The sequence below is a fragment of the Streptomyces sp. NRRL S-455 genome (assembly GCF_000717875.1).
Lineage (GTDB): Bacteria > Actinomycetota > Actinomycetes > Streptomycetales > Streptomycetaceae > Streptomyces.
Window position 1 is genome coordinate 1 of the sequence record NZ_JOCT01000023.1, and the last position, 115343, is coordinate 115343.

At 69.6% G+C, this 115343-nt stretch carries 110 protein-coding genes, 1 tRNA gene and 1 pseudogene (1 of these 112 running past the window's edge); 64 read left to right on the forward strand and 48 right to left on the reverse strand.

Features of this window, described 5'->3' with window-relative positions:
- Positions 1–187 precede the first annotated feature (187 nt).
- From IE97_RS0127745 to IE97_RS0127755, 3 genes are all read left to right on the forward strand, one after another.
- Positions 188–1153 carry a zinc-binding dehydrogenase gene (locus IE97_RS0127745; protein ID WP_030246184.1) on the forward strand — a complete coding sequence of 322 codons (966 nt, stop codon included), beginning with the start codon at positions 188–190 and terminating at the stop codon, positions 1151–1153.
- 105 nt (positions 1154–1258) lie between these two features.
- Positions 1259–1468 carry an HTH domain-containing protein gene (locus IE97_RS0127750; RefSeq protein WP_003992902.1) on the forward strand — a complete coding sequence of 70 codons (210 nt, stop codon included), beginning with the start codon at positions 1259–1261 and terminating at the stop codon, positions 1466–1468.
- The gene (locus tag IE97_RS0127755; protein ID WP_030246187.1) at positions 1468–2040 is read left to right on the forward strand and encodes a Clp protease N-terminal domain-containing protein; all 573 of its coding nucleotides are present in this window, start codon (positions 1468–1470) and stop codon (positions 2038–2040) included. Before IE97_RS0127750 ends, IE97_RS0127755 begins: the two co-directional genes overlap by 1 nt.
- A gap of 11 nt (positions 2041–2051) precedes the next feature.
- Here IE97_RS0127755 and IE97_RS0127760 read toward each other — a convergent pair whose 3' ends face one another.
- The 8 genes from IE97_RS0127760 to IE97_RS0127795 all read right to left on the reverse strand — a co-directional run bounded on the left by IE97_RS0127760 (position 2052) and on the right by IE97_RS0127795 (position 12674).
- Positions 2052–3077, reverse strand: coding sequence for a PadR family transcriptional regulator (locus tag IE97_RS0127760; RefSeq protein ID WP_030246190.1), 1026 nt, complete (start codon positions 3075–3077; stop codon positions 2052–2054).
- A 1-nt stretch (position 3078) separates the two neighbouring features.
- Complete coding sequence (locus IE97_RS0127765; RefSeq protein WP_030246193.1) at positions 3079–4014, reverse strand: DUF4097 family beta strand repeat-containing protein; 936 nt, start codon at positions 4012–4014, stop codon at positions 3079–3081.
- A 258-nt stretch (positions 4015–4272) separates the two neighbouring features.
- Entirely contained in the window at positions 4273–4452 is a 180-nt protein-coding gene (locus tag IE97_RS0127770; protein WP_003992906.1) for a DUF6104 family protein, read from the reverse strand.
- Between the two features lie 196 nt (positions 4453–4648).
- A complete protein-coding gene (locus tag IE97_RS0127775; protein WP_030246196.1) occupies positions 4649–8464 on the reverse strand; it encodes a multifunctional oxoglutarate decarboxylase/oxoglutarate dehydrogenase thiamine pyrophosphate-binding subunit/dihydrolipoyllysine-residue succinyltransferase subunit in 3816 nt (1271 codons plus the stop codon).
- Positions 8465–8745: 281 nt separating this feature from the next.
- Entirely contained in the window at positions 8746–9858 is a 1113-nt protein-coding gene (locus tag IE97_RS0127780) for a HAMP domain-containing sensor histidine kinase (protein ID WP_030246198.1), read from the reverse strand.
- Complete coding sequence (locus IE97_RS0127785) at positions 9855–10595, reverse strand: response regulator transcription factor (RefSeq protein ID WP_030246200.1); 741 nt, start codon at positions 10593–10595, stop codon at positions 9855–9857. The genes IE97_RS0127780 and IE97_RS0127785 overlap by 4 nt, the downstream gene beginning before the upstream one ends.
- A 135-nt stretch (positions 10596–10730) precedes the next feature.
- Positions 10731–11408, reverse strand: a complete 678-nt coding sequence (locus tag IE97_RS0127790) for a spermidine synthase (RefSeq protein ID WP_030246202.1) — start codon at positions 11406–11408, stop codon at positions 10731–10733.
- Between the two features lie 606 nt (positions 11409–12014).
- A complete protein-coding gene (locus tag IE97_RS0127795) occupies positions 12015–12674 on the reverse strand; it encodes a GNAT family N-acetyltransferase (protein WP_030955430.1) in 660 nt (219 codons plus the stop codon).
- Between the two features lie 175 nt (positions 12675–12849).
- On the opposite strand from IE97_RS0127795, the gene lon reads away from it, so the two are divergent.
- Positions 12850–15264, forward strand: a complete 2415-nt coding sequence (gene lon, locus IE97_RS0127800) for an endopeptidase La (protein WP_030246207.1) — start codon at positions 12850–12852, stop codon at positions 15262–15264.
- A gap of 187 nt (positions 15265–15451) precedes the next feature.
- Positions 15452–15943, forward strand: coding sequence for a MarR family winged helix-turn-helix transcriptional regulator (locus tag IE97_RS0127805; protein WP_030246210.1), 492 nt, complete (start codon positions 15452–15454; stop codon positions 15941–15943).
- Between the two features lie 16 nt (positions 15944–15959).
- On the opposite strand, the gene IE97_RS0127810 is transcribed toward IE97_RS0127805, so the two are convergent.
- A complete protein-coding gene (locus IE97_RS0127810; RefSeq protein ID WP_030246214.1) occupies positions 15960–16745 on the reverse strand; it encodes a protein phosphatase 2C domain-containing protein in 786 nt (261 codons plus the stop codon).
- A gap of 370 nt (positions 16746–17115) precedes the next feature.
- Between IE97_RS0127810 and IE97_RS0127815 the strand changes: the two genes are divergently transcribed.
- Genes IE97_RS0127815 through IE97_RS0127835 form a run of 5 tightly spaced genes read left to right on the forward strand, consistent with a single transcriptional unit; the run spans position 17116 to position 23322 of the window.
- Positions 17116–20472 carry a nitrate- and nitrite sensing domain-containing protein gene (locus IE97_RS0127815; protein WP_030246218.1) on the forward strand — a complete coding sequence of 1119 codons (3357 nt, stop codon included), beginning with the start codon at positions 17116–17118 and terminating at the stop codon, positions 20470–20472.
- A complete protein-coding gene (locus tag IE97_RS0127820) occupies positions 20469–21002 on the forward strand; it encodes a roadblock/LC7 domain-containing protein (RefSeq protein ID WP_030246221.1) in 534 nt (177 codons plus the stop codon). The genes IE97_RS0127815 and IE97_RS0127820 overlap by 4 nt, the downstream gene beginning before the upstream one ends.
- Positions 20999–21418, forward strand: a complete 420-nt coding sequence (locus IE97_RS0127825; protein ID WP_030246224.1) for a DUF742 domain-containing protein — start codon at positions 20999–21001, stop codon at positions 21416–21418. The genes IE97_RS0127820 and IE97_RS0127825 overlap by 4 nt, the downstream gene beginning before the upstream one ends.
- Positions 21399–22046, forward strand: a complete 648-nt coding sequence (locus tag IE97_RS0127830; RefSeq protein WP_030246226.1) for a GTP-binding protein — start codon at positions 21399–21401, stop codon at positions 22044–22046. The genes IE97_RS0127825 and IE97_RS0127830 overlap by 20 nt, the downstream gene beginning before the upstream one ends.
- Positions 22047–22059: 13 nt before the next feature.
- Positions 22060–23322 carry a styrene monooxygenase/indole monooxygenase family protein gene (locus IE97_RS0127835; RefSeq protein ID WP_030246228.1) on the forward strand — a complete coding sequence of 421 codons (1263 nt, stop codon included), beginning with the start codon at positions 22060–22062 and terminating at the stop codon, positions 23320–23322.
- Here the strand turns inward: IE97_RS0127835 and IE97_RS0127840 are convergent.
- The 4 genes from IE97_RS0127840 to IE97_RS0127855 form a co-directional block, all read right to left on the reverse strand.
- Positions 23286–24464: a C40 family peptidase gene (locus IE97_RS0127840; RefSeq protein ID WP_030246230.1), complete on the reverse strand. Its 1179-nt coding sequence runs from the start codon at positions 24462–24464 to the stop codon at positions 23286–23288. The genes IE97_RS0127835 and IE97_RS0127840 overlap by 37 nt on opposite strands.
- Positions 24465–24569: 105 nt before the next feature.
- Entirely contained in the window at positions 24570–24893 is a 324-nt protein-coding gene (locus tag IE97_RS0127845; RefSeq protein ID WP_030246233.1) for a hypothetical protein, read from the reverse strand.
- Positions 24894–24903: 10 nt separating this feature from the next.
- Positions 24904–25557 (reverse strand): TetR/AcrR family transcriptional regulator, encoded by a 654-nt coding sequence (locus IE97_RS0127850; protein WP_030246235.1) that lies wholly within the window; start codon positions 25555–25557, stop codon positions 24904–24906.
- Between the two features lie 458 nt (positions 25558–26015).
- On the reverse strand, positions 26016–26954 hold the full coding sequence (locus IE97_RS0127855; RefSeq protein ID WP_030246237.1) for an AurF N-oxygenase family protein: 939 nt from the start codon (positions 26952–26954) through the stop codon (positions 26016–26018).
- Between the two features lie 121 nt (positions 26955–27075).
- Between IE97_RS0127855 and IE97_RS0127860 the strand changes: the two genes are divergently transcribed.
- Entirely contained in the window at positions 27076–28188 is a 1113-nt protein-coding gene (locus tag IE97_RS0127860) for a ferritin-like domain-containing protein (protein WP_030246238.1), read from the forward strand.
- Positions 28189–28221: 33 nt separating this feature from the next.
- Here IE97_RS0127860 and IE97_RS0127865 read toward each other — a convergent pair whose 3' ends face one another.
- From IE97_RS0127865 to IE97_RS0127890, 6 genes are all read right to left on the reverse strand, one after another.
- On the reverse strand, positions 28222–28731 hold the full coding sequence (locus IE97_RS0127865; RefSeq protein ID WP_030246239.1) for a DUF3291 domain-containing protein: 510 nt from the start codon (positions 28729–28731) through the stop codon (positions 28222–28224).
- Between the two features lie 44 nt (positions 28732–28775).
- On the reverse strand, positions 28776–30251 hold the full coding sequence (locus IE97_RS0127870) for a penicillin-binding transpeptidase domain-containing protein (protein ID WP_030246243.1): 1476 nt from the start codon (positions 30249–30251) through the stop codon (positions 28776–28778).
- The gene (locus IE97_RS0127875; protein WP_030246244.1) at positions 30248–31612 is read right to left on the reverse strand and encodes an FtsW/RodA/SpoVE family cell cycle protein; all 1365 of its coding nucleotides are present in this window, start codon (positions 31610–31612) and stop codon (positions 30248–30250) included. The genes IE97_RS0127870 and IE97_RS0127875 overlap by 4 nt, the downstream gene beginning before the upstream one ends.
- Before the next feature lie 91 nt (positions 31613–31703).
- Positions 31704–32957 (reverse strand): sensor histidine kinase, encoded by a 1254-nt coding sequence (locus tag IE97_RS0127880; protein WP_030246246.1) that lies wholly within the window; start codon positions 32955–32957, stop codon positions 31704–31706.
- Entirely contained in the window at positions 32954–33712 is a 759-nt protein-coding gene (locus tag IE97_RS0127885; protein ID WP_030246251.1) for a hypothetical protein, read from the reverse strand. Before IE97_RS0127885 ends, IE97_RS0127880 begins: the two co-directional genes overlap by 4 nt.
- Positions 33713–33908: 196 nt before the next feature.
- Positions 33909–34388 carry a protein-tyrosine phosphatase family protein gene (locus IE97_RS0127890; protein ID WP_051705155.1) on the reverse strand — a complete coding sequence of 160 codons (480 nt, stop codon included), beginning with the start codon at positions 34386–34388 and terminating at the stop codon, positions 33909–33911.
- Between the two features lie 123 nt (positions 34389–34511).
- Between IE97_RS0127890 and IE97_RS0127895 the strand changes: the two genes are divergently transcribed.
- Entirely contained in the window at positions 34512–35315 is an 804-nt protein-coding gene (locus IE97_RS0127895; RefSeq protein WP_030246254.1) for a nuclease-related domain-containing protein, read from the forward strand.
- Between the two features lie 87 nt (positions 35316–35402).
- Here IE97_RS0127895 and ligD read toward each other — a convergent pair whose 3' ends face one another.
- Entirely contained in the window at positions 35403–36284 is an 882-nt protein-coding gene (gene ligD, locus IE97_RS0127900; RefSeq protein WP_030246256.1) for a non-homologous end-joining DNA ligase, read from the reverse strand.
- Positions 36285–36338: 54 nt separating this feature from the next.
- Here ligD and IE97_RS0127905 point away from each other — a divergent pair, with 54 nt between their 5' ends.
- Positions 36339–37370 carry a Ku protein gene (locus IE97_RS0127905; protein ID WP_030246259.1) on the forward strand — a complete coding sequence of 344 codons (1032 nt, stop codon included), beginning with the start codon at positions 36339–36341 and terminating at the stop codon, positions 37368–37370.
- A 2-nt stretch (positions 37371–37372) separates the two neighbouring features.
- Here the strand turns inward: IE97_RS0127905 and IE97_RS0127910 are convergent, their stop codons facing one another.
- The gene (locus IE97_RS0127910; RefSeq protein WP_051705156.1) at positions 37373–37957 is read right to left on the reverse strand and encodes a helix-turn-helix domain-containing protein; all 585 of its coding nucleotides are present in this window, start codon (positions 37955–37957) and stop codon (positions 37373–37375) included.
- 198 nt (positions 37958–38155) lie between these two features.
- Between IE97_RS0127910 and IE97_RS0127915 the strand changes: the two genes are divergently transcribed.
- Positions 38156–38758 carry an AzlC family ABC transporter permease gene (locus tag IE97_RS0127915; RefSeq protein WP_234331866.1) on the forward strand — a complete coding sequence of 201 codons (603 nt, stop codon included), beginning with the start codon at positions 38156–38158 and terminating at the stop codon, positions 38756–38758.
- The gene (locus IE97_RS0127920; protein ID WP_420706142.1) at positions 38755–39078 is read left to right on the forward strand and encodes an AzlD domain-containing protein; all 324 of its coding nucleotides are present in this window, start codon (positions 38755–38757) and stop codon (positions 39076–39078) included. Before IE97_RS0127915 ends, IE97_RS0127920 begins: the two co-directional genes overlap by 4 nt.
- Before the next feature lie 124 nt (positions 39079–39202).
- On the opposite strand, the gene IE97_RS0127925 is transcribed toward IE97_RS0127920, so the two are convergent.
- From IE97_RS0127925 to IE97_RS0127975, 11 genes are all read right to left on the reverse strand, one after another.
- A complete protein-coding gene (locus tag IE97_RS0127925; RefSeq protein WP_030246269.1) occupies positions 39203–39691 on the reverse strand; it encodes an Asp23/Gls24 family envelope stress response protein in 489 nt (162 codons plus the stop codon).
- A gap of 151 nt (positions 39692–39842) precedes the next feature.
- On the reverse strand, positions 39843–41027 hold the full coding sequence (locus IE97_RS0127930; protein ID WP_051705157.1) for an RNA polymerase sigma factor: 1185 nt from the start codon (positions 41025–41027) through the stop codon (positions 39843–39845).
- 8 nt (positions 41028–41035) lie between these two features.
- Complete coding sequence (locus IE97_RS0127935) at positions 41036–41443, reverse strand: YciI family protein (RefSeq protein ID WP_030246275.1); 408 nt, start codon at positions 41441–41443, stop codon at positions 41036–41038.
- A gap of 151 nt (positions 41444–41594) precedes the next feature.
- Positions 41595–41873 carry a gas vesicle protein K gene (locus IE97_RS0127940; protein ID WP_030246277.1) on the reverse strand — a complete coding sequence of 93 codons (279 nt, stop codon included), beginning with the start codon at positions 41871–41873 and terminating at the stop codon, positions 41595–41597.
- Entirely contained in the window at positions 41870–42100 is a 231-nt protein-coding gene (locus IE97_RS0127945; protein ID WP_030246280.1) for a gas vesicle protein, read from the reverse strand. The genes IE97_RS0127940 and IE97_RS0127945 overlap by 4 nt, the downstream gene beginning before the upstream one ends.
- The gene (locus tag IE97_RS0127950) at positions 42087–42917 is read right to left on the reverse strand and encodes a GvpL/GvpF family gas vesicle protein (RefSeq protein WP_030246283.1); all 831 of its coding nucleotides are present in this window, start codon (positions 42915–42917) and stop codon (positions 42087–42089) included. The genes IE97_RS0127945 and IE97_RS0127950 overlap by 14 nt, the downstream gene beginning before the upstream one ends.
- Positions 42914–43333: a gas vesicle protein gene (locus tag IE97_RS0127955; RefSeq protein WP_030246287.1), complete on the reverse strand. Its 420-nt coding sequence runs from the start codon at positions 43331–43333 to the stop codon at positions 42914–42916. Before IE97_RS0127955 ends, IE97_RS0127950 begins: the two co-directional genes overlap by 4 nt.
- On the reverse strand, positions 43330–43575 hold the full coding sequence (locus tag IE97_RS0127960) for a gas vesicle protein GvpG (RefSeq protein ID WP_030246289.1): 246 nt from the start codon (positions 43573–43575) through the stop codon (positions 43330–43332). The genes IE97_RS0127955 and IE97_RS0127960 overlap by 4 nt, the downstream gene beginning before the upstream one ends.
- Position 43576: 1 nt before the next feature.
- Positions 43577–44332, reverse strand: coding sequence for a GvpL/GvpF family gas vesicle protein (locus tag IE97_RS0127965; protein WP_030246292.1), 756 nt, complete (start codon positions 44330–44332; stop codon positions 43577–43579).
- The gene (gvpJ, locus tag IE97_RS0127970; protein WP_051705158.1) at positions 44329–44811 is read right to left on the reverse strand and encodes a gas vesicle protein GvpJ; all 483 of its coding nucleotides are present in this window, start codon (positions 44809–44811) and stop codon (positions 44329–44331) included. The genes IE97_RS0127965 and gvpJ overlap by 4 nt, the downstream gene beginning before the upstream one ends.
- Positions 44812–44866: 55 nt before the next feature.
- Positions 44867–45214, reverse strand: coding sequence for a gas vesicle protein (locus tag IE97_RS0127975; protein ID WP_030246296.1), 348 nt, complete (start codon positions 45212–45214; stop codon positions 44867–44869).
- A gap of 125 nt (positions 45215–45339) precedes the next feature.
- On the opposite strand from IE97_RS0127975, the gene IE97_RS40840 reads away from it, so the two are divergent.
- The gene (locus IE97_RS40840) at positions 45340–45609 is read left to right on the forward strand and encodes a hypothetical protein (protein WP_420706143.1); all 270 of its coding nucleotides are present in this window, start codon (positions 45340–45342) and stop codon (positions 45607–45609) included.
- Positions 45610–45804: 195 nt separating this feature from the next.
- On the opposite strand, the gene polX is transcribed toward IE97_RS40840, so the two are convergent.
- The 8 genes and pseudogenes from polX to IE97_RS0128020 all read right to left on the reverse strand — a co-directional run bounded on the left by polX (position 45805) and on the right by IE97_RS0128020 (position 53593).
- Complete coding sequence (gene polX, locus IE97_RS0127985; protein WP_030246301.1) at positions 45805–47532, reverse strand: DNA polymerase/3'-5' exonuclease PolX; 1728 nt, start codon at positions 47530–47532, stop codon at positions 45805–45807.
- Between the two features lie 209 nt (positions 47533–47741).
- A complete protein-coding gene (locus tag IE97_RS0127990; RefSeq protein ID WP_030246305.1) occupies positions 47742–48623 on the reverse strand; it encodes a universal stress protein in 882 nt (293 codons plus the stop codon).
- Between the two features lie 90 nt (positions 48624–48713).
- Positions 48714–48923, reverse strand: coding sequence for a hypothetical protein (locus tag IE97_RS0127995; RefSeq protein WP_030246308.1), 210 nt, complete (start codon positions 48921–48923; stop codon positions 48714–48716).
- 586 nt (positions 48924–49509) lie between these two features.
- Positions 49510–49940: pseudogene (locus IE97_RS38750) on the reverse strand (DNA-binding protein).
- 46 nt (positions 49941–49986) lie between these two features.
- A complete protein-coding gene (locus IE97_RS0128005; RefSeq protein WP_030246310.1) occupies positions 49987–50211 on the reverse strand; it encodes a hypothetical protein in 225 nt (74 codons plus the stop codon).
- A gap of 24 nt (positions 50212–50235) precedes the next feature.
- Positions 50236–51372, reverse strand: coding sequence for a glycosyltransferase family 4 protein (locus tag IE97_RS0128010; RefSeq protein ID WP_030246313.1), 1137 nt, complete (start codon positions 51370–51372; stop codon positions 50236–50238).
- 5 nt (positions 51373–51377) lie between these two features.
- Complete coding sequence (locus IE97_RS0128015) at positions 51378–52133, reverse strand: FkbM family methyltransferase (RefSeq protein ID WP_234310757.1); 756 nt, start codon at positions 52131–52133, stop codon at positions 51378–51380.
- Between the two features lie 116 nt (positions 52134–52249).
- Positions 52250–53593, reverse strand: a complete 1344-nt coding sequence (locus IE97_RS0128020; protein ID WP_234331870.1) for a glycosyltransferase 87 family protein — start codon at positions 53591–53593, stop codon at positions 52250–52252.
- Between the two features lie 248 nt (positions 53594–53841).
- On the opposite strand from IE97_RS0128020, the gene IE97_RS0128025 reads away from it, so the two are divergent.
- Both IE97_RS0128025 and IE97_RS0128030 read left to right on the forward strand, forming a co-directional pair.
- A complete protein-coding gene (locus IE97_RS0128025; protein ID WP_158708349.1) occupies positions 53842–55101 on the forward strand; it encodes a sensor histidine kinase in 1260 nt (419 codons plus the stop codon).
- Positions 55098–55805 (forward strand): response regulator, encoded by a 708-nt coding sequence (locus IE97_RS0128030; protein ID WP_030246323.1) that lies wholly within the window; start codon positions 55098–55100, stop codon positions 55803–55805. Before IE97_RS0128025 ends, IE97_RS0128030 begins: the two co-directional genes overlap by 4 nt.
- Positions 55806–55878: 73 nt before the next feature.
- On the opposite strand, the gene IE97_RS0128035 is transcribed toward IE97_RS0128030, so the two are convergent.
- Positions 55879–56298: a YybH family protein gene (locus IE97_RS0128035; protein ID WP_030246325.1), complete on the reverse strand. Its 420-nt coding sequence runs from the start codon at positions 56296–56298 to the stop codon at positions 55879–55881.
- 63 nt (positions 56299–56361) lie between these two features.
- Between IE97_RS0128035 and IE97_RS0128040 the strand changes: the two genes are divergently transcribed.
- The 5 genes from IE97_RS0128040 (at position 56362) to drmB (ending at position 69218) form a co-directional block, all read left to right on the forward strand.
- Positions 56362–56730: a winged helix-turn-helix transcriptional regulator gene (locus IE97_RS0128040; protein ID WP_030899306.1), complete on the forward strand. Its 369-nt coding sequence runs from the start codon at positions 56362–56364 to the stop codon at positions 56728–56730.
- A gap of 1245 nt (positions 56731–57975) precedes the next feature.
- Positions 57976–62745, forward strand: a complete 4770-nt coding sequence (locus IE97_RS0128045; RefSeq protein WP_234331868.1) for a DEAD/DEAH box helicase — start codon at positions 57976–57978, stop codon at positions 62743–62745.
- Positions 62742–64259, forward strand: coding sequence for a nuclease-related domain-containing DEAD/DEAH box helicase (locus tag IE97_RS0128050; RefSeq protein WP_030246335.1), 1518 nt, complete (start codon positions 62742–62744; stop codon positions 64257–64259). The genes IE97_RS0128045 and IE97_RS0128050 overlap by 4 nt, the downstream gene beginning before the upstream one ends.
- Positions 64256–67435 (forward strand): helicase-related protein, encoded by a 3180-nt coding sequence (locus tag IE97_RS0128055; RefSeq protein WP_030246337.1) that lies wholly within the window; start codon positions 64256–64258, stop codon positions 67433–67435. Before IE97_RS0128050 ends, IE97_RS0128055 begins: the two co-directional genes overlap by 4 nt.
- Positions 67416–69218: a DUF1998 domain-containing protein gene (drmB, locus tag IE97_RS0128060; RefSeq protein WP_030246340.1), complete on the forward strand. Its 1803-nt coding sequence runs from the start codon at positions 67416–67418 to the stop codon at positions 69216–69218. The genes IE97_RS0128055 and drmB overlap by 20 nt, the downstream gene beginning before the upstream one ends.
- Before the next feature lie 325 nt (positions 69219–69543).
- On the opposite strand, the gene IE97_RS40850 is transcribed toward drmB, so the two are convergent.
- Positions 69544–69984 (reverse strand): very short patch repair endonuclease, encoded by a 441-nt coding sequence (locus tag IE97_RS40850; protein ID WP_199809841.1) that lies wholly within the window; start codon positions 69982–69984, stop codon positions 69544–69546.
- A gap of 277 nt (positions 69985–70261) precedes the next feature.
- On the opposite strand from IE97_RS40850, the gene IE97_RS40855 reads away from it, so the two are divergent.
- Positions 70262–71509, forward strand: a complete 1248-nt coding sequence (locus tag IE97_RS40855; protein WP_158708350.1) for a DNA cytosine methyltransferase — start codon at positions 70262–70264, stop codon at positions 71507–71509.
- The gene (locus IE97_RS0128065; RefSeq protein ID WP_158708351.1) at positions 71506–72897 is read left to right on the forward strand and encodes a hypothetical protein; all 1392 of its coding nucleotides are present in this window, start codon (positions 71506–71508) and stop codon (positions 72895–72897) included. The genes IE97_RS40855 and IE97_RS0128065 overlap by 4 nt, the downstream gene beginning before the upstream one ends.
- Before the next feature lie 389 nt (positions 72898–73286).
- On the opposite strand, the gene IE97_RS0128070 is transcribed toward IE97_RS0128065, so the two are convergent.
- The gene (locus IE97_RS0128070) at positions 73287–74384 is read right to left on the reverse strand and encodes a DUF1152 domain-containing protein (protein ID WP_078603420.1); all 1098 of its coding nucleotides are present in this window, start codon (positions 74382–74384) and stop codon (positions 73287–73289) included.
- A 144-nt stretch (positions 74385–74528) separates the two neighbouring features.
- Between IE97_RS0128070 and IE97_RS0128075 the strand changes: the two genes are divergently transcribed.
- From IE97_RS0128075 to IE97_RS0128140, 14 genes are all read left to right on the forward strand, one after another.
- Positions 74529–75269 (forward strand): GntR family transcriptional regulator, encoded by a 741-nt coding sequence (locus tag IE97_RS0128075; protein ID WP_030246350.1) that lies wholly within the window; start codon positions 74529–74531, stop codon positions 75267–75269.
- A 273-nt stretch (positions 75270–75542) separates the two neighbouring features.
- Complete coding sequence (locus IE97_RS0128080; RefSeq protein WP_030246352.1) at positions 75543–75983, forward strand: ATP-binding protein; 441 nt, start codon at positions 75543–75545, stop codon at positions 75981–75983.
- A gap of 86 nt (positions 75984–76069) precedes the next feature.
- Positions 76070–76798, forward strand: coding sequence for a GntR family transcriptional regulator (locus IE97_RS0128085; protein WP_030246355.1), 729 nt, complete (start codon positions 76070–76072; stop codon positions 76796–76798).
- A 132-nt stretch (positions 76799–76930) separates the two neighbouring features.
- Complete coding sequence (locus IE97_RS0128090) at positions 76931–77281, forward strand: hypothetical protein (protein ID WP_030246357.1); 351 nt, start codon at positions 76931–76933, stop codon at positions 77279–77281.
- Positions 77282–77286: 5 nt separating this feature from the next.
- Complete coding sequence (locus IE97_RS0128095; protein ID WP_030246358.1) at positions 77287–78660, forward strand: FtsK/SpoIIIE domain-containing protein; 1374 nt, start codon at positions 77287–77289, stop codon at positions 78658–78660.
- An 81-nt stretch (positions 78661–78741) separates the two neighbouring features.
- Positions 78742–79398 (forward strand): DUF2637 domain-containing protein, encoded by a 657-nt coding sequence (locus tag IE97_RS0128100; protein WP_030246361.1) that lies wholly within the window; start codon positions 78742–78744, stop codon positions 79396–79398.
- Positions 79399–79416: 18 nt separating this feature from the next.
- The gene (locus IE97_RS0128105) at positions 79417–79608 is read left to right on the forward strand and encodes a hypothetical protein (RefSeq protein WP_030246363.1); all 192 of its coding nucleotides are present in this window, start codon (positions 79417–79419) and stop codon (positions 79606–79608) included.
- Positions 79608–79799: a mobile element transfer protein gene (locus tag IE97_RS0128110; RefSeq protein WP_030246367.1), complete on the forward strand. Its 192-nt coding sequence runs from the start codon at positions 79608–79610 to the stop codon at positions 79797–79799. The genes IE97_RS0128105 and IE97_RS0128110 overlap by 1 nt, the downstream gene beginning before the upstream one ends.
- Positions 79800–79808: 9 nt before the next feature.
- Positions 79809–80003 (forward strand): hypothetical protein, encoded by a 195-nt coding sequence (locus tag IE97_RS0128115; RefSeq protein ID WP_030246370.1) that lies wholly within the window; start codon positions 79809–79811, stop codon positions 80001–80003.
- Between the two features lie 26 nt (positions 80004–80029).
- Positions 80030–80287, forward strand: coding sequence for a hypothetical protein (locus IE97_RS0128120; protein WP_030246374.1), 258 nt, complete (start codon positions 80030–80032; stop codon positions 80285–80287).
- Positions 80288–80418: 131 nt separating this feature from the next.
- Positions 80419–81738, forward strand: coding sequence for a replication initiator (locus IE97_RS0128125; protein ID WP_030246377.1), 1320 nt, complete (start codon positions 80419–80421; stop codon positions 81736–81738).
- A complete protein-coding gene (locus tag IE97_RS0128130; RefSeq protein WP_030246378.1) occupies positions 81714–81908 on the forward strand; it encodes a helix-turn-helix transcriptional regulator in 195 nt (64 codons plus the stop codon). The genes IE97_RS0128125 and IE97_RS0128130 overlap by 25 nt, the downstream gene beginning before the upstream one ends.
- Entirely contained in the window at positions 81905–83278 is a 1374-nt protein-coding gene (locus IE97_RS0128135; protein ID WP_030246380.1) for a tyrosine-type recombinase/integrase, read from the forward strand. The genes IE97_RS0128130 and IE97_RS0128135 overlap by 4 nt, the downstream gene beginning before the upstream one ends.
- 107 nt (positions 83279–83385) lie before the next feature.
- Positions 83386–84240, forward strand: a complete 855-nt coding sequence (locus IE97_RS0128140; RefSeq protein WP_106975449.1) for a nuclease-related domain-containing protein — start codon at positions 83386–83388, stop codon at positions 84238–84240.
- A gap of 43 nt (positions 84241–84283) precedes the next feature.
- On the opposite strand, the gene IE97_RS0128145 is transcribed toward IE97_RS0128140, so the two are convergent.
- Both IE97_RS0128145 and IE97_RS0128150 read right to left on the reverse strand, forming a co-directional pair.
- Positions 84284–85033 carry a hypothetical protein gene (locus tag IE97_RS0128145; RefSeq protein ID WP_030246385.1) on the reverse strand — a complete coding sequence of 250 codons (750 nt, stop codon included), beginning with the start codon at positions 85031–85033 and terminating at the stop codon, positions 84284–84286.
- Positions 85034–85285: 252 nt separating this feature from the next.
- A tRNA-Arg gene (locus IE97_RS0128150) sits at positions 85286–85357 on the reverse strand.
- Between the two features lie 193 nt (positions 85358–85550).
- Between IE97_RS0128150 and IE97_RS0128155 the strand changes: the two genes are divergently transcribed.
- The 25 genes from IE97_RS0128155 (at position 85551) to IE97_RS0128280 (ending at position 111791) form a co-directional block, all read left to right on the forward strand.
- Positions 85551–86027: a response regulator gene (locus IE97_RS0128155; RefSeq protein ID WP_037844917.1), complete on the forward strand. Its 477-nt coding sequence runs from the start codon at positions 85551–85553 to the stop codon at positions 86025–86027.
- Between the two features lie 152 nt (positions 86028–86179).
- The gene (gene nrtL, locus IE97_RS0128160) at positions 86180–87241 is read left to right on the forward strand and encodes an ArgS-related anticodon-binding protein NrtL (RefSeq protein WP_030246393.1); all 1062 of its coding nucleotides are present in this window, start codon (positions 86180–86182) and stop codon (positions 87239–87241) included.
- 14 nt (positions 87242–87255) lie between these two features.
- Entirely contained in the window at positions 87256–88647 is a 1392-nt protein-coding gene (gene lysA / locus IE97_RS0128165; protein ID WP_030246395.1) for a diaminopimelate decarboxylase, read from the forward strand.
- 159 nt (positions 88648–88806) lie between these two features.
- Complete coding sequence (locus IE97_RS0128170) at positions 88807–90099, forward strand: homoserine dehydrogenase (RefSeq protein WP_030246398.1); 1293 nt, start codon at positions 88807–88809, stop codon at positions 90097–90099.
- Positions 90100–90105: 6 nt separating this feature from the next.
- Complete coding sequence (gene thrC / locus IE97_RS0128175; protein WP_030246400.1) at positions 90106–91164, forward strand: threonine synthase; 1059 nt, start codon at positions 90106–90108, stop codon at positions 91162–91164.
- Positions 91165–91536: 372 nt separating this feature from the next.
- Positions 91537–92475, forward strand: a complete 939-nt coding sequence (gene thrB / locus IE97_RS0128180; protein WP_030246402.1) for a homoserine kinase — start codon at positions 91537–91539, stop codon at positions 92473–92475.
- 402 nt (positions 92476–92877) lie between these two features.
- A complete protein-coding gene (rho, locus tag IE97_RS0128185; protein ID WP_030246405.1) occupies positions 92878–94929 on the forward strand; it encodes a transcription termination factor Rho in 2052 nt (683 codons plus the stop codon).
- Positions 94930–95303: 374 nt separating this feature from the next.
- Positions 95304–96440 (forward strand): LCP family protein, encoded by a 1137-nt coding sequence (locus tag IE97_RS0128195; protein WP_030246407.1) that lies wholly within the window; start codon positions 95304–95306, stop codon positions 96438–96440.
- A gap of 196 nt (positions 96441–96636) precedes the next feature.
- Entirely contained in the window at positions 96637–96858 is a 222-nt protein-coding gene (gene rpmE / locus IE97_RS0128200; protein WP_003992975.1) for a 50S ribosomal protein L31, read from the forward strand.
- A 105-nt stretch (positions 96859–96963) separates the two neighbouring features.
- Complete coding sequence (gene prfA, locus IE97_RS0128205) at positions 96964–98040, forward strand: peptide chain release factor 1 (protein ID WP_030246410.1); 1077 nt, start codon at positions 96964–96966, stop codon at positions 98038–98040.
- A gap of 75 nt (positions 98041–98115) precedes the next feature.
- Entirely contained in the window at positions 98116–98955 is an 840-nt protein-coding gene (prmC, locus tag IE97_RS0128210) for a peptide chain release factor N(5)-glutamine methyltransferase (protein WP_030246414.1), read from the forward strand.
- 52 nt (positions 98956–99007) lie between these two features.
- Complete coding sequence (locus IE97_RS0128215) at positions 99008–99655, forward strand: L-threonylcarbamoyladenylate synthase (RefSeq protein ID WP_030246418.1); 648 nt, start codon at positions 99008–99010, stop codon at positions 99653–99655.
- Positions 99652–100332, forward strand: coding sequence for a low molecular weight phosphatase family protein (locus IE97_RS0128220; protein WP_030246421.1), 681 nt, complete (start codon positions 99652–99654; stop codon positions 100330–100332). Before IE97_RS0128215 ends, IE97_RS0128220 begins: the two co-directional genes overlap by 4 nt.
- A gap of 71 nt (positions 100333–100403) precedes the next feature.
- Positions 100404–101642, forward strand: coding sequence for a serine hydroxymethyltransferase (glyA, locus tag IE97_RS0128225; RefSeq protein ID WP_030246424.1), 1239 nt, complete (start codon positions 100404–100406; stop codon positions 101640–101642).
- 129 nt (positions 101643–101771) lie between these two features.
- Positions 101772–103118, forward strand: a complete 1347-nt coding sequence (locus IE97_RS0128230; protein WP_030246427.1) for an MraY family glycosyltransferase — start codon at positions 101772–101774, stop codon at positions 103116–103118.
- 298 nt (positions 103119–103416) lie between these two features.
- Positions 103417–103854: a hypothetical protein gene (locus IE97_RS0128235; RefSeq protein WP_030246429.1), complete on the forward strand. Its 438-nt coding sequence runs from the start codon at positions 103417–103419 to the stop codon at positions 103852–103854.
- Between the two features lie 273 nt (positions 103855–104127).
- Positions 104128–104895, forward strand: a complete 768-nt coding sequence (atpB, locus tag IE97_RS0128240) for a F0F1 ATP synthase subunit A (RefSeq protein WP_030246430.1) — start codon at positions 104128–104130, stop codon at positions 104893–104895.
- A gap of 66 nt (positions 104896–104961) precedes the next feature.
- A complete protein-coding gene (locus IE97_RS0128245) occupies positions 104962–105201 on the forward strand; it encodes an ATP synthase subunit C (protein WP_030246434.1) in 240 nt (79 codons plus the stop codon).
- 38 nt (positions 105202–105239) lie between these two features.
- Complete coding sequence (locus IE97_RS0128250) at positions 105240–105788, forward strand: F0F1 ATP synthase subunit B (protein WP_030246436.1); 549 nt, start codon at positions 105240–105242, stop codon at positions 105786–105788.
- A complete protein-coding gene (locus tag IE97_RS0128255) occupies positions 105785–106600 on the forward strand; it encodes a F0F1 ATP synthase subunit delta (RefSeq protein WP_030246439.1) in 816 nt (271 codons plus the stop codon). Before IE97_RS0128250 ends, IE97_RS0128255 begins: the two co-directional genes overlap by 4 nt.
- A gap of 124 nt (positions 106601–106724) precedes the next feature.
- On the forward strand, positions 106725–108314 hold the full coding sequence (atpA, locus tag IE97_RS0128260) for a F0F1 ATP synthase subunit alpha (protein ID WP_030246443.1): 1590 nt from the start codon (positions 106725–106727) through the stop codon (positions 108312–108314).
- Positions 108315–108334: 20 nt separating this feature from the next.
- On the forward strand, positions 108335–109255 hold the full coding sequence (locus tag IE97_RS0128265; RefSeq protein ID WP_030246446.1) for a F0F1 ATP synthase subunit gamma: 921 nt from the start codon (positions 108335–108337) through the stop codon (positions 109253–109255).
- A complete protein-coding gene (gene atpD / locus IE97_RS0128270) occupies positions 109256–110692 on the forward strand; it encodes a F0F1 ATP synthase subunit beta (protein WP_030246448.1) in 1437 nt (478 codons plus the stop codon).
- Positions 110693–110803: 111 nt separating this feature from the next.
- Positions 110804–111181 carry a F0F1 ATP synthase subunit epsilon gene (locus IE97_RS0128275; protein WP_030246452.1) on the forward strand — a complete coding sequence of 126 codons (378 nt, stop codon included), beginning with the start codon at positions 110804–110806 and terminating at the stop codon, positions 111179–111181.
- Positions 111182–111344: 163 nt separating this feature from the next.
- The gene (locus IE97_RS0128280; protein ID WP_030246454.1) at positions 111345–111791 is read left to right on the forward strand and encodes a DUF2550 domain-containing protein; all 447 of its coding nucleotides are present in this window, start codon (positions 111345–111347) and stop codon (positions 111789–111791) included.
- A gap of 71 nt (positions 111792–111862) precedes the next feature.
- Here the strand turns inward: IE97_RS0128280 and IE97_RS0128285 are convergent, their stop codons facing one another.
- From IE97_RS0128285 to IE97_RS0128295, 3 genes are all read right to left on the reverse strand, one after another.
- Positions 111863–113689: a glycoside hydrolase family 18 chitinase gene (locus IE97_RS0128285; RefSeq protein WP_030246457.1), complete on the reverse strand. Its 1827-nt coding sequence runs from the start codon at positions 113687–113689 to the stop codon at positions 111863–111865.
- Between the two features lie 120 nt (positions 113690–113809).
- Positions 113810–114451, reverse strand: a complete 642-nt coding sequence (locus IE97_RS0128290) for a response regulator (protein WP_030246460.1) — start codon at positions 114449–114451, stop codon at positions 113810–113812.
- A protein-coding gene (locus IE97_RS0128295; protein WP_030246463.1) for a sensor histidine kinase crosses the window boundary here: on the reverse strand, positions 114448–115343 show its 3' portion. 298 nt of this gene lie beyond the right edge of the window; 896 of the gene's 1194 nt are visible here — the last part of the coding sequence; the start codon falls outside the window, past its right edge — the gene reads right to left on this strand; the stop codon is at positions 114448–114450. The genes IE97_RS0128290 and IE97_RS0128295 overlap by 4 nt, the downstream gene beginning before the upstream one ends.

The following is a 115343-nucleotide window of genomic DNA, read 5'->3' on the forward strand; positions in this document are numbered from 1 at the left end:
GGGCGGCACGGGTGGGCGTGGGGGTCCCCCCTGTTCGAGCGAAGCCGAGAACTTGGGGGAGGCACCCCGCACCGCCGGGCTGCGGACCCACCCGGCCCCAGCAGCAACGCCGAGAGCCTGACAAGAGGGTGTGTCTCACACCGGCCGGTGGTTCCACAGGTGGGGATCGGAACCTATCGTCAAGGTCATGTTCGCTGTCTACGCCGCCCGAATCGACCGCGACCAGCCGCTGACCGGCCTCGAGTTGGGAGAGCGACCGGCTCCCGAGGCCCGGCCGGGCTGGAGCACCGTCACGGTCAAGGCCGCCTCCCTCAATCACCACGACCTCTGGTCCCTGCGCGGTGTCGGCCTCGCAGAGGACAAGCTGCCGATGATCCTCGGCTGTGACGCGGCCGGCGTCGACGAGGACGGCAACGAGGTCGTCCTGCACTCCGTGATCGGACAGAGTGGGCACGGAGTGGGCCCCAAGGAGCCCCGTTCCATCCTCACCGAGCGGTATCAGGGCACCTTCGCGGAGCAGGTCGCCGTCCCGACGTGGAACATCCTGCCCAAGCCCAAGGAGCTGTCCTTCGAAGAGGCTGCTTGCCTGCCCACCGCGTGGCTGACGGCGTACCGGATGCTGTTCACCAACGCGGGTGTCCGGCCGGGTGACTCCGTGCTGGTGCAGGGCGCCGGCGGCGGTGTCGCCACCGCCGCCATCGTGCTGGGGAAGGCGGCCGGACTGCGGGTCTTCGCCACCAGCCGGGACGAGGCCAAGCGAAAGCGGGCCGTGGAGCTGGGGGCCGTTGAGGCGCTGGAATCCGGGGCGCGGCTGCCGCAGCGGGTCGACGCGGTGATCGAAACCGTCGGGGCTGCCACCTGGTCGCATTCGGTGAAGTCGCTGAAGCCCGGCGGCACGCTGGTGATTTCCGGTGCCACCAGCGGGGACCGGCCCTCGCACGCCGAACTGACCCGGATCTTCTTCCTCGAGCTCAAGGTCGTCGGTTCCACGATGGGCACCAAGGACGAACTGGAGGACCTGCTCTCGTTCTGTGCCGCCACCGGTGTGCGGCCGGTCATCGACGAGGTGCTGCCGATGGACCGTGCGCGTGAGGGCTTCGAGCGGCTGGCGTCGGGTGAGCAGTTCGGGAAGGTCGTGCTCGTCAATTCCTAGTGCGTTTGCGTCTGCTGTGTTCGGCGGCCGGTCCGGGTTCGGGCCGGCCGTTTTGTGTGTCAACTCGGGTTGACGCGAGTGGGAATGTCAACGTAGGTTGACGGTATGACCGAAGCAACCGATCTGGCCGAGCGTGCCGGTGACCGTGACCCGCGGGTCGGCCTGCGGGCCGTCGCGGCGCTGCGCAGGCTGCTGGAGCAGCTGGAGGCCGTGCAGGTGCGCAACGCGCGCAACCAGGGCTGGTCGTGGCAGGAGATCGCCACCGAACTCGGTGTGAGCAGGCAGGCCGTGCACAAGAAGTACGGGAGGCATTGATGTTCGAGCGGTTCACGAAGGACGCCCGGGATGTGGTGAAGAGCGCGTTCGAGTACGTGGAGGGGGACGGTGGGGGCGGGCAGTGTGTGGAGCCGGAGCATCTGCTGCTTGCCCTGCTGGACCGGGAGGGCAGTCGTGGCTCCCTCGCACTCAGCGCTCTCGGGCTGGGGGAGCGGAGGGAGTCCGTGCGGCAGGCGCTGCGGGAGGCGCGGCGGCGTGCCGGACTGTCGCAGGCCGACACGGACGCGCTCGCCGGGCTCGGGATCGATGTGGCGGAGATCGTCGCCCGGGTGGAGCAGGTGCACGGGGTGGGGGCCATGGCGGGCGACCGGCAGGACAAGCGGTGGTGGTCGGGGCGTCCCTCCTTCGGGCGAGGCGCCAAGGATGTGCTGGAGCGGTCCTTGCGGGTCGCTCTCGCTCAGCGGGACCGGCACATCGGTGACGAGCACATCCTGCTGGCCCTGGCCGTGCGCCCCGGTGTGCCGGCGGAGGTCCTCGCCGACCACGGGGTGACGTACGGGTCTCTGATGGGGGTGCTGTACGGGAGTGGTGGCGAGGCCGAGGCAGGGTGAGGGGGCGGCTCCTACTTCCGGGGGGTACGCAGGAGTGCTCCTATGTGGGCTGCCGCCGTCGACAGGTGGCGGCGGGCGTCGCGCAGCTGGTCGGCGGTGACGCCGTGGTCGCGGGCCGCGTCGCGGATGTCGTCCCGGAAGCGGTCGAGCAGGCGGTCCAGGTCGCGGGCGGGGTCGCCGGTGGAGTCCGTGGCGTCCTCGTGGGCCCAGGCCGGTTCGTAGGCGGCGGGGAAGTCCTCGGCCATGGGCTGGGAGCGGGGCGGCTGTGAGGTCGGCCTGCCGGTCCAGTCGAAGGCGAAGTCCTTGCCGTAGTTCTTTCCGAACTCGCCCACCTCCTTGGCCAGTTCGCTCAGGCCTTCGCGCAGTCCCGTCGGCCAGTCACCGCGTGTGAAGTGGTCCTGGACCTGCTCCTGGACCCGGCGGGCGATGCGCTGCATCTGCTCCTGGGCCTCCTTCGCCTGGCGGCGGGCGCGCTGCGCGTCCTCCCGGGCGCGGCGGCTCTCGTCCTTGGCGCGCCTGGCCTGCTCCTTCCATTCCTGCCGGGCACGCCGCATCTCCTCCTTCGCGATGCGCCAGGCCTCGTTGTCGCCGTGGCTCGCGGAATCCCCGAGGGGCGTGCCCTCGGCTCGTGACCCGTTGGCGGTGTCCCGGCGGGCCTCGGTGGCCGCCGCGCGCATCTCACGGCGCAGGTCGCCCGCGGCCCCGCGCACGTCGGCGCGGATCTCCGCGGCCAGTTCGGCGACCGACTCGCGGATCTCCAGCTCCAGGTCGGCCAGCTCGCCGCTGCGGTCCGCCAGTTCGGCGCGGCCCGCGTCAGTGATCGAGTAGACCTTGCGGCCGCCCTCGGTGGTGTGGGTGACCAGCCCCTCGGCCTCCAGCTTGGCCAGGCGCGGGTAGACCGTGCCCGCCGACGGTGCGTACAGGCCCTGGAAGCGCTCCTCGAGGAGGCGGATCACCTCGTAGCCGTGGCGCGGGGCCTCGTCCAGCAGCTTCAGCAGGTAGAGGCGGAGGCGGCCGTGAGCGAAGACGGGAGGCATGTCAGAGCACCTTCTTGTCGGTCGTGCCGTCGGCCGGGCTGCCGGCGTGGTCGGCGCCCCGGTCGGAGACGGAATTGTCTCCCGAGCCGGCCTGCGGGTCGTCCTTCAGGTCCCGCGCCTCGCCGTCCGCGTCTCTGGCGGGGCGGCGGAGCAGGGCGATGGAGCCGGAGACGGTGGTGGCCCGCAGTGTGCCGTTGCCCGCGCCGAGACGGCCCGTGATCTTGTGGGCCCCCCACTGGCCGTGCACCCGCAGATCGTCGAAGGCGTTGGAGATGGCGCCGCTCGCCGTGTTGGCCTCGACCTCCGCGTCCGCCGGGTACGGCAGCCGGATGGCGATCTCGCCCGAGACGCTGGTGAGCCGCACGTCCGTGGGGCCCTCCGGGGCGAGGTCGACGATCATGGAGCCGCTGACCGACTCGGCCCGCACGGAGGGTCCGGAGCCCTCGACGACCGTCAGGTCACCGGAGACCGAGTTGAACCGCAGATCGCCGGTCACGTTCTGGGCCTCCACGTTCCCGGCGACCGTGTCGGCGCGGACCGGGCCGGCGAGTCCCACGAGGGTGGCGTCGCCGGTGACCCCCTTCACGACCGAGGGTCCCTCGATTCCGGAGAGCACGGCTGTCGCGCCGACCACCCCGACCTCGACCCGCGTGCCGGCCGGGACGGCCAGGGAGACCAGCGCGCTGCGTCGCAGGCCCTTGCCTTCCAGCCACTTGAGGAAGCCCTTCCAGGGCAGGTCCTCGTAGGTCACCGTCAGCGTGCCGCCCTGACGGGTCACCATCAGGGGTGGGCCCTCGATCTCGGAGACTTCCAGGCGGGCGGGACCTTCGTCCGTGCCCACCACGTTCACCCCGCCGTTGACGAGTCGGACGTGGAGGTCGCTCACCGGCTCGTCGAAGGTGAGTTTCGTCGGCTCCGTGACGGACCACTCGGACATGAAGCGACCTCCCCGATTCCACGCGCCATATCGCGTCTCTTCTCATTCACGATATATCGCGGTGGGGTAAAGTCAAGACATCCGTTCTGGGGACGCTGGGTGGGCTGGGGGGCTGGGTCGGCAACGGCTCGCCGGGGAGGGCGGGGGAGACCGTGTTGACTCGAGTAAGTGGTGCCGGGCGCGGCCGCCGCCCCTGGGCGGCGCGGCATAGAGGCCGCCGTCATCCACGCTCGCGAACGCGGCGGCCTGATCGGCTTCCTACTCGTCGTCCTCGTCGTCCAGCCGCGCCAGCCACGTGGCCAGGCGCTCCACCGGCACCTCGAAGTCGGGGTTGAGATCGACGAACGTCCGCAGCTGCTCGGCGAGCCACTCGAAGGTGACCTCCTCCTCGCCGCGTCGCTTCTCGAGTTCCTCGATGCCTCGGTCGGTGAAGTACAACTCTTGCTCCTGATCCGGAAGGGCAAGCCCTCTTGCCTACCCGTCCAGGGTAGGACGTGCGCTGTGCGCGGCATGACCGCACTGCGGCGTCCTGGACTTCGGACCCCGGCCGATCCGGGACCGGGAACGGCGAAGGGTCCGGCCCCGGGTGCGCACACCCGGGGCCGGACCCTCGTACGAGCCGGTGCTCAGAGGCTCAGGCCTCGAACACCTCACGCACCAGCTGCTCCTGCTCGGCCTGGTGCCGCTTGGCGGAACCGACCGCCGGGGACGAGCTGTGCGGGCGCGAGATGCGACGCAGACGCTCGCCGTGCGGGACCTCGGCACCAACTGCCAGGTCCAGGTGGTCGATCAGGTTGAGCGCGATGAACGGCCAGGCACCCTGGTTCGCCGGCTCCTCCTGGGCCCACAGGTACTTCTCGGCGTTCGGGTACTTCTTGATCTCCGCCTGGAGCTCGGCACCCGGCAGCGGGTACAGGCGCTCGATGCGGATGATCGCCGTGTCCGTGATACCGCGCTTCTGACGCTCGGCCTCGATGTCGTAGTAGACCTTGCCCGCGCAGAAGACGACCTTCTTGACCGCGGCCGGGTCGACCGACGCGTCGCCGATGACCGGCTGGAACTGCCCGGTCGTGAACTCCTCCGCCTTCGCCGCCGCCGCCTTCAGGCGCAGCATCGACTTCGGCGTGAAGACCACCAGCGGCTTGTGGTGCGGGTTGTGCACCTGCCACCGCAGGAGGTGGAAGTAGTTCGACGGCGACGTCGGCATGGCGACCGTCATGTTGTTCTGCGCGCACATCTGCAGGAAGCGCTCCGGGCGGGCCGAGGAGTGGTCCGGGCCCTGGCCCTCGTAGCCGTGCGGCAGCAGCAGGACGACGCCGGAGGTCTGGGCCCACTTCTGCTCGGCCGACGAGATGAACTCGTCCACGACCGTCTGGGCGCCGTTGACGAAGTCGCCGAACTGCGCCTCCCACATCACGAGCGCCTCGGGGCGGGCCAGCGAGTAGCCGTACTCGAAGCCCATCGCCGCGTACTCGGAGAGGAGGGAGTTGTAGACGTTGAGCCGGGCCTGGTCCTCGGAGAGGTACTGCAGCGGCGTGTACTCGTCGCCGGTGCTGCGGTCGATGATGACCGCGTGGCGCTGGCCGAACGTACCGCGCTGCGAGTCCTGGCCGGCCAGGCGGACCGGGACGCCCTCCAGCAGGAGGGAGCCGATCGCGAGGGTCTCGCCCATGCCCCAGTCGATGGTGCCGTCCTCGACCATCGCCGCCCGGCGCTGCAGCTGCGGCAGCAGACGCGGGTGGACGGTGATGTGGTCGGGGATGTTGACCTGGGACTCGGCGATCCGCTTGACGACCTCCGTGGTCACCGCGGTGTTCACGGCGACCGGGAACTCGGCCTGCGGGTCCGACGGCTCGACCGTGGCCGGCTGGGAGGTGGCCTCGCGGACCTCCGTGAAGACCTTCTCCAGCTGGCCCTGGTAGTCCTGCAGCGCCTGCTCGGCCTCTTCCAGGGTGATGTCGCCGCGACCGATGAGGGACTCGGTGTACAGCTTGCGCACCGAGCGCTTCTTGTCGATCAGGTCGTACATCAGGGGCTGGGTGAACGCCGGGTTGTCCGACTCGTTGTGACCGCGGCGGCGGTAGCAGATGAGGTCGATCACCACGTCCTTGTTGAACGCCTGGCGGAACTCGAAGGCGAGTCGCGCCACGCGGACGACGGCCTCGGGGTCGTCGCCGTTCACGTGGAAGATCGGGGCCTCGATCATGCGGGCCACGTCCGTCGCGTACATCGAGGAGCGCGAGGACTCGGGGGCCGCGGTGAAGCCGACCTGGTTGTTGATGACGATGTGGACCGTGCCGCCGGTGCGGTAGCCGCGCAGCTGCGACATGTTCAGGGTCTCGGCCACCACGCCCTGGCCCGCGAAGGCCGCGTCGCCGTGGATCGCCACCGGCAGGACCGTGAAGTCCGTGCCGCCCTTGCCGATGATGTCCTGCTTGGCGCGGGAGACGCCCTCCAGGACCGGGTCGACGGCTTCGAGGTGCGACGGGTTCGCGACCAGGGAGACCTTGATCTGCTCGCCGTCGAGGCCCGTGAAGGTGCCCTCGGCGCCCAGGTGGTACTTCACGTCACCGGAGCCGTGCATCGACTTCGGGTCGAGGTTGCCCTCGAACTCGCGGAAGATCTGGGCGTACGACTTGCCGACGATGTTGGCGAGGACGTTCAGCCGGCCGCGGTGGGCCATGCCGATGACGACCTCGTCCAGCCGGGACTCGGCGGCCGAGTCCAGCACCGCGTCCAGCAGCGGGATGACGGACTCGCCGCCCTCCAGGGAGAAGCGCTTCTGGCCGACGTACTTGGTCTGCAGGAAGGTCTCGAAGGCCTCCGCCGCGTTCAGCCGGCGCAGGATCCGCAGCTGCTCCTCGCGCTCCGGCTTGGAGTGCGGGCGCTCCACGCGGTCCTGGATCCACTTGCGCTGCTTCGGGTCCTGGATGTGCATGAACTCGATGCCGGTGGTGCGGCAGTACGAGTCGCGCAGGACTCCGAGGATGTCGCGCAGCTTCATCATCGACTTGCCGGCGAAGCCGCCGACGGCGAACTCGCGCTCCAGGTCCCACAGGGTGAGCCCGTGCTCGGTGATGTCCAGGTCGGGGTGCTTGCGCTGCTGGTACTCCAGCGGGTCGGTGTCGGCCATGACGTGGCCGCGGACCCGGTAGGAGTGGATCAGCTCGAAGACGCGGGCGGCCTTCGTGACGTCGTCGTCGTGGCTGGCGTCGATGTCCTTGAGCCAGCGGACCGGCTCGTAGGGGATGCGCAGCGCCTCGAAGATCTCGTCGTAGAAGTTGTTCTCGCCGAGCAGGAGGTTCGCGACCTGGCGCAGGAACTCGCCGGAGGCGGCGCCCTGGATCACCCGGTGGTCGTAGGTCGACGTGAGCGTCATGACCTTGGAGACGCCGAGCTTGTTCAGGGTGTCCTGGGAGGTGCCCTGGAACTCCGCCGGGTAGTCCATGGAGCCCACGCCCATGATCACGGACTGGCCGGGCATCAGACGCGGCACCGAGTGGACCGTGCCGAGGCCGCCCGGGTTGGTCAGGGAGACCGTGACGCCGGAGAAGTCGTCCATCGTCAGCTTGCCGTCGCGGGCGCGGCGGACGATGTCCTCGTAGGCCTGCCAGAACTCGAAGAAGTTCAGCGTCTCGGCCTTCTTGATCGCCGCGACGACCAGCTGGCGGTCGCCGTTCGGCTTGACCAGGTCGATGGCGAGACCGAGGTTGACGTGGTCCGGCTTGACCAGGGTCGGCTTGCCGTCCACCTTCGCGAACGAGTAGTTCATCGCCGGCATGGCCTTGATCGCCTGGACCATGGCGTAGCCGATGAGGTGCGTGAAGGAGATCTTCCCGCCGCGCGCCCGCTTGAGGTGGTTGTTGATGACGATGCGGTTGTCGAACAGCAGCTTCACCGGGACCGCGCGCACGGACGTGGCCGTGGGCAGTTCCAGGGAGGCGTCCATGTTCTTCGCGACCGCGGCGGCGGGACCGCGCAGCACGACCTGCTCAGGGCCGGAGGGGGCCTCAGCGGCGGGCTCGGCCTTCTTCGCGGCGGCGGCCGGCTTGGCAGCGGCCGGCTTGGCGGCCGGAGCGGCCTTCGCCGAGGCGGGCGCCTGGGCCTGCCCGTCGGGCTTCGCCTGGGCGGGAGCCGGCGCGGCGGCCGACTTCTCGGCCGCGGGGGCGGGGGCCTGGGCGGGAGCGGCCGGCGCGGCCGGCTGAGGGGTGGTGGTCCCCGCGGCCCCCGCGGCCGCGGTACCCGCCGGAGCCGAGGCGGCGGCCGCCCCAGGCTTGTAGTCGGCGAAGAAGTCCCACCAGGCTCGGTCTACCGAATTCGGGTCCTGGAGGTACTGCTGATAGATCTCGTCGACGAGCCACTCGTTGGCACCGAACGACGCTGCGGGGTTCTTCCCCGCTTGGTCGGTGTCGGTCGAGATGCTCGAGTTACTGGGGGACTGTGGCGACACGGCGGCAACCGCCCTCTTCCGCTTCACAAGATGATGGACAGCGGGAATCAAGGCTACGCCTCCCCGACCGTGAAGGTCAGGTGGGGCCCGTTCATCGTCGCGTAAGTCACATCGCGAAGTGCGTTTCAGGGGTTGAAATGGCGGGAAACAAGCGTGGTTCCGCTTGAGAAGGGAAGGGCGGGACACGGCCCCGTACGCCGATGGCGCGGGCCTGTGCCTGATCACACGTGTCCTTCTGCGCGGACGCCCGTGGATCTTGTGGCTCCGCTTCGAACTTTACGTCAATTTGGCACAGAGGGAAGTCCCGGAAGGGTGACAAGAATCCGGCAACCCCGCTCGGATTCGGCCACTCCGATCCTGCCGCCGTGCAGATCCACCGCCCAGCGGGCGATCGCCAGGCCGAGACCCGTGCCGCCGTCGCTGCCCGGTCCCTGCGGCCGCTTGGCACTGCCGCGGTTGAACCGCTCGAAGACCCGGTGCCACTCCGACTTCGGAATGCCGGGGCCCTCGTCCAGGACCTCCAGCTCCAGCGACTCGGGCAGCGCGCCGCGCCGCGCCTTCACCGTCACCCGGCCGTGCGGCGGGCTGTGCTTGACCGCGTTGTCGATGAGGTTGGCGACGACCTGGTGGATGCGCTCGGGGTCGGCGTGCGCGGTCAGCTCCGGCGGGTGGACGTCGAGGTGCAGATGGACGTCCGTCCGCGTGTGACTGCCCGAGCCGGTGGCGATGCCCGCGCGCACCGAGGCGACCATGTTGGCCTCCTTCAGCACGCCGGACAGATACGGCCACACCTCGAACCGCCGCTTCTTCAGCGGTACGACGCCGTTGTCCAGGCGGGACAGGTCCAGCAGCGTCTCCACCAGCCGGCCGAGGCGCTCGGTCTGCTTCAGCGCCGTGCGCATCGTCTCCGGGTCGGCCTGGGTGACACCGTCGACGATGTTCTCCAGCACCGCGCGCAGCCCCGCGATCGGCGTGCGCAGCTCGTGCGAGACGTTCGCCACCAGCTCCTTGCGCTGCCGGTCCTGCGCCTCCAGCTCGTCGGCCATGGCGTTGATCGTCACGGCCAGGTCACCCAGCTCATCGCGGCGGTTCTCCCGCGTCCGGCGGGTGTAGTCGCCCTGCGAGATGGAACGGGCCACGGCCGTCATCTCGTCCAGCGGGGCGGTGAGCGAATGGGCGACGAATTGCGTAATGAGGAGCGTGGCGATCATCGAGAAGACCGTGATGAAGCGCAGCTCCGTCTTGGTGTGCACCGCGATCACCGACAGGCCCGTGGTGATCAGCACCGAGATGACGACCAGCGCGCCCAGCTTGGTCTTGATCGAGAAGGGACTCACCCCGCCCCAGGGCTCCGGCTCCCCGGGACCTCTCCGCGCGCCCGGCCCGCCGCTCATGGCGTCGGGGTCTCCAGGGCGTAGCCCACGCCGTGCACCGTACGGATCCGCTCGGCGCCGATCTTCCGGCGCAGCGCCTTGATGTGGCTGTCGACCGTCCGGGTGCCCGAGGCGTCCGCCCAGTCCCAGACCTCGGCGAGCAGCTGCTCGCGCGAGAGCACCGCGCGCGGCGTGTTCGCCAGGCACACCAGTAGATCGAACTCGGTCGGCGTGAGGTGGACGTCCTCGCTCCGCACCCGCACGCGCCGCTGCGCGTGGTCGATCTCCAGTTCGCCGAGGCGCAGGATGCCGGAGCGAGGGGTGGCCGCCGCGATGGCGGCCCGCTCCACCCGGCGCAGCAGCACGTGCACGCGCGCCGCCAGCTCCCGCATCGAGAACGGCTTCGTCATGTAGTCGTCGGCGCCGACCCCGAGGCCGACCAGCATGTCGGTCTCGTCGTCGCGCGCGGTGAGCATCAGCACCGGCACCGGGCGGGCGGCCTGCACACGACGGCAGACCTCCAGACCGTCGAAACCGGGCAGCATGATGTCGAGGATCAGCAGGTCGGGCTGCCAGGCCTCGGCGGTGTCGACCGCGGCCGGACCATCACCCGCCGTTTGCACGAGGAATCCCTCGGCGCGCAGGCGGGTCGCGATGGCGTCCACGATCGTGGCGTCGTCCTCGACGACGAGAACCCGGCGCTGTGCGCCCGGGGTAGCCGTCGCCGAACCGTTGTGGGAGGTGTGTGTCTGCTCCATCGCCCGCCCCTGGGGTGTGCTTTCCGGAACCAGTGGGGTGATTCCTTCTGACTGGCTGTGCCTGCGCATGGTTGCGATTGACGCTTGAATGATCGGCGTCAGGGGAGCAGCGTACGGGGAGTCAGCACGCCTTTGCTATCCAGGGCTGATGGCGAGGTGCACGACGTCGGGAACGCCCCGGGCAACCGGGATCTCTTCGGTACGGACCTGTTGGAACCCGGCATTCCGCAAGGTACCTTCGAATTCCGACGACGGCTGGGCGGACCAGACGGCGAGAACCCCGCCGGGTCTCAACACCCTTGCGCAGCTTGCCAGTCCGGCCTCTCGGTAGAGATTTCCGTTGCCCTCCGTGACCGTCCAGTCGGGACCGTTGTCGATGTCGAGGCACAGGGCGTCGAACGTGTCGGATGTCTCATTGACGTAGGCCACGAGATCGGCTTCGACGATATTCGCGCGCGGGTCGGTCAGGGCCCGGGCGGAGATCGCGGAGAGCGGGCCGTCCCGGTGCCATTCGACAATCGCCCGCTCGCGTTCCACCACCGTGATCCGTCCCCACCGCGGGTCCGCCGCCGCGTGCGCCAGGGAGAAGCCGACGCCGAGTCCGCCGATCAGTACGTCGGGGTGGGCCCGGCCGTCCAGAGTCTCCAGCGCGGCGTCGACCAGTCGCCGCTCGGAACGGCCGTCGGAGGTGTCCATCAGGAAACAGCCGTTCGCGATGATCTCCAGCCGGCCGCCGTGCCGTCGCAGCACGACCTCGCCGTGCGGGCCCTCGCGACGGTCCAGTACCTGGGGGATGTCGTTCGAGGTGGGCATGGGGGCATCCTGGCAGGTGCGGAGAGCGCGGCGCGAAGGAATTCCGCGCGGCCAAGAGGCCGCGGCGAATCGACCCGCTCGCGGCGTCCGTCACGGAGGGCGGGGCGGAAAGCGGCGAAGCCGTTGGCTGAACGGCACACCGGCGGCCTGTGCGCGACCGGTGTCCTCGTGGCAGGCATGGCGGCGACCGAGGTGCCGTGGGCCTTGCGGTGTCGGCCGGGTATCCACCCGAATCCTCGCCGCGTCATGCGACACGCGCCACCGCGTCACGCGCAGCGCTCCGCGTCACCGTGTCACGCGCCACCGCGCCATGCGCCACCGCGTCACGCGCAGCGCTCCGCGTCGCCGCGCCATGCGCCACCGCGCCACGCGCCATCGCGCTCCGCGCCACGCGCCGCCGCGACGGTGTCAGCGCAGGCGTCGTGGCCGGTGCCGGCGCACCGGCCGGATGTGACGGTGCGCCAGTGCGGCGTCGCCCGCCGCTGCCGTGGCCGGGCGTGCCGCCGACCGTCTTCGGTGGTGTGCTGCTCCGGGGCTGGGGCCTCCGCCCTCGCCGGCCGGAGGGCGCACCGGAAGCAGGTGACCGCCTGGGCGCCGGGGGGCTCCTCAGCCCTGCGCGGAGCCCGGCGGGCCGTGCCTGGCGCTGGTCAGCAGGGCGACCACATCCCAGCCCAAGGTCTCGTAGAGCCCTCGTCCCGCTGGTGTCCCGGCCAGGACACCGGTCCGCGCCCCCTGCCGGGCGGCGGCGTGCTGCAGGGTCCGCATGACGAGGCTGCCGAGGCCCTTGCGGCGATGCCCGGGGGCCGTCTCGATCTGGTCGACGACGGCGGTCTCGCCCGTCGGGGCGATCTGGCCGCGTGCGGCGAGGGAACCGTCCGGCGCGGCCACCATCAGGCGGGTCACTCCGCCGCGCGACCACATGTGCGGCCGGTAGCCGTCGGGGACGTCAGGAACGTCGCCCATGGTCAGCGGGACGGTCATCAGGTAGCCGGGCTCGGGGTCGATCCACCAGCTGTCGTCGAGCCAGCCGGCGACCACGGACGGGTCCCGGAACGCCTTGAGCCACACGCCGTGCCCGGTCACCGCGCCGGCCACCTTGCGGACGGTCGTCTCGTCCAGGTCGTCGCCGGTCGTGCCGAGCACATGCCGCGTGACGTGCCCGAACATCCCCATGTCGATCGTCCAGCCCCATGGCTCGGTGACGGGTGGCGCGGCCCCGCGCGACACGATCCATCCGTTCACCCATGCCTGCACGGTTCCGTCCATGCCATCCCCCCGTAATGGGTGCTTCGTGTATTCGTCTATTACTGAAAGAACATTACGCGCCTGTCGGCTGCCCGTCTCGCGGGTGATCGCTGAGGGCGAACATCCGCCGGGGAACATCCGGGCGCCCCCGAGCATTGAGTCGGCATAGCTCAACTTGACTGCCGAAGGGGAGATCATGGCTTCGACGTCCACACCGCTCACCCTGCCCGTGCTGCCGCTCGACGACGAGGTCGTGCTGCCCGGGATGGTGGTCCCGCTGGACCTGAGCGACAACGAGGTCCGGGCCGCGGTGGAGGCCGCTCAGGCTGCTGCTCGGACAACGCCCGGAAAGCCCCGGGTACTCCTGGTGCCGCGCATCGACGGGACGTACGCGAACACCGGCGTGCTCGGCACCGTCGAGCAGGTGGGCCGGCTGGCCGACGGCGACCCGGGCGCGCTGATCCGCGGCCGGGGCCGGGTGAGGATCGGTGCGGGGACCACGGGCCCCGGCGCGGCCCTCTGGGTCGAGGGCACCAGCGTCGACGAGACCGTCCCGGAGCCGCTGCCCGGGCAAGTGACCGAACTGGTCAAGGAGTACAAGGCGCTCGCCACCGCCTGGCTGCGCAAGCGCGGCGCCTGGCAGGTCGTCGACCGGGTCCAGGCCATCGACGACGTCTCGGCGCTCGCCGACAACTCCGGCTACTCGCCGTTCCTCACCACCGAGCAGAAGGTGGAACTGCTGGAGACCGCCGACCCGGTGGCCCGGCTCAAGCTCGCCACCCAGCAGCTGCGCGACCACCTCGCCGAACAGGACGTGGCCGAGTCCATCGCCAAGGACGTCCAGGAGGGCGTCGACAAGCAGCAGCGCGAGTTCCTGCTGCGGCGTCAGCTGGAAGCGGTCCGCAAGGAGTTGCGCGAGCTGAACGGCGAGCAGGACGGCGAGGAGTCCGACGACTACCGCGCCCGCGTGGAGGCCGCCGACCTGCCCGAGAAGGTCCGCGAGGCCGCGCTCAAGGAGGTCGACAAGCTGGAGCGGTCCTCCGACCAGTCGCCCGAGGGCTCCTGGATCCGGACCTGGCTCGACACGGTCCTGGAGATGCCGTGGAACGAGCGCACCGAGGATGCCTACGACATCCGGGGCGCCCAGGCCGTCCTCGACGCCGAGCACGCCGGCCTGGAGGACGTGAAGGAGCGGATCACCGAGTACCTGGCGGTGCGCAAGCGACGCGGCGACCGGGGACTCGGCGTGGTCGGCGGGCGACGCGGCGGTGCCGTGCTCGCGCTCGTCGGACCGCCCGGCGTCGGCAAGACCAGCCTGGGCGAGTCCGTGGCCCACGCGATGGGCCGGAAGTTCGTGCGCGTGGCCCTCGGCGGCGTCCGGGACGAGGCCGAGATCCGCGGCCACCGGCGGACCTACGTCGGTGCCCTGCCGGGCCGGATCGTCCGCGCCATCAAGGAGGCCGGGTCCATGAACCCGGTCGTGCTGCTCGACGAGATCGACAAGGTGGGCTCGGACTTCCGGGGTGACCCGGCCGCGGCCCTGCTCGAGGTGCTCGACCCGGCGCAGAACCACACCTTCCGGGACCACTACCTGGAGGTCGAGCTGGACCTGTCGGACGTGGTCTTCCTCGCCACCGCCAACGTCCTGGAGGCCATCCCCGAAGCCCTGGCCGACCGCATGGAGATCGTCCGCCTGGACGGTTACACCGAGGACGAGAAGATCGTCATCGCCCGGGACCACCTGCTGCCGCGGCAGCTGGAGCGGGCCGGACTCGGCGAGGACGAGGTGGCCATCGACGAGGGCGCCCTGCGCAAGCTCGCCGGTGAGTACACGCGCGAGGCGGGCGTGCGCAACCTGGAGCGGTCCGTCGCACGGCTGCTGCGCAAGGTCGCGGCCCAGCACGAGCTGGGCGAGCGGGAGCTGCCGTTCACCGTCCGCGACGAGGACCTGCGCTCCCTGATCGGCCGGCCGCACCACGTGCCCGAGTCCGCCCAGGACCCGGCCGAGCGCCGGACCTCCGTGCCGGGCGTGGCGACGGGCCTCGCGGTGACGGGCGCCGGTGGTGACGTGCTCTACGTGGAGGCGTCGCTGGCCGACCCCGAGACGGGCGCCGCGGGACTGACCCTGACCGGCCAGCTGGGCGACGTGATGAAGGAGTCCGCGCAGATCGCGCTGAGCTTCCTGCGCTCCCACGGTGCCGAGCTCGAACTGCCGGTGGCCGACCTGAAGGACCGGGGCGTGCACATCCACTTCCCGGCGGGCGCGGTCCCCAAGGACGGCCCCAGTGCCGGCATCACGATGACCACCGCGCTGGCCTCGCTGCTCTCCGGCCGCCTGGTGCGCACGGACGTGGCGATGACCGGTGAGGTCTCGCTGACCGGCCGGGTCCTGCCGATCGGCGGCGTGAAGCAGAAGCTGCTCGCCGCGCACCGGGCGGGTGTCACCACGGTGATCATCCCCAAGCGCAACGAACCCGACCTGGACGACGTCCCGGCGGAGGTGCTGGACAAGCTCGACGTCCACACCGTCACCGATGTCCGCCAGGTCCTGGAGCTGGCGCTCGCCCCCGCCACCGCGGGTGCGACGCCGGAGGTTCCGGTGGCCGCGTGACGGAGGTCATCGGATGAGGAAGGCCCGGGCCCCGTGAGGGAGGCCCGGGCCTTCACTGTGTGGTGGCCCTGTGTACAGGGGTGGCCTGCCCTGCGGAATACTTGCCGAGCTGCGGCGATGGCGCCGGGTGCGGAGAATTTCAGGTACCGGGATCGGGTACCGGGCGAGAACCGAGGCAGGGGCTGACGTGCGCGAGGAAGGCAACGACGCCGGACACCGGGAGGCCGGTCCGGCCGGGAGCGGGGTGGACCAGCCCGCGTTCCTGGCGCTGGAGCGGGAGCTGACCGTGCTGCTGCGGCGTGCCCGGGCCAGCCAGGGCGAGATGGCCCGGGAGGTCCATCCCGACCTGGAGTCGTCCGCGTACGGCCTCCTCGTCCGGCTGGACGAGTGCGGCAGGCAGCGGGCCACCGAGCTCGCCGCCTACATCGGCGTCGGCAAGGCCACGATGTCCCGCCAGCTGCGCGCCCTGGAGGACCTCGGCCTGGTCGCCCGTGAGCCCGACCCCGCCGACGGACGCGCCTGGCTCGTGGCCCTCACCCAGGAGGGGCACGACCGTGTCCGCCGGGTGCGGGAGGCCCGCCGCGCCCGCTACGCCGGCCGTCTCGCCGACTGGGACACCAGCGCGGTGACGGAACTGGCCCGGCTGCTGCACCAGCTCAACCGCAGCATGGAGAAGTAGTCCTCGACGCCGGTCGTCAGAACTCGACGAACACCACCGTCGCGTCGTCGTGCGACTTGCTCCGGCCCAGGAAGGTCCTGGCCGTGTCCGCCCGTTCCAGCGCGCGGACCCGGTCCACCAGTGCCTGCGGTCCCTCCTTGCGGACGAGGCGGAAGCAGTCCGTCCAGTCGCCCTCCCGGAAGCGCTCCACCCAGCGCGAGGCACCGTCCGTCAGCACGGTCAAGGCGCGCACCTCCCGGCGGGGCAGCGTCCCGGTCACCGCCCGTCCGGACACCGCGGGGTCGGCCGCGGCCGTGAAGAAGCCGCCTTCCCTGTTGCGGACCGTGGAGTCCACCAGCGCGTCCGTGGCCAGGGCGGAGCGGGGCAGGAGGGACAGGCGGTCGTCCAGGAAGGGCGTCACCACGCCGTCCGGTGACTCCACGAGGAGGGCGGAGTCGGACAGGACCAGGTACTCGACCGTCTCGGTGGACCAGCGGGCCACGACCACCGTGGCCTGAGGGGTGCGTGGGTGAGAAAGGTCACAGGATGAGGCGTGTGCCTCAGCGGTACGCGCGATGGCACGGGACAAGGCGTCGACCAGGGGAGCGTCCGGGAGTGAAACGGTCAGTTCGGTCAGTGCTCCCCCGAGGCGCGCCGTGAACCAGGGGACGGAATGCAGACAGCCCGTCCCGCCCTTCGGGGGCGTGACCCCGTCCAGGACGACGACCGAACCGCCCTGTCCGGAGGCCGGTAGTCCGACAGCGGCGAAGTCCTCGTTGGGGCGATCCGCGTCTCCGGGCTCCGAAACGAGTTCAGTACGCATCCAGCCAGTCTGCACGAGCCCTTCACAAGGTCCGCAAGAGGCTGGCAATGGTTGCCGGATCTGCGCAGTCGTGCAGGTCAGGCGCCCCGTTTTGGGTGGAATGCATTGTTCCGAGAAGGCGCGTTGGCGAATACTGCCACCGCCTGCCCCCGGCGTCCAACCGGCGGGCCGCGCAAGGCCGCTGCAAGGGCCAGCGGAACTTGCCCCTCAACTCCCGTCCGGGGTTCACTCCTTCGAGTGGCGGGTCAGGTGATGCGCGCGTGCGCTGCCCACCGGCGCTGGGAGGGTCGGGAAGTGTACCTGGAGTACGCGTCAGTTGACGGAGCGTCATCCGGGCCCATGAGTTCACGAGTCAGGAATGCGAGCACCGGTGCAGAAGTCGCGGCCTCGTCGCACAGGCAAGAAGACGGCCCCCGTTCAGGGCGCTGAGTCGACGCCCCCCACCGGCAAGGGCCGCCCCACCCATGTACGCAACCGGCTCATCGTCGCCGTGGCCGTGGTCGCCGCGGCCATCGCCGGTGCCGGTACCCCGTCGGTCCTCGCCGCCTCCGGGCAACTCCACGACTCGCAGGAGCTCGTGACGCTCGCCGGGCAGACGCAGGACGCCCTCGCCCTCGCGCACTCCCTCGCCGACGAGCGCGACGACCTCACCTCCTACATCGCGGCCGGCCGACCCAAGTCCAAGGCACCCTCCGAGCAGCACAGCGCCCGCGTGGACCGGCAGGTGGAGGAACTGCGGGCGGACACCGACACGCCCGCCGCGCTCCGCTCGGACCTCGACGACATATCCGCCGTACGCCGAGCGGCGCTCACCGGCAAGAGCAGCGCCCTCGAAGCGCACCAGGCGTACTCCACCACCATCACCGAACTCCACCGGCTCGCCGAACAGCTGGCCCAGCAGACGCCGCCCCGCGCCGGCTCCGGCAGCCACGCCCTCGCCGAACTGGACTCCGCCGTCCAGCAGGCCGCCGCCGCCCGGGGCCTGCTGCTCGCCGCCCTCAGCGTGCCGCGCGGCACCGACACGGCCATCGACCCCGTCACCGGCCTGCCGACCGAGACGTCCACCTCCTCGGACGCCGACGCCCGGCAGCGCGACGCCCTGAGCGCCGCCGCCCAGCAGGCCCGGCTGCGCTCCGACGCGGCCCTGGCCGACTTCCGCGCCACCGCCCCCGAGGCGGCCCGCACCTCGTTCGACAACACGGTCACCGGCACCGAGGTCAACTCCGCCGAGAAGTACCTCGCCACCCTGACCGACCAGCCGAGCCTCTCCGGCGGCGAACTCTCCACCAGCACCAAGAAGCTGGACGCGGCCCTGTCCGCCCGCGTCGACGTGATGCGCGGCGTGGAGTCCGCCCTCTACGACCGCCGGACCAAGGACCTGGAGGCGCTGCGCGACGACGACGTCACCGCGCTGGAGATCCGCATCGCCGTCCTCGGCGCCCTCATGTTGCTCGCCGTCGGCGTCGCCACGGGCATGGCACGCAGCCTCACCCGCCCCCTGGCCGTGCTGCGCCTGGGCTCCAAGCGCCTGGCCGAGGCCGAGGACCCGGCGGCCGAGGAGCCGGTGAAGTTCACCGGCCGCAACGACGAGTTCGCCCAGGTCGTCCGCTCCGTCAACGCCCTGCACGCGCACGCCGCCGCCCTCACCGAGCGGATCAGCACGCTGGAGGCCGACCGCAAGCACCTCGTCGGCCAGCGCCAGAAGATGGCCGACGCCCGCGAGGAACTGCGCGGCGAACTCGCCGAGTCCGCCGCCCAGCTGGAGCGGCTGCGCACCGCCATCGGCGGCACCTTCGTCAACCTCGCCCTGCGCACCCTCGGCCTGGTCGAGCGGCAACTGGCCGTCATCGAGAACCTGGAGGAGCGCGAGCAGGACCCGGAGCGCCTCTCCACGCTCTTCAAGCTCGACCACTTCGCGACGGTCATGCGCCGGCACAGCGAGAACCTCCTGGTCCTCGCCGGCACCGAACACGTCCAGCACGCGGCCGGGCCCGTGCCGCTCGTGGACGTCGTCCGCGCCGCGGTCAGCGAGATCGAGCGGTACGAGCGGGTCCGGATCGCCGCGCTGCCGCCGCACGCGCACATCGCCGGGTTCGCCGCGGACGACCTCTCTCACCTGCTGGCCGAACTCATGGAGAACGCCACCTCGTTCTCCCCGCCCGACCTGCCCGTCGAGATCTCCGGCTGGCTGCTGGAGAACGGCGAGGTCATGCTCTCCGTCCAGGACGAGGGCATCGGTATGACCGCGGACCGGCTGGAGCGGCTGAACACCCGCCTCACCGGCTTCGACCCGGAGGCGCCGTACGACCAGGAGGGCGAGGACGGTCTCGGCCTCGGCCTCTACGTCGTGGCCCGCCTCGCCCACCGCCACGGCGTGCGGGTACAGCTGCGCGAGCAGAAGCAGGGCGGTGTCGCGGCGGTCGTCGTCCTGCCCCGCCCGCTGCTCGCGACGGCCCCGGCCGCGGCGGTCCCGGCGTCCGGCCCGCACTCGAGCACGACACACGGCTTCTCCCTCCCCGGCGCCGACGCCGAGGCCAACTCCAACGTCCTGTACGGCCGCGCCGGCAGTGGGGATCCGCTGGTCGCGCTCGCGGAGAAGGCGGTGCGGAGCGAGGAGACCGCGGGGGTGGCGGATCCGGCCGAGGCCGCGGGGAGTGCGGTGTCTACCGGGTCTGGTGTCTCCGCGGGGACTGTTGATTCCGCTGAGCTTGAAGAGTCTGCGGGGTCGAACAGGACGGCGGGGACTGCGGGCACCGGGTCTGCGGGGTCGACCGGGACTGCGGGGACTGCGGGGACCGAGTCTGCGGGGCCGAGCAGGGCCGCGCGGACTGCCTGGACCGAGTCTGCGGGGCCTGATGAGTCCGCCGGGCTTGTTGAGGCTGGGGAAGACGGCAGGTCTGCTGGGCTCGTTGGGACCGGGGAGTCCTCGGGACCGGGCGAGACCACGGGGACGACGCGGTCTGCTGGGTTCCCGGACCCCGGGGAGTACGCGGAGCCCCGGCAGGTCGCGGACGACGTGGAGGGCACGCAAGCCGTCGGGCATCCGGAACCGGCGGAAGACGCAGGACCGGTGGCCCCGGCGGAAGGGGAAACGCCGGCGGTCCAGGCAGGAACCGGACCGACCGCCCCGTCAGCGGAATCTCCGGCAGCCCCGCCGGAGACCCCCGCTGAGACCACGATGGAGCTGCTGCTCCCGCTGCAGCAGGCGGAATCGCCCGAGGTACCGCAGGGAACGGCGGACTTCGCGGCGCAGCGGGAACCCGGCGCGGGCCGACGGGACGAGACGGAGCCGGCGTGGCAGCCGAAGCCGCACCCGGCCCACGACGATCCCGCGGCCGCCGGCGGCGAGTCCGCCCCGCAGGGACCACCCGCATCCGACCACGAAAGCCGCACGCGCGGTGCGGAGGGGAACGGCACCGCCGAAGGCGAAGCCGAGGCGGAGGCTGACGTCGAACACGAGCGCGTCACCGACAAGGGCCTCCCCAAGCGCACCCCGAAGATCACCGCTCCGACCACCGAGCCCCGCCGACGCAGCGGATCCGTCGACGCCGAAGCCCTCCGCCGCCGCCTCGGCGGCTTCCGCCAGGGCGCCCAGGCCGGCTACCGCGAGGTGGAGGCGGAAATCGCCGAGAAGACGGCCTCGCACAAGCGGCCGGCCACCGGCACATCAGGACCAGCTGAATCCGAAGAAGCCACGGGGGGCACAGTCGAGGAGGCAAGCAGTTGACCGCGCCCAGTACCTTCGGACTGATCGGACTGAGTAGTGAGGCCCGCAACCTGCACTGGCTGCTGACCAACCTCGTCGAGGAGGTACCCGGCATCCTCTCGGTCGCGGTCGTCTCCTCCGACGGACTGCTCCTACTTTCTTCCGACGCCCACCGCAACCAGCAGGCCCGGGAGGCCCTCCAGGCCCGCGGGCCCGGGCGGAGCGGACCGCGCGGCTCGGCCGCGGACCTGGCCACCATCGTCTCCGGCATCGGCAGCCTCACCATCGGCGCCGCCAAGCTGATGGACTTCGGCGGCGTCAGGCACACCATGGTCGCGATGGACGAGGGCAGCCTGTTCGTGATGTCCATCAGCGACGGCTCGCTGCTCGGCGTCCACGGCTCCGCGGACTGCGACATGAGCGTCGTGGCGTACCACATGGCCCTGTTCGTCGGCCGCGCCGGACACGTCCTGACGCCCGAACTCCGCAGCGAACTCCGTAAATCCCTGGAGGATTCCCAGAATCCCCAGACGACGGGGAGGGCCCGATGAGCAGTACGCCCAAACAGCATCTCCCGGTCCGCGGCGGTGACCGCAAACCCGCCCGGGTCCGCCCGTACTCGCTCACCGGCGGCCGTACCCGCTTCGGCCACGTCCTCCTGGTGGAGACGTTCGTGGCGAGCACGGCCGCGCTGGAGGCCCCGGAGGAGCGCCGGGAACTGACCAACGGTTCCCTCTCCCGCGTGATGCCGGAGCTCCAGGCCATCGTCGAGCTGTGCCGCCGGATGCGTACGGTGGCCGAGATCGCCGCGCTGCTGAAGATGCCGCTCGGCGTGGTCCGCGTGCTCCTCAGCGACCTCGCGGACCAGGGAAAGATCCGTGTGTACGGAACGGGCACCGGCCACGGCACGGGCCGCCCGGACCGGGCTCTGCTGGAAAGGGTGCTGAGTGGACTCCGTCGTCTCTGAAGCCGCTCACGGCGTCTCTGGTACATCCCCGTTCGTGCAGCCCGACGAGGGCATGCACGCCTGGGAAACGGACCGCACCCGCGCCCCCATCGCCACGAAGATCGTGGTGGCGGGCGGCTTCGGCGTGGGCAAGACCACGCTGGTCACCGCCGTCTCGGAGATCACGCCCCTGCAGACCGAGGCGCTGATGACCGAGGCGAGCGAGGCCACCGACGACCTCACCGCCACCCCGGGCAAGTCCACCACCACCGTGGCCATGGACTTCGGGCGCATCACGCTCGACGACGACCTGGTGCTCTACCTGTTCGGCACGCCGGGCCAGCAGCGGTTCTGGTTCATGTGGGACGACATCGTGCGCGGTGCGATCGGCGCCGTCGTCCTGGCCGACACGCGCCGTCTGAAGGACTGCTTCCCGGTCCTGGACTACTTCGAGAGTTCGGGACTGCCGTACGTCGTCGCCGTGAACCACTTCGACGGCAGTGAGCGGTTCGAGCCGGAGGACGTGCGGGAGGCCCTGACCATCCCGCGACACATACCTGTCATGATCATGGACGCGCGTCGCCGGATCTCCGTGATCGAGACCCTCCTGGCCCTCGTGGGCCACGCGCTCGACGAAACCCCCGAGTAGAGGACAACCCCGCATGCGGAAGATACTCGTCGTCGGAGCCGGCCAGTCCGGACTCCAGATCGCTCTCGGCCTCCAGTCCCAGGGGTACGAGGTCACCCTGATGTCCAACCGGACGGCGGACGAGATCCGCACCGGCCGGGTCATGTCCACGCAGTGCATGTTCCACACCGCCCTGCAGCACGAGCGCGATCTCCAGCTGAACTTCTGGGAGTCCCAGGCCCCGAAGATCGAAGGGCTCGGCGTCTCGGTCGCCGCGCCCGGCTCCTGGGCCGAGGGCCCCGCGGCACGTGCGATCGACTGGCTGGGCCGGCTCGACGGGTACGCGCAGTCGGTCGACCAGCGGGTGAAGATGGCCGGCTGGATGGAGACGTTCGCCCAGCGCGGCGGACAGCTCGTCATCCACGGCGCGGCCGTCGGCGACCTCGACTACTTCTCCCGTACGTACGACCTGGTGCTCGTCGCCGCCGGCAAGGGCGAGCTGGTCCAGATGTTCGCCCGGGACCCGGAGCGCTCCCCGTACAGCGAGCCGCAGCGCGCGCTGGCCGTGTCGTACGTCCACGGCCTCGGCCCGCGCCCCGAGCACCCGGACACCGAAGGGGTCCGCTGCAACCTCGTGCCGGGTGTCGGCGAACTGTTCGTGATGCCCACCCTCACCACCTCCGGCCGCGCCGACATCCTGTTCTGGGAGGGCATACCCGGCGGCCCGCTCGACGTCTTCAACGGCGTCAAGGACCCGGCGGAGCACCTCTCCCTGACCCTGGAACTCATGGAGCGGTACGTCCCCTGGGAGTACGCGCGGGCCACCAAGGTCGAGCTGACCGACGCGGGCGGCACGCTGGCCGGCCGCTACGCCCCCACCGTCCGCACCCCCGTCGGCCGACTCCCCGGCGGCGGGCTCGTGCTGGGTGTGGCGGACGTCGTCGTGGCGAACGACCCGATCACCGGCCAGGGCTCCAACTCCGCGTCGAAGTGCGCGGCCGCCTACCTCTCCTCGATCGTCGAGCGCGGCGACAAGCCGTTCGACGAGGAGTGGATGCGGGCCACCTTCGACCGCTACTGGAACACCGCGCAGCACGTCACCAAGTGGACCAACGCGATGCTCGCGCCGCCGCCGGAGCACATCCTGAACCTCATCGGCGCCGCCGGTGAACTCCAGCCGGTCGCCGACCGCTTCGCCAACGGCTTCAACGACCCGGCCGACTTCGAGAACTTCTTCTACGAGCCGGAGAAGGCGCAGGCCTACCTGGTCGAGGTGTCCGGCGCGGGCGCCGCGTAGCCTCCTTCCGCGTCGTACCCCTCGTCCGACCCGTCCGTGGCGCCCTCGGGGAGCTCCGGTGGCTGGTACCGCCGCAGGGGCTTCCCGTCCGGGTCGGGGCGTACGGCGCCCAGGAGCGGGTTGGCCGCGATCGGTGACACCTTGACCCTCGCGCCCGGGCGGGGCGCCTGTACGACCATGCCGTCGCCGAGGTACAGCGCCACGTGCGTGGCTTCCGGGAAGTACACGACCAGGTCTCCCGGGCGCAGCTCGGAGAGCGGGACGGGCTTCAGCCGCTTCCACTGCTCCTGGCTGGTCCGGGGGATGGGCGTCCCGGCCTCGGCCCACGCCTGCGAGGTCAGGCCTGAACAGTCGTACGACTTCGGGCCCTCGGCGCCCCACTCGTACGGCTTGCCGAGCTGCCGTACGGCGTAGCGCACGGCCCGGTCGCCCCCGGCCGAGGGTCTGCGCAGGCCGCTGAGCGCGCCTGACGCCATGAACCTCTCCTGCGCTTTGCGGACACCGTTCCTCTCGAACTCGGCGAGGGTGGCGAGCTGGTCGCGGTTGAGGGAGGCGAGCAGCTCCTCGACTTCGCGAAGCCGCTCGTGGACCTCGTCCCGTTCCTTCTTCCGCCGCTCGGTGAGGGCGAGCTGCTCGTCGAGCGCCTTGCGGGCCTTGCGGGCCAGGTCGTGGGCCTTGCGCTCGCTGCCGGTCAGCCGGCCGACCGTTTCGGCCCGCTCCCGGGCCAGCCGGCCGATCACATGGCCCTGGTCGAGGGCGTGCTGCGGGTCGCGGGCCAGGAGCAGGCGCAGATACGGGGAGAGATCGGTGCTGCCCTGGTACTGCTGCCGGGCGAGCCGGCCGGCCGCTCCCCGGCTGTCGTGCAGGGAGAGCCGGGCGCGGGCGAGGGCGCGGTTCAGGCGGTCGGTCTCGGCCCGCTGCTTCTTCAGCGTCTCCTCGGTGGCGTTGTAGGCCTCGGTGGCCTTTTCCGCGCCCCGGTAGAGGTTCTGAAGGTCTGTCAGGAGAGCGGCCATGGAGGCGGTGCCCTGTCCGGGGCCGGGTCGTGGAACGGGAACGGCCGTGGCGGGTACGGGCGCGAGGGCGGCTCCGGTCGCCGTCGCCGTGAGGCAGACCAGAACGAGGCGTGCGAGCTTTCCTGACATGCCGTCACCTCCGATGCAGGGTGGCCCTTTGCCACCGGACATCGTGAGGATCGGGGGTGTGCGGGTGGTGTGCGCGCCAACTGTGCTCGATTCGGCGCAACGGGGTCACTCGTCGGCGTCGTCCGGCTTGCGTGGCGGCGTGGCGTCTGGATCGCCGGGCGGCGTGGTGTCCGGTTTCGACCAAGGCCAGTTGAGCCGCCGGGTCGGGGCTCCCTCGGGGTCGTACTCGTACTTCCACCGGTGGGTCAGCCCGACTGTGCCGTGTCCGCGGGGTACGCGGCGGTAGACGAGCACGGTGGGCGGGCCGCCTTCGGGGTCCGGGACGGGGATGCGGTACGTCTTGGGCGGGTGGCCGGTGATGCCGAGCAGGACGGGCAGGACCCTGCCGTCCATGGGGCCGCCCTCGAAGGGGATGTCTTCGCTCTTCACCGGAACAGTGTCAGACATCCCCGGCGAGCGCCTGGACCAGGGCGTCGGTCCGTGGGTCGCGGCGGGCGGTCACGGTCAGCATGGCCACGAACTGCTCGACGAGCCAGTCGCGCAGTTCCTCGGCCGGAGGCTGTTTGTCCTCGTCGAGCCAGATGAGTGACGAGGCCTCGACGGCGGTGATCCACATCCGGACGGTCATGCGCAGACGGGGGCCCGGATCGGTGACCTCGAGGTGCCGGAAGATGTGCTCGGCGGCGGCGCGGCGCACGCCGTCGACGATGGCGGTGGTGCGGGATGTCTCGACGACGCTGCCGCCCTGGAGGAGGGCGCTGAAGCCGGCGTCGTGCTGGTCGACGAAGGTGAGGTAGCGGTCGAGGGCCCGGGACAGGCGGGGGAGCATGGGACCCTCGAGGGGTTCGTCGAAGCAGTGCCGCAACTCGTCGGCGGCGGACCTGAGGGCGGCCTCGTACAGCTGCTGCTTGCCGCCGGGGAAGTACCGGTACACCAGTGGGCGCGACACCCCGGCCGCCTCCGCCACGTCGTCCAGGGACACGTCCTCCGGAGCGCGGTGGGCGAAGAGGTTCAGCGCGGAGGTGAGGAGCTGACTGCGGCGTTCCTCGACGCTGAGTCGCCGGTAGGCGGGGGTGGGGGCGGCTGGGGTCATGACCCGCAGCGTAACCGGTGCCTGCGGGTGTGGGGCGGGTGCCGGGTGTGCCTGCGGCTTCGGTGAGGGTGCGCGTGGCGCCAGCGGTTTCGTGGTGGGTCGGGGCCGCGCCGGGGGGTGTCCGTCCTCGGAACGGCGCGATGGGGTCGGAGACCGATTGACTGTCCGTTGACGCGCCAACCAGCTGCGGCCAGCTGCGGGCGGACACCCCCCGACACGTCCCCTTGCGTGGTACGGCGGCCGCCGCTGCGGGCAGTCGTGCCGCTGGGGCGGCACGGGTGGGCGTGGGGGTCCCCCCTGTTCGAGCGAAGCCGAGAACTTGGGGGAGGCGTTCGAGCGAAGCCGAGAACTTGGGGGAGGCACCCCGCCGCGCCGGGCTGCGCAACCCCCCGACCTCAGCACCGACGAAGCGCACCTGGAAGCCAACAGCACAGAGCACCGGCCAAAGCGACGCAGTCCTACGCCAGCAGTCCCGACGACTTCCACAGCCGCCGCCCGACGCCCCTCAGTACTCCGATGTCGTCGAGGAAGTCCGTCAGTCGCCTGGCGCCGTTCTGCATGACCTCGCGGCGATGGCCGCTGGCCCGTACCTGTGCGAGCGCCTCGCGCTGGTCCAGTCCGACGTTCGTGTAGACCTCGGGATTCACGAACGCCACCGAGAAGACCCGGGCGAACTCGCCCGAGGTGATGCGGGTGAACTCCTGGGACCACCTGGGGGCCGTCACCATCTGGCGGCGCAGTTCCTCGCGGGCGTAGCGCACATGGCGGGCCTCCTCCACGACGTGGATGCGGGTGACGCCACGGATGAGGGGCTGGACCCGCTCGTCGGGGAAGGTCAGGCGCTGCATCCAGTCGAGGACCTCCTCACCGAGCAGGGTCGCCGTGAAGGAGCCGGGGGTCGTGGAGATCGTCTTGAAGAGGCGGCCGAGGTGCTGGTGGACGCGGCTGACCGGGTACCAGGGCGTGCCACCGTGGGCTATCAGCCGGGCGAACATCTTGGAGTGGCGGCACTCGTCCTCGATCTCGGTGAGGGCGTAGCGCACGTGCGCGCTCGTCGCCGCTTTGTCGTAGATGTGCCGGACCAGCAGCTGCATGAGGATGATCTCGAACCAGATCCCGAGGGAGGCCAGGGCCGCCGCCTCGTGCTGGGAGAGGATGATGCGCTGCTCCTCGCTCATCCGCTTCCAGAGCGGGGTGTCGTAGAGCGACACCAGCTCCGGGGGCCAGAACCACTTGCCCTCCTCGAAGGGCGCGTCCCAGTCCAGTTCCTTGTCCGGGTCGAAGGAGTGCTTGGCGGAGGAGTCGAGCAGCCGCTGGGCCACCTGCTCCCGGTCCTTGAGCAGGCCCAGGGCATCGCGCAGGCCGTCGAGCGCGTCGGCTTCCGTCAGGGTCGTCATGGCTGCCCACCTCGTTGTGCACACGTCATCGTCCCCTTATGAGACTGCCTGTCAGCAAGCTCGTCAATCCCCTGTGCGCGACTTGTTGACGCGACGTCTACCACGTGTGAGCCTGCGGGGCATGCCGACCTTCGACCTGTACGCCAAGGAACCGGACGAGTCCGTGTGGCAGGTGCCCGCGAGCGGCGCGGCCCGCTTCAACTGGGAGTACGACAACGGCCGTGACCGTCTCCTGGCCCTCTATCAGAAGGGCAAGGACAAGCAGTGGGACGGCCAGAAGCGGATCGAATGGGAGCTGGAGGTGGATCCGTACGATCCGCTGGGCACCCCGGACGAGGCGTTGTCCCTGTACGGCACCCGGCACTGGGCGAAGCTGACGGAGAAGGACAAGGGGGAGCTGAGGCGGCACTACGCCTCCTGGCAGTTCAGCCAGTTCCTCCACGGTGAGCAGGGCGCGATGATCTGTGCCGCGCGGATCGTGGAGTCGGTCCCCGACCTGGACGCCAAGTTCTACTCGGCCACCCAGACCATGGACGAGGCCCGGCACGCCGAGATCTACGGCCGCTTCCTGCACGAGAAGATCGGGCTGCTGTACCCGATCAACGACAACCTCCAGTCGTTGCTGGGCGACACCCTGCGCGACTCGCGCTGGGACATGCCGTACCTCGGGATGCAGGTGCTGATCGAGGGGCTCGCCCTGGCCGCCTTCGGCATGATCAGGGACACGACCGACAAGCCGCTGCCGAAGCAGATCCTCGCGTACGTCATGCAGGACGAGGCGCGGCACGTGGCCTTCGGGCGGATGGCGCTGCGGGACTACTACCGGCAGCTCACCGATGTCGAGCTGAGGGAGCGCGAGGAGTTCGTCATCGAGGGGTGCTACCTCATGCGCGACCGTCTGCGGGGCGTGGAGGTGCTGGAGAACTTCGGCATCCCGAAGGCCGAGGCGGAGGCGTACAGCGAGGAGTCCGAGTTCCTCGCCCTGTTCCGCAAGCTGCTCTTCAGCCGCATCGTCCCCTGCGTCAAGGACATCGGCCTGTGGGGAAAACGGCTCCAGCAGGCCTACGTCGACATGGGCGTCCTGGAGATGGGCGACTCCGATCTCGATCTGCTGATGTCCCAGGACGAGGAGATCGCCGAGAAGCTCGACGCCGAGCGGTTCGCGGCGGAGGAGCGGGAGCGGGTGGCGGAGGTGCGGGACGCCGTCGAGGCCGGCAGGTGTCCCGACGGTTGATCGTCCGTGCGTCATCCGTCACATGGCAGGGCCTCAGAGCGAACAGCCCAGCCCCTCCGGCACCTCGCCGAGCAGCGGCGTCGCCCCCTGGGGCGGGAACGACGTGCGCAGGGTGAAGGCGTACGGGGTCGGGCCGTGGGTGCGCAGGTGGAGGAGGCGGGATTCCGCCTCGGCGACCGTGGGGCGGTGGCCCGCCGGGACCCACCAGAGGGCGGCGATGGCCTCTTGGACGCGCTCGAACCACTCGCGGCGGCGGGCGAGCATCTCCCGGTGCCTGCCCTGGTACATGAACGCGGTCAGGGCGTTGGTGTCGCGCCACACCGACATGTTGATGATGAGCCAGGAGTCACCGAAGACCGGGATGTCGGTGGCGTCGCCGTTGTCGCCCTGCAGGCGCCAGACGAAGCCGTCGGCCGCGTCGGCGTCCGCGTTCACCGGGTCGAGGTTGTCGACGAAGTCCTTCAGCAGCGGGGTGTCCAGCGGTGCCTTCAGGCGAGCGATGTTGACCTGGGCGAGCTCGTACGCGGGGGCAGGCTGAGTCATGACCGAACGGTAGGTCGGGAGCTGCCGGTCACGGTAGTACCGTCTCACGAACTGGACTTCTGGTTCCGGGAGTTGAGTGCCGCCTTCATCACCGCTCGCGCGATCGGCGCCGCGTCGCCGCCGCTGATGTGTCCGCGGTCCGACCTCGCGTCCTCCAGGACCACGGCGACCGCCACCCGTGGCGCCGGGTCGTGGTCGCCCTGCGCCCAGGAGACGAACCAGGCGTACGGCGTCCCGGAGTTGCCGAGGCCGTGCTGGGCGGTGCCGGTCTTGCCGCCGACCTTGGCGCCCCGGATCGCCGCTTTGCGCCCCGTGCCGTTCCTGACCGCGTCCCGCATCAGCGCGCGCAGCCGTACGGCGGTGGAGGGGGACATCGCCTGGCGGGCCGGGCGTGAACCGGCTGTCGCGAGGGTGCTGCCGCCCGGCCGGGTCGTCCGCTCCACCAGATAGGGCTCCCGCACCTGACCGCCGTCGGCGACGGCCGCCGCGACCATCGCCATCTGCAGGGGTGTGGCACGCGTGTTGTACTGGCCGATCGACGACAGGGCGAGCTGGGCCCGGTCGAGCGAGGTGTCGAAGGTGGACCGGGCCACCGGGAAAGGGATGTCCATCTCGCCGTTGTCGAAACCGAAGGCGCGTGCCGTCCTCGTCATGTCCCGCGCGCCCACCTCCACGCCGAGTTTCGCGAACACCGTGTTGCAGGAGAACGTGAAGGCCTCCCGCACCGAGGCGTCCGCGCAGCCCTTCGACTCGTTCACCAGGCGCGTCCTCGTCCCGGGCAGGGTGTAGGGATCCGGGGAGCCGGTCGGCGCGTCCAGGTTCCTGACCACGCCGGCGTCCAGCGCCGCGGCGGCGGTGACGATCTTGAAGGTGGAGCCCGGTGGATACGTCTGCCGTACCGCCCGGTTGAGCATCGGGCGGTCCCGGTCGGCGTTCAGCCGCGCCCACGCTCTGGACGCCGCGGCTCCGTTGCCGGACAGCGGCTGGGGATCGTAGGACGGGGCGGAAGCCAGGGCCAGGATCCGGCCGGTCGACGGCTCCAGCGCCGCGACCGCGCCCTTGCGCCCGGCGAGCCCCCGGTACGCCGCCCGTTGCGCGGCCGGGTCGAGGGTCGTCACGACGTCGCCGCCCCGGTACCGCGCCCGGGTGAAGTCGTTCCACAGCGGGAACGGCGCCAGCATCGGGTGCGTGCCGGACAGCACGGCGTCCTCGGCGTCCTCCAGCAGCGTCGTCCCGTACAGCTGGGAGGCGAAGCCGGTGACCGGCGCGTACAACGGGCCGTCCGCGTAGGTCCGTTCGTAGCGGAGGTGCTCGCGGGTGTCCTTCGAGCCGGTGACGGGCCGGCCGCCGACCAGGATGTCGCCGCGCGGCTGCGCGTACCGGGCGATGTCCGGGCGCCGGTTGGCGGGGTTGCCCTCGTACGCCGGGGCCCGCACGACCTGGACGCGGGCGGCGTTGAGCAACAGGGCCACCAGCAGCAGGGCGCAGAAGAACCCGGCGTGCCGGATGTGCCGCGTCACCGCGCGTCCTGCCCGTCGTGCTGACGGCGTGCCGAGTCGCTCACCCGGACGAGCAGCGCCACGATCGCCCAGTTGGTGACCACCGAGGAGCCGCCCTGCGCCAGGAACGGCATCGCCATGCCGGTCAGCGGGATCAGGCCCGTCACACCGCCCGCGATCACGAACACCTGGAGCGCCACGAGTGAGGCGAGGCCGACCGCGAGCAGTCGGCCGAAGGGCTCACGCAGTGCCAGGCCCGCCCGGAAGCCGCGCTCCACCAGCAGGCCGTAGAGCAGGAAGATCGCGGACAGGCCCGCGAAGCCGAGTTCCTCGCCCGCCGTGGCCAGGATGAAGTCCGACTTCACGGCGAAGCCGATGAGGACCGAGTGGCCGAGGCCCAGGCCCGTGCCGAGCACGCCGCCCTCCGCGAAGGCGAACAGCGACTGTGCGAGCTGGTTCGCGCCCTCGCCCGCCTCGATGGACGTGAACGGGTGCAGCCACGTCTCGATCCTGCTGTGCACGTGCGGCTCCAGCCGGCCCACGGCGACCGCCCCCAGTGCGGCCAGCAGCAGGCCGACGGCGATCCAGCCGGTGCGGCCGGTCGCGACGTAGAGGAGGACCACGAACAGGCCGAAGAAGAGCAGCGACGTGCCGAGGTCGCGTTCCAGGACGAGGACACCGACGCTCACCAGCCAGACGGCGACGATCGGGCCCAGGACCCGCCCGGTGGGCAGCTGGAGCTTCCAGACGCGGCGGCCGGTGTAGGCGAGGGCATTGCGGTTCGCGGCCAGGTACGCGGCGAAGAAGACCGCCAGCAACACCTTGGCGAACTCGCCCGGCTGGATGGAGAACCCGGCGATCCGAATCCAGATGCGGGCGCCGTTCACCGCCGGGAACAGGATCGGCAGGGTGAGCAGCGCGAGCGCGGTGACGACGCAGACGTACGTGTAGCGCTGGAGCAGCCGGTGGTCGCGCAGCAGCAGGACGACCAGGATGAACAGCGCCACGCCCAGCGTCGACCAGATCAGTTGGGCCGGTGCCGCCCGGTCGCCCGGGGTCTCCAGGTCGAGCCGGTAGATGAGCACCAGGCCGAGCCCGTTGAGCAGCACGCCGATGGGGAGCGGCAGGGGGTCGGCGTACGGGGCCCGCAGGCGCACGGCCAGATGGGCCAGCAGTGCGAGCACGCCGAGCCCGGCGCCGTAGCCGGCGGCACCGGGCGGGAGGGCGCCGTGCTGGGCGAGGCCGACGGCGCAGTAGCCGTACACGGACAGCAGTACGGCCAGGACGATGAGGGCGAGTTCGACGCCGCGGCGCCGGGGGAGGTGGCGGGCGGTCGGCGCGGGCGGGTCCGCCGTCGCCACGGTGATTCCGGCCTTGCTCATGTCCGGAATCTACCTAAATGAGGTGCCTGGTGTTGCGGTCTGTTCGAGTGTCAGCACCGGCGTGGTGTGCGTTCCGATGGGCCCGGGGCTCTCACTCCGCCGTCAGTCTCAGCGTCGCCACGGCCCCGCCGTCCACCGCGTTCGCGAACTCCAGCCGCGCCCCCAGCACCTCCGCCTGCCCCGACGCGATGGTCAGCCCCAGCCCGTGCCCCTTCGTGACCCCCTCCGTACGGAACCGCTGCGGCCCGTGCGCCACCAGGTACTCCGGAAAACCGTCCCCGTGATCGCGAACGGTGACCACCGGCCCGTCCACGGTCAGCACGACCGGTCCCCGCCCGTGCCGGTGCGCGTTCACCACGAGGTTCCCCAGCACCCGCTCCAACCGTCGCCGGTCCGTCTCCACGCACACATCCCGTACGACCCTGACCTCCGTGCCGCTCCCGGCGCCCCGCACCACCCGCTCGGCCAGCGCCCCCAGCTGCTCGGTGTCCAGTTCCAGCCGCTCCCGGCCGGTGTCCAGCCGCGAGATCTCCAGCAGGTCCTCCGTGAGGGTGCGCAGCGCCGCGACCCGGTCCCGCACCAGCTCCGTGGGGCGGCCCGGCGGCAGCAGCTCGGCCGCCGCGTGCAGCCCGGTCAGCGGGGTGCGCAGCTCGTGTGCCACGTCCGCCGTGAACCGCTGCTCGGCGAGCAGCTTGCCCTGCAGCGACGACGCCATGGAGTCCAGCGCCGCCGCGACCGCGGCCACCTCGTCCTGCGGACGTGCCGGATCCCTCGTACGCCGATGCGCACCCGGGTCGTTCACGCGTGCGTCCAGGTCGCCCGCGCTGATCCGCCGGGCCACCCGCGCGGTGATGTGCAGCCGTCGCGTCACCCGTGTCACCGCGAACGCGCCGACCAGCAGGGTCGCCCCGATCGCCAGCCCCGAGGACCAGAAAATCGCCCGGTCCAGGCCCTCGATGGTGCGTGCCTGCTGGGAGTAGTCGACCGCCACCGCCAGGGCCCGGTCGCCGTCGGCGGGCCCCGCCGCCCACATGGTGGGGCGTCCCGCGAAGTCGGCGACCATCGTGCCGCGGTTCCCGGCGACCGCGAGGTCCCGCAGCTGCCGGGGCAGGCCCGGGGGATCCAGACCGGCGCGCCGCCTGAGCGGATCCCCGGCCTCGTACCGCTCGGTCGCCGCCGCCAGCCGCTGCAGCGCCTGGTGGCGGGCCTGGCCGACGGTCTGGTTCGTCACTTGCACGTGCACCAGGACGCCGAGCAGGGCGGCCAGGGTGCAGCACATCACCGTGATGAAGGCGGCGGCCTTCGCGGCGAGCGTCCCGGACCACCGGGGGAGGGCCGCTCTCATCCGGTGCTCGCCGAGGGGGAGGCGGACGGGGAGGGCGAGCCGGCGGGGTGGCGGGAGTGCTTCCGCGGGCCGGTGGGCAGCATCTCGTCGTGGGTGAGGAGCATGGCCCGCTGGTCCGGGTCCCAGGTCCACTGGAGGCGGTACTCGTAGCCCGCGACCTCGGACGGTGAGCGGATGACGAGGGAGCGCCCGGCCAGTTCGACGCCGCTCAGGGCGTCCTCCCAGGCCATGACCCGCGTGAGCCGGTGCTTCTCCACGGTGTAGACGCGCACCGCGGTGGTCTTGCCGGGCAGCAGCGGAAAGCCGAGCGTCAGGTCGTCGCGCCCGTCGCCGGTCAGGTCCCGGTAGTACGGCCTGAGGACCGGGCACCGCCCGTGCCCGGGGCCCTTGCCGCAGTCGGCCATCCGGCGGGCCGTGTCACGGTACGGGGCCTTGCCGCCGTCGTAGTCACCCGGCTGCGTGGCGATCTCGGCCCGGACGACGCTGACCGGGTCCACACCGCGGATGTCGTCGTCGCGGGGGACGGTGACGCCCTTGACCACCTCGGTGTTCACCTCGCCGATCTCGAAGGCGGGACTGGACGCCGGTGTCAGCTCCGGCCACAGCCGGGCCGGACCGATCGCCGTCGGCGTCGCACCGGCACCCTCCAGCCCACCGGCGTCGCCGCAGCCGGCGGCAGCGGCCAGCAGCAGGGCGAGGGCGGCGGTGCGGCGGGCGGCTTTGTCGAGGCGGCTTCCGGGGCGGCGGGCGGGCACTGGACTCCTGCTGTTCGAGGATGATCGTTCGGGATGATCACGCGGCTCGGACCGACCGTCGGCCCCGTACACCCTATTCGTGGGCAAATCCCATGCGCGCGTGAGGGAGTCCGTCGCTTCGCACGTGAGGGAGCCCGTCGGCTTCGGGGCGTGACGGCACCGGTCGCCTTCGCAGGCGGGTGAGCCCCCCGCCGCGCTACTCGGTGAGCTCCTCCAGCAGTCGGGCGGTGGCCAGCCCGGCCCGCAGGTACTCGACGAACAGCTCGTTGTGCAGCGCCCAGGGCGAACGGCGGGCCCGGATCAGCCGGATCGCCTCGTCGGCGGAGCTGCCCAGGCGTATCAACGCGTGCGCGACGACGAGGCCGGAGCGGTTGTACCCGTGGTAACAGCGCACGAGGACCTTGCGGCCCTCGTCCAGCGCCTCGCACGCGGCCTCGGCCAGCCGGATCACCCCGGCGAGCTGCGTCCCGTCGAGCGGTCCGTCAGGGATGGGCCACACGTGGTGGGCGACGCCCGGGTCGGGTCCGTGTCCGGGCAGCCGCAGCAGCGTCTGCACGAGATCGAACTCGTCCCGCACGACGGCGAACTCCAGATGGCCCAGGGTGGCCGTGTACTCGTGGCCGCCCATCCACAGACCGGGGACGACCTCGTTCCACGGGCTCTCAGGAGCCGGCACATCGGGTTTCCTGCGGGTACGCAACGGCGCCTCCCCACCATCACCGCCCAACTCCTTCCAAAGGTAACCGGGTTCTTGCCCCCGCAGCACCCCGCCTGTTCCCATGGACTGGGGTGATGGTGCATGGACGGACTGCGCGTCATACCGACCTGGCGGCACGGCCAGGAGAGGCTGTACGTCTGCCTCCCGGACGGCCGGAACATCGCCTGGTACGACCCCGAGGCCGCCCGGGTCAATCTGCTCGGCGAGGACCACGAGGACGATGTGCTCCGGGCTCTCGGGCCCTTCGTCACCGGCCCGGTGAGGGTGGGACCGCCCCCGGTGCCGACCCCCGCCGAACTCGTCCGTCTGACCCTGCACCCCGACGACGACCTGGCCCCCAACCGTCCCGGTGAGGCCCTCCTCGTCGCCCTCGACCGCGATCCCGGCAGGGCCCGCCGGCTGCGCCCCGACCCCCGCCGCCGGGCCCTGGCGGCCGAGCAGACCGTCGGGGACGCCCTGGACCGGCTGGACGGCGTCGGCTGGCACGCCCTGCACTCCGTCCCGCTCCCCGGCGGCAGCCGCGTCCACCACCTGCTGATCGGTCCCGGCGGGCTGTTCGCCCTGCACACGCTGTACGCGCGCAAGCAGCGGGTGACGGTCGCCGACCCGGCGGTCACCTTGGGGCGCCGCGACACGCAGCCCCTGCTCCGCCTTCTCCGCGCCGACGCCGACCGCGCCTCGCACGCCCTGACGGCGGAGGTCCGCCCCGTACTCGTCCTGGTGGAGCCCGCGGCCTTGTCGGTCCCCGCCGCCCCGCGTGAGGTCCGCGTCCTGACCGACACGGACGTGCCGGACCTGGCCCGGCAGGGCGGCGTCCTGAAACCGGCGGACGTGGAGGCTCTGCACGCCATGGCACGGGACCGGAACACCTGGACGCGCGTGTGAGGCGTCCTCCGCGGGGTGCCCGCCCAGGTCGGGCGGTCTCGGCGCCCGGCCTCTGAGGGCGGGCGCGTGCCGACCCACCGGGCGGAGCTACGGCAGCCGCCCCGCCCGTTCCGGATCGAGCAGCGGGGCGAGCAGATCACCGTAGTCCTGCACCCGGGGTGCGATGTCCGTCGCCCGGAAGTCCAGGCGGCCGGGCGAGCCGCACTCCTCGACCTCCTCCCAGGTCACGGGGGCCGAGACGGTCGGCTCGGGGCGGGCCCGGAGCGTGTAGGGGGTCGCCGTCGTCTTGCGGGCGGCGTTCTGGCTCCAGTCGACGAAGACCTTTCCCGGCCGCAGACTCCGGGTCATCCGGTGCAGCGCGAGCCGGGGCATGGCCTTCTCCGCCTCGACGGCCAGCTCCTTGGCGTACTCGGACACCCGCTCGGAGGACGCCCCGCGCACGGCGGCGAGCAGGTGCAGCCCTTTCGAGCCGGAGGTCTTGGCGTAGGCCTCGATGTCGTCCCGGGCGAGCCGTTCCCGCAGCCACAGCGCGACCTCGCAGCACTGCACGATGCTCGCGGGCGCCCCCGGATCGAGGTCGAAGACGATCCGGTCGGCCTCCTCCGGCGTGCCGACGAGCCACTGGTGGGTGTGGAACTCGGTCACCAGGTTCGCCGACCACATCAGGCTCGGCAGGTCCTGCACCAGCACCATCCGTGAGGGGCCCTCGACCCGCGGCACCTCGGCCGTGGTGACCCACTCGGGCGTACCCGGCGGCACGTTCTTCGTGAAGAACACCTGGCCGTCCGGCCCGTCCGGATACCGCAGGAAGGACACCGCCCGGTCGCGCAGATGGGGCAGCAGGACCTCGGCGACGGTCGCGTAGTAGTGCAGCACCTCGCCCTTGGTGAAGCCGGTGGCGGGATACAGCACCTTCTCCAGATTGCTGAGCGCGAGCCGTCGCCCCTCCACCACTGTGATAGGCGCCATACGATAAGAATTCCACGCAAACCATGAGGAACACTCCCGACAGTGACCGGAAGGGTGCTGCACGTGAGATCCATCTGGAACGGCGCCATCTCCTTCGGCCTGGTCAGCATCCCGATCAAGCTGGTGAACGCCACCGAGAGTCACTCGATCTCCTTCCGCCAGATCCACACCGAGGACGGCGGCCGCATCCGCTACCGCAAGTTCTGCGAGCTGGAGGACCGCGAGGTCACCCAGGGGGAGATCGGCAAGGGCTACGAGGACGCGGACGGCACGATCATCCCGATCACCGAGGAGGACCTCTCCAGCCTGCCGATCCCGACGGCCAAGACCATCGAGATCGTCGCCTTCGTCCCGGCCGACCGGATCGATCCGCTCCAGATGGACGCCGCGTACTACCTCCAGGCGAGCGGCGCCCCGGCGGCGAAGCCGTACACCCTGCTCCGGGAGGCGCTGAAGCGCAGCAACAAGGTGGCGATCGCCAAGTTCGCCCTCCGCGGCCGGGAGCGCCTCGGCATGCTCCGGGTGGTCGGCGACGCGATCGCGATGCACGGCCTGCTGTGGCCGGACGAGGTCCGCGCCCCCGAGGGCCTGGCCCCGGACGCGAACGTCACGGTCCGTGACAAGGAGCTGGACCTGGCCGACGCCCTGATGGACACGCTGGGTGAGGTCGACCTGGAGGACCTGCACGACGAGTACCGCGAGGCCGTGGAGGAGGTCATCGCCGCGAAGGCCGCCGGCGAGGCCCTGCCGCAGGCCCCCGAGCCCGCGGCGGGCGGCAAGGTCCTGGACCTGATGGCGGCCCTGGAGAGCAGTGTCCGCGCGGCACGCGAGTCCCGCGGCGAGGAGGCCGGCGAGCACGCCGAGGTCAAGTCGCTCCCGCAGGACAAGACCGCCCGCGCGGCCCCGAAGCAGACCGGCGGCAAGAAGTCGACGTCCGCCGCGAAGAAGACGGCGGCCAAGAAGACCACGGCGTCGGCGAAGAAGTCGACCGCCAAGTCCGGGCAGGGCACGAAGAAGACCGCGTCGAAGAGCACCGCGAAGAAGACGACCGCGAAGAAGTCGGCATCCCGCAAGCGCTCGGCCTGACCTCAGTGGTGCTCGGAGACGAGGACCGCGCGGGTGCCGGGCTCCAGCGCCTGGAAGACGTGCGGGACGTCGGCCGGATAGCAGATGTAGTCGCCCGGGTGGAGTTCCACCGGCTCCTCGGCGGTGCCCACCAGGGCCCGCCCCGTGCTGATCACGACGTGCTCCACCACTCCGGGCATGTGCGGGGCCGAGGAACGCTGTGGTCCCGGCTCCGCGGCGACGCTGTAGACGTCCCGCCGGGCGCCCGGCGGGGAGGCGGCGAGGAGGGTGGCCCGGTAGTCGCTCTGCCCGGACCCGACGGCCGGCCCTTCCCCCGCCCGGATCACCTGCACCTGCGGCCGGGGGGTGGCCAGCAGCCGGGCGAAGGGGATCTCCATGGCCACGCACAGCGCCCACAGCGTCTCCAGGCTCGGGTTGCCGGTGCCCGACTCCAGCTGGGAGAGCGTGGACTTGGCGAGCCCGGCCCGGCGCGCGACCTCGGTGAGGGACAGCCCGGCGCGGACGCGCTCCGCCCGCAGGGACGCGGCGATCAACTGGATGGGGGGCTTCAGGGCGGGACCGGTGGCGGGGGCGGTGGCGTCGGACACGGCGTGTTCACTCCAGTGGTCAGTCGTTCGGCTTGACGAACGCTCGCAGGCGTGTTCAGCATAAAGGCCATGCGTTCGTTTTGCAGAACCCATCGGAGAGCCCACCGTAGAGCCCACCGGAGAGCCCGCCGGAGAACTCTGGACGGTGCACTGCTCCGTGACATCGCGCTGGTCTGCCTGGCCGTCGGGGTGACCGGGGTGTCGTACGGTGCCATCGCCGTGACGTCCGGGTTCGCGTGGTGGTTCCCGGTCCTGATGGGGGCGCTCGTGCTGGCCGCGTCGTCGGAGTTCCTGTTCGTCGGGATCATCGCCGCCGGGGGCAGCCCGTTCGCCGCGCTGCTGGCCGGGCTCCTGGTCAACGCGCGCCACCTGCCGTTCGGGCTGGCGGTGTCCGACGTCCTCGGGCAGGGACGGCGCGGGCTGCTCGCGACGCATCTGATGAACGACGAGACGGTCGTCTTCGCCCTCGCCCAGGACGGGCCGGCGCGCAAGCGGGCGGCCTACATGACCTGCGGTGTGGGCATTCTGGTCTGCTGGCCCGTCGGCGCCGCGCTGGGCGCGTTGCTCGGCGGTGTCGTACGGGACACCGGCGCGTTCGGCCTGGATGCGATGTTCCCCGCTGTGATCCTCGCGCTGATCCTGCCCGCGATGAAGGAGCGGCCCCTGCGGCGGACCGCACTGGCCGGAGCGGTCCTGGCCCTGGCCGTCACCCCGTTCCTCCCGGCCGGCCTGCCGGTCCTGCTGGCCCTGGCCGCCCTGCCGCTGTTCACCGTCACGGTGCGGAAGGAGGCCGTGCGTTGAGCGACGCGACACCGACCCTGGTGGCGATGTCCGCCCTGGCGGCCGGGACCTTTCTGCTCCGCCTGTCGGGTCCGGCTCTGCGCGCCAGGGTCACGTTCCCCGAGCGCGCCGGGAAACTTCTGGAGGTCTCGGCGGTCCTCCTGCTCGCGGCCCTGGCCGCCACGTCCGCCCTCGCCGAGGGAGAGACCTTCGCAGGCCCCGCCCGGCCGCTCGGGGTCCTGGCGGGCGGGGTCCTGGCATGGCGCGGGGCGCCGTTCCTCGTGGTCGTGCTGACGGCGGCGGGCACGGCGGCGCTGCTGCGGCTGGCGGGTGTTCCGTGAGGCGGAGGTTTCCCCTGCGTCGACGGGCAGCCCGCGGGCGGCCCGCTGTCCCGACCGGCGCAGCTGACGGGCAGCCCGCCGCCCCGACCGGCGCAGAGTGCTGCGTGTGCCCCGCCACTGATCCTCAGGCCACGCGCCGCTCCGGCGGCTCGGACTCGTCCTCCTCGTCCGGGAGATGGACGTCGTCGACGGCGATGTTGACCTCCACGACCTGCAGCCCGGTCATCCGCTCCACCGAGTTGACGACGTTGGTCCGGACGTCCGCGGCGGTGTCACCGATGGCGGCCCCGTACTCGATGACCAGGTCCAGGTCGACAGCGGCCTGACGCTCACCGACCTCCACCTTCACACCCTGCGTGACGCCACCGCCCGTGCCGGGTACGTGCTGGCGCATGGCACCGACGGCCCTTGCCATCCCGGCGCCGAGGTTGTGCACCTCGGGAACCTCCCGGGCGGCCATGCCCGCTATCTTCGCCACGACCGTGTCCGCGATCGCGGTGTTGCCGCGGGTCTCCGGGGGAGCGCTCGCGTCTCCCCGGCCCTGCGTGGCCCCTTCCTGCTTTCCCGCCCTGGTGGCGGTTGCGGTGCTTCTGCGCTGTGTGGTCTCCGTCATGACCGTCACCTCGATGATCGGCGCGGGGTATGAGCAGCATTGCTCCTTTCCACCGTAGAACAATGGGGCATAAGGGGCGAAAGTGATGAAGCTCGCGTATGGCGGCTTCTCCTTCACGGAGGCCGACGGCGCGCAGCACCGGAACGTGCGATCAGGGCGCAGGCGGCCTCGGCGCACCGCGGTCGCCGTCTCTCGTCGTGGGGCGTGAGTTGAGCCGTGCGGCCCGGCGCGTCAGGTGATCGCGCTCGGCGAGGTCGGGCGCCTTCAGGGCCGCCTCGGCGTACAGCCTCGCCGCCGTGGTCAGGTCACCGTCGCGCTCGTGCAGGTACGCCGCCACCGCGGTGTAACGCGGCAGCCCGGCGTCGAGATCCGCGAGCGCCGCCAACCCAGCGCGCGGCCCGTCGGCCTCCCCGACGGCGACCGCGCGGTTGAGCCGGACGACCGGACTGCCGGTCAACCGCGCGAGCTCGTCGTACCACTCCACGATCTGCACCCAGTCGGTCTCCTCGGCGGTCGGCGCGTCGGCATGGAGTGCCGCGATGGCCGCCTGCGCCTGGAACTCGCCCAGGCGGTCCCGGGCGAGGGCCGCCTGCAGGATCTCGACGCCCTCGGCGATCAACTCGGTGTCCCACCGGCCGCGGTCCTGCTCGGCGAGCGGCACCAGACTGCCGTCGGGCGCCGTCCGGGCGGCGCGCCGGGCATGGTGGAGCAGCATGAGGGCGAGCAGCCCGGACACTTCCGGGTGATCGACCTGAGCCGCCAGCTGCCGGGTGAGCCGGATGGCCTCGGCGGCGAGATCGATGTCGCCGGAGTAACCCTCGTTGAAGACGAGATAGAGCACGCGCAGCACGGTCGCGACATCGCCGGGCTGGTCGAACCGTACGCCGGACACGGTGCGCTTGGCCCGGCTGATCCGCTGCGCCATGGTCGCCTCCGGCACCAGGTACGCCTGGGCGATCTGACGAGTGGTCAGCCCGCCGACCGCGCGCAGGGTGAGCGCGACCGCGGACGCCTGCGTCAGCGACGGATGGGCGCACAGGAAGTAAAGCCGGAGCGTGTCGTCGGCGCAGGGCGCGGCCCCCGGCACAGGCGCCTGCTCGACGATGTTCTCCCGCCGGTGCCGGGCGGCGTCCGCCCGGGTCGCGTCGAGGAACTTGCGCCAGGCCACGGTGACCAGCCAGCCCTTCGCGTCGCGCGGCTGGTCGGACGGCCACACCCGGACGGCCTCGACCAGCGCGTCCTGCACCGCGTCCTCGGCCGCCGCGAAGTCGGCTCCGCGGCGGACGAGGACGGCGAGCACGCTCGGCGTGAGGCGGCGGATCATCGCCTCGTCCATCGTCGCGGTCACTCCGTGATGGTCGGCGGGGCGGTCAGGAACGGACGCACCTCGAGCCACTCGTGAATCGGCTTCCCGCCCGCCCCGGGGGCGGCCGACAGCTCCCCGGCCAGCTCGACCGCGCGCTCGTAGCTGTCGACATCGATCACCATCCACCCCGCGATGAGGTCCTTGGTCTCGGCGAACGGCCCGTCGGTGACCGGCGGCCGCCCCTCACCGTCGTACCGCACCCAGGCCCCCTCGGGCGCGAGCGCCTGCTCGCCGACGAACTCGCCGGTCTTCTCGAGCCGGTCCGCGAAGTCCCGCATGTACCGCACGTGCGCCGAGATCTCCTCCGGCGTCCACTGGTCCATCGGGACGTCGTTCACCGCGGCCGGCGCGCCGCGGTAGTGCTTCAGCAGCAGGTACTTGGCCATGATGCCTCTCCTCGTGCTGGTGCGACCCATTCTGGTCGCTCTCACCACGGGGACGGAGCGGACCGCGGGTTCTCGACATCGTCGCCAACGTCGCCATCGTCGCCGAAAAATCTTGCGCGGACTGCCGCCGGAGGGCAGGTCACCGTGGCGATCAGTCGCGAGGCAGCAGGGTCCCCAGCGGCCCGAGATCCAGATTCAGGTCCTCCCGCCGCAGCCCGTGCTGGTCGCACAGCTCCGTCATCCGCCGTTCCAGCATCATCAGCGTCACCCCGATGCGCTCGACCTGCTCATCGCTGAGGTCGCCCTGCTCCACCCTGCGGACCGCCTGCCGCTCCATCAGCTGCCGCAGCAGTTCGACCACGGTCAGCACCAGGGCCACCAGATCCCGTCCGACCGCGTCGGGGTCGACATCGAGCCGGTGGCCCGTCACAGTGGCCCCGAGTCGGCCCAGGGAGCGGGCACCCGCTCGGAAACCGATGACAGCAGGGCGTGCAGCGACAGCCGGACCAGCGGCACGTCCGCGATGGCGATCACCAGGTCCCCGCTGATCACCACGCCCGTGGCCATCAGCCTGTCCAGCAGATCCACCAGCGGTACGCCGATCGGCCCGTCGAGCGGCTCACGCTCCTGCCACGGCACGGGGTCAACGATCTCCATGGAGCCCGTCCTCCCCTGCGAACGAGTAGGGCACCCACGGCCCGGAGAGCTCGATCAGCGCTCCGGTGCGCTCCCGCAGCGCGGCCACGGCTTCCTTGAATCGAGCCGTCTCGGCCTCCTCCACCAGGTAGGCGCCGTTGAGGACCTGGGCGCGGTGGCCGTCGCCCGGCTGCTGTTCCTGGAGCCGGAGCCGGCGTGCGGCCACCGCCAGGTCTCGGAGCACCGCGTCCGTCTCCTCGGCGGTGAGCAGCGCGGCGCGCCGGCTCTCTTCCCGTGCCCGGTGGACACCTCGTACCCGCTCGAGGTACGCCCGTCCGGCACCGGACGCCGGTGGCCCTCCGGGCCCGGCCGTCGGGACGGCGGTGCGGCCCGCCTCGTTCGCGGCGGACGCCGAGGACACGTACACCTTGACGCCCCACTCGACCCGGCCGTCGACGCGGGCCAGCGCGGTGTGGAAGCGACCCGCGCCGGCGCCCAGCGCCTGCCGGGCGCGCTCCTCGCTGCTGTAGAGAGTGGCCAGCGCCATCGGCACAGCGGGCCCGTGAGCCGCGACGGCCGTCACGACCCGGTGGTGGGCGCGCACGCATCGCTCCAGCTCAACAGGGTCGGAGAGCCGTTCGGTCCAGGCCCGGCGGCCGGCGTCGGCCGCCGGCACCTCCTGTACGACGGCGTGCAGCCGCTCGAAAGGCAGCGCCCGCACCGGGGCGGTGGTGATGCCTGGCAACTCGGCGAGGACGCCCTCGTCCACACCGCGGCAGACCGCGAAGACGTAGGTCGCCGGCGCGGCGGGCGGCCCTGCGGGGACGGGCTGTGTCATGACACCGGTCGCTCCTCGGCTCGTCGGGTCCGTTCGCCCGGCCGACCCTCCGTGGTTTCCGCACTCGTCCCGGATGCGGCCGTGCCGTCACCGGGAAGCCCCGCACCCTGCGAGGACGCGGGTGCCGCGAGCTGCTCGCGCAGTCGCCGGTTCTCCTCCACCAGCTCTCGGTGCGCGGCGCGGGAGGAGAGCGCCGGATCGGTCTCCCACCAGTCGATGCCTGCCTTCTTCGCGGTGTCGACGGAGGCGACGAACAAGCGAAGCCGGATGGTGAGCAGCTCGATGTCCAGAAGGTCGATCTTGATGTCGCCGGCGATGACGATGCCCTTGTCCAGCACGCGTTCGAGAATGTCGGCGAGGTTGCTGGTGGAGGGGCCCGGAAGCCGGTCCGCTCGCCCGTAGTCGACCTGGGTCACCGGGTCACCTCCGGGCCCGGTCTCGCTTCCAGCCGGTCGAGCAGCCGGTCCTCTTCCCGCTCGAACGCGGCCAGGTCGATCTCCCCGTCCTCCAGCGCCTGGTTCAGCGCGGCAAGCCGCGCGCGGACCGCCGCCGGGTCGTTCACCTCACGATCGGCGGCTTCGGCCAGCTGGTCGGCGACCCACGCCACGCCTCGCACGGGGGCCAGCGGCGCGGTGAGCAGTGCGGAGAACAACCCCATGTCAGCCCTCCGTCCGCATCGCGGCAGCCGTCGCGACCTCGGGCTCGGCGAAGCTGTAACAGGGCAACGGCCCGGCCACGCGCAGCTCGACCCGGTCCCGGTACCCGGCGGACAGACGGTCGACAGCCGCCCGGAAAGCCACAACGTCCTCCCGGTCCACCAGGAACGACATGTTCAGCACGGTTCCGTCGACGTGCGGCCCGGTCGAACGGGCGACGGCCAGCGCCTCCAGTTCCGGCTGGACCTCCTGTGCGGCGTCGGCCGCGCGGCGCTCCAGGGTGTGGACCACCGCCTCACCCAGGCGCACGTTCGCCTCATATCCCGGGTGGCGGTGCGCGGCCTCACGAAGCTGCCGGATGCGGGGCTCCTCGGCCACCAGCGCCGCGAGCGCGCCGGTGGCGGGCAGCGCCTTGACGTTCATCTCCACGCGTCCGGCCAGCCGGTCGAGCGCGCGCAGATTCCGCTCCTGACCGGTTTCGAGCTGCTCGAGGACCGCGTCGGCGTCCGGAGCCACCATGCCGAAGCGCATCGGCAGCACCGGTCCGTCGAGGGCCAGCGTGAGCAGCACTTCCTGATGGGCCAGCAGATCCCGCCGCCGCGCACGCAACGGGACTGGGGCGGCACTGACCACGGCCGCGGTCTCGCCCACGGGCAGCACCTCCAGGGCCGCCTGCGGTGTGCCCACCCCACGCAGCTCCGCCGGCATGCGGTGGCCGCGGGCCACGATGCCGTAGACGTAGGTCCCGGCCGCGTTCATCGCTCACTCTCCCGCCTGCGGCGCCCTTCCCCGGACTGAGCCTTCGCACTGCGACGCCGCGACCGCTCCTCCGGCTCCTTGTCCTCCGGCTCCCTGTCCTCCGGCTCCTCGTCGCCCTCCTCGGAACCGCCGACGACGTCGCGCAGCTTGTCGCCCACCGACTCGATGGTCTTCCTGACCTTGCGTTTCCCCACGCTCTTGGCCGCCGTCCCGCCGAACAACTCGGGGACCGTGGTGCTGCGCGAGGTGGCCTCCAGATCGACCCGGTTGCACGCCTCGGCGAACTTCAGATACGTGTCCACGCTGGCGACCACGATGCGCGCGTCTATCTTCAGGATCTCGATGCCGACCAGGGAGACCCGGACGAAGACGTCGATGACCATGCCGCGGTCCAGGATGAGTTCCAGGGTGTCGTACAGCGTCCCGGCGCGCGGTACGTACACGACCTCGCTGCTGGAGTAGGTGGTGGTCGTGGCCATGGTCAGTGGGTCCTCTCGGAAGGCTTGACCGGGTGGGCGCCGACAGGGCAGGCCGTCAGTCGTTGACGGCGCCTCGGTGGTAGCGGCAGACCCTGCGGTACTCGGCAGGCCGGCCCGAATCATCGAGCACCACCTCGTATGTGGCGAGCAGGCTGGTCGTATCGGGGATGCGAGGCACCTCCAGCACATCGAGGGCGACGCACCAGCCGTCCTCGGTGCGCCGCACGGCACACACGCCCTCGATGCGGTGGACGATGAAACCCTGCAACCAGTCGCAGGCGGTGCGGGCGGCCTTCTCGGGCCCGACCTGCGCGACCGTTCCCCGGCCGGCGTCCGCTGAGGTACTGCGGGCACGCGCGCCCTTGGAGGATGGACTGCTACCGGTTCGGCGTTGCTCTGGCATGACGCCAGCGTCACCGGGCGGCCCACCTGGCGCATCTTCGCGACGGCCGATCCGGCGAACGCGCCTATGGCCGGGATGGGCCGACCAGTGCCGCACTCGGCTGCGGCCGGCCGACGGGGGCGCCCATGGGCGTCACCCGGATTGCGGCAGGTCATGACCAGGGTGACGCTGTGACGGTGACTCAACGTGCACCAGTGGTTGTGCATCCGCCGGGACCCGATGGCGGACGGCACGTGACGATTCGCGGTGAGCAGGTGGGTACGGCCTATCACCTGCTCGATGTTCTGCAGTTTCTGCGTCGTGCCGGCCTGCCGGAAGCACACGAGGAAATCGATGACCCCGATCTGGTCGAATGGCGCGGTGGCGACTCCAGAATGTGGCGCGAACAGCCGTAGGAGGAGCTTCTCCTGCAGGCCTGTCATCCCACCGGGTCAGCGAGGGGGACGGGAGCCGAGCCGAAGGCGGTCACGCTGCACGAACTCGTCTTCCCCCGAGGGCCGGAGGGCCGGAGGGCCGGAGGGCGGAGGGCTGGAGGTGCTCGGCGCCGCTCGACGTGTGATCCCACATCAGCCTCGGGGGCGCCTCATGCCTCAGCCCGCCCGGTCCTTGCGCAGGAACCGGCGCAGTCGCCGCAGCGGCCACGCGTTGATCACATCATCCGGGGTGAGCCATCCACGTTGTGCCGTGCCGATTCCGTAGCGCAGGCAGGCGAGCTGGGGGATCGAGTGGGCGTCGGTGTCGATGGCGAACTTCGCCCCATGACTCCTGGCGCGGAGGACGTCCTCGTCGCCCAGATCGAGGCGGTCGGGCTGGGCGTTGACCTCCAGGGCCGTGCCGGTGCGGGCGCAGGCGGCGAACACCTCGTCGAGGTCGACGTCGATGCCCGGCCGTTTGCCGAGCAGCCGGGTGGTGGGGTGGCCGATGATGTTGACCAGGGGGTTCTCGCAGGCGCGTACGAGCCGCCGGGTCATCGCCCTGCGGCCGACGTTGAAGTGGGAGTGCACCGCGGCCACGCGGATGTCGAATCCCCGGAGGAACTCGTCGGGCCAGTCCACCTCGCCTTCGGGGCCGATGTTGAGCTCGGTTCCGTGCAGCAGCCGCATTCCGTGGTACTTGCCGTCCAGTGACCGTACCTGCTCGCGCTGGGTGAGGATCTTCTCGTCGGTCATGCGCTGCATGTACAGGTTCGGCGCGTGATCTGTGACCGCGTAGTACGCGTAGCCCCGCTCGGCGGCCGCCGCCACCATCTCCTCCAGCGGGGTGAGGCCGTCGGTGAGGTCCGTGTGGGTGTGCAGGTCACCGAGGATGTCCCGCTCGGTCACCACCTCGGGCAGCTCGCCGCGCAGTCCGGCCTCGACCTCGCCCCGGTCCTCGCGCAGGGTGGGCGGTATCCACGGGAGGCCCAACCGGGCGTAGACCTCGTCCTCGGAGCGTGAGGCGACCCGTTTTCCGCCGTCGGTTTCGAACAGGCCGTACTCGGAGAGCTTCAGCCCCAGGTGGACGGCGATCGTGCGGGTGCGGATGTTGTGCGCCTTGGAGCCGGTGAAGTACTGCATCCCGGCACCCCACGCGTCCGGTCGAACCACCCGCAGGTCGACCTGGACGCCCTTGACGGTACGGATCGAGGTCTTCTTCTCGCCGTGCGCGATGACCCCGGCGGTGGAGGGCAGTTCGGTGAGCGCGCCCATGAAGGGGGTCGAGCGGCGGGCGGCGACCAGGATGTCGATGTCGCCGATGGTTTCCTTCATCCGGCGCAGCGAGCCGGCGTAGGCGCACTGTTCACACCCGGTGATCCGGGAGAGTTCGGCGACGATGTCCTCGGCCGCCTCCATGGCGGTGCTCAGCAGGATCCGCCCACCTGCCTGCTGCATGAGGGCGATGCCGCGCAGGATGTTCTCCTCGGTCTTCTCCCCGAAGCCCTTCAGGTCGCGCAGCTTCTCCGCCTTGATGGCGTCGGCCAGCTCGCCCACCGAGGAGATGTGCAGATCCTCGTAGAGCGCCATCGCCTTCTTGGGTCCGAGGGTGGGAATGGTGATGAGCTGCCGCACCCCCGCGGGAATCCGGGCCCGCCGCTCCTCGACCACCGTGACATGGCCGGTGCGGAAGTACTCGACGACCTTCTCGGCGATCGACTTGCCCACACCCGGAATCTCTTTCAGACCGGCGGCATCCAGGTGAGAGACGTCGGCGGGGTATCCGCCGATCGCCCGGGCGGCCTTCTCGTAGGCGCGCGCCTTGAACGCCTCGCCTCCGGTGATGGCGATGAGGTCCGAGTACTCCTGAAGGAGCGCCTCGACCTCCTCGTTGGGCCGGACCACGTCTCACAGTCTAGGAACCGACGTGTGCGGCATGCCATCTCTCCACCTCGCTGCTCCATGTCCCCAGGCCCCTCCAGCGCCCGGAGCCGTCGGGCCCGGGGTGTACCTGGATCAGGAGGATCAGCTGATCTGACGAGCACGCGTTCCGGTCACGGACCGTGCCCGCCGTGCTGCGGCTGACCGGCGAGGGCTACCCCGCTGCCCGCGTGCTACTGGTTGGTGTGCGGGACGGTGATGACCGGGCAGCGGGCATGGTGCAGCACGCCCTGGCTGACGGAGCCCAGCAGCATGCCGGTGAAGCCGCCGTGACCACGTGTGCCCACGACCAGGCCGAGGGCGTGTTCGGACGCCGTGGCCAGGACCTGTACCGGGTGACCCGTGACCACCTCGTGGTGCAGTGCCACTTCCGGATGGGCGGCGGTACGCCCGGCGACGGTCTCCGACAGCAGCCGGCGGCACTCCTGGACGGCCGCGTCCTCGTCCAGGACTCCGAGCCGCGGTGGGTGCCACACGTACACGGCCCGCAGGACCGCGCCGCGCAGGGCGGCCTCCTCGAAGGCGAAGTCGACGGCGGCGGCGGACTGGGGGCTGCCGTCGACTCCGACCACGAAGTACGGGGGTTCCTGGGTGATGTGTTCCGACTCGGGGAGGGTCACCACCGGGCAGGGCGCGTGAGCGGTCAGCGGCAGAGTGACGGCGGCGGAGCTGAAGTGCTCTTGGAGGGGACTGAGATGCCAGGAACCGAGCACCACCATGGTGGCGTTCTGTGCCTGCTCGCGCAGCACCCACGCCGGGTGCCCCTCGGCCAGCAGCCCGGACACCGGCATCTGCGGATGCCGGGACTCGGCGAAGGCCACCGCCTCCTCCAGCGCGCTGTCGCCCGTGGCGTGCAGTGCGTCGTTCCACTCCTCCCAGGTCGGCCGGCCGCCGGTCGGCCGGTATCCGGGGGTCGGCACGTTCTGCGCGAGGACCAGAAGCAAAGGCAGGCGGCGCCGGTCCGCCTCGTCGGCGGCCCAGGCGAGCGCCGCGCGTCGGCCGGGATCGGGGTCGACACCGACCACGATCGGTTCACGTCCTTGTGCATGGGGCATCGCCGACTCCCTGTGGCTTCTTCGACCGGCACGTCGGGCCGATGACGGTCACCGCGGCCGAATCGGTTCTTGTTCCGGCCTCGGGGGCGCCTACAGGCCCTGGGCGAGCAGGAGTTCGTGGGCGAGTCGTGCGCCGCGTGCCGCTTCCTCGGGGGAAACGTCCTGCGACGGGATGTTCTCCAGGCCACGGGCGAGGACCCGGACGGCCTCGGCCAGGGTCGCGACCTGTGCCTCCAGTCGGCTCAACCGGGCCTCCGGTCCGGGCGGGGCACTGGCTTCGTCGGGATGGGGCTGCGTCATGATCGTGCCTCCTTTCGAGGTGATGGGGCCGCGGGGGCGACGCGGTCTTCCGAAGCCGAAGGCATCGAGATCCGGCACCAGCACCTTCATCGCCCCGGTTCCCGGGCCGCTCCTCATCACGCTGATCAGCCCGTGCTGCGCAGGGTGTACCTCCTGCCATCACACGGTTCCGCTGCCCTGGCCGCGGCGGTGCGCGGACAGAGAACCCGGGCAGCGACCTCGGGCGCCTGATCAGCCATGGGGACCACCACCGTGTGGCCGCCCGGCAGCCGTGCCCTGCCGGTCACCGCTTATAGCCAGTAAACAACGGCCGCCCAGCGCCCGCAGCGAACAGGACCGTGGGCGACACGTACGGTCCGTGGCCCCGCCGTGTGGCTGCCGCAGATGGTCAGGTTGCCGAAGACGTACTGGTCAGGGCCACCGAGGGCGGCCACGATCGGTCGGGCGAGGCGCCTGGGCGGATAGACGCCGCCGGCCAGGGCGGAGGTGTCGGCGACGTGGCCGTGCAGTCCGTTGCCGCCCCTAGGCAGCGCGCTGGACGAGGAAGGCGGCCGGGTGGCCCGTCGCCATTGAGGTGGGCGCCGTGTCAGACCTTGATGACGGTGGCGCGCCTGCCGCACAGCGCCATGAGGTCCCCGGGGTCGGAGGTGAGGATCGTGGTGGGTCCGGGGGCGGCGAGGGCGGTGGCGCTGAGCATGGCGTCGATGGCGCACTTGTGGCCGTGCAGGCCGGCGTCGGCGAGGAGGGCGGCTGCGTGGCGGGCGAGGGGTTCGGTGACCGGTTCGACGATGAGGCGGGAGAGGGTCCACTCCAGGGCGGGGCGGTTGATCCGCGGGTGGACGACTTCCGTCAGGGTGCCGCGGAGGTGATCACCCGTAGATCGTTGGCGAGGGCGAGGGCGAGGGCGAGGGCGAGGGCGAGCCGGGCGGTGACGGTACGGTCGCGGAGGACGGCTTTGGCCAGTGCCTCGCTGTCCAGTACGAGGGTGCCGCCGGGGACGGCGGGGGAGCGGTTCACGCGGCGTTCGCTCCGCCCGTCGCCTGGTTGTTGCGGGCAGTTCGGGTCAGGGCGTGAGCGTCACGAGGCCTTCGCGCGGGGCGGTGGCGTCATCGAGTGCCTGGCGGCAGATTTCACCGGTGACGATGAGGCGCTGCCCGACGCGGGCGGTCGAAGCGGGGGCCCCGGCCAGATGCCGTGCGTCCACCACGAAACGGGGCAGGTGGTGGGTGAGCCATGCGAGGTTCTGACACAGCCGCCGGGGCCTCGCGCCGCCTGGTTCACCCGTCATCCGGAAGATGCGACAGATGACCGTTCACCCGTCCTGCGACAGCAAGCCTGCCAGCGTCTCGTAGGAACGGTCCCAACCCCATTCCCGGCACACCCAGGCACGCCCCTTCACGCCCAGCGCGCCTGCCGCCTCCCCGTCAAGGAGCAGTTCGGTCAGGCGAGCGGCCACGGCCTCGGCGCTTCTTCCGTCGACCACATGCCCCGTCTCACCGTCCCGGACCGTGTCCGGAGCACCTCCGGAGTCCCCGACGACCACGGGGAGCCCGGCGGCTGCCGCCTCGAGGAAGACGATGCCCAACCCTTCGACCTCAAGACCGAGCCGCCGGGTACGGCAAGGCATGGCGAAGACATCAGCCGCCGCGTACAACGGCGCGACCCGGTCGTGGGGCAGCCCACCCGTGAAGACGACGGCGTCCTCGACGTCTTCCCGACGGGCCAGGGCCCGCAGCCGGCCTGCGTAGGATCCGGAACCGACGACGAGCAGGCGCGTTCCGGGCACCGTTCGGCGCACCGTGGGCAGGGCACGGATCAACGTGTCCTGCCCCTTCCTCGGCTTCAGCCGTGCCACGCACACCACGACCGGGTCGTCGTCGCCCAGACCCAACTCCCGGCGCACCGCCCCAACGTCGGAGCGGGGCCGGAACGTCTCGTGATCCACTCCCGGAGTCAGCCGGGCCAGCCTGGCCGCGCCCCGGGGCCCGACGGCGCGGGCGATCCGCGTCCGGGTGTACTCGCCCAAGCACGTCACCGTGTCGGCCCCGTGACAGATGCGGCGCAGCAGCCCGCGGGCGATCGGCACCTTTGCCCACCACAGTTCGTGGCCGTGCGTGGTGGCGACGATGCGCTCCGCCCCGGCGCGGCGCAGTCGCGGTGCCATCAGGCCCAGCGGAGCCGCGGCCCCGAACCAGACACGGGTGCAGTCATGGGCGCGGAGCAGTTCCGCCACCCGCGCCGAGACACGTGGGGTGGGGAGCAGGGTGCGGGCGGAATCCCGGATCACGGGGAAAGGCTGGGCGGCGTCGAACTCCGCGCTCCCCGGGGTAGCAGAGGTGTACACGACGACGTCGTCCGCAGGAAAGCGACGGGTGACTTGGTACACGAAGGTTTCGATGCCGCCTTGCCGGGGCGGGAAGTCGTTGGTGACGACCAGGGTGCGGGGCACCGCGCTCACGCCCCATCCCGGTCGGTGACGAACAGGTAGTTGCGTCCCTCGTCCGTGACACGGGGGACGGGACGCCAGCGCGCGTTCCGCCACGCGTACATGCGATAGCCCTGCCGTTCCATCAGGTCGACGACCCCTTGAGCGTTCCACCCGTACTTGGCCAGATGGCGTTCCTCGATCTCCAGGAGCACAGCGGGCCGGTCGCTGCGCAGAGTCCGGTCCGCGCCCAGCAGTACGGCGGGCTCGGCACCCTCCACATCCGCCTTGACGAAGTCCACCCGGCCCAGCACACCGCCGGCCCGTAAGGCGTCGACGGTGGTGACCCGGACGGGGAGGCGGCGTTCCCCGGCGAACTCCTCGTTGGGGCCGAGCCCGTCGGCACCGGAGGTGACGAACGCCCGGCCGTGCACGGGGAGGCCGCGGCGCACGGGCAGGCTCATCTCGGCGAGTTCAGTACGCGCACCGAGAGCGACCCGGTGCCGGTGGACCGTGCCCCGACAGCCAAGCACGGTGCTTCCGGCGGACAGCACCCTGAACGCTCCCGGCAGCGGTTCGAAGCTGTGCACCGCTCCGCTCGGCCCGACCAGGCCGGCGAGCGTGTACGTGTACAGGCCGTACTCGGCGCCCACGTCGAGACAGGTGCCGCCCGCACGCACCACCCCGGCCAGCCCGGCCAGTTCCCCCTCCACGAAGGACACCCGGCCCCCGAGCCGGCGTAATATCCCGGCGGTGCGGGACAGCCGGAACGGGCGCCGCGCCAAGGGACGGCGGGACCCGGCCGCATCAGGGGCCCCAGCCCGGTCCCGAACCGCGCCCGCCTCCATTCCGATGCTGCGTAGGTTTCGTGAGGTATCCGCGGACACGTGGTCTCCTGTGGTCAGACGCGAACGGTGGCAGGCAGGTCAGAGCCGTGCCGGTGGGTCGGCCGTGCGGCCGGGGACCCCCGGAGCACGGGGACGGCGGTGCGCTCGGCGTCCCGGCCGCCGGGACGGCAGCACATGAGCAGCACCAAGGGGTAGACGAAGTAGCCGAAGCGGGTCGCGGGAGCGAGACAGAAGGCTGCGGAGAGCCCGAGCGCGAGCCGTGCGGCCGCGACCGGGGTGGTGAGCGGCGGACGGACGACGAGGGAAGCGGCCATCAGGACCGCGGCCACCCCGAGGGCCACCACGGCGACGGTTCCGCCCAGGGACGAGGCAAGCAGATGGCCCGGCAGCGGGCTGTCCGCGGGCGACGGAACATCCGTCATGCCGAGCGGGAAGAGGACCGCGTGCCGGACAAGCCCCGCCGCGTCGGTGACCGCGACGGGCAGTACCCCCGCGGCCGCGATGGCCGTCGTCGCCGCCAAGCAGCGCAGGGCGGTCCTCATTCCGTCGCGTGTTCCGGAGCCGCCCAGCGGGGCATCCGTACCGGGTCGCGAGGCGTGTCGCCGACGTATCGCAACCGTGGCGAGCAGGGCAACGGCGACGGGAACCGCGGGCCAGGCGGTCCACTTCAGCACGGTGGCGAGCCCCAGAAACACCCCGGCACGCCCGGCCTGCGCCCGGCCCGCGTAGGCCAGTCCCAGGCACAGCAGCCCGACCACCGGGAGATCGATGCCTCCGACGGCCAGCGGCAGCCCGATCACCGGACAGGCGAGCAGCCCGAGGAGGACCGGTGCCGAGCCGACCGGGCGGCCGGAAGGCTCCCGCTTCACCGCCGGGTCGTCCCGCCCCGGTGTCCGCATCACACGGAGCGCGGCGACCGCCGCGGCGACGAAGCCGGCGGCGGACCACCATCGCGCGTCCGTCCACTCCGCCTCACCGAAGAGCGCGCGGGGCAGTCCGAAGACCGTCGTCCCGGGCAGGTACGGGTTGTACTCGGACAGCTGGTCGGGCGCTGGAACATAGGGGGTGCCGGTGCGCAGCAGCAGCGCGGCCGCGTCCTCCACGACACGCACCTCGGACTGGGCGCGGGCGGTACCGAGCAGCAGGAGCGGGACAACTGTCGCCCCGAGGGCGGCCACAGCACCGGGCAGCCACCCCGGGTGATGTAAGCGGCACGCGGCCAGCAGCGCGGCGATCCCGTAGCCGACGGCCGCGGCCGCGCCCCAGACCCGGTGCGTGGACAACGTCGTCAGCATGGCGAGCAGCACCGCGTAGACCGCGTACAGACCCCAGCCGACGGCCCGAAGCCGGCCGACGGGCCGGCGTTGCGCACGGCAGGCCGTCCATTGCCGGAGCATCGTCACCTCCCCTCCGTCGGGCTGGATTACGACGGTAGGGAGACGCTGATCGCTTTACGTCAAACGGTGATCCGAATCCTGGCGTCAACCCGTGGGTTGATTGCTGCGGGCCGGATCAACCCGTGCACCGATGCAGCAGGCGCATGCACTGCCCGACAATCGGCGGTATGGACAACGATCGTTGCCGCTTACCGGCGGCGAAGGAACGGGCGGTCCACTCCCCCCGTGACGGCGGACGTGCCCGGTCAGTGATCCGACAGGTTCTCGATGCGCCCGCCCGTCCGTGGACCACGGCGGCGGTGCTGTCCTGCGCGGCCGTGGCCGAGGCGCTTCGGATGCGTCCGGACTCCTTCCTGGTGCCGCTGACGGCCCTGCTCGCCACCGTGTGCTCGGCGTGGCGCCACTCCCGGCCAGTGCTTGCCCGGGTGTCGATAGGGAGTGCACTGCTCAACTCCCTCGTCTGGCCACAGATGTTCATGTCGGTGGCCCTGGCGGGGCTGCTCGGGTTCTACGCGCTCTCCCGCAACCGGGTGCACCATCCGGTCACGCTGGCCGTCTGTGGAACGGTCGGCGCGATACTGGTGAACATCGGTCAGATCAAGGCCGGGGCCTACGACCTGACCGGACTGCCGCTGGAGCACACACGTGGCGTGGTGCCGTACCTCACCGACTCCTTTGTGGTGGCCGTGGCGATCGTGACGGCTGTCAGCATCGGGGACGCGGTGCGCAGCAGGGAGGAGATGCGCCACGAGCGCCTGGCCGCGCAGGCCCGGCGGATCGCCACAGAGCGACAGCGGGCTGCGGAGGCCGAACGTGCCCGCATCACACGGGAGTTGCACGACGTCGTGGCCCATTCGGTATCGCTGATCGCGGTACAGGCGGAGACCGCGACCTACACGGTGGCGGACCTCGGGCCGGAGGGGCGGGAGAATCTCCAGCAGATCGCGGAATCGGCGCGTACCGCGCTGTCGGAACTACGGCAGATCCTCGACGTGCTGCGCGACCGGACCGGCGAACGCGCTTCGACCTCGCCGCAGCCCACCCTGGAACGGCTGGACGAGCTGATCGAGCAGCACCGGGCAGCCGGGGGCGAGGTGGTACTGCGCCGGACCGGTGGGCCGGAACCGGTGCCCGCCACCGTGGGCCTCGCCGCGTTCCGCATCGTGCAGGAGGCGCTGACCAACACGCGCAAGCATGCCCCCGGCGCGCGGGCCGTCGTCGAGATCGGCCGCCACCCGGACCGGGTCACCGTACGGATCGAGGACGACGGAGCACACGGCGTGGGAAAGCCCGGCTCCGGCGGACGGGCGCCGCGGAGACTGTCCACCGGCTCCGGCACCGGCCATGGACTCGCGGGCATGCTCGAACGGGCGACACTGCTCAACGGCCGGCTCTCGGCCGGTCCTCGGCCGTCGGGCGGATTCGTTGTCGACGCCGTCCTGCCCGTGGAGCAGACTCGGACACCTGAAGATCGTTCAGAGATCTGGGAGGGGGTAGCCACCGGATGATCCGGGTGCTGGTCGCAGACGACCAGGCAGTGGTCCGTACCGGCTTCGCGAACCTGTTGGCCACGCAGGACGGCATTGAGGTGGTGGGAGAGGCCGAGAACGGTCTGGAAGCGGTGCGCATGGCCCGCGAAACCCATCCCGACGTGGTGCTCATGGACGTGCGCATGCCGGTCATGGACGGTATAGAAGCCGCCCGCCGCATGCTCGACCCGGAGGGCCGGGACCCGGGCGAGGAAACGGGAGCCCCGGTCCACAGGCCGCCGAAGGTGCTCATGCTGACGACCTTCGCCCTCGACGAGTACATCTACGAGGCGCTGGCCGTCGGCGCCAGTGGCTTTCTGCTGAAGGACACGACGTTTCCCGAGCTGCTGAACGCCGTCCACGTAGTGGCACGCGGAGAGGCGCTGCTGGCCCCCTCCGTTACCAAGCGCCTCATCGCGGAGTTCGCCCACCTGCGTTCCCCCACCAGGCCGACACCGTCACTGCAGAACCTCACCGCCCGGGAGACCGAGGTCCTCACACTCATCGCGCGCGGGCTGACCAACGCGGAGATCTCGGCCCGGCTGCGGATCAGCGACCACACCGTGAAGACCCATATCAACCGCCTGTTCGCCAAGCTCGACCTGCGCGACCGGGCCCAGGCGGTGATCCTCGCTTATGAACTGGGTCTGGTCTCCCCGAGGAACGGCGGGCCCGCACGCTGAGGAGAGTGCCCCTCACCGCCACGCCGGCAACGCGACCCGCTCCAGGGCTTCGGCCTCTTTCAGGTGTGCTCGCTCAGAACGCTGGTTCCACGGTGTCCTCGGTGGGCAGTCGCTGTGCGCGGGTGCCGAAGGGGTTGTCGATGACATACCGCCAACGGCCGTCCGGACCCCGCCGGGCGATGTCGGTGGCGGTGCCCTCGACGTGCACGGCCTGGCCCTCCCGGCCGGTCCCGTCGATGACCCAGTCGACTATCAGCAGCGCCAGGTCTCCCTTGCGGTACACGTGCCGCGGACGGACCGAGATGGGGACTCCCAACTGTTGCAGGCGGCCGTTGGCGGCGTGCAGGTCCGGGCCGGTAACCGGCATTCCCGGCTGCGGGACCAACACCGCCGCGTCCTCGTAGACCTGCGCCAACGCGGTGGCGTCGCCGCTGTTGAATCGCTCGGCGAACACCGCGGGCACCTCTTCGGGCCGATCGGCCAAGGCTCGCATGATCGACAGACGTCCTTCCGGGCCTGGAGAATCGAAGTGCCCCACACGCTAGGAGGCGATCTCGTGACTCACCGAACGGTTGGTCACCCGGCAGGGCTTCCCGACGACCCGCGCGCGAGCGTCACCGCACCAACCCCCGAGTGCCCGGTGGAGATCACGCTGGCGGCCCTGCACGGCCGCTGGACGACGCTGGTGGTTCGCGAACTGTTACGCGGTGACCGCTCCTACAGCGAGCTGCGCGCGGCCCTGCCCATGTTGTCGGACAAGGTGCTGTCCGACCGGTTGGCGCAGCTCGGCAAGGCCGGAGTCGTCGCGCGCGACCGTCGACCGGGCTGGCCGCCGCGAGTGCGCTATGCGCTCACCTCGAGTGGACACCGCCTCGGCCCTGTCCTGCAGGCTCTGTGGGACTGGGGGGCGGAGGTCTCAACATGAAGCAGGGGGGCTGAGAGAGGTTGTGTGACAAGCCCTGTTGCTTGACGTCGAACTGAGTCGCCTCGCCTGCGGCGATGCTCCAAGATCCCGCCCACAGCTCGTCCACAGAACCTGACATACGCCCGCTCCGAGCGGCGTCCACTGCACATACGCGAAGACCCCGTCCAAAGCGTTCTCGCTGATGGCGGGGTCTTTGGGCACCTCATGCAAGGTGCCCCCGGCAGGATTCGAACCTGCGCACACGGCTCCGGAGGACCCTTCCTAATACGGAAAATCAGCAGGTCACGGGTGTACGCACCGACGATGGACGGTTCCGTGTCCACGTATGGTCCACAGCCCCGCGTGGGTGCTCGTTGCGCTCATCGGACGGCAGGGGTTGTCACCTCGGCCGTCCTGGCTCAGGGCACCCAACCTGCGTGAAGTCGTGACGGTGAAGTCGAAGCAAAGACCCAAGGTAGGGCGGGGTCGGGCCGGGGGCGCGGTGTGGTGGTACAGGGGCGCACGGAAGGCGCACTCCACTGCTGTTGTGCCCCGGTCGGTGTAGCCCGATTCGGCGGAAGTGCTTCCACTTGCCCAGGAGTTGCTGAAGTCTTGACGAAGCGTGGGCAAGGAGAGTCGTGAAGGCCGGTTCATGAGTAGTGGCTCATGGATGTCTGGTTCCTTCCGGGGTGTCCGGTCGCGCAGTCGACCCTTGGGTGGGTGCGTATTGCCTGGTAGGCAAACCCGTTGAAGGTGCGTCGGCTTTGGTCGGATGTCGTAGGTGATCTCCGGATTGCGAATCGGTAACAGGGGGTTCCCTGTGGTGGGGATTTATTGAACGCTGGAGCTTCACGATGCGGGGGAACTGTGAAGATCATCATGATGAGGGTTCAGGGGGATTGTCTGAGCCCGTCGTTGGCCCTGCGCTGACGCAAGAGGAGTCATGCGCATCTGCTTGCCGGGGTGGGGCGGCAGCGATCTGCCTGTGATGACGAGCACCGCCGAAGCCGGTCGCACGGAGTCGGGCTGTGAGATGCACCGGTGGTGCCGGTACCGGCCTGCGGTCGGAGCGTCCTGCAGCAAGGGCCAAGGATGTCGGATCCACCCTCCTGTAGCAGGTCGGACGTTTTGGTGCTCATGCACCACCCGTCACCCATGGAACCTGAGGGGACGAGCTGTCGTGGCTGGGTTTACCTTCCGTGGCGGGTCGACGGTGTGCGATGTCGCACCGCGTCGGGACCTCGGTAATCGACGTCCAGGAACCGCATGGGTGCAGATCTGACATTGGTGAATTATGGTACTGAGAGCGGGGGCAGTGCAGCCGTGATGGGGAAGAATGCCGATTGGGTGCCCGACGCGGGATTGGTCCGCGAGGTTGACGAACTCTTCGAGCGGGCGATCAACGCGTATCGCGCGAATGCGAACCTGATTACGGAGCATGCCAACCAAGAGGAGTCCATCCGGGTCGGCGGCTACTCGAACCGGACGCTCCTGGAGCTGGTGCAGAACGCGGCTGACGCGATGTCGGGGGCTGCCGAGCACGAGGAGGGAGCAGGGCGGGTCGAGATCGTCCTCGACCTCGACCGCCAGTCGCTGTACTGCGCGAATGCCGGTCGTCCGTTCTCCCGAAGCGGCCTCACCACGCTCGCTCATGCGCACCTCAGTGGTAAGCGGGGCGACGAGATCGGTCGGTTCGGGCTCGGTTTCAAGTCGGTGCTCGCGGTCACCGACACCCCGCAGGTGTTCAGCCGATCGGTTGCCTTCGAGTTCAACTCTCCGAAGGCGAATTCGGCGATCGCAGCGATCGCACCTGTGCCCAAGAGGCTCCCGGTCCTGAGGACCCTCACTCGGATCGATGCGGAGGCCGAGTTCGCCAAAGACCCGATTCTTGCCGAGCTGGCGGACTGGGCGGTGACGATCGTCAGACTGCCGCATGCTGCGAGGCTGGAGAGCCTCAGGAAGGAAATCGAGGAATTCCGCTCCGAGTTTCTCCTCTTCGTCAACTCGGTGCGTGAGATTCGACTTAGGGTGGTCGGAGCCGACGCGAACTTCGTGACGAGCCATGTGTCGCGCGACCTGGGCGATGGCAGGTTCCGGATCGAGCGTCCCGACGGTGACCACGACGAGTGGTACGTCGACAACCGAATGCACGCACCCAGTCCCGAGGCTCGGATCGAGGTCGGGGAAGCGGTGTCGCGCGACCGGATGAAGGTCACGGTTGCGATGCCTGCGCGCTTCGCTCAACTGAGAACGGGCGAGTTCTGGTCGTACTTCCCGCTCCAGGACAGGACATCGGCGTCCGCCCTCTTCAACGCGCCCTGGAGTGTCAACGACGACCGCACCACCTTGCTCACGAACACGTACAACCGGGAGATCCTCGTGACTCTCTCGGGGATGTTCCTCGATATGCTGCCGAAGGTCTCGTCCGTCGACGATCCGGCAGCACACCTGGACTACATGCCAGCGCGTGGCCGTGAGACCCACTCGTTCGGCGACGAGATCCTCTGCGTCCATGTCCCGCAGCTCGGTTGCGAGAAGGCCCTGATCCCTGACGCGACCGGTGCGCTCCGCACGCCGCCGGAGCTGCGTCCACTCGACTTCGGTGTCGGCGACGCATCCGAGCGTGACCACGAGGAGTGGATCAGGTCGCCCCACACCGACGACGCCGTGCCGCACTGGCGCTGCTATGCCAGCGGTCAGCGTGTGACCCGTCTGAGGGCGCTGTATGTATGCAGCGTCTCCTCCGCCTTCGCCGACTCACGTCCCAGGGACGAGCTGAAAGCGTTGGAGAGAATCCCCAAGAGAGGTGTCCTTTCCTGGCTTCGGGAGTGGGCGGAGGGGCCCGACGTGGCCTCTGCGGCGAAGGCGCTCGAATTCGTGCTGAGGAATCCCAACGGCTTCGGCCCTGCGAAGGTCATACCGACGACCGATGGCATGCTGTCCATCAAAGACCGCGACCGGGTCTTCCTCCATCGTGCGGAGGACGTCGACATCGAAGGATCGTGCTTCGTCGATCCGGACTTCCTGGCCGTTCCCGGCGTCGAGAAGAAGCTCGTGGACAGAGGGTTCCGGGACCTCGACCCTCTCGCGAAGTTCGAAGCCAGGATGGCCAGGCTGTCACCGGAGTCCCAGGACGACGAGCTCCCGAAGTTCTGGGACGCCGCCACTGATGTGCCCATGGCACAGGCACAGAAGGTTGTGGCGGGCAACAAGGCGGGTGCTCTCAGGGTTCCGACGCTCGACGGTGGTTGGGCCTTGCCCGCGTATGTGCTGGACATCGATGGCCTCGGTGACAGCACTCCCGATCGAGTCCTGGACCGGACGAGGTGCGTGCCACAGCTCGCACACGCGGCCGGAGTCGTCACTGAGCCGGTGGCCTCGTACTCGCTCGAGGACGAGGTCCACTTCGGGGACTACCGCCAGTACGTGGTGGATGAGGTGAACCGGAGGCTCGGGCCCGGAGAGCGCCCCGTCGAGCAGGTCGAGTTCGACAGGGGGGACGGCCCCGGTCCGTTCTCGGCACTCCTGATGTTGCAGGAAGCGGGCGTGCCCGAAGCCATACGCGAGCGGTGGACGGAAGGGCTGCTCAGACTCGACCAGGCAGGGCACTGGCTCTGCACGGACATCGACACGGGGCTCAGCCACCGGGTCCTGTCCCCAGTTCGCTGGGCGGCGGGTCGGGCCGGCCTGCTGAAGTCGACTCGCGGTCACCGGGCTCCCGGTCGCGTCGTCTCCGCTTCGCTCGTCCAGTACGAGGCCCTGCTGCCTCTCTTCCGAGGACCGCGCCACGTCGAGGACGCTCTGATGCTGCCCAAGGACTTGGGCGAGGTCCCCGCGGAGGTCCTGCGCGAAGCGCTTGAGGCGGAGGTCACCTCGCCCATCAGCAACGTGGCGCTGACGGGGTTCATCCTCACCGCGAGTCGGTTCGCATTCCCGGAGGGACATCCGACGTTCGTTCCCGCCCGGGTGGGGCGCGCCATCGAGAGGAGGCGGCCCGACGCGGTGTACTTGGCGACGACTGAGGAGGAACGCGAGTTCCTCAGTCTTAGGCAGAAGCCGTACCTCAAGGTGGATGAGGACGAAGTGGAGCAGTTCGTCGAAATGGTCGGATGCCGACGGTTTGAGGACAGCTTCTCCTTCTCGCTGCTGATCGACGGCCGGCAGGTCGAGGAGCGCGTCATCGACCTTTACACCGGACTGCGCTCGACGTTCGTCGAGGACAAGGTCACGAACGCTACGGTGGCGAAAGCCGTCCAGATCACGAAGCGTGTGACCACAGAGGACGGTGTCGAGGACCAGTCGCTCGAATGGCACCGCCAGGGACTGACCCTGGTGGTCCAGGCAGAACTCGACGAACGTCGTGTCCTGCAGATCGTCAACGAGGCATTCGACCTGCGTCTGTCGAACGCCGAGCTGAGCGACATCCTCCAGGCACGCGTCGACCAACATCTCGAGACGCAACGGCAGGACGCCAGGGCTGCGCCCGATGACGCTGAGCGGCTGGCGATCTACATCGGTGACGACACGCTTAAGGAGAACCTGCCGAAGGGACTCTGGCAGGCGCTCGAGGGCCAGGGCCTGGTGGACGCCTCCACGTCCATCGCTGAGCTCTTTCTGACCGTGTACGGCAGCGACTCGATCAAGCTTCTTGCGGAGGAGTTCAGCACCGAGGGGTACACGGACGTTCCCACGACATGGGCGGGGGGAGCATCGACCGTCGCCTGGCTTCGGAAGATGGGGTTCGGCGCCAAGTACGCCGGGCGTCGCACCCGACACCAGGACGATGAGTTCGTCGTGCCCGGTGCCGTGAAGCTCAAGCCCCTGCACGACTTCCAGGAGAAGATCAGGGAGGAACTGAAGGAGGTCCTGACGTCCCGAGGGCGGGACGGTCGCGCGCTCAAGGGCATGGTGGAGCTTCCGACGGGAGCCGGGAAGACCCGGGTGGCCACCGAAACCGTGCTGCGGCTGTTCGTCGAGGGCGAGATGAGCGGAACCGTGCTCTGGATCGCGCAGTCGGAGGAGCTCTGCGAGCAGGCGGTGCAGACGTTCGGGACGGTCTGGCGTTGGCTCGGGGACGAGCGTCCGTTGACGATCGGCCGGCTCTGGAAAAACAACGTTGTCCACGAACCCGACACCGAGTTCAGTGTGGTCGTGGCCACCGATGCCAAGCTCGATTGGGTGGCCGACACTCCTGAGTACGAGTGGCTGAGCAGGGCCTCCGCTGTGTTCATCGACGAGGCGCACCGGGCCGGCGGGTCGAAGATGTACACGAAGATCCTCAGGTGGCTCGGAGTCGACGGTCGTAGCTGGGAACGGCCTCTGGTGGGCATCTCGGCGACGCCGTTCAAGGGCAGCGGCGACGTTACCGAGCCGACGAAGGAACTGGCGGCCCGCTTCGGTCACCACAAGATGAGCGCCTTCGACGGTAACGCCTACCCGGAGCTGTCGAAGAGAGGTGTCCTCGCCAGGGTCCGACACGAAGTGCTGAACGGCGTGAAGGTCGCGCTGGAGCCGGACGAACTCGCACAGGTGCGGTCCCTCCGCAAACTCGAGCCCCAGGTCCTCGACCGCATCGGTCGGGACCAGGCCCGCATGAAGATCCTCGTGGACGACATCCTGAAACGGGATCCGGAATGGCCGATCCTCGTGTTCACGCCGAACGTCCTTTCCGCCCAGGTCCTCGCCGCGACACTGCGTTACCGGAAGGTCGCGGCCGAGGCGGTCAGCGGCCAGACCGGACGGCAGACGCGCCGGGACGTCATCGAGAGATTCAAGAGGAACGAGATCAGGGTTCTGGCCAACTGCGACCTGCTGATCCAGGGCTTCGACGCGCCCGGCGTCCGGGCGCTGTACATCGCGAGGCCCACGTTCAGTCCCAGCGCCTACATCCAGATGGCCGGCCGCGGTCTGCGTGGTCCTGAGAACGGCGGCAAGGAGGAGTGCCTCATCGTGGACGTTGCCGACAACTTCGGCGCGGTCAACGATTTCCTCGGATTCCGTGCCTACGAGGGCCTCTGGCGAAAGCAGGGATCGTGATTGTCATACCGGATCTCGCCGACATCGAGGCGACCACCACCAGCAACGCCGAGCGGCGGGTGGCCAGGCTGCTGCGAGCGATCGACGGCCCCTCCGACGCCGTCGCCTTCCACTCCGTGAAGCTGCGGAGTCACGCGGTAAAGCAGCAGGGGGAAGCGGACTTCGTCGTGCTCTGGAACGGCGTCGTCGTCATCGTCGAGGTCAAGGGCGGGGGCGTCAGGAAGTACGACGGTGTCTGGTACTCCATCGACCGTCACGGTGACTGGAAGAAGTTGCGTGAGTCGCCGATGGACCAGGCGCAGTCGGCGATGTACGCGCTGCGCGACATCCTCCAGGAGGAAGGCGTCGGTTGGTTCGCGACCGAGGCCGTTGCCCTCACCCCCGACATAGACGCGCCTCCGGCAGCCGTCGAATGGAAGGGGAGCCACTGGTGGGCCAAGGAGCAGATGAGCATCGCCGCACTGACGGAAGCCTTCGAAAAGGTTGCCAGCGAGGCGAGGACCGCCCCCTTCGGAGTCAGAGTCGCCCGGTCCGAGACTCTCCGGGCCCGTCTCTTCGGCGAGTTCACGAGGATGCCCGTCATCGATGCACAGCGGGGCGCCGTGCTGGAGGAGCAGAATCGAGCGACCGAGGGCCAGGCCAGGGTCTTGGCCGCGCTCTCCCGGAACCCGAGGATGCTCGTCTTCGGTGGCGCGGGCACCGGGAAATCCCTGGTGTTGGCGGAAGGCGCAAAGCAGGAGGCGGGCGAAGGGAAGGCGGTTCTCATCACCTTTCACTCGCCCGCCCTGGTCGACTTCTTCGGTCCGCGGATCGAGGGCAGAGACATCGATCTCCTTCCGTTCGCGGACCTGTCCGGTGACAAGCAGTACGACGTCGTCTTCGTCGACGAGGCACAGGACCTCATGAACGCCAGCGGCATGGATGCCCTGGACGCCGTGATCCGCGGGGGTCGAGAGGGCGGCCGGTGGAGGATGTTTCTCGACCCCAACAACCAGGCACGCGTCGACGGCGAGTTCGATCCGGAGGTCTGCGAGTTGGTCCAGCAGGAGGCGCTTCAGTACGACCTGGACCGGAACGTGCGCAACACCCGTGCGATCGTCCACGTCGTGCAGGAGTACCTCGGCGCCGACGTCGGGGACCCGGGCATCGTCCATGGCGACCGAGTGGAATGGCGGTGGTCCGACGGGACGGCCGGTGTCTCCGCGGCCGAGACCGTGGCTCGCGACCTCGTCGCGAACGGGGCCCGTCGCCAGGACATCTGGATCATCAGTGTGTCCGAGGACGCCGAGCCGCGCAGGAGCGAGGCCGGATTCCTCGTGACCAACCCCCGTTACGCCAAGGGGCTGGAGGCAGAGCACGTCATCGTGTGCGACCTGCCCCAGGAATACGACGACCGGGGACTCGCCGCTTTCTACGTGGCTGTCACGCGGGCGCGGGTCACGCTCCACGTGGTCGCGTCCAAGAACGGCAAGAAGCGGCTCCAGGATCTTCTTCGAAAGCAGGTTGGGAAGTGAACCTCACAGCGGCCCAGAAGGAGGCCCTCCACCATCTCCGAGCCTCCTACGTGGGGCCCGAGGCCGGAGACGAGGAGGTCACGGCGAACCTGCCTCACCGGCAGTACGCCGTCGGCATGCTGTTCCCGGTCGAGGCCGAGGCCCGAGGCTCTCACGGCGACGGGAACACGGACGAAGAGGTATCGGCGGATGTCCCCGATGGTGATGTTGAGGAGAGTGGGGCCGGTGTCCCCCTGGCCGAGGACTGGAAGCCCTCGTCCGTCGCGCTCTCCTTCGTCACCGACGGCGACTCGGTCGACGTCGACTTCTCGTGCGGTACGTACGCCGCTGTCGAGGGAGACGGGCCGCCCAGGTGGCGGCGTACCCCGTACTCCGTCGACGGCCTCGACCTCCAGCGGGGCAAGGGGCCCGAGCGCCTTTCCGTGGGTGGTGTCTCGATCGAGATCGGGTCGCGTTGGCGCGACTTCCAGGGCGACTCGTTGGTCACCGTCCACGTACGGGTCCTGACCGAATCCACGGGAGACGACCGACTCGACATCCCTCGGACGCTGTTCCAGGTCCACCTGGCCGCCGCTCCCTCCGCCGGGGCGGAGATCCTGGAGTACGACACCACGCGCTCGATCGACACCGACCCGGAAGCCGCCGAGCTGCGCCTGCGATATCGCAACCGAAAGGTCTACGCGGTCGGGCACGGAATGGCCGCGGACTGGGAGTTCGCGGACGGCCGTTGTGCCAAGGTCTTCCTCGATCCCGTGCCGGCCTTCGTGGTGCCCGCCGTCGAGACCACGGGGTTCGATGAAGGGACGGCCGAGGCCGAGGCGTTGGAGCTGGGGCACCTCCAGAAGATCGACAAGGATCCCGAAGCGGTCCTTCGATCGTTGGACGCCTTCCTCCAGGCGTTCGCCGGCTGGGCCACCCGACAGATGGAACGGGCGGAGGTGTTCGGCTACGACAGGGCCGTGGCTGTCCGCATCGCCGGCCGTTCGCAGGACGCCGTCGACAGGATGAGGGAAGGCATAGACCTCCTCCGGGCGCCGGGACGACAAAACCTTCGAACGGCCTTCTCACTCGGCATGGCCGCCATGCGTCTTCAGATGCGGCAGGCGTCCATCAACCGCGGGAAGCCGGAGGAGCAGGTGCCGGAGCCGCGGTGGCGACCCTTCCAGCTCGGCTTCCTGCTCGTGTCGCTGGCCTCCACCGTTGATGAGGGGCACAAGGATCGGGACCTCGTCGACCTCATCTGGTTCCCGACCGGTGGCGGCAAGACCGAGGCATACCTGGGTCTCGCCGCGATCGAGGTGTTCCGCCGACGGCTCGCTCACGGCACGGCCGGCGGGGGAACCGCCGTCATCACCCGTTACACCCTGCGGCTCCTGACCTCTCAGCAGTTCCAACGGGCCGCGGCACTGGTCTGCGCGATGGAGCGGCTGCGGGCCACGGACGACCGGGCGAAGGGCATGGCGCCGTTCTCGATCGGTCTGTGGGTGGGCAACGAGGTCACCCCCGGCACGCGAGTAGAGGCGCGTGAGGCACTCAAGCGGCTTCAGAAGGCCGCGCGCCCGGAAGAGGCGAACGAGTTCCAGATCGAGAGCTGCCCATGGTGCCTGACACCCTTGGTGCCGAGGCTCAGGAGCGACAAGCCAGAGGACTACGGCATGCGCCTGGACGGCGTGGACGTCGTGCTCCACTGTGTCGACGCGTCGTGCGACTTCGCCGGCGAGCTCCCGCTCGCTGTCGTCGACGAGGTGCTTTACAAGGAGCCGCCCACGATCCTCCTGGCCACCGTCGACAAGTTCGCGCGTCTGCAGTTCAGGCCGGAAGCGGGCAGGCTGCTCGGTCTCGGGACCACCTTCAGGCAACCGTCCATGATCATCCAGGACGAGCTGCACCTGCTCTCGGGACCGCTCGGAACCACCGTCGCCGTCTTCGACGCGGTGATCCAGCTCCTGCTGAGCCGGTCGGGCTCCAGTCCCAAGATCGTGGCCTCGACGGCCACCATCCGCGCGTCCGAGGAGCAGGTGGAGGGGCTTTACGGGCGTGAGGTCGCCCTGTACCCGCCATCGGGACTCGACGACGACCGGACCTTCTTCTCCCGCCCGGTGGAAAGCGGAGAAGGACGTCTCTACGTCGGCCTGATGCCGCAGTCGGTCTCGCAGCCTTCGGCCGTCATCGCCGCCGTCACCCCCATGGTGGAGATGCCGGAGGCGCTCGCCGCCCGCGCCCCGTCCGCCGCGTCACGGGACGCGTACTGGACGCTGGTCATGTACCACAACAGTCTTCGTGAGCTCGGACGCACCGGGACGCTGGTCGTTGACGACGTCAACGGCCGTCTGGAGCCCCGAGCCGAGAGGCTCGGCTTCCCGTTGCGGCCCGTCAGGGCGGGGAAGGTCCTGGAACTGACGAGCCGTCGCGGAGCCGAGGAGCTGCCGAACGATCTCCGCGCACTCCGGGTCAGGGCCGACGAGTCGCCGGAGGCCGTCGACGTGGTCCTCTCGTCGAACATGCTCTCCGTGGGCATCGACATTCCGCGGCTCGCGCTGATGCTCATGGTGGGGCAGCCGAAGACCACGGCCGAGTACATCCAGGCCACGAGTCGTGTCGGGCGTGGAGACACGAAGGGCGTCGTCGTCACGCTGTTCCGGTCGGGCAGGGCCCGTGACCGGTCGCACTTCGAGACCTTCCGCGGCTACCACGAAGCTCTCTACCGGAGCGTGGAGCCCACGAGCGTCACGCCGTGGTCGTTGGCCTCGCGCGAGAGATCGCTCGCCGGCGCGCTCGTGGCGCTGCTGCGGCAGTCGTTCACCGCACTCGCCCCGCACGACGCGGCAGGTCGGTTCGACCTCGGGGACGACAGGATCCGCGAAGCGGTCGAGCGACTCGTGGACCGGTTCCTCGGCTATGTGACGCGCGCCGATGATCTCGAAGCCCCGGAAACACGCTCCGCGATGTGGAGCCTCCTGAGGGACTGGGACCGACGGGCAGCGCAGGCACGCGAGTCGGACGAGCCCCTGTACTACCAGCGGACGATGAAAGACCAGGCAGCTTTGTTGAAGAAGTTCGGTCAGCCCGGCGAGGGGTGGCTCGTCGGAGACTCGATGAGGTCTGTGGAGCCCAACGTGGCGGTTGAGGTCCAGGAACCGCAGGAGGAGGTGTACCATGGAGAAGATCAGGCATGACCTGCGCCTCTCCGAGACGATCTCACCGTTCGGTGTGGGAGCGATCGTCGACGTGCGAGGCGAGTCGCTCATGGCGCCGGACACGTCCTGGTGGGACAAGAAGTTCGCCCACGAGATCAGCTGTGAGCGTCTGATGGCCCGCCTCGGTGCCGGTGTCCTGAGACAACCACCGGCCCATGCGAGCCGGGCCGCAAAGGAAACCCCCGCGCTGCCGTACTGGCGTTTTCCCGCTTGGCGGTTCTGCGAGCGCTGCGACAAGCTCTCGAAGCTGACCGGTAAGAAAAAAGGTAAGTGGAGCAACACCTGCGACTGCGGGGGCGCGCTTGTACCGATGCGATATGTCGCCGTCTGCGAAAAAGGCAGCCACATCCAGGACATCAACTGGTTCCAGTGGGCACATCGTGGGCGCGCGGCGAGCCTGAACGAAGCGGTCCGCTTCTGCCGTGACTACAAGGCGCTCAGGTTCCGCAAGCTGGCCACTCGTGGCGAAGGCCTCGCAGCCCTGGTGGTGAAGTGCCACGGGTGCGGGAATGAGCGCAGTCTCGCTGAACTCGTGACGAAGGGGGCCCTGCACCGCGACGGGATTCGTTGCGCGGGTCGGCAGCCCTGGGAGCCGGAGGCTTCCGTCAAGAAGCCTTGCCCGTACGAGCTGGTTGCCGTGCAGCGCGGTGCCACGGGCAACTACATCGCCGAGAGAATCTCGGCTCTCGACATACCGGAGGAACGCCCACAGTCCGCGGACACGGCCGACAAGATCCGTGGGCACATGCTCTTCGGGAAAGTCGTGACCGACAACGGCGGCCCCCAGTCGGAAGTATTGGCGCAGCTGATCGCCGACGATCTCGGAGTGACGGCGGAAACCGTCCTCGGCGTCGCGGCGGGGGAGGAAAGCCCTGCGGGCGAGCTGCTGCTCGACCTGAAGGACGGCGAGTGGTCGGCGTTCCTGAAGAAACTCGACGAAGGGCGCGACCGCACGGGAAGCGACTTCGTCGTCGACGGACGAAGCCTCGAAGGGCTCGTGGGACCGCAGAGCCTCCTCGGCAGGATCAGCGGTATCGGACAGGTACGCCGGGTACGGGAGGTCCGTGCCCTGCGGGGGTTCCGACGCCACGATGCGGAAGCGGCGCTGATCAACGCCGATCTGGGGTCGGACCGGTCGTATCGACCCACCTACCCGGCGATCGAACTGTTCGGGGAAGGGATCTTCCTGCGGTTCGACGAGGAGAAGCTCGCCGCATGGGAGGCGCAGCCGGAGGTGCAGGCACGCGCCGGCATTCTCAAGACGAGAAGGGCCGACTCTGCCTGGGCCGGCCGTCTCGACGTGCCGGAACCCAGGTACATCGCCCTGCACACGCTGGCGCACCTGCTGATCCGGCGGCTGGCGTTCGCCAGCGGGTACGCGTCTGCCGCGCTGCAGGAAAGGATCTACGCGAACTCCGACCGCACGGACAAGACCGCCGGGATCCTGATCTACACCGCGGCGGGGGACGCCCAGGGGACCCTCGGCGGCCTCGTCAGGCTCGGGGATCCCAAGAAGCTGATCCCTCTCCTGGTGGCGGCCCTGGACGACGCGGACTTCTGCTCCAACGACCCGGTCTGCATCGAGAGCGACCGTCAGGGAGCCTCACAACTGAACCTCTCGGCCTGCCATGGGTGCTCGCTGGTCAGTGAGACCTCCTGTGAGACCGGAAACCGGCTGTTGGATCGACAGCTGGTCCTGGGCGGAAGCGACGTGAGAGGACTGCTGGACGACGTTCTGACGGACGTACGACGGCCCAGGTGACGACCTTCAGCGTTCTGCGGTCCCGTAGCACATACTTGGGGCCGCAGAACGGCCATCCTCGGACGCCTTCGGGCGGGGCCCTTAACCGTCACTGCCCTCTCAGACTCTGAGGTGCTGATCAGTCTGCTTCCGGAAACCCACACGGTTCTCGTCGGTCGACGGGCTCGGCTGCGGTGCACTGCTGCAACAGTTCCGGAGGCCGCTTGGCTCTCCTGTGTTCCAGCAGGTCACAGCCTCATATGCAACTCGCCAGCCGGACTCTGTCCGCGGGTGGTCCGCGGCTAGCGGGTAGCGCTCTGGCAAAGCACGCTGGTTCTGCCACTGGTCAGTGCGGTCCGTTACTTCGGGCACGAACGGACTGGGCTATCAACTGGGCTGCCTGGACGGGGTCCTCGTGTTCCCACACGCGGATAGTGAGCCAGCCGGCGGCAGCAAGCTGCGCGTCCGTGTCGCGGTCGCGGTCTTGGTTCCCGCGAATCTTGTTAGACCAGTACGCCGAATGAGTAAGGGGGGTGCTGTGATGCTTGGGGCAGCCGTGCCAGAAGCAGCCGTCTAGGAAGACAGCGACCCTAGCGCGGGAGAACACCAGATCGGCTGTGCGCCGCAGACTCGGCAGAGGCCGCTTGCACACTCGGTAACGCAAACCCAGGGCATGGACTGCCCTCCTCAGGGCCATCTCGGGGTGCGAGTCACGGCTGCGGTTGGCGCGCATCGTTGAGCGTGCCGCGTCGCTCGATGCCCATGAAGGGCGTGGGGACGTGACCATGCAGCCACCGTAGCCCTGGCTACGTGCGGGCTACAGGGTCCGCGGGCCCATGGCGGGGCGATTGCCAGGAGTGCAGCCTGCGTAACTCACCCGGAGTGGGGATGATTCGACAGTGCGAGTGAAGACGTAGGCCAGGTGGCTCCTTGTTCCGGCGTGCGTGCCGCTTGCCCAACTACTGAAACAGGCTGGGCTGGTGTGAGAGGATGCGTGATCGACCGTGCCGACACGCCCCATGCTGACAGCTCGAACGAGGCTTTACGATACTCAAAGGTACATAGTGATCACTCAGCGTCGCAGCTCTGCCAAGCAACTCAACGTCCTCCCTGGAGGTGGGGCGCTTCAGAGTAAAAGCTTCATTGAGTTTTTTGCGGGTATTGGGCTTATCCACGAAGCCTTGTCTCCCCTTGGTTGGCATTGCTCGCTAGCCAACGACAATGACCCGCGTAAGGTTGCAGCTTACAAGGCGAATTATCCGGACGTTCCCTTCTCCGATGCCGACATTCGCGATATCCCTGCGTCTAGCCTGCCTCACGCTCTTCTGGCGACGGCATCCTTCCCCTGTATTGACCTTAGTCAGGCGGGAGGGAGGCGCGGGATCGAAGCCGAGCATAGCGGCATTGTATGGTCTTTTCTCGAACATGTTTCCGACCTGATCACTCAAGGGAAAGCTCCGCAGTTCCTTCTTCTGGAGAATGTAGTCGGCCTTCTGACGCTCCATGAAGGGCGCAGCATCGATCTCCTTCTTACTGAGATTGCGAAGCTCGGCTATTCATTCGATCTTATCCAGGTGGACGCTCAACACTTCACGCCCCAGACGCGTAACCGTGTCTTCGTCGTCGCAGTGCGTGATGCCAGCCTTGCGGTAGGCGTCGAGATGCCAGATACCCACATCCGACGCTACAAGGTTCGTCAAGTCTTTGAGCGTAATAGGGATCTGCCGTGGGCATTCTTTGATTTTCCCTCTCTGCCTGAGAGAGAGATCTCGCTGCAGGATGTGATTGAAGAGATCCCATCTGGTGATCGTCGCTGGTGGGATGCAGAGCGAATGGATTACTTCTGGTCGCATCTGGAGCATGACCATAAGCCGCGATTGATGGACTTGATGAATTCCGGGGCAGACGTCTACTTGACTGCAACTCGGAGAGGTCGTCGTAGAGGCCTCCGCGAACAGATCATCAATATTCGGTGGGACGGTCTTGCGGCTTGCCTGCGGACGCCGAAGGGCGGGTCGTCGATTCAGTTCATTGTCCGACTTCGAAACGGCACAGCGCAGGTTAGGAAGATCACGGGCATTGAGAGTGCACGGCTCCAGGGCGTTGCGCTGCCGAATATGTCGCCGAACTTTGTGATTCCTGACGGAGAGCAGTCGGCTCTATACGCCTTTGGCGATGCTGTCTGCGTGCCAGCTGTGCGCTGGGTCGTAAAAAACAGTATCGAGAAGTTCCTTGCTGAGGGGGCGGCGGCACTTCTGAGGCCGGCCAGCTCCTCGGCTCAGCTTGAGCTGGACTTTGGAGCCATTGCGTGACACTGAATTTTCCAGACTTCGCTGATTCTTCCAAAAAGGACAAGATTGCGGATCTGCTACGCCTGGCAGATACCGATCTCCTGAATAACGACTACGTTGACGTTAGACGCGCAAGTCAATTGCTGGGAGTTTTGATCAACTCATATAAAGAGTTGATCCAGGAGGGTCAGCATCTGAACGACCCATTCCTGGAGAAAGCCTTCAGGGAGGACTCGCTTTTTCAGCTGGCGCTCTCGGCGGCATTCGACTTGGTCTCGAACGCAGAGTATCTGCACGGTCGAGTGGTCAACGCAAAATGGATTTATTGCAACCGCTCGCGGGAGAGTCCCAAAGCTTATTATTCCTTCCTTAAGCAATGTCCGCACTGTTGTATCGAAGTCGGCCTTGGGCCCAGACTTAATGGCGCGCAGCATAAGCCCACGAGTCACCACATTGGCGAAATCACTACTGTGGTCTCTGTCTTGCTTCTCCAGATGATCGCAGCGGCGAACGATGAACCTTTCGCCGTCGCTACCATCACAAAGCAGTCGCACGATGTCGATGCCATCGGCTATCGAGACGATCTTCTCCTGTTGTTCGAAATAAAAGCATCGCCGATGGTCACCTTCCCTCTTGTTGTGGACTTGCCGGAGGCTCTGCTTACAGATGCATCCGGTGAGCCCCGGGAGTACGGCCAGCACTCCTTGGTTGATATGAACTTGGCCGGCGTGTCTCTTAACCTTGCAGTGCCTCATCGCGGTTGGTCAGTCCCGCTCGGCGAGAAGACTGCTGCAGACTGGCCGTACGTGCCTATGATTGAGCACTTCCGGCGACCGGATAAATTCCGTGAGTACCTGGCTGCCTGGATAGAGTTGTATGAGGCGTACAGTACGCCGAAGGTTCAGCGACAAGGGCGGGCTATACGGTTGGCCTATCTCGTCAATGGTTGGGGTGACGAGATCGATTCGAATAAAACCAAACCCGGCTTGGGGCGCACTGACGACATTAAAAAGGGAACTTACCAATTGGTAAAGTTCGGCTCTTACTACCGGGATGATTCCTCTGCCCTTAAGGTTCGTGGGGCCCTTGTTGCCAACCTGGATCCGGTGTCTTTGAGGTCCGGTTATATTGACGGCCTCATCGACATTCGGTGGGGTCAAGGCGCGGACTTCACGCCAGATGGTGAGCATTACAGGATCCACAAGGACAGGCTCAAATATCTCTACGACGCCATCTTCGCGTTCAATCGGCCCACCTTGAATGATCCGACTTTGCAGACCGCCTTGGACCTGAAGGCGGTGGCGGCATGCTTGCAGGCTGGACGGCTGGACGAATTCCTCAGGCGATGGACTGCAGAGGGGCCAGAAGCGGTCGTCGACGAGGTCGCTTCGGGAGAGATGTTGTGGTGACGAACATTTCTTGAGGGGATCACTCTTGATGTTCACGGTGCGGGAGTTGCGCGGTGCCGCGACGAGGTCGGCGGAGCGACTTTGGGCAGGAGCTGCCATGGGGCGAGTGATCATGGCCCCGTAAGCTTCCGGCGCGTCGGGCAGTCTGTGGACCTGCCCGTTAAGGCACGACGTTGGGGCCATGATCTTCGAGGCTCGCCCCATGGTGGCTGCCTAAAGTCGTGGAGCCGACCGCCCCAGCCACAGAGGGTGTCTCCCTCTTCTTGCCCGCAGTCGCCGAGCGCGCCGCCGGGCGCGGCCAGCCGGGGCGAAGACAGGAGGCAGGCCGCGCCGCAGAGGCGGCGCGCGCCCGCGCCGTGCGCGGGCACTTGAACCCGTGAAGAAGGTTGTTACTCAGTAGGGACTGTGATGCGCCACAAGGGAGCGTCGTACTGTTTCGGACGGCTGCTGATGAGCAGCTGGCGCAGGTCCTCGCGCAAGGAGCCGTTGAGGTTCAGGGCCTCGGTGATGCGGCGGAACGTCGTGTGGGTGACTCCGCGGCTGCGCGCCTCGGCTTCGAACTGGTCGAGCTGGGACAGTGAGGCTTCTGGGTCGAGTTGTACCGGTGGCTGGTCCTTAAGCCATGTGGCCTTGTTGCGCTCGTAGTCGATTTCCGAGTAGCCGCAGATTTCGCGGCTGTACGCCTCGACCTCGTCCAGGGTGGCGGTCGTCAGGATGGCGCGGGCCAACTGGTTGCGGGTGAGCGCCTCGTCTAGGTCGACCTCATGGACCGTCGGTCCCTCGTCGGCGAGGGGGACAGGGAGGCCGGCGTCTCGCATCTCGCAGGTGCCGCGTACGCCTCGGGCTGTCGCTGCGAGCATGCCGGTTGCCTCGGAGGGGTGCCATTCCAGGACCGAGCTGATCGGCTCGACGTCCTTCGCGGTGAGGGTGTGGATGAGCGGGCCGAGCATGCCGCGCAGTTCGTCGAGAGGGAGTTCGCCATCAAGGCCGGGGCCCGCCACCAACAGGCGGACGGGAGCGTTCACCTGGCAGCACGCAGCGAGTGTGACGGCGTCGGCAAGTGGGCTCTTCAGCGTTGGCTCGTCGCCGCGGGCGAGGATGTCACCGCCCACGTCCAGGAGGTCGATCGACTCTGGTGACAAGTGGTCCACCAGCTCTTCGAGTTGGCGGGTGACGCCCTCGACCCCGTGGCGCGGATCGATCAGCGCGAACGTGTGCCGGAGCTCTGCTGCAAGCCGGGGGAGAGTCGAGCCTGCCGGAGCGACCGGGCGGGCCTCGGCCGGCACTGCCCAGACTGCTGGGGTGAGGGGCTGGAGGCCGGTGAAGTTGTCCGGTCCTCGGGGACCCGGAACCGGGTCGATCAGGAGGCGGTCCCACGCGTACGTGAGGATCACCGCCTGGTCCTCGTCGCCGTAGAGGGCGGCGTGAATCATTGCGGCGGCGACTGCGTCGCCCCCTCCTCCTGCTGCGACGATCAACCGCGTCATGCGGATCAGCCTACGGGGTGGGGGGTTGACCACTCACTCTATAGTGGCTAAAGGCCATAGCCACTTTTATCGAGAAGCAGGCCTCAGCTCGGTAGCGGGGTGCCCGACTACTCGCCTGGGGCTCGCCTTGGGTGAGGAGGACTGATGCCGCAGATCGAGGAGGCTCAGCCGAAGTATCTCCAGATCGCGCACTACATCCGTGATCAGATTCTTCGGGGTGACCTGCGACCGGGCGACGAGGTGCCGTCCGAACGGCAGTTGGCGGCGGACTGGAAGGTGTCCCGGCCCACGGCCGCGCGGTCGTTGGAGGCGCTGAGTCATCAAGGGCTTGTCGAGAAGCGTCAGGGGTCGGGCACGTACGTGCGGAGCCTCGAAGTCAACCGGCGGGCTCGGGAGTTGTACGGGCGAGCTCGGCAGACCGGGAAGATCTACACGCCGGGTGAGTATGCCGTGATCACCTCTGCCGGTTGGCTGGAGGCGCCGGATCACGTGGCTGAGGCCCTGGGCCTGGTCAAGGACTGTCGGGCGGTGCACCGGCGGCGGGTGACCAACAACCAGGACGGCCCGATCACGCTGTCCACGTCGTGGTTCGCTCCGGATGTCGGTCAGCGTGCGCCGAAGCTTCTGGAGCCGGAGCGGATCCAAGAGGGGACGTTGCTGTACGTCGAGAACATGACCGGTCGGCAGGGGAGTTACGCGGAAGATCGCATGTGCGCGCGTGCGGCGACTGAGGAAGAGGCCGAGGACCTTCAACTTGCCGCCGGCTCTGCCGTGCTGATCGTGCACCACGTCGTCTTCGACCTCCAGGACCGGCCGTTGGAGTTCGCTGAGGCTACCTACCCGCCGCATCGTTGGGCGTTCGAGCAGGGCTACCCCCTCACCTGAGGGGGCCAGTTGCGCCGAATCGCTTGCGTGCTCAAGTGGCTAATGCCACTATCCAGAAAGTGGCTAAGGCCACTTACTGGGAGGAGGCGCGGTGTGACGAGTCAGCGGCCGGATCAGGGCACGCACTTACCTTGCCGGGTTGCCGGGGGCGCGGTTGGAAGCGCGTCGACTCGCGGACGACCCTGGCGCTTGCCGCCGCTGCCGACCGCGCCCGCGCCACATCGAAGCGGCGCTGCCTCGACTGCGACGGCAGCGGCAGGAAGTGAGCACCCGATGGCCTACATGATCGACCGCTACCCGTCAGAGGAATCACCGCGTCTCGGTGCGATGACCTTGCACCCCGTCGCTGAGTCTGTGCCGCGGGCTCGGCGCTGGTTCCGCAAGTTCATCGCCCCGTACAACCCAGCCTGCGCCGTCGACGACTGCGTGCTGATGATCTCGGAGCTAGTCACCAACGCCATCGCTTACGGCCGGTTGGACGAACCCTGGCTCGTACGGGTTGAGTGGTTCCGTGAGGGGACCTCGCTCCGGGTCGACGTGCACAACCCCGGCTTTCCGGCGAACGTGCGACTGAGGCATCCCGACGCCAACGACTCCCACGGGCGCGGACTGCTCCTGGTCGACTCGCTGGCCGAGTCGTGGCACGCCGCACCGAGCCGCTTCGGCGGAACCGTCGTCTCCTTCCTGGTGGCCGATGCCTGGCCCGGAAGGTAAGAGTTCGCTCCGCTTCTATTTCGATAATCGAAGATTCGCTAGTCTGGTTGACCAGCTGACTTGGCCAATCTCGACAGGCGGCGTTCATGGCGTATGAAGTGGAGCCACCGAAGTACGTGCGCCTCGCGCAGACGATCCAGCGTCGCATCGAGGACGGCACGTACCCGCCTGGCACTCGGGTGCCCAGCGAGAACCAGTTGGTGCAGTCCTTCGGGATGTCCCGCCCCACCGTCGTGCGGGCGCTGGAACTGCTGAAGCGTGATGGCTGGCTGGAGTCCCGACAGGGATTCGGCACGATCGTGCGAGGCCGCCCGGCTGTCGTCGAGCAGAAGGACCGCCGGGGGAGTGAGACGCTCACACGCGATGAGTCGCAAGCGGCGGGCCGGTTGGTCGAAGTCGGTTACGTCCCTGTTCCGGCGCGAGTCGCATCCGTCCTCGGGCTGCCCAAGCGGGCCAAGATTCTCATGCGCCGGTTCCTGGCGGAGGAGGATGGCGAACCGGTGGAGCTGGTGTCGTCCTACTTCCCCGCCGGCCTGGTCGAAGGTACGGAACTGGAGAGCGCCGACGTGCTGGTAGGGGGCACCCGCGCACACCTGGAGACGCGCAAGAAGGTCCGCTTCGACCATGTGACGGAACGGGTTTCGGCACGTCTGCCGGAGCCCTCCGAAGCGGAGCTTCTGGATCTCCCTGAGGGGGTTCCGGTCCTCAGTGTCCTGGTCGTCGCGTGTGACGCTTCCGGGCAGGCGCTGCAAGTCTCCGACGTGCTGCTTCCCGCCGACCGGCAGGAACTGGAAGACACCTACCGTCTGAACTGAGCCCGATGGGCGGCCCGTTCGCCGCCGCTCCATCTCGATTCGCACTTGACAAGTCAACTTGGCATCTCTAGCTTCGAACTTGCTAAGTCAACTTGTCAGGTGGCGAGTTGATCGACTCAAGAGGAGAAATCTGTGCGTGTGATCCGTATTGATGCCTCGGCCGCCACGATCCTGCTCACCGAAGCGCCGGCGCCGAAGGTGCGCGACCGGCAGACCGGTGAGATCGCCAAGGACGCCGTGAGTGGTGAGGCGCTGATGACGGTCGGCGTCGTCTACATCGACGAGGGTGAGTCGTCGCTTATCCAGGTGACCGTTCCTGAGAGCGGTGTGACGGACGGACTGACCGTGGGGGCCCCGGTAGCGCTGCCGGGGCTCATCGCCCGGCCGTGGGAGAGCGTGTTCAACGGGCAGCAGCGGCATGGCATCGCCTACCGGGCGACCGCCGTTGCTCCCGGCGCCCTCCCGATGGAGCAGGCGGGCTGATCGTCGTGACAGACCTGGTGACGTGGGCCGAGCTGGGCGGGGCGCTCGCTGCTTTAGGCGGCGCGGCCTACGCCCGGCATGCCCATCCCGCGGCGTACTGGTCCACGGTTCGGCTGCCCCTTTCGGTGGCCCGGCTGCTGGCCTCGTACACGTCCACGATGGACGCGTGTGGCCTGACAGTCGAGCCGCCCCGGTGGCGGGCCCTGGCCGTCAAGGCCACGACTCGCCGTGAGGTCCGGCCGGTGCCTCCTCGCCGAGGCATGATCCGGCCCACCTCGACCGGTCTGCGGCTTCGACTGCGACTTGCTCCGGGCCAGGAACCAGCGGACGTGGCGGCCTCGGCCGAACGGCTCCGGCACGCCTGGGGCGTTCACGCCGTGTACGTGCGGGACGTCAAGCCCGGTGTCGTGGAACTGCGGCTCGTCGGCTTCGACGTCCTGCGGAAGGTGCGGATGCCTCGCCGGACTGAGGCTGGTCCGCTCCGCGTGCCGGTGGCTCTGCGGGAGGACGCAACCGCCTTCGTACGGGACTACCGGGCCGTACCCCACGAACTCGTGCTCGGCGCCACGCTGTCCGGCAAGTCCATGTTCCTGCGGAACCTGCTCGCCGGCCTGGCCGCCCAGCCGGTCGTCCTGGTCGGGATCGACTGCAAGCGCGGTGTGGAGCTGGCGCCGTTCGCTCCTCGGCTCTCGGCGCTGGCGACCGACCCGGAGCAGGCGTCCGATCTGCTGCCCGCGCTCGTCAAGGAAATGGAGGACCGATACGACCTGATCAAAGCACGGCAGGGCATCGCGCCCGGCACCCCGGATGAGCTGATCACCTCGGACGTCTGGGGCCTGCCGGAGGACGAACGCCCGGCTCCCATCGTGCTGTTCGTCGACGAAGTGGCAGAACTCTTCCTCGTCGCCACAAGGAAGGAGGAGGAGCGACGAGACGAGATGGTCACCCAGCTCATCCGGCTCGCTCAGCTCGGCCGCGCGGCCGGCATCTATCTGGAGATCTGCGGGCAGCGCTTCGGGGCCGAACTGGGCAAGGGAGCGACCATGCTCCGGGCTCAGCTCACCGGCCGTGTCTGCCATCGGGTGAACGACGAAGCGTCCGCAAAGATGGCGCTCGGTGACATCGCCCCCGAGGCTGTTATGGCCTCCTGCGCCATAGCGGCCGAGTTGCCCGGCCTCGCCGTCGTCGGCGACACGTCCGGCGGCTGGTCCCGCATCCGCACCCCTCACCTGTCCCTCGCCGACGCTGCGGCCACTTGCCGCGAGACGGCGCACCTCGCCCCAGACGTTCCGGCGCTCGCGCCGTTCCGGCCTCACGTTCCACCCATGCCGGTGAAGGAGTCCGGCCCCCTGGCCACTCCTCGGCCCATCACCGAGTAGCCAACCCCGCTCCGACCGTCGGCGCGGCCGTCCCGCGCCAAGTCCCTACCCCACCCATGCCCGGAACTGGAAGGAGTGGCCGTGCGTGCCTTGCCCGTCCGTGTGGACGCCGTGCTCGTTCAAGCGGTGATCGCCGCCGCGCTGTCCTTCGCTCACCTGCATGACCTGGCGCTCGCTGCCGGACAGGACGGCTGGAAGGCGTGGGCCTATCCGGTCTCCGTCGACCTGCTGTTGGTGGCGGCCTGGCGTCGCCTGCGCTCCGGTGAGGCGAAAACCGCCGGGTGGTGCTGGTTCCTCGTCGCACTGACGGCATCCCTCGGCGCCAACGTCGCCACCGCCGGACTGCTCGACCTGGAGGACGTACCGGCCTGGCTCCGCATCCTCGTCGCCGGATGGCCCGCGGTCGCCTTCCTCGGCGGCACGCTGCTCGCTCACGGAGCAATGAATCCCAGCGCGGATCCGGCGACGGCACCAGAACCACCTTCGACGGCACAGGCGCCGGAACCGACCGCCACAGACGTCGAGCCGCCCACGGTTGCGCCCGAGCTACCGGCCGCTGCACCAGATTCGGCTTCACCGCCTCCGTCCCCGGTACCGCCCGCGCTCGTCACTCTCGCCCGGAAGGTCGCCGACGAACACCGCGCCCGGACCGGAACCGACATCGACACCTCGACCCTTCGCGCCCGGCTCGGTGTCCCGATGCCGCTCGCCGAAGCCATCACCACCCAACTCACCTGATCCGGAGGACTTTCCCCCTTGCGCCCGTCCACGCTCCGCGCGCTGAAGCGCGCCGCCGAGCTGACTCGACAGAACCGCCTGACCGAAGCCGTGCTGATCGCCGAGCCGGTGATCCTCGCCGCCGACAGCTACGAGGGCGACGAGATCTTGCGCTGGCTGGCCGACCACGTCACCGACTTCACCGGCGAGTCCTACAAGGAGATGCCCTGATGCCCGCCAACCGCCGTTTCCGCCGCGTCGTCCGCATCGGCCCCGTCCAGGTTGCCACGTACTACGACGGCCGGGGCCGCGAGAAGCACACCGCCGCCTGCACGGCTCCGCGCTGCGGCTTCGCCACCGACTACGACAGCCGCGCCGCCGCCGAGCTGGCCGCGCGCACCCACCGCTGCCGCGTCCGCTGAGGAGCTCCCGTGACCGTCTCGCTGCCGCTCGTCTTCGTCCTGGGCGTCATTGCCTGGGCCGCGATCAAGTTCCTCGGCATCCGCCTCTGGGTCGCCGTAGTGATCGCCCTGTTCGGCTTCTGGCTCTCGCACACCATCCTCGCCCCGGCCATCGAGTCCGGCACCCGCTCCGGGGTCGACGTCGTCAACGGCACCCACGAATGACACCCCGACCGACAAGGAGTCCCGCGATGTTCCGCCCCAAGCTGCCCGACACCCCGCACATCCCGAGCATCACCACCCACATCCCGCAGGATCACGCCCCGGCTCCTTCCGCCGGCCGCTCGGTCGCCCCGTTCGTGGGGGTCGGCGCCGGTGCGGTGGCCGCCGTGGTCGTCGTCGGCGTTGTCCTCACCGCGCTCCTGGCGGCGGTCGCCGTCTCGGCCGTGTCCGTGGCCATCGCCGCCGTGGTCCTGCGCTCTCTCGTCACCGGCGCCAACAGGCGCTGACCGGCCGCCGGGGCGGCAACAAGCCGCCAAGCATCCCGCCGCCCCGGGGCCGTCCCTCCCAACCGCCGAAACAGCCGAAAGGAAGACCCATCATCACCCGGCAGACTCCGCCCCCGCTGGCGGAACTCTCCATGCTGGCCTCCCTCGGCACCATGCCCGAGCTGGCCCGCCAACTCTCCGGCCTGGGCGGCTGCACCAACCCCGTGCGCCTCGACGGCCACCGCACCGAGTACGCCGTCGACCGGACGACCGGAGAGATCGGGCGCGTCCTCCACCACCTCGACTCGTCCTCCCTGCCCGCCGGAAGTCTCCTCGTCCGCTGCAACAACCGCCGCGCCACCCGCTGCGCGGCCTGCGCGGAGGTCTACCGCCGAGACACCTTCCACCTGATCACCGCCGGACTCCGCGGCGGCAAGGGCACCGCCGCACAGGTCGGCACACACCCACGCGTCTTCGCCACCCTCACCGCACCGAGCTTCGGTCCGGTCCACAACCGCCCCTCCAACGGGCGGCCCTGCCGCTGCGGTAACCGGTACGACGACACAGACCCGACCCTCGGTACGCCCGTCGACCCGGACACGTACGACTACGAAACGGCTGTCCTCTGGAACGCCCACGCCGGAGCCCTCTGGCGGCGCTTTTCGATCTACCTGCGCCGTGAGATCGCCAAGCGCGCCGGACTCACCCAGCGCGCGTTTCGGCATCACGCACGCCTCTCCTTCGCCAAGGTCGCCGAGTACCAGAAGCGGGGCGCCGTCCACTTCCACGCGGTCATCCGCCTCGACGGCCCGGAGGGCGGCGACACGGCTCCTCCGGCCTGGGCGTCCGCTGAGCTGCTGACCGACGCCATCCAGGCCGCCGTCACCGCCACCCGAGTCAACGGACCGGACGTCGACGGCCGCACCCACACCTTCACCTTCGGCCGCCAACTCGACGTGCGCACCATCCGCTCTGCCGACTTCGACGGCGGCCAGGAGCTGACCGAACGGGCCGTCGCCGCGTACATCGCCAAGTACGCCACCAAAGGCGCCGAGACAGCGACCGGCACCCTGGACCGGCCGATCCGCTTCCTCGCAGAACTGGCACAGGCCCGGATCACCGACCACGCCCGCCGCATGATCCGGACGGCCTGGACCCTCGGCGCCCGCAAGCACCTCGAACACCTCCGCCTGCGCGCCTGGGCCCACATGCTCGGCTTCCGCGGCCACTTCTCCACCAAGTCCCGCCGCTACTCCACCACCCTCGGCGCCCTCCGCGACGCCCGCGCCGAATGGCGCCGCGCCCAAGCCGACACGGTCGCTCCCCAGGACGGCGAAACCACGCTCGTCCTCGCCCACTGGGTCTTCGCCGGAACGGGCCTCAGCACCGGTGAAGCCTGGCTGGCCGCATCCCTCGAACCCGCCCCCGGAACGGAAGGAGAACCGACATGGACGCCCGTCGTGACGAGCTGATGACCGTTCGCCAAGTCCTGGATGAGCTGGGCGGTGTCTCCCGTCGGACGTTCTACCGCTGGCGAGAACTGGGGTACGGGCCAGCCGCATTCAAGCTGCCCAACGGAGAGCTGCGGGTTTGGCGGAGTGACTTCAACACATGGCTGCGACAGCTGGAGGAGGCGGCGTGAAGTCTCTCGACGTAAAGGTCTGGGGCGTCCGCAAGCGGGACACCAAGACGCCCTCGTACGGTGTCCGCTGGTCTGTCGCAGGCGGTGTGTTTTCGGAGTCCTTCCGCACCAAGGCGCTCGCCGACCACTACCGCACGAAGCTCATGCGTGCCATGCGCGACGGCGAGGAGTTCGACACGGAGTCGGGACTTCCGGCCTCAATGGAAGAGAAGAAGTCGGCCGTGTCGTGGTACGCCTTCGCTCTTAGGTACCTCGCCATGAAATGGCCTCATGCCGCCCCCAACACACGGGACGGCATCAATGAAGCCCTCACCAGCGTGACGCTGGAACTCCTCGACGAGCGCGCCGGACGACCATCCGACGAGGAGATCCGCAGAGCATTACGCAACTGGGCCTTCGTGCTGCCGGGGCCCGATGACCGGGAAGTCCCGGACGACGTGCGGAACATTCTCCACTGGGTGTCCAAGGCATCCCGGCCGCTCGCCGATCTCGCTGAAGCGGCCACGGCTCGCACGGTCCTCGACTCGCTGAAGCTCAAGCTCGACGGCACGGCAGCAGCGGCGGAGACCGTGCGGCGCAAGCGTCGGACACTAGTCAACGCCGCGAACTACGCCGTCGACCTGGGGGAGCTGCGGGAGAACCCCATCACTGCTGTCCGCTGGCAGAAGCCGAAGGTGTCCAACCAGGTCGACCCGCGAGTTGTCGCCAATCCGGAGCAGGCACGGAACCTCCTGGCGGCGGTTTCCTACGTGGGCGGGTACCGGCGTGCTCGTGGTCGTCGCCTCGTGGGTCTGTTCGCTGCCATGTACTTCGGTGGCCTGCGGCCGGCGGAAGCGGTCGGACTCGTCGAGACGGACCTGAAGCTTCCCGAGCAGGGCTGGGGCTCGGCGCTGCTCCACCGGACCCGGCCGTCCGTCGGCAAGCAGTGGACCGACTCGGGGGAGACTCATGACGATCGTGGGCTGAAGAACCGGCCGAGCGAGGACGTCAGGCGGGTGCCCATCCCGCCCCACCTCGTCACCGTGCTCCGCGAGCACCTGGCCGCCTTCGGCACGGCGGACGACGGGCGGCTGTTCTTCAGCGAGAAGGGCTCGGTCGTCCCGTCCTCGACCTACTACCGTGTGTGGCAGGAAGCTCGGCTCCTCGCGCTTCCGCCTGCCGTCGCGGCCTCACCGCTCGCGAGTCGACCGTACGACCTCCGGCACTCGGCGCTGTCGACGTGGCTCAACGCCGGTGTCGACCCCACCGAGGTGGCCGAGCGCGCCGGCAACAGCGTGGAGGTCCTGCTGACCCGCTACGCGAAGTGCCTCGACGGACGGCAGGACGTTGCCAACCGGCGTATCGAGGACCTCCTTCGCGAGTACGAGTGAGGCACTCGCACCCCATTGAGGCTCTGGGCATCTTGTCCGGGGCCTCTCTCGTTTTTGAGCCCTACCTGCTGCGATGCTTCGGGCTGAGAGCGGATGAGGGGGGGCTCGTGGAGCTGAAGGTCACGCGCTGGAAGCGGTACGGACATGATCGCGTGTACGCGAATCTGCCTGATGGCGTCGCGGTCGGCTGGGCGGACGTGAAGACGGGGAGCATCACCGTCTTGGTCGCTGAGTATCGCGACGACGTGATCGCCGTGCTGACACACCACTTACGGGATAGCCCCGAGCCGGTCTTGCCGCAGAGGGCACCTGAAGCTGAAGACGGCCCGATGCTGCCGCCTCTGACGCCGGCCGACGACCTGGCCACCAACCGTCCCGGTGAATCCCTCCGCGACCTGCTCGACAAATCCGGCCCGGGGCTGATCGAGCGAGTGGTCTCACGGCTCCTGCGGCGCCCTACCGAGTGGGACTCATGGCATAAGGGACTGGCGGGGGAGAGGCGAGTTGGAGCCGAGCTGAACCGCTTGGAGCGTCACGGATGGCGGGTCCTGCATTCCATCCCCCTGGCCAATCGCGTGGATGTCGATCACCTGCTGATCGGGCCGGGCGGGGTGTTCAGCATCAATACGAAGCACCACCACGACAAGGCCGTATGGGTCGGCGACGATGCCGTGAAGGTCAATCACGGAAAACCGGCGCCCTACGCACGCAAGAGCCGGGCGGAGGCCAAGCGTGTAGTCCAGGTGCTTGAGCACTACTGCGATTTTCCCGTACCGGTTGAGCCCGTACTCGTCTTCGTCGGCGTCACCGATCTCCAAGTGGTCGCCACGCAACTCAGTGTCCGGGTGTACCAGGAGCGCCAAGTGGCGGCTCTGGCACCCCTCTCCGGAGTACTGACGGGCGAGCAAGTCGAGCAGGTGTACAGCGTCGCTCGCCATCGACAGGCTTGGAGCCAAGCCTGAGCCAGCCCGTCTCAGCGAGGTCAGTCATCCTCGCGGAAGTGGTTCACCCGTTCCAGCGGGTTGCAATGACATCCGCGACGCTGAAGACATCGTCGCACTCGGGGCATTGCGCCTTACCGAAAAGATAGGTCAACTTGACCGCGACATCGGCCTGGTTGTCGGCGAGCGCGCGACTGTGCAGTCTTTGGGCAAGTCCCTCCAGCGCCGAGGAGTCTGCAGGCTGAAGAGGGATCTTCTTTGCCGCGGTCTCGTTCATGTACATGCTGTCGGTAGTCGAGAAGCAGCCGTACTCACCGAAGGCTATGAAGTTCTCGGCGCTACACGAGGGACAGGGAACTTCGTACTCGTCGTCGTTCAGGCCGTCGAGCTGTTCGCCCCACACATCAACGCCTTCGAAGCTGAGGAGTGCGGCGAGCAAGTAGACGTAAGTTCCGGGGTCATCGCCGAGGCCCGGATCTCGAAGGGCTTCCTCGGTCAGTTGCAGTAGGTCGGACATCTCCGCGGCATAGGCAACGTGTGGATCTTGCTCGCCGTGTGGCTGGTCAGTGCTGGCCGCGATGGCGCCCGCCAGCAACAGCGGCCCTTGTCTGTCCGCGGGCGACCACCGGCGCGCCATGTCTCGTAGGGCCGGCAAGGTCGCGTGGCTCGCCGAGTAGACGGTGCCCTGATGGCACAGCCGGGACCAGAGCTCGCTCCAGCCTGAGTCACTCGGATCCTGGCTCACTGCGTCGAGCAGACCCGGAATGTCTTCTGCCGTGCCGTAGGCGTGGTGGAGCTGCGACCAGTCCGTCATGCCAGCGATCTAAGCAGTCGGGTGCCGCAGACTTCGCAGCTGGGGGTGCATCAGTAGCCCTGTCTCGAGCGCAAGCCAAGCCTGGGTCGGAAAGCAGTCGGCGACCTGCGGCGATGCTCCAAGATCCCGTCCACGCCTCGTCCACAGCCCTCGACATACAGCCGCTCCGACCGGCACACGCCTGCACATACGCGAAGACCCCGGCCTCAGCGTTTCCGCTGGTGACGGGGTCTTTGGGCACCTCATACAGGGTGCCCCCGGCAGGATTCGAACCTGCGCACACGGCTCCGGAGGCCGTTGCTCTATCCCCTGAGCTACGGGGGCGTGTCGGTCGCGTTGCTCGCGGCGACGGGTAGAACACTACCAGCTCCCCCGGGGTGGTCATGAACGGGTTTCCGCTGTCGGGGGCGGGTGTGTGGGTCGCCCGTGCAGGGTGGAAGTGGGGAAAACCCGGACGCGGTGGCCGAGGTCGACCTACTCTCGAGTTGTGCCAGGCGCGTCGGGCCGGGTGCTTGTTGTGGACGACAACAAGGTCATCCGGCAGTTGATCAGGGTCAACCTCGAGCTGGAGGGGCTGGAGGTGGTGACCGCGGCCGATGGTGCCGAGTGTCTTGATGTCATCCATCAGGTGCGGCCCGATGTCGTGACCCTCGATGTGGTCATGCCCCGACTGGACGGGCTCCGCACCGCCGCACGCCTGCGGGACGATCCGCGCACCCGTGACGTGCCGCTCGCCATCGTCAGCGCGTGCAGCCGGCACGAGGTCGAGGCCGGGCTTGAGGTGGGTGTCGACGCTTTCCTCGCCAAACCCTTCGAGCCGGCCGAACTCGTCGGCATGGTGCGACAGTTGATCGAGCGGGAGCGGGAGCGGGAGCGGGAGCGGAGTGCAGGGGGGCACGGCCACGGTGGTGGCGCCGCTGCCGGGGGCGCGTCCGTGTTCGGGTCCGTCGTCGGTGCGGAGGAGGCCGAGCGGGCCGGCAGTGCCGGCGGCTGACGGACCAGGTCGAGTGCGCGCTCCGTCGAGAACGGGTGTGTCCGGTCCCGTCCGGCCCGATCACCTCGTTGACGGAGACGACTCGTCCACATCCCGGACCACCACGAAACCGGCTCGCATACCCACCCCCTTCCTCCCATACGCTTGTCCCCGTGACCCCCGTCGAGCTCTCCCGCACCGTGCTGCATGCCGTGCGTCGCGCTGTCGACGAGGGGGAGCTCAGCGTGAGCGTGCCGGAGCGGGCCGTGGTCACCGCGCCGGGGCCCGGGGGCTGTGGTGACTACGCCACCAACATCGCCCTCCAGCTGGCCGGCGCGGCAGGGCAGCCGCCGTTGCGTGTGGCCGAGATTCTGCGGTCGCGTCTCGTGGGTGAGCCGTCCGTCACCGATGTCGTCGTCACGGGACCCGGGTTCCTCAACCTCAGCCTCGCGAGCAGCGCCTCCGCCGGGCTCGTCGACGAGATCTCGCGGTGCGGGTGGCGGTACGGGCACGCCGATGGGCCAAGCGGGGCCGTCGTGCGGCTCCGGTGCCCGGCAGAGGTCCGTGCCGTCGTCGTCGCGGACGCCCTGGCCCGGGTGCTGCGCAGCCAAGGCGACTCCGTGCGGATCAGGTGCGACGGCCGGCCCGAGACGGAGTGGGGATCCCTCCTCGGCGTGGATCTCAGGGACCCCGGAGGGTTCCACGACCTCTCCGACCGGCCCGACCTCGAGGTCACCATCCGCCCCGTCCCCGCCCCCGCCGACCCCCTGCCCCTCGGCCGGGACGCCGCCCGCTGGGCCCTGCTTCACCCCGCCGGTCACGACCGGCCCCACATCACCGGCGACCACCTGGTACAGCGGGAGTCCAACCCCCTCTTCCGTGTCCGGTACGCCCACGCCCGCACCCGGGCCCTCCTGCGCAACGCCGCCGACCTGGGCTTCCACCCCGAGCCCGGCCCCGTGCGGCACAGCGACGCCACAGCGCTGGTCGCCGCACTCGGCGACCACCCCCGCGTCCTTGCCGCCGCCGCCACGCACCGCACCCCCGACCGCCTGGCCCGGCACCTCGTCACCGTCGCCGACGCCACGCTGCCCCTGCTCCCCGCCGTGCTGCCCCTCGGCGAGGAGAAACCCTCGGCCGCCCACCGTGCCCGGCTCGCCCTCGCCGAAGCCGCCGGGACGGTGCTGGCCGGCGGCCTGTCCCTGCTCGGCATCGACGCACCCGACCATCTCTGAGAGAGCACGCAAGAATGAGCCGTTCCGCACACCCCGCCGGGCCCCGTCACGCCGATGTCCTCCCCGAGGGCCACTACTCCGCCCCGCCCGCCGACCTCAACGCCCTGGACCCCAAGGTCTGGGCGCAGACCGTGACGCGTGACGAGGACGGTGTCGTCACCGTCGGCGGGATTCCCGTCACGCGGCTCGCCGAGGAGTTCGGCACCCCCGCCTACATCCTCGACGAGACCGACTTCCGTTCCCGGGCCCGGGCCTGGCGGAACGCCTTCGGCCAGGACGCCGACGTGTTCTACGCCGGCAAGGCGTTCCTCTCCCGCGCCGTCGTGCGCTGGCTGCACGAGGAAGGGCTGAACGTCGACGTCTGCTCCGGTGGCGAGCTGGCCACCGCCCTGTCCGCGGGCATGCCCGCCGAGCGCATCGCCTTCCACGGCAACAACAAGTCCGTCGACGAGATCACCCGGGCCGTCGAGGCCGGTGTGGGTCACATCGTGCTCGACTCCTTCCAGGAGATCGCCCGCGTCGCCCACATCGCGCAGAGCCTCGGGAAGCGGCAGAAGGCCCTGATCCGGATCACGGTCGGCGTCGAGGCCCACACCCACGAGTTCATCGCCACGGCCCACGAGGACCAGAAGTTCGGCATCCCGCTGGCCGGTGGGCAGGCCGCCGAGGCCGTACGCCGTGCGCTGAAGCTGGACGGTCTGGAGCTCGTCGGTATCCACAGCCACATCGGGTCGCAGATCTTCGACATGTCCGGGTTCGAGGTCGCCGCCCACCGGGTGGTCGGGCTGCTGAAGGACGTCCGTGACGAGCACGGCGTCGAACTGCCCGAGATCGACCTCGGGGGCGGGCTCGGGATCGCGTACACGAGTGACGACGACCCGCGTGAGCCGCACGAGATCGCCAAGGCGCTCAGCGAGATCGTCACCAGGGAGTGCGAGATCGCCAAGCTGCGCACGCCCCGCATCTCCGTCGAGCCCGGCCGCGCCATCGTCGGACCGACCGCCTTCACGCTCTACGAGGTCGGCACCGTCAAGCCCCTCGACGGACTGCGGACGTACGTCTCCGTCGACGGCGGCATGTCGGACAACATCCGCACCGCGCTGTACGACGCGGAGTACAGCGTCGCGCTGGTCTCCCGCACCTCCGACGCCGAGCCGATGCTCGCCCGGGTCGTCGGCAAGCACTGCGAGAGCGGGGACATCGTGGTCAAGGACGCGTTCCTGCCGGCCGACCTGGCACCGGGTGACCTCCTCGCCGTGCCGGCCACGGGTGCGTACTGCCGGTCCATGGCCAGCAACTACAACCACGTGCTGCGGCCTCCGGTCGTCGCCGTGAGTGACGGCGAGGCCCGGGTGATCGTTCGCCGGGAGACCGAGGAGGACCTGCTGCGTCTCGACGTCGGCTGAGCCGGACCGGCGGAGGGAACGACAGCGGGGCGGAAGATCTCCTGTCTTCCGCCCCCGTACAAATGAAATAGATATCTCACGATCCGGACGAAGGGCAGAAACTCCCGTCCGGTGAGTGAGACTGTTGCAACCGTAGACGGTAAGAGGAAACGAGGTCGGATGATGCGTACGCGTCCGCTGAAGGTGGCGCTGCTGGGCTGTGGAGTGGTCGGCTCAGAGGTGGCGCGCATCATGACGACGCACGCCGACGACCTCACGGCCCGGATCGGGGCCCCGGTGGAGCTCGCGGGCGTGGCCGTGCGGCGGCCCGACAGGGTGCGTGAGGGCATCGCCCCCGAACTCGTCACCACCGACGCCACCGCCCTCGTCAAACGCGGTGACATCGACGTGGTGGTGGAGGTGATCGGCGGCATCGAGCCCGCGCGGACCCTCATCACCACCGCCTTCGAGCACGGCGCCTCCGTCGTCTCCGCCAACAAGGCGCTGCTCGCCCAGGACGGTGCCACCCTGCACGCCGCCGCCGCGGAGCACGACAAGGACCTCTACTACGAGGCCGCCGTCGCCGGTGCCATCCCGCTGATCCGGCCGCTGCGCGAGTCCCTCGCCGGCGACAAGATCAACCGGGTGATGGGCATCGTCAACGGAACCACCAACTTCATCCTCGACAAGATGGACTCCACCGGGGCCGGGTACCAGGAGGCCCTCGACGAGGCCACCGCCCTGGGATACGCGGAGGCCGACCCGACCGCCGACGTCGAGGGCTTCGACGCCGCCGCCAAGGCCGCCATCCTCGCCGGCATCGCCTTCCACACCCGCGTGCGCCTCGACGACGTCTACCGCGAGGGCATGACCGAGGTCACCGCGGCCGACTTCGCCTCCGCCAAGGAGATGGGCTGCACCATCAAGCTGCTCGCCATCTGCGAGCGGGCCGAGGACGGCGGGTCCGTCACCGCGCGCGTGCACCCCGCCATGATCCCGCTGAGCCACCCGCTGGCCTCCGTGCGCGGCGCCTACAACGCCGTGTTCGTCGAGTCCGACGCCGCCGGGCAGCTCATGTTCTACGGGCCCGGGGCGGGCGGTTCCCCGACGGCGTCCGCCGTGCTCGGCGACCTCGTCGCGGTCTGCCGCAACCGGATCGGCGGCGCGACCGGACCGGGCGAGTCCGCCTACGCGGCCCTGCCGGTGTCGCCCATGGGCGACGTGGTCACGCGCTACCACATCAGCCTCGACGTGGCCGACAAACCGGGTGTTCTCGCCCAGGTCGCGACCGTCTTCGCCGAGCACGGAGTCTCGATCGATACGGTTCGCCAGTCGGGGAAGGACGGCGAGGCCTCTCTCGTCGTCGTCACGCACCGTGCGTCCGACGCCGCCCTCACCGGGACCGTCGAGGCGTTGCGCAAGCTCGACACCGTGCGTGGTGTCGCCAGCATCATGCGGGTTGAAGGAGAGTAACCAGCAATGACCCACCAGTGGCGCGGAATCATCGAGGAGTACCGGGACCGGCTGCCGGTATCCGACACCACGCCGGTCGTGACGCTCCGCGAGGGCGGTACGCCGCTCGTGCCCGCGCAGGTGCTCTCCGAGCGCACGGGCTGCGAGGTCCACCTCAAGGTGGAGGGCGCGAACCCGACCGGTTCCTTCAAGGACCGCGGTATGACCATGGCCATCACGCGGGCCAAGGAGGAGGGTGCGAAGGCGGTCATCTGCGCCTCCACCGGCAACACCTCGGCCTCCGCCGCCGCGTACGCGGTGCGGGCCGGGATGGTCTGCGCCGTGCTCGTGCCGCAGGGCAAGATCGCGCTCGGCAAGATGGGCCAGGCCCTCGTGCACGGCGCGAAGATCCTCCAGGTGGACGGCAACTTCGACGACTGCCTCACGCTCGCGCGCGGCCTCAGCGACAACTACCCCGTGGCGCTGGTCAATTCGGTCAACCCGGTACGTATCGAGGGTCAGAAGACGGCCGCGTTCGAGATCGTGGACATGCTCGGCGACGCGCCCGACATCCACGTCCTGCCGGTGGGCAACGCGGGCAACATCACGGCCTATTGGAAGGGCTACAAGGAGTACGCCGCCGATGGGGTCGCCTCCCGGACCCCCCGGATGTGGGGCTTCCAGGCCTCCGGCAGTGCCCCGATCGTGCGCGGCGAGATCGTCAAGGACCCGTCGACCATCGCCACCGCCATCCGTATCGGCAACCCGGCCTCGTGGCAGTACGCGCTCGCGGCGCGGGACGAATCGGGCGGTTTCATCGACGAGGTGACGGACCGTGAGATTCTGCGCGCCTACCGGCTGTTGGCCTCGCAGGAGGGCGTCTTCGTCGAGCCCGCGTCCGCCGCGTCGGTCGCCGGCCTGCTGAAGGCCGCCGAGCAGGGCAAGGTCGACCCGGGGCAGCGGATCGTGTGCACCGTCACGGGCAACGGGCTGAAGGACCCCGACTGGGCCGTCGCCGGCGCCCCGCAGCCGGTCACCGTCCCGGTCGACTCGGCCGCCGCGGCGGCGCGTCTGGGCCTCGCCTGAGGGGCGCCCCTGGGGCGTCTCCAACCGTCCTGACGTGCGCCGACGCGCCGAGCGCCGGTGTAAGGCCCGGCACGGTCCGGCGCAAGACGGCGCTTGCCCTGGGGGCTTCCCTGCGGGGGGTGCACAGGGGGCTTACGACACGCATCGTGCGCCTCCTGTGCGCCCTATGTCGCCACAGAACCTTCCTTCGATAGGCTGTACTGAACCCGCCCGCCGCATATGCCTCCGCACGGAGCGCGGTGCCGCGCCGTCTCCGCGGCCGGACAGCCGCCGGCCACCCCGGCCGGCAGCGGCCCCAGGGTTCTCGTACGCCATCGAATGTCCGTCCCACGTCATTCGACCATCACGCAGCTCAAGGAGAGTCATCGAGCGATGGCCGGTCCAGCGTTCCGCGCCGCCGCCGTCCGGGTGCGCGTCCCCGCCACTAGCGCCAACCTCGGCCCGGGCTTCGACGCCTTCGGCCTCGCGCTGGGCTTGTACGACGACGTGGTCGTCCGGGTGGCCGACTCCGGGCTGCACATCGACATCGCGGGCGAGGGCAGCGAGACCCTCCCGCGCGACGAGCAGCACCTCCTCGTCCGTTCCCTGCGCACCGCCTTCGACCTGCTCGGCGGACAGCCGCGCGGCCTGGAGATCGTCTGCGCCAACCGCATTCCGCACGGCCGGGGCCTCGGCTCCTCCTCGGCCGCCATCTGCGCCGGAATCGTCGCCGCCCGCGCCGTGACCATAGGCGCGGAGGCCAAGCTCGACGACACCGCGCTGCTGGAGCTCGCCACCGAGATCGAGGGTCATCCCGACAACGTCGCCGCGTGCCTTCTGGGCGGCTTCACCCTGTCCTGGATGGAGGGCGGCGCGGCCCGCGCGATCAGGATGGACCCCGCCGATTCCATCGTTCCGGTGGTTTTCGTGCCCGGAAAGCCGGTACTCACCGAGACGGCGCGCGGCCTGCTCCCGCGCACCGTCCCGCACGTCGACGCAGCCGCCAACGCGGGCCGGGCCGCCCTGCTCGTCGAGGCCCTGACACGCCGCCCCGAGCTGCTGCTGCCCGCCACCGAGGACCGGCTGCACCAGGAGTACCGCGCCCCGGCCATGCCCGAGAGCACCGCCCTGGTGGAGCGGCTGCGGTCCGAGGGCGTACCCGCGGTCATCTCCGGCGCCGGACCGACGGTCATGGCGCTGGCCGACGAGGCCACCGCCGACAAGGTGGAGGCCCTGGCGGGCGCGGACTGGGCGGCGAACCGGCTGCGCCTCGATCAGCAGGGCGCGAGCGTGCTTCCGCTCGCGACGTCCGGCGAGTCCAGCGACATCTAGAAGCACACGGTTGCCGGATTTGGAGAGGGGGAATGTTTGTTGGATCCGGTAGTGTTAACCTCAAGTCTGCACCCGACCCCACCATGGCGAGGTGCCTCGTGTCCCCGTCCGGGACAGACATTCTTCCGGGAGCCCCCCAAACCGCACTGTGTTCCGTACGTAGGACCGTACGGCGTACACGGACACTGAGCGGGGCGCAGGGCACGCTCCGGGACCGGTGCGACCACGCCACGTGACACTGACACTGGGTGCCACGGCATAAGGAAGCGCCATCACCAGATTCCTCCGCCGCTTAGGCGGACCACCGCCCCGGCACGGTTCACACCACACGAACCGAAGCCGGACAGCACAACCGGTCGCCGAGCCAGACAGGCCGACGTCCGCTCCAGGGAAGGACCCTTCGTGAGCGACACCACCGATCTGATGGGCGCACGTGTCGAGGAGACAGCTGCCGCGCCCGCCACGGACGCCTCCGCGCCTGCCACCGGTGCCGGCTCCCGGCGGCGCCGCGGTACCGGCCTCGAGGGCATGGTGCTGGCCGAGCTGCAGCAGGTCGCATCCGGCCTCGGTATCAGGGGCACCGCGCGGATGCGCAAGAGCCAGCTGATCGAGGTCATCAAGGAGGCGCAGGCGTCCGGCGGCGCCGCTCCGGCGGCGAAGGCCGACGCCCCCGCCGAGACCAAGCCGAAGCGCCGCGCCACCTCCCGCGCCCGTACGGGCGACAACGCGGAGAAGGCCGACAAGAAGGCTGACGCGAAGCAGCCCTCCGAGGCCCCCGCCGCGAAGGCCGAGAAGGCCACGGCGCAGCAGCAGATCGAGATCCCCGGCCAGCCGTCCCCCAAGGTCTCGGCTCCGGTCGACCAGGGCGGCGCCCCCACCGACGACGCTCCTTCCGAGCGCCGCCGTCGCCGTGCCACCGCCGACGCCGGATCCCCGGCTTCCGCTCCCGAGACGGTCGCCGCCGAGGCGAAGAACGAGTCCAAGGGCGACGCGTCCGCGCAGCAGCAGTCGCAGCAGCAGTCCCAGAACGACGCCAAGTCCGACTCCGGTGACGGCGGCGAGGGCCGGCGTCGCGACCGCCGTGACCGCGGCCGGGACCGCGACCGCCGCGGCAAGGGCGACGACCAGCAGGGCGGCGGCCGCCAGGACCGCGGCGGCCAGCAGAACCAGCAGGGCGGCGGCCGCCAGGACCGTGGCGGCCAGCAGGACGACGACGACTTCGAGGGCGGCCGGCGTGGCCGTCGTGGCCGTTACCGCGACCGCCGTGGCCGTCGTGGCCGCGACGACGTGCAGGAGCCGCAGATCGCCGAGGACGACGTCCTGATCCCCGTCGCGGGCATCCTCGACATCCTCGACAACTACGCCTTCATCCGCACGTCCGGCTACCTGCCCGGCCCGAACGACGTGTACGTCTCCCTCGCCCAGGTCCGCAAGAACGGCCTGCGCAAGGGCGACCACATCACCGGTGCCGTGCGCCAGCCCAAGGAGGGCGAGCGCCGCGAGAAGTTCAACGCGCTGGTGCGCCTGGACTCCGTCAACGGCATGGCCCCCGAACACGGCCGTGGCCGCCCGGAGTTCAACAAGCTCACCCCGCTCTACCCGCAGGACCGGCTCCGTCTGGAGACCGACCCGGGCGTGCTCACCACCCGCATCATCGACCTGGTCTCGCCGATCGGTAAGGGCCAGCGCGGTCTGATCGTGGCCCCGCCGAAGACCGGTAAGACCATGATCATGCAGGCGATCGCCAACGCGATCACGCACAACAACCCCGAGTGCCACCTGATGGTCGTCCTCGTCGACGAGCGTCCGGAAGAGGTCACCGACATGCAGCGGTCGGTCAAGGGCGAGGTCATCTCCTCGACCTTCGACCGCCCGGCCGAGGACCACACGACGGTCGCCGAGCTCGCCATCGAGCGCGCCAAGCGGCTGGTCGAACTCGGCCACGACGTGGTCGTCCTGCTGGACTCCATCACGCGTCTGGGCCGTGCCTACAACCTGGCCGCGCCCGCCTCCGGCCGCATCCTCTCCGGTGGTGTCGACTCGACCGCGCTGTACCCGCCGAAGCGCTTCTTCGGTGCCGCGCGGAACATCGAGGACGGTGGCTCGCTCACCATCTTGGCCACGGCTCTCGTGGACACCGGGTCCCGCATGGACGAGGTGATCTTCGAGGAGTTCAAGGGCACCGGCAACATGGAGCTCAAGCTCGACCGGAAGCTCGCGGACAAGCGCATCTTCCCGGCCGTGGACGTCGACGCGTCCGGCACCCGCAAGGAAGAGATCCTGCTCGGTGGCGAGGAGCTCGCCGTCGTGTGGAAGCTGCGCCGAGTGCTGCACGCGCTCGACCAGCAGCAGGCGATCGAGCTGCTGCTCGACAAGATGAAGCAGACGAAGTCGAACGTCGAGTTCCTGATGCAGATCCAGAAGACCACCCCGACGCCGGGCAACGGCGACTGAGGCAGGACTCTGCGCGAGAGGGCCGCTCCCCGAACGGGGGCGGCCCTTCGTGCTGTTCGTGTGCGGGTCGGGGCCCCGCTCCGGCAAGGCCACCGGCGAGATCTTCGCCACAAGAAGGTCCGTCCGCACCGATTTCGAGCAGTACGGCATCTTCGGCTGAAATCGCAGGTGAGCGGCGTACGCCCCGCTACGTCCGAACACGGACCGTGTCCACCGCCGTACGCGGTGGGCACAGTCCGTTGTGCAACCCTTTCCCGAGTTTCTCCGTCTGACCAGGCGGAGTGACGATGGTGCCAGGGGGGAGTCCCCCGACCGAGCACGCCTGGCACTGACCGCAGGGGGTAACAGACCGTAGACGAGCAGCTGAGGAGCCCATGTCTGCCGAGAGCACGCCGGGCCCGGGCATACCGGGCGGGACCGGCACCAACGGACCGCGCCACCGCGCCAAGGGACGACGCCGCAAGCCCCGCACGCGCCACAAGGGCTTGATGATCACGGCCTGGACCGCGGCGGGCATCGTCGTCCTCGGCGGCACCGGGGCGGGGTACCTGTACTTCAAGCTCAACGGCAACCTCAAGAGCGTCGACATCGACCAGGCCCTCGGCACCGACCGGCCCGAGAAGGCCGACAACGGCTCCGAGAACATCCTCGTCCTCGGCTCCGACACCCGCGCCGGCGGCAACAAGAAGCTCGGCGGCGGCACCGACGACGGCAGCGCCCGCTCCGACACGGCGATGATCGTGCACGTCCACAAGGGCCACAAGAAGGCCAGCGTGGTCTCCATCCCGCGCGACACCCTCATCGACCGGCCCTCGTGCAGCGACACCAAGGGCGACGAGCACCCCGCGGCGAAGGACGTGATGTTCAACTCCGCGTACTCGACGGGCGGGGCCGCCTGCGCCGTGAAGACCGTCGAGTCGATCACCGACCTGCGCATGGACCACTACCTGGAGGTCGACTTCGCCGGCTTCCAGAGGCTCGTCGACGACCTCGGCGGCGTCGAGGTCACCACGACCAAGGCCATCGACGACCCCGACAGCCACCTGAAGCTGAAGGCCGGCACCCACAGACTCGACGGGGAGCAGGCCCTCGGCCTGGTCCGCACCCGCCACGGCGTCGGCGACGGCTCCGACCTCGGCCGCATCCAGCTCCAGCAGGCCTTCATCAAGGCCCTGCTGCACCAGGTCAAGGACGTCGGCGTCTTCAGTGACCCCAAGAAGCTGCTCGACCTCGCGGAGACCGCGACCAAGACGGTGACGACCGACTCCGACCTCGGCTCGGTCAACGACCTCGCGTCCTTCGCGAACGGCCTCAAGAGCATCAGCCCCTCCGGCATGAACATGGTCACGATGCCGGTGGCCTACGACCCGGCCGACCCCAACCGCGTCCTCCTCCAGAAGAAGAAGGCCCAGGAGATCTGGACCGCCCTGGCGCACGACAAGCCGATCCCGGCGAGCGCGACGAAGGGCACCGCGACCGGTGAGGCCAAGGGCGTGGTGAACGCCGAGTAGGGGGCGCGGGGCTGTATCGGTGTGCGGCTCCGCCGCGGGGCGCGAACAACACCCACCGGCCCGCGGGGAACAAACGACGGCAACCCCCGGTTTTGGGAGTAGGCCCCAGTCCTGGCAGACTGGTACGTCGGCTCCGGTTCACGCTCCCGCATCCCGCGGCGGCGACCCGGCGCCCTCCCGAAACCTAGGAGACACCTTGAAGCGCGACATCCACCCCGAGTACGTCGAGACGCAGGTCAGCTGCACCTGCGGCGCGTCGTTCACCACTCGCAGCACCATCGAGTCCGGCACCATCCGCGCCGACGTCTGCTCCGAGTGCCACCCGTTCTACACGGGCAAGCAGAAGATCCTCGACACCGGTGGCCGTGTGGCCCGCTTCGAGGCCCGCTTCGGCAAGGCCGCCGGCTCCAAGAAGTAGCGAGCCTCAATTCGCCGGTCCACGGACGCGCCCCCTCACCGGGCGCTCCGGGACCGGCGTTTTTGGTCGCCCGCCCTTCACCCCGTCCGTACACAGGAGCCCAAGATGTTCGAGGCCGTCGAGGAACTCGTCGCCGAGCACGCCGACCTGGAGAAGAAGCTCGCCGACCCGTCGGTCCACGCCGACCAGGCCAACGCGCGCAAGCTCAACAAGCGTTACGCCGAGCTCACCCCCATCGTCGCCACGTACCGCTCCTGGACGCAGACGGGCGACGACATCGAGACCGCGCGCGAATTCGCCGCCACCGACCCCGACTTCGCCGCCGAGGTCAAGGACCTGGAGCAGCAGCGCGAGGAACTCACGGAGAAGCTGCGCATGCTGCTGGTCCCGCGCGACCCCAGCGACGACAAGGACGTCATCCTCGAGATCAAGGCGGGCGCCGGCGGCGACGAGTCGGCCCTGTTCGCCGGTGACCTGCTGCGCATGTACCTGCGGTACGCCGAGCGCGTCGGCTGGAAGACCGAGATCATCGACTCCACCGAGTCCGAACTCGGCGGTTACAAGGACGTCCAGGTCGCGGTGAAGACCAAGGGCGGCCAGGGTGCCACCGAGCCCGGACAGGGCGTGTGGGCGCGGCTGAAGTACGAGGGTGGCGTGCACCGCGTGCAGCGCGTCCCGGCGACGGAGTCCCAGGGCCGTATCCACACCTCCGCGGCCGGTGTCCTCGTGACGCCCGAGGCGGAGGAGATCGATGTCGAGATCAACCCCAACGACCTCCGCATCGACGTCTACCGCTCCTCCGGCCCGGGCGGACAGTCCGTCAACACCACCGACTCCGCCGTGCGCATCACGCACATCCCGACCGGAGTCGTGGCCTCCTGCCAGAACGAGAAGAGCCAGCTGCAGAACAAGGAGCAGGCACTGCGTATCCTGCGCTCGAGGCTGCTCGCAGCCGCGCAGGAGGAGGCGGAGAGGAACGCCGCGGACGCCCGCCGCAGCCAGGTCCGCACCGTCGACCGCTCCGAGAAGATCCGCACCTACAACTTCCCGGAGAACCGCATTTCGGACCACCGCGTCGGCTTCAAGGCGTACAACCTGGACCAGGTCCTGGACGGCGACCTCGATGCCGTGATCCAGGCGTGCGTCGACGCGGACTCGGCGGCCAAGCTGGCGGCCGCGTAAGACCGTAGGAGTACCGAGTACCGGAGGACTTGCGTGCAGCAGTCATTTGGGGGGCGACCCCCAAGCCCCCGCAGCGTGCTGCTCGCGGAGGTGGCCCAGGCCACCCAGCGGCTCGCCGACGCAGGCGTGCCCTCGCCGCGCACCGACGCGGAGGAACTCGCCGCGTTCGTGCACGGCGTCAAGCGCGGCGAGCTGCACTCCGTCAAGGACTCCGACTTCGACGCCCGCTACTGGGAGGTCATCGCCCGCCGCGAGGCCCGCGAGCCGCTCCAGCACATCACCGGGCGGGCCTACTTCCGCTACCTGGAACTCCAGGTCGGCCCCGGGGTGTTCGTGCCGCGGCCCGAGACCGAGTCCGTGGTCGGCTGGGCCATAGACGCCGTGCGGGCCATGGACGTCGTCGAGCCGTGCATCGTCGACCTGTGCACCGGCTCCGGCGCCATCGCGCTCGCCCTCGCCCAGGAGGTGCCGCGCTCGCGCGTGTACGCCGTGGAGCTGTCCGAGGACGCCCTCAGGTGGACCCGCAAGAACGTCGAGGGGTCCAGGGTCGAGCTGCGCCAGGGAGACGCGCTGTCGGCCTTCCCGGACCTCGACGGCCAGGTCGACCTGGTCATCTCCAACCCGCCGTACATCCCGCTCACCGAGTGGGAGTACGTCGCCCCCGAGGCGCGGGACTACGACCCCGGCATGGCCCTGTTCTCCGGCGAGGACGGACTCGACCTCATCCGCGGCCTGGAGCGCACCGCACACCGGCTGCTGCGCCCCGGCGGCGTGGTCGTCGTGGAGCACGCCGACACCCAGGGCGGCCAGGTGCCGTGGATCTTCACCGAGGAGCGGGGCTGGGCCGACGCGGCCGACCACCCGGACCTCAACAACCGCCCCCGGTTCGCGACGGCCCGCAAGGCACTGCCGTGACCGTCCCCCAGACTCTTTCCCAGACGTACGTGTACGAGGAGGCCCGCTAGATATGGCACGGCGATACGACACCAACGACGCGACCGACCGCACGACCGGTCTGCGCGAAGCCGCGTCCGCCGTCCGCCGTGGCGAGCTGGTCGTCCTCCCGACCGACACGGTGTACGGCATCGGCGCGGACGCCTTCTCCTCGGAGGCCGTCGCCGACCTGCTGGACGCCAAGGGCCGGGGCCGCAACATGCCCACGCCCGTCCTCATCGGCTCCCCGAACACACTGCACGGGCTCGTCACCGACTTCTCCGAGCTGGCCTGGGAGCTGGTCGACGCCTTCTGGCCCGGCGCGCTGACGCTCGTCGCAAAGCACCAGCCGTCCCTCCAGTGGGACCTCGGGGACACCAGGGGCACCGTCGCCGTGCGCATGCCTCTGCACCCGGTCGCCATCGAGCTGCTCACCGAGGTCGGCCCGATGGCCGTGTCCTCCGCCAACCTCACCGGCCACCCCGCGCCGGAGGACTGCGACGCCGCGCAGGAGATGCTCGGCGACTCCGTCTCCGTCTACCTGGACGGCGGCCCGACCCCCGGCATCGTGCCGTCCTCGATCGTCGACGTGACCCGTGAGGTGCCGCTGCTGCTGCGCGCGGGCGCCATCTCCGCGGACGAGCTGCGAAAGGTCGTACCCGACCTCGAGGTGGCGAATTGACGGCCCCTGGAGCGGGGCGTGGCATAGGCAACGGGGAAAGCGCGGCGGAGATCACGACGACGTTCGTGGGGCTTCCGCGTGACAGCTTCCGCATCCTCCACGTCAGCACCGGCAATGTATGCCGCTCGCCCATCACCGAGCGGCTGACCCGCCATTTCGTCAAGGAGCGGCTCGGCATCCTGGGCGGCGGGCTGATCGTGGAGAGCGCGGGCACCTGGGGTCATGAGGGCGCGCCCATGGAGTCCCACGCGGAGACCGTCCTGGCCGACTTCGGCGCGGACGCCTCCGGATTCACCGGCCGCGAGCTCCTCGACGAGCACGTGATCCGCGCCGACCTGGTGCTGACCGCCACCCGGGACCACCGGGCGCAGGTCATCTCGATGGGCCACTCGGCGGGCCTGCGCACCTTCACCCTCAAGGAGTTCACCCGCCTGGTGAAGGCCATCGACCCGGCGACCCTGCCGCCCCTGGAGGAGGGCGTGGTCGTCCGCGCCCGGGCCCTGGTGCGGGCCGCGGCGGCTCTACGCGGGTGGCTGCTGGCGCCGAACGCCGAGGCTGACGAGGTGTACGACCCGTACGGGGCGCCCCTGACGTTCTTCCGTTCCATCGGGGACGAGATACACCAGGCGCTCGACCCGGTCGTCACGGCCCTGACGGGCGTCCCCGCACGGACGTAACGACCGAGCGCCCCAGGGGCCCCGGGCCTACATTGGACGTACGTCACCGTCGACGCCGCCCGGAGCCCACCATGACGGTCACCCCTGCCATCGAGGCCGACGTCCTGCGCCACCAGGACCCCGAGCTCGCCGACATCCTGCTCGGGGAGCGGGAACGGCGGTCGACGACGCTCCAGCTGAACGCCGCGGAGAACTTCAGCTCGCCGGCCGTGCTCGCCGCCCTCGGCTCACCGCTCGCCGACAAGTACGCGGAGGGGTATCCGGGAGCCCGGCACCACGGTGGCTGCGAGATGGCCGACGTCGCCGAACGCCTCGCCGTGGACCGGGCCAGGGCCCTGTTCGGTGCCGACCACGCCAACGTCCAGCCGTACTCGGGCTCTTCGGCGGTGCTGGCCGCCTACGCCGCCCTGCTGCGCCCCGGCGACACCGTCCTGGCCCTCGGCCTGCACCACGGCGGCCACCTCACGCACGGCTCGCCCGCCAACTTCTCCGGCCGCTGGTTCGACTTCGTCGGGTACGGCGTGGAGGCCGAGTCCGGGTTCATCGACCACGAGCAGGTGCGCACCCTGGCCCGCACGCGCCGTCCCAGGGCGATCGTGTGCGGTTCGATCGCCTACCCCCGGCACCTGGACTACGCGTTCTTCCGCGAGGTCGCCGACGAGGTGGGCGCCTACCTCATCGCGGACGCCGCGCACCCCATCGGGCTGGTCGCCGGGAGAGCGGCGCCGAACCCGGTGCCGTACGCGGACATCGTCTGTGCGACGACCCACAAGGTGCTGCGGGGGCCGCGCGGCGGCATGATCCTGTGCCGTGCGGAACTGGCCGAGCGGGTCGACCGGGCCGTGTTCCCTTTCACACAGGGCGGTGCGCACATGCACACCGTCGCCGCCAAGGCGGTCGCGTTCGGGGAGGCGGCGACACCGGCGTTCTCCGCGTACGCCCATCAGGTGGTCGCCAACGCGAGGGTGCTCGCGGCCCGGCTGGCCGCAGAGGGCCTGGTCGTCACCACCGGCGGCACGGACACCCACCTGATCACCGCCGACCCGGCGCCGCTCGGCGTCGACGGACGCACCGCACGCGGCCGTCTCGCCGCGGCCGGCCTGGTCCTGGACTGCTGTGCGCTGCCTCACGGTGACGCCCGGGGACTGCGGCTCGGCACCGCCGCGATCACCACGCAGGGCATGGGTGAGGCGGAGATGGCGCGGATCGCCGAGCTGCTCACAGGGGTGCTCAGGGGCGTGACCGGGACCGCGAGGGCCCGTGAAGATGTGCGGGAGCTGGCCGGTGGATTTCCGCCGTATCCGGCTTGAGTCGGGGTAAGCGCACCAGGGTGCACAGCTACTCGTGCAACCATCGTCGCTACCCGGAAGTCCTCACACGTATGCGCGCATCGCTAGGGTGTGGGGCTGAGATGCCAGCGAGACCTGTGGGGAATGCCCGTGCGTGAATACCTGCTGACGCTCTGCATCACGGCCGCGGTGACGTATCTGCTGACAGGGCCGGTACGGAAGTTCGCGATCGTGGCCGGAGCGATGCCGGAGATCCGGGCACGTGACGTGCACCGGGAACCCACTCCGCGGCTCGGCGGTATCGCGATGTTCTTCGGCCTGTGCGCGGGCCTGCTGGTCGCCGACCATCTGACCAACCTCAACCAGGTGTTCGTGACGTCGAACGAACCTCGGGCGCTGCTCTCGGGCGCGGCCCTGATCTGGCTGATGGGCGTGCTGGACGACAAGTTCGAGCTGGGCGCCCTGATCAAGCTGGGCGGCCAGATGATCGCGGCCGGCGTCATGATCCTGCAGGGCCTGACGATTCTGTGGCTGCCCATCCCCGGTGTCGGGACGGTCTCCGTCACCCCGTGGCAGGGCAACCTGCTCACCGTGGCTCTCGTGGTCATCACCATCAACGCGGTCAACTTCGTCGACGGTCTCGACGGCTTGGCGGCAGGGATGGTGTGCATCGCCGCAGCGGCGTTCTTCCTGTACACCTACCGGATCTGGTACGGCTACGGTGCCGAGGCGGCGGCCCCCGCGACCTTGTTCTCCGCCGTGCTCATGGGGATGTGCCTGGGCTTCCTGCCGCACAACATGCACCCCGCCCGGATTTTCATGGGTGACTCCGGGTCCATGCTGATCGGTCTGGTCCTCGCGGCGAGCGCGGTGTCCGTCACCGGCCAGTTGGACGTGGAGGCGCTCAACGTCAACCTCGGTGGCGACCGGGAAACGACCCACGCGATGCTTCCCGTCTTCATCCCCCTGCTGATGCCGCTGACCATCATCGCGGTGCCGGCCGCCGACCTGATCCTGGCGATCGTGCGCCGCACCTGGCGCGGCCAGTCCCCGTTCGCCGCCGACCGCGGCCACCTGCACCACCGCCTGCTGGAGATCGGCCACTCGCACAGCCGCGCGGTGCTGATCATGTACTTCTGGTCGGCGCTGATCGCCTTCGGCGCGCTCGCCTATTCGGTCAACTCGGCGTCCATGTGGATCGTGCTCGGCGTCGTGTTCCTCAGCGCGATCGGCCTCATCCTGCTTCTGCTGCCGCGCTTCACACCGCGCGCCCCGCGCTGGATGGAGCACTTCGTGCCGCCGCGCTACCGCAGGCGCGGCGAGGTGGCGGCCGTGGCTCCCGAGGCCTCGACGCCGGCCTCCACCGCCGAACAGCCGGCCGCCGTCGCGCACGAGAACCGCCCGCCGGCGGTGTCCGGGGTCGCCGGAGTCAACGGGGCGACCGCCATCGGCGCCCGTGCGCATCTGGCCGACCGGCGCAAGGCCGGGACAAGGTAAGAATCTGACTAGAGCATTGCCAAGTCGTGGGGTTGTGATGGGGGAGCGAACCGCCCTAATACCAGACAAGTCGGCGCCGTTCTCGCTCAGACGCGCATGTTCACTCTCATGTGTGACGGTGCGCACACCTTCAGGTAAAGACTGCATCAAATAGTTTGTGATACGGTTCACGAGAACCCCCCGGATAGAGCCGAAGGGCCGTAGTGCGACGGTCCATTGGTGTGAGGTCTCCACTCAGCCCGGGACTACGCTCGTCCATGACGACACCCCTGCCCCCTGCGAAAGCGGAGTTGCCGCCATGCCGTCCAATGACGCCCGGAACCTTCTGCAGTGCGCTGTGCCCACAGCCGCTGCCGGTGCGGTCGCGGTCGCCGTCAGTGGCGTGGTGGCCGGAGGCAAGGGAGCCATCGGAGCCGCTGTCGGTACGGCGCTGGCCATCCTCTTCATGGGAATCGGCCTCTTCGTTCTCCAGTGGACGGCAAAAACGCTCCCGCAGTTGTTCCAGGCCATGGGCCTGATGCTCTACATGGCCCAGCTCCTGCTGCTCCTCATTTTCGTCGCCCTCTTCAAGGGCACCTCTCTCTTCGATCCGAAGGCGTTCGCCGCCGGGATCATCGTCGCGACCGTCGTGTGGATGGCTGCGCAGGCTCGTGCGCACATGAAGGCCAAGATCTTCTACATCGACCCGGACTCCGCGAAGAGTGAGAAGCCGGAGAAGACCGGGCCGTCGTCGTGAGGAGTAGGGGCGCGATAAAGAGCACTTCGAACTCCTGCTATCGTCCGGTGCCAACTGCGGCATCGCGGGCGCGGGCATCTGAGCTGACGCCTGCTCGAACGCGAGGCTCGATGCCCCCCAGCCGCCCTCACATCCGTAACACCAGTCCGGTGCCGATCCGCGGCTGCGCGCCGCGCCGACACAACGAGGTTGCCGTACCCATGCGTCACACCGAAGGAGCCCGCGGTGAGTGCTGACCAGACCCAGCTCGCCTTTGACTGGAGCTGTCGGATCATGTCCGACGGGTGTGGTTTTCCGGCACCGGGCCTGCACTCGTTCCTCTTCAAGCCGATCGCCACGGTTGGAGGGTTCGAGTTCAACAAGGTGATGCTGCTCGCCATCATCACCACGATCCTCGTCATCGGCTTCTTCTGGGCGGCCTTCGGCAAGGCCAAGGTGGTGCCGGGCAAGCTGCAGATGGTCGGTGAAGCCGGCTACGACTTCGTCCGCCGCGGCATCGTCTACGAGACCCTCGGAAAGAAGGAGGGCGAGAAGTACGTCCCCCTGATGGTCTCGCTGTTCTTCTTCATCTGGATCATGAACATCTGGTCCGTGATCCCGCTGGCCCAGTTCCCGGTGTCGTCGATCATCGCGTTCCCGGCCGTCCTGGCCGTGATCGTCTACGTGACCTGGGTCTCGCTGACCTTCAAGCGGCACGGATTCGTCGGGTTCTTCAAGAACGTCACCGGCTACGACAAGTCGCTCGGCGGCGTGCTGCCGCTCGTGATGGTCATCGAGTTCTTCTCGAACCTGCTCGTCCGGCCGTTCACGCACGCGGTGCGACTCTTCGCCAACATGTTCGCCGGTCACCTGATGCTGGTGATGTTCACCGTCGCCTCCTGGTACCTGCTGAACAGCTGGATGATCCCGGCGGCCGGTGTCTCCTTCGTGATGACCATCGCCATGATCGGCTTCGAGCTTTTCGTGCAGGCCGTCCAGGCGTACGTCTTCGTACTCCTCGCCTGCACGTACATCCAGGGCGCTCTGGCCGAGCACCACTGAGCCCCACCACCCCCAGTCGTCCGGTGGCCAACCCCCACCGGTCCGTTAAGAGAAGGAAGATTCAGCATGGCTGCCACTGAGACCCTTGCCGCTGTCTCCGGTTCCATCGGTTCCGTCGGTTACGGCCTCTCGGCTATCGGCCCCGGCATCGGCGTCGGCATCATCTTCGGTAACGGCACCCAGGCCCTCGCCCGCCAGCCCGAGGCCGCCGGCCTGATCCGCGCCAACCAGATCCTGGGCTTCGCCTTCTGTGAGGCGCTCGCCCTCATCGGCATCGTCATGCCGTTCGTCTTCGGTATTGACTAAAAAATCCCTACCGACAGGCAACGACGAAAGGCACTGATGTGATCGCCAACCTGGTACAGCTGGCGGCCGAGGAGGAGCAGAACCCGCTCGTTCCTCCGGGCCCCGAGCTGCTCGTCGGCACCATCGCCTTCGCCATCGTGTTCTTCTTCTTCTGGAAGAAGCTGCTTCCGAACATCAACAAGGTTCTGGAGGAGCGCCGCGCGGCGATCGAAGGCGGTATCGAAGAGGCCGAGACCATGAAGGTCGAGGCCCAGAGCGTCCTTGAGCAGTACAAGGCACAGCTCGCCGAGGCCCGGCACGAGGCCGCGCGACTGCGCCAGGAGGCGCAGGAGCAGGGTGCCGCGCTCATCGCCGAGATGCGGGCCGAGGGCCAGCGTCAGCGCGAGGAGATCGTCGCCGCCGGTCACGCCCAGATCGAGGCCGACCGCAAGGCCGCCTCGTCCGCGCTCCGCCAGGACGTCGGCAAGCTCGCCACCGACCTGGCCGGCAAGCTCGTCGGCGAGTCCCTCGAGGACCACGCCCGCCAGAGCCGCGTGATCGACCGGTTCCTCGACGAGCTCGAGGAGAAGGCCGAGGCCGGGCGATGAACGGAGCGAGCCGCGAGGCCCTGGCAGCCGCACGTGAGCGTCTCGACGCGCTGACGGACTCCACGTCCGTGGACGCAGGGAAGCTCGCCGACGAGCTGGCCGCCGTCACCGCGCTGCTCGACCGCGAGGTGTCGCTGCGTCGGGTCCTCACCGACCCGGCGCAGGCCGGCGAGGCCAAGGCCGAGCTGGCCCAGCGCCTGCTCGGCACCCAGGTCAGCGGCCCGGCCGCCGACCTGGTGGCCGGCATGGTGCGCTCCCGCTGGTCGCAGTCGCGCGACCTGGTGGACGCGCTCGAGGAACTGGCCGCGACCGCCGACCTCACCGCCGCGCAGAAGGCCGGCAAGCTCGACGACGTCGAGGACGAGCTGTTCCGGTTCGGCCGGATCGTCTCCTCGAGCACCGAGCTGCGCGCCGCGCTGACCGACCGCAAGGCCACCACCCCGGCCAAGAGCGAGCTGCTGCGCAGCCTCCTCGGCGGCCGGGCCCAGTCGGCCACCGAGCGTCTGGTGACGCGTCTTGTGACCGCGCCGCGGGGACGTAGCCTGGAGTCGGGACTGGAGTCCCTGTCCAAGCTCGCCGCCGACCGCCGGAACCGCATGGTCGCCGTCGTCACCTCGGCGGTGCCGCTGAGCGACCCGCAGAAGCAGCGCCTGGGCGCCGCCCTCGCGAAGCTCTACGGCCGCCAGATGCACCTCAACCTGGACGTGGACCCCGAGGTCCTCGGCGGGATCCGGGTGCAGGTCGGTGACGAGGTCATCAACGGCTCCCTCGCGGACCGCATCGAGGACGCCAGCCGCCGGCTCGCCGGCTGAGCAGCAACTCAATAGGCACAACGTACTTACGACGGCCCTGGTTGGGCCGTACAGAAGAATCCTGGGGGTCGCCCCCAGACCCCCTAAGAAACTTCGGGCCCAACAAGGAGAGCAGGGAACCCAGATGGCGGAGCTCACGATCCGGCCGGAGGAGATCCGGGACGCGCTGGAGAACTTCGTCCAGGCGTACAAGCCGGACGCGGCCTCGCGCGAGGAGGTCGGTACGGTCACCTTTGCCGGCGACGGCATCGCGAAGGTCGAGGGCCTGCCCTCGACCATGGCCAACGAGCTGCTGAAGTTCGAGGACGGCACCCTCGGCCTCGCCCTCAACCTCGAGGAGCGCGAGATCGGTGCCATCGTCCTCGGTGAGTTCAGCGGCATCGAGGAGGGTCAGCCGGTCTCGCGCACCGGTGAGGTTCTCTCCGTCGCGGTCGGCGAGGGCTACCTCGGCCGCGTGGTCGACCCCCTCGGCAACCCGATCGACGGTCTCGGCGAGATCGAGACCTCGGACCGCCGCGCCCTCGAGCTGCAGGCCCCCACGGTCATGCAGCGCAAGTCGGTGCACGAGCCGATGGAGACCGGCTACAAGGCCGTCGACGCGATGACGCCGATCGGCCGTGGCCAGCGTCAGCTGATCATCGGTGACCGCCAGACCGGCAAGACCGCCCTGGCCGTCGACACGATCATCAACCAGCGCGACAACTGGCGCTCGGGCGACCCGAACAAGCAGGTCCGCTGCATCTACGTCGCCATCGGCCAGAAGGGCTCCACGATCGCCGGTGTGCGCGGCGCTCTGGAGGAGGCCGGCGCGCTGGAGTACACGACCATCGTCGCCGCCCCGGCGTCCGACCCGGCGGGCTTCAAGTACCTGGCCCCGTACACCGGTTCGGCCATCGGTCAGCAGTGGATGTACGAGGGCAAGCACGTCCTGATCATCTTCGACGACCTGTCGAAGCAGGCCGACGCCTACCGTGCCGTGTCGCTGCTGCTGCGCCGCCCGCCGGGCCGTGAGGCCTACCCGGGTGACGTCTTCTACCTGCACTCCCGCCTGCTGGAGCGCTGCGCCAAGCTCTCCGACGAGATGGGCGCGGGTTCGATGACCGGTCTGCCGATCGTCGAGACCAAGGCCAACGACGTCTCGGCGTTCATCCCGACCAACGTCATCTCCATCACCGACGGCCAGTGCTTCCTGGAGTCGGACCTGTTCAACGCCGGTCAGCGCCCCGCGCTGAACGTCGGTATCTCCGTCTCCCGAGTCGGTGGTTCCGCCCAGCACAAGGCGATCCGCCAGGTGTCCGGCCGTCTGCGTGTGGACCTCGCCCAGTTCCGTGAGCTGGAGGCGTTCGCCGCCTTCGGTTCCGACCTGGACGCCGCGTCCAAGGCGTCGCTGGAGCGCGGTCAGCGCATGGTCGAGCTGCTGAAGCAGCCGCAGTACCAGCCGATGGCCACCGAGGACCAGGTCGTCTCCATCTGGGCCGGCACCACCGGCAAGATGGACGAGGTCCCCGTCGCCGACATCCGCCGCTTCGAGAAGGAGCTGCTGGAGTACCTGCACCGCAAGGAGCAGGGCCTGCTGACCTCCATCCGCGAGGGCGGCAAGATGTCGGACGACACCCTGCAGGCCATGGCCGACGCCATCGCCGAATTCAAGAAGCAGTTCGAGACCTCCGACGGCAAGCTGCTCGGCGAGGACGCTCCGGCTGCGAGCAAGTGACGACGGAAGGGACCTGACTCATGGGAGCCCAGCTCCGGGTCTACAAGCGTCGCATCCGATCCGTCTCCGCGACCAAGAAGATCACCAAGGCGATGGAGATGATCGCCGCCTCGCGCGTCGTCAAGGCGCAGCGCAAGGTGGCGGCCTCCACGCCGTACGCGACCGAGCTCACCCGCGCGGTCACGGCGGTCGCGACCGGCTCGAACACCAAGCACCCGCTGACGACGGAAGCGGAGAACCCGACCCGCGCCGCGGTCCTGCTCCTCACGAGCGACCGCGGTCTGGCCGGCGCCTTCAACTCCAACGCCATCAAGGCGGCGGAGCGGCTGACGGCGAAGCTCGAGGGTGAGGGCAAGGAGGTCGTCAGCTACATCGTCGGCCGCCGTGGTGTCGCCCACTACAACTTCCGCGAGCGCAAGATCGCGGAGTCGTTCACGGGCTTCACCGACGAGCCCTCGTACGCGGACGCCAAGAAGGTCGCGGCCCCGCTGATCGAGGCGATCGAGACGGAGACGGCCGAGGGCGGCGTGGACGAGCTCCACATCGTCTACACCGAGTTCGTGTCGATGATGACGCAGACGGCGACCGAGGCGCGGCTGCTGCCGCTCAGCCTCGACGAGGTGGCGGCGGAGGCGAAGCCCGAGAAGGGCGAGATCCTCCCGCTGTTCGACTTCGAGCCCTCGGCGGAGGACGTCCTGGACGCCCTGCTGCCGCGCTACGTGGAGAGCCGGATCTACAACGCGCTGCTCCAGTCGGCCGCCTCCAAGCACGCCGCCACGCGGCGCGCGATGAAGTCGGCCACCGACAACGCCGGAGAGCTCATCGAGACGCTCACCCGGCTTGCCAACCAGGCCCGCCAGGCCGAAATCACCCAGGAAATCAGCGAGATCGTCGGTGGTGCCAGTGCCCTGGCCGACGCGACCGCGGGGAGTGACCGATAAATGACCACCACTGTTGAGACCGCGACGGCTACGGGCCGCGTCGCCCGGGTCATCGGCCCGGTCGTCGACGTGGAGTTCCCCGTCGACGCGATGCCCGAGATCTACAACGCCCTCCACGTCGAGGTCGCCGACCCGGCGCTCGCGGGCGAGAAGAAGACGCTGACCCTGGAGGTCGCCCAGCACCTGGGTGACGGCCTGGTCCGCGCGATCTCCATGCAGCCCACCGACGGTCTGGTCCGCCAGGCCCCGGTGACCGACACGGGCGCGGGCATCTCCGTCCCGGTCGGCGACTTCACCAAGGGCAAGGTGTTCAACACCCTCGGTGAGGTGCTGAACAGCGACGAGGTCCACGAGGGCGAGCGCTGGCCCATCCACCGCAAGGCCCCCGCGTTCGACCAGCTCGAGTCGAAGACCGAGATGTTCGAGACGGGCCTGAAGGTCGTCGACCTGCTCACCCCGTACGTCAAGGGCGGCAAGATCGGTCTGTTCGGTGGCGCCGGTGTCGGCAAGACCGTGCTGATCCAGGAAATGATCATGCGTGTCGCCAACCTCCACGAGGGCGTCTCCGTCTTCGCGGGCGTCGGTGAGCGCACCCGTGAGGGCAACGACCTCATCGCGGAGATGGAAGAGTCCGGAGTTCTGGACAAGACCGCCCTGGTCTTCGGCCAGATGGACGAGCCCCCGGGCACCCGTCTGCGCGTGGCCCTGGCCGGCCTGACGATGGCGGAGTACTTCCGTGACGTCCAGAAGCAGGACGTGCTGTTCTTCATCGACAACATCTTCCGCTTCACCCAGGCCGGTTCCGAGGTGTCGACCCTGCTCGGCCGTATGCCCTCCGCGGTGGGCTACCAGCCGAACCTGGCCGACGAGATGGGCATCCTCCAGGAGCGCATCACCTCGACCCGTGGTCACTCGATCACCTCGATGCAGGCGATCTACGTCCCCGCGGACGACCTGACCGACCCGGCCCCGGCCACCACCTTCGCCCACCTCGACGCGACGACGGTTCTGTCCCGTCCGATCTCCGAGAAGGGCATCTACCCGGCCGTGGACCCGCTGGACTCCACGTCCCGGATCCTCGACCCGCGGTACATCTCGGCGGACCACTACAACGCCGCGATGCGCGTGAAGAACATCCTGCAGAAGTACAAGGACCTGCAGGACATCATCGCGATCCTCGGTATCGACGAGCTCGGCGAGGAGGACAAGCTCGTCGTCCACCGTGCCCGTCGCGTGGAGCGCTTCCTGTCCCAGAACACCCACGCCGCCAAGCAGTTCACCGGCGTGGACGGTTCGGACGTGCCGCTGGACGAGTCGATCACCGCGTTCAACGCGATCTGCGACGGCGAGTACGACCACTTCCCGGAGCAGGCGTTCTTCATGTGCGGTGGTCTCGAGGACCTGAAGAAGAACGCGAAGGAGCTGGGCGTCTCCTGAGCCTCGCGCTCGTCGGAGGGGGCGGGGTTCGTCCCGCCCCCTCCGTCACGCCCATTAGACTTGTAATCCACACCCGGCACTCCCGCCGGGTGGTGACCCGAGGAGCCACCCTTGGCTGCTGAGCTGCACGTCGCGCTGGTCGCGGCCGACCGTGAGGTCTGGTCCGGCCAGGCCACCCTGGTCGTCGCGCGCACCACGTCCGGCGACATCGGCGTCATGCCCGGTCACCAGCCGCTGCTCGGTGTGCTGGAGTCGGGCCCCGTGACCATCCGCACGAGCGAGGGCGGGACCGTCGTCGCCGCGGTCCACGGCGGATTCATCTCGTTCGCGGACGACAAGCTCTCGCTGCTCGCGGAGGTCGCCGAGCTGTCGGACGAGATCGACGTCCAGCGCGCGGAGCGGGAGCTGGAGCGCGCGAAGGCGGAGGACGACGCGGAGGCCCAGCGCCGCGCGGACGTCCGTCTGCGGGCGGCCACGGCGGCGCGATGACCGTGGGGGCGCCTCCCAGGCCCTGCAGGCACTGGGGGACCGCCGTGTGAAGAGTTCACTCAGCCGCGGCTGGGTACCGGAGAGATCCGGGCCCAGCCGCGGCTGAGGTGGATGTGGGTGATTTTTACGTTCCGTTACCTAGGAGACGAGGAGGTCGGTGCCGATGGTCCTCGCTCTGACTGTGTGCGGAATCGTGGTGGCCCTCGTGCTGGTGGGCCTGTTCGTCTTCGGTCTGCGGCGCCGGCTGATCCAGCGCTCGGGCGGCACCTTCGACGCCAGCCTGCGCTGGGACGCCCCTGAGCAGGGCGACACCAACGGCAAGGGCTGGGCGTACGGAGTGGCCCGGTACAACGGCGACCGTGTCGAGTGGTACCGCGTCTTCTCGTACTCGCCGCGCCCGCGCCGCATCCTGGAACGCTCCGCGATCGAGGTGGCCGGCCGCCGGGTCCCCGAGGGCGAGGAGGAGCTGGCGCTCCTCTCCGACCATGTGATCCTGGCCTGTCTGCACCGGGGGACTCGGCTGGAGCTGGCCATGAGCGAGGACGCGCTGACCGGTTTCCTCGCGTGGCTTGAGGCAGCCCCGCCCGGACAGCGAGTGAATGTGGCGTAGCCACATTCACTCGCTGGGTGGGGGTCCCCCCCGGACGAAGCCTGGGGGAGCGTCAATGTGGCTCAGTAGCTCTACTGCCTGAGGCCGCGGTCGATGGCCTTCACCAGCTCACCGTTGCCGGTGTCGCCGCTGAACTCCCAGAAGAACGCGCCGCCCAGGCCCTGGTTCCTGGCCCAGGTCATCTTCCCGGCGATCGTGGACGGAGTGTCGTAGGACCACCAGTTGCTGCCGCAGTGCGCGTACGCCGTGCCCGCGATGGTGCCGGTGACCGGGCAGGAGTTCTTCAGGACCTTGTAGTCCTCGATGCCCGCCTCGTACGTGCCCGGAGCGGCGCCGGTCGCCGAGCCGCCCGGGGCGGACTGGGTGACGCCGGTCCAGCCGCGGCCGTAGAAGCCGATGCCGAGCAGCAGCTTGGCGGACGGGACGCCCTTCGCCTTGAGCTTGGCGATCGCGTCGGCCGAGTTGAAGCCGGCCTGCGGGATCCCCGGGTACGAGGTGAGCGGGGAGTGGGGGGCGGTCGGGCCGTCCTTGTCGAAGGCGCCGAAGTAGTCGTACGTCATCACGTTGTACCAGTCGAGGTACTGTGCGGCGCCCCCGTAGTCGGCCGCGTCGATCTTGCCGCCGGAGGAACCGTCGGCGGTGATGGCCGCGGTGACCAGGTACTTCGGACCGAACTCCGTACGCAGCGCGGACATCAGGTTCCTGAACGCCGCCGGGCCGGACGTGTCGCAGGTCAGGCCGCAGGCGTTCGGGTACTCCCAGTCGATGTCGATGCCGTCGAACACGTCGGCCCAGCGCGGGTCCTCCACGACGGCCTTGCAGGACTTGGCGAACGCGGCGGCGTTCTGCGCGGCCTGGCCGAAGCCGCCCGAGTAGGTCCAGCCGCCGAAGGAGTACAGCACCTTGATGTGCGGGTACTTGGCCTTGAGCTGGCGCAGCTGGTTGAAGTTGCCGCGCAGCGGCTGGTCCCAGGTGTCGGCGGTGCCGCTGACGGACTGGTCGGCGGTGTAGGCCTTGTCGTAGGCGGCGTAGGTGTCGTCGACGGTGCACTGGCCGTTCTTGACGTTGCCGAACGCGTAGTTGATGTGGGTGATCTTCGACGCCGAGCCGGACGTCACCAGGTTCTTGACGTGGTAGTTGCGGCCGTAGACGCCCCACTCGACGAAGTAGCCGAGGTTGACCTTGTCGCCGGTGGGCGGCTCGGTGGTGCCGCCGGTGGTGCGCACCGCGCGGGCGCCGCTGACCGGGCCGGTCTGGTCGGCGGTGTCGCGGGCCTGCACCGAGTAGGAGTAGTCGGTGCCGGCGGTCAGGCCGGTGTCGGTGTACGAGGTGCCCGTCACGGTGGCGACCTTGCCGCCGTCGCGCAGCACGTCGTAGTTCTTGACGCCCTTGTCGTCGGTGGCGGCGGACCAGGACAGCTTCACCGAGGTGTGGGTGATGTCGGAGGCGGCCGGGGTGCCGGGGGCGCTCGGCGCGCTGTCGCCGGGTTCCGTGGTGCCGCCGTCACAGCTGCCGCCGTTCAGCTTGCACTTCGCGGGGGAGCCGGAGCCCGTGCCGTTGAAGCCGAAGGAGACGGATGCGCCGGGGGCGAGGGTGCCGTTCCAGGACTTGTTCTTCGCGGTCCAGTGGGTGCCGGAGGAGGTGACGTCGGCGTCCCAGGAAGAGGTGACGGAGGTACCGGAGGGGAAGTCCCACTCCACGGTCCAGGAGCTGAGTGTCGTGGTTCCGGTGTTCTTCACCGTCCACTTGCCTTCGAAGCCCGAGCCCCAGTCCTGCGTCTTGGCGTAGGTCGCGGTGGCGGACGCGGCCGCCTGGGCGGGGGTGGCGAGGCCGACCATTCCGGCCAGCGGGAGCAACAGCGTCGCGAGTCCTGCCGCGGCTCTGTGTCTGAAGCGCATGCTGCGCCTCCTTGTGGGGTTGTCGGGGCGTGACTGAGCCTCACGCCCCTCATGGTGCGGTGAGAATAGAAAGGTCTGAACCACCGGTCAATAGGTCTGGACCACCGCATCGGCGTCGGTTCAGATCCCCAACTCCTGCGCCAGCACCGCCGCCTGCACCCTGCTGCGCAGTTCCAGCTTCCCCAGCAGCCGGCTGACATGGGTCTTCACGGTCGCCTCGGCCATGTCGAGCCGCTCGGCGATGCCCGCGTTGGACAGGCCTTCACCCAGACAGGACAGCACTTCGCGCTCACGCCGGGTCAGCTGGTCCAGGACGGACGGATCGGCCGTCGGCTCCCGCGCGGGCTTCGCGGCGAACTCGGCGATCAGACGGCGGGTGACCGCCGGGGAGATCAGCCCCTCCCCGCGCGCCACCGTCCGTACCGCCTCCAGCAGTTCCTTGGCCTCGGCGTTCTTCAGCAGGAACCCGGACGCGCCCGCGCGCAGCGCCCCGAACACGTACTCGTCGTGATCGAAGGTGGTCAGCACGAGCACGTCCGCGAGCCCTTCGGCGACGACCTGCCGGGTCGCCGACACTCCGTCCACGCGGGGCATCTGAATGTCCATCAGCACCAGGTCCGGCCGCAGCTCGCGCGCCAGTGCCACCGCCTGCTCGCCGTCCGCCGCCTCGCCGGCCACCTCGATGTCCGGCGCGCTGCGCAGGATGAGCACCAGGCCTGAGCGGACGGCCGACTGGTCCTCGGCGACCAGGACGCGGATCATGGGGTGTCTCCTTCGGCGGTGTCGCTGACGGGGAGGGTGGCGCGTACGGCCCAGATCTTGCCGTCCCGCGAGTCCTCGGGACCGGCCTCGAAGGTGCCGCCGAGCAGCGCGGCGCGCTCCCGCATGCCGACCAGGCCGGCGCCCGATCCGGGGGCCGTGGGGCCGTCCCGGTCGCCGTAGGGGCTGCTCACCTCGACCGTCAGAACACCGTCGCACCGGGCGAGGGACACGGCGACCCGGCCGGCGCCGGCGTGCTTGAGCGCGTTGGTGAGGGACTCCTGGACGATGCGGTAGGCGGCGAGTTCCACGGGCGCCGGGACCGCGCCCTGGGCCGCGTCGAGGGTGACGTCGAGGCCGTTGGTGCGCGCGTTCTCCACCAGGGCGACGAGTCCGTCGAGGGTGGGGGCGGCGACCGGCTCGGTGTCGCCGCTGGAATCGCGGAGGATCCCGATCAGCCGCCGCATCTCCGCGAGCCCCTCGACGCTGTTCTCGCGGATGACCACCAGCGCCTCCTGCGAGGTCTTGGGGTCCTCCAGGGAGAGAGCGGCCGTGGAGTGGATGGCGATCGCCGAGAGGTGGTTGGCGACCATGTCGTGCAGTTCGCGGGCCATCCGGGCACGCTCGGCGGTGACGGCCTGGGTGCGGTCCATCTCGGCGAGCAGCGCGGTCTGCTCGGCGAGCAGCCGGGCCGCCTCGGCCGCGTCACGGTGGTTGCGGACGATCAGACCCGTGGCGGCGGGGCCGAAGGACACGAGGCCGGTGATCACACCGATCAGCAGCGCCTCGGGCTCGCGCCAGACCGCGAACGGCACCACCGCCCCGGCCACCGAGAGCAGCCCGGTGATCCGCGGGATGCGGTGGGCCGAGGCGGGCGGTCCGTACAGGACGGCCG

Coding starts and splice junctions, on each gene's coding strand:
- IE97_RS0127965 (WP_030246292.1), bottom strand. CDS start 44,332: ATGAACGCGGCCGGGACCTACGTCTACGGCATCGTGGCCCGCGGCCAC.
- IE97_RS0127790 (WP_030246202.1), bottom strand. CDS start 11,408: ATGCCCACCTCGAACGACATCCCCCAGGTACTGGACCGTCGCGAGGGC.
- gvpJ (WP_051705158.1), bottom strand. CDS start 44,811: ATGGCCACGACCACCACCTACTCCAGCAGCGAGGTCGTGTACGTACCG.
- IE97_RS0127860 (WP_030246238.1), top strand. CDS start 27,076: ATGCCGACCTTCGACCTGTACGCCAAGGAACCGGACGAGTCCGTGTGG.
- atpD (WP_030246448.1), top strand. CDS start 109,256: ATGACCACCACTGTTGAGACCGCGACGGCTACGGGCCGCGTCGCCCGG.
- IE97_RS0127925 (WP_030246269.1), bottom strand. CDS start 39,691: ATGACGGAGACCACACAGCGCAGAAGCACCGCAACCGCCACCAGGGCG.
- IE97_RS0127755 (WP_030246187.1), top strand. CDS start 1,468: ATGTTCGAGCGGTTCACGAAGGACGCCCGGGATGTGGTGAAGAGCGCG.
- IE97_RS40850 (WP_199809841.1), bottom strand. CDS start 69,984: ATGGTCACGTCCCCACGCCCTTCATGGGCATCGAGCGACGCGGCACGC.
- IE97_RS0128195 (WP_030246407.1), top strand. CDS start 95,304: ATGTCTGCCGAGAGCACGCCGGGCCCGGGCATACCGGGCGGGACCGGC.
- IE97_RS0128110 (WP_030246367.1), top strand. CDS start 79,608: ATGCCCGCCAACCGCCGTTTCCGCCGCGTCGTCCGCATCGGCCCCGTC.
- IE97_RS0128235 (WP_030246429.1), top strand. CDS start 103,417: ATGCCGTCCAATGACGCCCGGAACCTTCTGCAGTGCGCTGTGCCCACA.
- IE97_RS0128215 (WP_030246418.1), top strand. CDS start 99,008: ATGGCACGGCGATACGACACCAACGACGCGACCGACCGCACGACCGGT.
- ligD (WP_030246256.1), bottom strand. CDS start 36,284: ATGGCGCCTATCACAGTGGTGGAGGGGCGACGGCTCGCGCTCAGCAAT.
- glyA (WP_030246424.1), top strand. CDS start 100,404: ATGACGGTCACCCCTGCCATCGAGGCCGACGTCCTGCGCCACCAGGAC.
- IE97_RS0128020 (WP_234331870.1), bottom strand. CDS start 53,593: ATGCTCCGGCAATGGACGGCCTGCCGTGCGCAACGCCGGCCCGTCGGC.
- IE97_RS0128035 (WP_030246325.1), bottom strand. CDS start 56,298: ATGCGAGCCTTGGCCGATCGGCCCGAAGAGGTGCCCGCGGTGTTCGCC.
- thrC (WP_030246400.1), top strand. CDS start 90,106: ATGACCCACCAGTGGCGCGGAATCATCGAGGAGTACCGGGACCGGCTG.
- IE97_RS0127760 (WP_030246190.1), bottom strand. CDS start 3,077: ATGCCTCCCGTCTTCGCTCACGGCCGCCTCCGCCTCTACCTGCTGAAG.
- IE97_RS0127990 (WP_030246305.1), bottom strand. CDS start 48,623: ATGCCCCATGCACAAGGACGTGAACCGATCGTGGTCGGTGTCGACCCC.
- IE97_RS0127895 (WP_030246254.1), top strand. CDS start 34,512: ATGGACGGACTGCGCGTCATACCGACCTGGCGGCACGGCCAGGAGAGG.
- IE97_RS0127825 (WP_030246224.1), top strand. CDS start 20,999: ATGAGCAGTACGCCCAAACAGCATCTCCCGGTCCGCGGCGGTGACCGC.
- IE97_RS0128245 (WP_030246434.1), top strand. CDS start 104,962: ATGGCTGCCACTGAGACCCTTGCCGCTGTCTCCGGTTCCATCGGTTCC.
- IE97_RS0127810 (WP_030246214.1), bottom strand. CDS start 16,745: ATGCGTACTGAACTCGTTTCGGAGCCCGGAGACGCGGATCGCCCCAAC.
- IE97_RS0128005 (WP_030246310.1), bottom strand. CDS start 50,211: ATGACGGGTGAACCAGGCGGCGCGAGGCCCCGGCGGCTGTGTCAGAAC.
- IE97_RS0128130 (WP_030246378.1), top strand. CDS start 81,714: ATGGACGCCCGTCGTGACGAGCTGATGACCGTTCGCCAAGTCCTGGAT.
- IE97_RS0127950 (WP_030246283.1), bottom strand. CDS start 42,917: ATGACACAGCCCGTCCCCGCAGGGCCGCCCGCCGCGCCGGCGACCTAC.
- IE97_RS0127750 (WP_003992902.1), top strand. CDS start 1,259: ATGACCGAAGCAACCGATCTGGCCGAGCGTGCCGGTGACCGTGACCCG.
- IE97_RS0127880 (WP_030246246.1), bottom strand. CDS start 32,957: ATGAGAGCGGCCCTCCCCCGGTGGTCCGGGACGCTCGCCGCGAAGGCC.
- IE97_RS0128070 (WP_078603420.1), bottom strand. CDS start 74,384: ATGACGCGGTTGATCGTCGCAGCAGGAGGAGGGGGCGACGCAGTCGCC.
- IE97_RS0127785 (WP_030246200.1), bottom strand. CDS start 10,595: ATGGAGCAGACACACACCTCCCACAACGGTTCGGCGACGGCTACCCCG.
- IE97_RS0127765 (WP_030246193.1), bottom strand. CDS start 4,014: ATGTCCGAGTGGTCCGTCACGGAGCCGACGAAACTCACCTTCGACGAG.
- IE97_RS0127995 (WP_030246308.1), bottom strand. CDS start 48,923: ATGACGCAGCCCCATCCCGACGAAGCCAGTGCCCCGCCCGGACCGGAG.
- thrB (WP_030246402.1), top strand. CDS start 91,537: ATGGCCGGTCCAGCGTTCCGCGCCGCCGCCGTCCGGGTGCGCGTCCCC.
- IE97_RS0127875 (WP_030246244.1), bottom strand. CDS start 31,612: ATGAGCAAGGCCGGAATCACCGTGGCGACGGCGGACCCGCCCGCGCCG.
- IE97_RS0127835 (WP_030246228.1), top strand. CDS start 22,060: ATGCGGAAGATACTCGTCGTCGGAGCCGGCCAGTCCGGACTCCAGATC.
- IE97_RS0127945 (WP_030246280.1), bottom strand. CDS start 42,100: ATGGAGATCGTTGACCCCGTGCCGTGGCAGGAGCGTGAGCCGCTCGAC.
- IE97_RS0127850 (WP_030246235.1), bottom strand. CDS start 25,557: ATGACCCCAGCCGCCCCCACCCCCGCCTACCGGCGACTCAGCGTCGAG.
- IE97_RS0127930 (WP_051705157.1), bottom strand. CDS start 41,027: ATGGACGAGGCGATGATCCGCCGCCTCACGCCGAGCGTGCTCGCCGTC.
- IE97_RS0128030 (WP_030246323.1), top strand. CDS start 55,098: ATGATCCGGGTGCTGGTCGCAGACGACCAGGCAGTGGTCCGTACCGGC.
- IE97_RS0127935 (WP_030246275.1), bottom strand. CDS start 41,443: ATGGCCAAGTACCTGCTGCTGAAGCACTACCGCGGCGCGCCGGCCGCG.
- atpA (WP_030246443.1), top strand. CDS start 106,725: ATGGCGGAGCTCACGATCCGGCCGGAGGAGATCCGGGACGCGCTGGAG.
- drmB (WP_030246340.1), top strand. CDS start 67,416: ATGGAGAAGATCAGGCATGACCTGCGCCTCTCCGAGACGATCTCACCG.
- IE97_RS0127780 (WP_030246198.1), bottom strand. CDS start 9,858: ATGAGCGGCGGGCCGGGCGCGCGGAGAGGTCCCGGGGAGCCGGAGCCC.
- IE97_RS0128255 (WP_030246439.1), top strand. CDS start 105,785: ATGAACGGAGCGAGCCGCGAGGCCCTGGCAGCCGCACGTGAGCGTCTC.
- IE97_RS0128075 (WP_030246350.1), top strand. CDS start 74,529: ATGCCGCAGATCGAGGAGGCTCAGCCGAAGTATCTCCAGATCGCGCAC.
- IE97_RS0127960 (WP_030246289.1), bottom strand. CDS start 43,575: ATGGGGTTGTTCTCCGCACTGCTCACCGCGCCGCTGGCCCCCGTGCGA.
- IE97_RS0128045 (WP_234331868.1), top strand. CDS start 57,976: ATGGGTGCAGATCTGACATTGGTGAATTATGGTACTGAGAGCGGGGGC.
- IE97_RS0128080 (WP_030246352.1), top strand. CDS start 75,543: ATGGCCTACATGATCGACCGCTACCCGTCAGAGGAATCACCGCGTCTC.
- IE97_RS0128145 (WP_030246385.1), bottom strand. CDS start 85,033: ATGACGGACTGGTCGCAGCTCCACCACGCCTACGGCACGGCAGAAGAC.
- IE97_RS0127865 (WP_030246239.1), bottom strand. CDS start 28,731: ATGACTCAGCCTGCCCCCGCGTACGAGCTCGCCCAGGTCAACATCGCT.
- IE97_RS0128125 (WP_030246377.1), top strand. CDS start 80,419: ATGCTGGCCTCCCTCGGCACCATGCCCGAGCTGGCCCGCCAACTCTCC.
- IE97_RS0128120 (WP_030246374.1), top strand. CDS start 80,030: ATGTTCCGCCCCAAGCTGCCCGACACCCCGCACATCCCGAGCATCACC.
- IE97_RS0127745 (WP_030246184.1), top strand. CDS start 188: ATGTTCGCTGTCTACGCCGCCCGAATCGACCGCGACCAGCCGCTGACC.
- lon (WP_030246207.1), top strand. CDS start 12,850: ATGGCTTCGACGTCCACACCGCTCACCCTGCCCGTGCTGCCGCTCGAC.
- IE97_RS0128285 (WP_030246457.1), bottom strand. CDS start 113,689: ATGCGCTTCAGACACAGAGCCGCGGCAGGACTCGCGACGCTGTTGCTC.
- IE97_RS0128170 (WP_030246398.1), top strand. CDS start 88,807: ATGATGCGTACGCGTCCGCTGAAGGTGGCGCTGCTGGGCTGTGGAGTG.
- atpB (WP_030246430.1), top strand. CDS start 104,128: ATGTCCGACGGGTGTGGTTTTCCGGCACCGGGCCTGCACTCGTTCCTC.
- IE97_RS0128290 (WP_030246460.1), bottom strand. CDS start 114,451: ATGATCCGCGTCCTGGTCGCCGAGGACCAGTCGGCCGTCCGCTCAGGC.
- IE97_RS40840 (WP_420706143.1), top strand. CDS start 45,340: ATGGGCGTCACCCGGATTGCGGCAGGTCATGACCAGGGTGACGCTGTG.
- IE97_RS0128280 (WP_030246454.1), top strand. CDS start 111,345: ATGGTCCTCGCTCTGACTGTGTGCGGAATCGTGGTGGCCCTCGTGCTG.
- IE97_RS0127795 (WP_030955430.1), bottom strand. CDS start 12,674: ATGGACGGAACCGTGCAGGCATGGGTGAACGGATGGATCGTGTCGCGC.
- IE97_RS0127840 (WP_030246230.1), bottom strand. CDS start 24,464: ATGTCAGGAAAGCTCGCACGCCTCGTTCTGGTCTGCCTCACGGCGACG.
- prfA (WP_030246410.1), top strand. CDS start 96,964: ATGTTCGAGGCCGTCGAGGAACTCGTCGCCGAGCACGCCGACCTGGAG.
- IE97_RS0128265 (WP_030246446.1), top strand. CDS start 108,335: ATGGGAGCCCAGCTCCGGGTCTACAAGCGTCGCATCCGATCCGTCTCC.
- IE97_RS0128085 (WP_030246355.1), top strand. CDS start 76,070: ATGGCGTATGAAGTGGAGCCACCGAAGTACGTGCGCCTCGCGCAGACG.
- lysA (WP_030246395.1), top strand. CDS start 87,256: ATGAGCCGTTCCGCACACCCCGCCGGGCCCCGTCACGCCGATGTCCTC.
- IE97_RS0127855 (WP_030246237.1), bottom strand. CDS start 26,954: ATGACGACCCTGACGGAAGCCGACGCGCTCGACGGCCTGCGCGATGCC.
- IE97_RS0127975 (WP_030246296.1), bottom strand. CDS start 45,214: ATGCCAGAGCAACGCCGAACCGGTAGCAGTCCATCCTCCAAGGGCGCG.